The sequence below is a fragment of the Thioclava sediminum genome (assembly GCF_002020355.1).
Taxonomy (GTDB): domain Bacteria; phylum Pseudomonadota; class Alphaproteobacteria; order Rhodobacterales; family Rhodobacteraceae; genus Thioclava; species Thioclava sediminum.
On sequence record NZ_MPZV01000004.1, the window covers coordinates 1 to 110,801 of the forward strand.

The window sequence follows — 110,801 nt, forward strand, 5'->3', positions numbered from 1 at the left end:
GATATGCTCCGGTCCGCATCGATCATCGACCAAACCGCCCGCATATCTCTTCAGATATCTATCAATGTCAAAGAGCGCGGAGACAAAATCAACCGGCCTCGCCTCAATCCCTTGGGGCGCGCCTGCCAACCGTATCTCCAAAATTTCCTTCGCCTTCAGTCTCTTGCGATCCCTTCCGGCGCCCCGTTGCGGTGTGTGCCGCTTCGGTGAGGCGGTATTTACGGATCACTCCGCGGAGTCGCAAGTGCCTTTTTCGAAAAACTGTCACTTTTCTCGAAAGAACTCACCAAACCACTGAAATCGCTACGCTTTAGATCGCACCGCAAAGGCACCCAATTCACACCAAACCAGCGCAGGGAAGAATCTTGCGCAAATCACCCACCCCCGCGAAACCTCCTGAGGACCATGCCCCAAGGGCAGCACACCAAACCAACCGAGTCACCAGCGAAATGAACGGAATCGCACCGCCATCAATGCGATGAAGACGCCGAGCCAGAGCTAGGCTCAGGGTCTATTGGTCGGCATGCATCCCCAGTGGCGGCCTCTTCCTGAGAACAGAACACCTGACCCACGGCGCATGACATTCATGCCGCGTGGGCCCTTTGAATCAATCGGCCAACCTGATCGGCCCGCGCTCGGGATAGAGGTCGCCGGGACCGGGGTTTGCCGCGGGGCTGCTGCCCCCGAGATGCGTCATGATCCCCCACACCGCATTGAGCGACGTCTGCACCGCACCTTCGACCCAGGCGGGGGTCCAGCTTACACCGTCCCCGGCGAGGAAAACGCCCTTCTGGCTTGCGGCCATGTCTTGCTGCATGAAATGGCCATAGATGCGGTGGTTGTAACGATAGTGCCCCGGCAGGGCGCCCTTGAAGGCCCCGAGGAAGTTTTCGTCCGCCTCCCAGCTCACGCAGATCGGCTGGCCGCGGATATGCGAGGCAATGTCGACGCCGGGGTAGATTTTGCCCAGCGCCTGCAGCGACAGTTCGACCCGGCGCTCCGCACTAAGCGGCAGCACCTTGAGCGCGTCGCTCATCCAAGCGTAGCTGAGACAGATCACACCGGGCCGGTCGGGTCCGTTGTCGAAGAAATAGGTGCCGCGCGTCAGCCGGTCGGTCAGCGTCATCGACATCAGCGGCTCGCCGGTTTCCGGATCGATGTCGTTCCAGAACGGCCGGTCGGTCATGACGAAGGTTTTCGCAGCCTGCATGTAGCGGGTCCGGTCGAGCGCCATCCACATCTTCTGATCGAACAGATCCTCTTCGGTCTCGATCGCCGTCGTCAGCAGGTGCGTCTGGCAGGTCGCCAGCACCGCCGCATAGTCGTTCTCGTTGCCCCATTGGTCGCGAAGCCGGATCATCTCGCCTGCGCGGCTCAGGGCGGTCGCCCGGCTGCGCGTCGCACCGCCATGCAGGCTCGCCAGCGTCGTGCCTTCGGGCCAATGCGCGCAGGCAGGCGCTGCGTTCCACAGGCGATGCAGGACAGTTTCCACCCCGCCCACGATGTAGCGCTGATCGTCGTCGAGCCCGAGCAGGTTCACCCGCAGGATCTCCAGCATCGAGTTCGGGAAATCCGAGTCCCAGCCGCCAGTGCCGAAGCCGACCTGACCGAAAATCTCCCGGTGCGAGAAATCGAGCTTCTGGAACGCGTCGGAATGGGCCACGAAATCGTAGAAGGTGCGCTCGTCCCAATCTTGGACGAGCGGATCCCAGATCGCCTTGATGGCCCCAATGTCCTTGGCGCGCACCGCGGCTTGCAGGTCGGGAAAAGCCGCCTGGCTGCGCAGCGCTTCGTCATAGGCCTCTGCGATCTGATGGTATTGCTCGGGCAGGTCCTCGAGGCTGCGGGCGAAATGTCGTTGGCCTTCGAGCTCGATGACGGTCGACCCGGCGGCGGGCGTCAGCGGGTTGGGAAAGGGTCGGCTCTCGCATCCGACAAGATCGACATAGTGGTAGAACCCGCGCGAGGAGACGGGGAAGCGCATACCGCCAAGCTCCGCCACGACCCCATCCGTTCCTTCGAAGCTCTGCGAGCGCAACCGCCCGCCGAACTGAGAGGACTCGTAAACCACCGGTCGCAGTCCCAGCTTCATCAATTCGTAGGCCGCGATTACCCCGGCCGCTCCGGCACCGATGATGGCGACCGGCGCGCCAAGTACATTCTTCGGAACCGTGCCGAGACCCGCGGGATGACTGATCCAGTCCTCGTAGGAAAAGGGGAAATCCGGTCCAAAGGCTGTCAATTGCTGCATAGCTGTCTCCTGCTCCGCCAGTCGTCACCGCAACCCGATGGATGCGGTAAAGAAGACCTCTACGAGAATGTCAGGGTCTGCAAGCGGGCATTCCGCGGGCGCTCGGGCCGGCGGGTTGACCAGATCGATCCGGCCTTTCAAGCCCGAGTCACCGCAGCGAAATCCGCGACGGCTCTCACCCGGGAGGCGCCATCGGGCCGGCGGCTTCCGTCGCCGCGATGTATCCCGGCTGCGCTCGCAGCGCCGCCCAATAGGCCGCGACCTTCGGATGATCCGCGAGCAGGTCGAACCGCGCCAACAAGGCAATGACATAGGACATCTGGATATCGGCCAGCATCGCCTTGTCGCCGAACAGCAGAGGCCCCGTACCGATCGCCCGTGCGATGAAATTGAGATGGGCATCAAGCGCCGCCTGCGCCTGAGCGGGGACCGGCTTGTCGCGAAAGGCTGGCAAAATCGCTTGCAGCACGACCTCGGCGAAGGAGCTCTCGACGTAATCGAGGAGCTCCTCGTGCTGCCAGAATTCCGGAGTGCCCCGCGGCGGTGTGTGGGTCTCGTCGCCGTATTTCGCGACGAGGTAGCGAAGGATCGTCGCGGACTCCGCGAGTATCCGATTGCCGTCCTCGATCACCGGAGACTTGCCCAAGGGGTGAACCCGGGACAGGGCCTCCGGCGCGCGAAAATTCTCGGTGCGCTGATAATCGACCCGGTGGCAAGGCTCGCCAAGATCGGCGAGCAGCCACAGCACCCGGGTCGCGCGGGAATAGTGCAGAGCGTGAAGCGTGATCATGGCAGGAACACCGCCTTGGCGTTGACGAATTCCTTCATGCCGAAGCCGCCATGCTCTCGCCCGTAACCGGAATCCTTCACCCCGCCGAAGGGCATGTTCGGATCGGCGGTCCCGAAGGAGTTGATCCGGACCATCCCGGTGTCGAAGTGATCGCGGGCGAGTTTGAGGGCGCGGTCTTCATCCTTGCTGAAGATCCCGCCGCCAAGGCCATAGCGGCTATCATTGGCGATGCGCATCGCATCCTCGTCATCCTTGGCGCGGATCACCGCAGCGACGGGACCGAAGATTTCGTCATCATAGGCGGGCATGCCGGGGACCACGTCGACCAGCACCGTCGCGGGGTAATAGGCGCCGGTGCCGCCCGGGGCCTCGCCACCGCAAAGAGCCTTTGCACCCTTGGCGAGGCTCTGCTCCACCTGCTCCTTCACGGTTTCGAACTGATCCTCGCTGGACAGCGGACCAAGCTGGGTGTCGTCTTTCGTGGGATCGCCCATCTTCACCGCCTTCATCTGCTCGACGAAGGCCTCGACGAAGGTGTCATAGACCTTGTCCGCCACGACAAAGCGCTTCGCCGACACGCAAGTCTCGCCGTTGTTATACAGCCGCCCCATCAGCGAAAATTTCACCGCCGTTTCGATATCGGCATCTTCCAGCACGAGATAAGCGTCGTTCGATCCCAGCTCCAACACGGTCTTCTTCAGCGCCTTCGACGCCACGCTACCCACATGCCGACCCGCGCCGTCGCTGCCGGTCAGGGTCACACCGCGCACCAGCGGATGCTCGATCAGATTGTCGCTGGTCTCGTGGTCGATCAGGATGACCTGGAACAGATCCTCCGGCAGCCCGGCCTCGATGCATAGCTCGCGCAGGCGCAGCCCGGAGCCGGTGCAGATGCTCGCATGTTTGAGCACGCAGGCGTTGCCCGCCATCAGGTTCGCCGCCAATACGCGCACCGGCTGATAGAGCGGGAAGTTCCACGGCTGGATCGAGTAGATCACGCCGATCGGCTGAAAGGTGACGACACCACGCGATCCGTTAGCGCCGTGGGTGCGTTCCTCGTCGGCGAGCGCGTCGGGCCCGGTCTTCGCGGTATATTCAAAGATCGCGGCGCAGATCTCGACCTCGGCCTTGCCGTCCTTCAGAAGCTTGCCGGTCTCGCGCGTCATCAGCGCGGCCAGCTCCTCCGCATTCTCGCGGAGCTTCGCGGCGATCTTGGTCAGGTAGGGCGCGCGTTCGGAATGGGACAGCTTGCGCCACTCCAGAAAAGCGGACTGCGCGGCCTCGAGTTTCTCGACGGCCTCCTGCTCGGACATCAGCGGATAGGTCTGGATCGTCTCGCCCGTCGCAGGGTTGGTGGTGGTGATCGTGGACATGAGAACTCCTTCGATTTCACCAGGGAAACTTGCACCGCAGTCAGGGGTTCCAGCGCCCGCGACAGTAACGCGGCGTCTTTCGGCCCGCGAAACGGTCACCGCTGACCACGAAAACTTGTCTCAAGCCCGGCCTTGTCGCTCTCACCCGGGGCCAAGCATTTGAAGACCCCGGAAAAGACGCAGCGGAACGTAGCCGCGCGCCTTTTCGCTGCACGCTTTGCGGTCGCCTCGGACGCAGGGCGCTCTATCTGGCAAAGCAAGCGCGCCCTCGGAAACCCCTGGGCGTGAACCAACCTTTTCCCGACGACATTCAAATCTGGAGATCGACATGGCGACCACTGGCAAGCAACTGTTCACGACGCTGGAGGCAGACGGTACGCTCACCGTCGCGATCGAGGACGTGGACTTCCCCGATCCGACCGGCAATCAGGTCCTCGTGAAGATGGAGGCGGCCCCGATCAATCCGTCGGACCTCGCCATCCTCGTCGGCGCGGCGGATATGGAGAACGCGGAATATTCCCCCGGCAAATTCGTGGCCAAGATGCCCGAGCCGTTCAACGCGGGTTCGAAAGCACGGCACGGCCTCAAGCTGCCCGCCGGGAACGAAGGTGCAGGCACCGTTGTCGCGACCGGTGACAGCGACGCGGCCAAGGCGCTGATGGGACAACGCGTGTCCTGCGTGCCGGGCAACGCCTACAGCCAATATTGCATCGCCGATGCGCAGATGTGCCTGCCGCTGGGCGATCACTCCTCCGAGGAGGGCGCGAGCGCCTTCGTCAATCCGATGACCGCGCTGGGGTTCGCCGAGAACGCCAAGATGGATAAGCAGGACGCGATCCTGCACACGGTCGGGGCGTCGAACCTCGGCCAGATGCTGACCCGCATCTGTCAGGAGGACGGGCTCGGACTGGTCAATATCGTGCGCAAGGACGATCAGGTCGATCTGCTCGAGAAGATCGGATCGACCCATGTCGTGAACTCGTCGCAGGATGACTTCATGCAGAAACTCAGCGCCGCGATCGACGACACCGGCGCGTTCTACGGCTTCGACCCGATCGGCGGCGGCCACGCGGTCGACAACGCCTTCAAGGCGATGGAGCAGGTCGCGGTGAGCCGGATGACGGAATACTCGCGCTACGGCTCGAACCAGCCCAAGCGGATGTTCATCTACGGTCGGCTCGACACCGGTCCGACGACGCTTTCCCCGAGCTATGGCTTCGGCTGGACGCTGTCGGGCTGGCTGCTGTTCCCGTTCCTGCAAGCGGCGGGGCAAGAAACCGTCGGCCGCATGCGCAAGCGCGTGCGCGACAATCTCACCACCACCTTCGCCAGCCATTACAAGACGCACGTCAATCTCGACGAGATGCTGACAAAGGAAGCCGTGACCGATTACCGGAAGATGAAGACCGGAGAGAAATACCTCGTGACCCCCTGGTCCTGATGATGCATCGCCGAAGTGGCCCGGATCGGTTCCGGGCCGCTTCGCCGGCAGTCGCGAGAACGGACCTTGGTCAGCTCACGCTCCGCCCGTGTCGGCGCGGCGGAAAAAGTAGCCTGAGGCAGAACGCAGTCTCTGCGAGGATCGTCACCCCGTATGCCGGAGCGAAAGCCGCCGAGAGGTCGGGGGCGAGAAACCGTATTCCGCTGCCAATCAGATAGACCAGACCGGCCAGCGCGAGCCCCACCCCGAAGGCTTTCGCGAAGAGGCCCGAGCGCCAGACCAGAACGCCCATCATCAGGCTGTTCACACCGAAGAAGACCAGCCCGAGATCGTAGCCATGGCCATGCAGCTCGAGAAAGATCAGCGCCAGCGACTGAGCGTCGGCCACATCATGGGCGTTTGACAGAAGCAGCCAGGCCGTCTGCAAGGCCATCAGATTTGCCGCGATGAGGACGGCCTGAACCAGCCGAAATACCATCGCAGATAGAGCAAGACCCGGAGCGACGCTGCGAAAAATCAGATAGAGCAAGACGGCAAGCCCCGCATCGCTCAGCGCCATGACCAGATCGGCGATGATCGCCAGCCGGAACTGGCCCGGCGCCGCCAGTATCGCTGCGGCCGTGCCTGCGGCATCTGAAAGGTCGATCAGCGGAGCGCGCAGCCCAAGCTCCGCGCCGAGCCCCATGACGATGATGATGAGATATAGCAGCCCGGCGAGGCGCGACTTTCGGATCAGGTCGTCCGTCAGGGAAAGCTGGGCCACGAGGAAGCTCCTCCGTTGATTGACGCTCACGCCGCTCTCGATTGCGCCACGTGCGACGGGCGGAAGCTATTGGCAACCTGCGGACGGTTCGCGCGCTGCCCGGCCCAGACCGAGATCAGAACGATAGCTGCGCCGCTCATCTGGAGCAACGACAGGCCCTGCCCCAGCCAGAGCCAGCCAAGGGTGACCGCCGTGACCGGGCTCATCATCCCCAGCATCGAAACCGCGCCGGGCTCGAGACGGGCAATGCCCCGGAACCAGATCGCATAGGTCGCGCCCGCCCCGATCAGGCCAAGCCAGATCAGACCTGACAGGTTCAGCGCGGTCAGCGGCGGCAGCGACGGCTCGACGATCAAAGCCAGCGGCAGCAGGATCAGCCCACCTGCTGTCAGTTGCCAGCCGGTGAAACTCAGCGCCGAGACAGGCAGCTGCCATTTGCGGCTCAGCACGGTGCCCGCCGCCATCGACGCGGCCCCGCCAATACCCGCGATCACACCCACGGGATCGAGCGCGGCCTCTGGCCCCAGCAGAAGAAGCGCGACGCCCAGCACACCCGTCGCCGCAGCGGCAACCGCCCCGGCGCGCACCGGCGTGCCAAGCCAGCCGCGCGCCATGAGGATAACCATCATCGCCTGCAGCGAGCCGAGCGTCGCCGCGACCCCGCCGGGCAGACGATATGCCGCCACGAAGAGAAGGCTCCAGAACAGGGCGAAGTTCAGGCTGCCGAGGAGGAACGTGCGGCCAAGCCATGCACGCGGCGGCAGCGATCGCGTGAGTGCGAGCATCAACCCCCCCGCAGGCAAGGCGCGCAGCGCCGCAAGCGTAATGGGGTAGCCAGCGGGCAGCGCCTCGGTGGTGACGAGATAGGTGCTCCCCCAGATAGCCGGGGCGAGCGCCGTAAGAAGAATATCGGTGGTGCGTGACATTGGGTGACTCGTATTCAGGGAGAAGCGCGCGAGAGAGAGAGAGAGAGAGAGAAGACGGGGCCTCGGGGCGGTATCGGTGCGCCGCGTTAGGGCCCTTCTGAATGCCTCACCTCATGGAAACCCTCCTCAGGCGTGGGTTCGACGAAATGGCGGGTGAACTGACGAAACTGGGCTTCGGAGATCTCGAACGGGTGATCCCCGCGATGATTGCGCGCCTGCATCCGCGCCAGGCACATAGCATCGGACACGTCGAGCACATAAAGCTGATGCGCCGCATCGGTCTGGTCGAGGATACCGCGCAACCAGTCCCGCTGCGTGACGGTATTCGCCGGGAAATCGAGGACCACCGAAAGCCCCGCATTCAGCAGTTTCACCACATGCGACGCGACGACCCGCCGGAGCCTCGAAGAATAGTCGACGTAATCGGACGGTGACCGCAACGCATCGGCGAAAAGCACATGGAGCCACTCGTCCTCGGCGATGAGTACCGTTCCGGGCGCACGCGCCAAGCGTGCCGCCAGACTGGATTTGCCAGAGGCGATCTTGCCGCACAGCATGTAGAGGGTCGGAGATGGATAGGTCATTTTGGCACCTTCGGTCGGGTCGTTCACAGAAAGTGGCGCGGCGAGAGACAGGGACGCTCGGGCCAGGGCTCGAGCCCGATATCGCGCATCAGATAGGGCGAGAGATCGCGCGGCACGCGTCGCGGATGGAAGCGCCGATGCCGGAGACCACGGAACAACAAACGGATCTTCATCAGGGGCACTCCTCAGGCGACGAGTTTCAGCGAGCTGCGCAGCTGTGCCGCGAGGTCTTCACGCGTCCCGTTCACGAGCCGCGCACCGGTTTCCCGGACGATCAGCGCGGGAATGGAGCGGACCTGAAGCGCGCGGGCGCGTTGCCGATCGGCTTCGACGGCTTCGGTGGTGGCCGGATCGTCGAACGCCTCTGCGAAGGCCGCCGCCTCGAACCCGAGGCTTCGCGCGACGTCGCGCACGATGACCGGATCGGCGATGTTGCGGGCCTCGGTGAGATGCGCGCGCTGCAGCCGGTCGAACATCTCCCAATGGGCGCCCTGCCCGCCCAGCGCCTCCGCGGCCTTGCATCCGAGCGCGGCGGTCATCCCGTGCGGATAGTCGAAATCAGCGGCCCGCATGGCCGCGATATCGACAAGCTCCGGTCGGTCGCTGACCTCTCTACAGACCGCCCAATGCCCGAGGATGGTCTCACGGGCGGCTTCGGGGGAGCCCCAGCGCGCAGCCATTTCGGCGCGGTCTGCCTGCAGGACGAATGTGCGATGCCGGATGTCGAGATCGAACTCGGCGGCGAGGCTGCGCATCCGCGACGAGATGTTGAAACACCAGCAGCAGACCACGTCGTGAAAGAAATCGATGGTGAGCTTGGGCATCACGCGGCCTCCTCGTTCAGAGCGGCCCCTGCCAGCCGCGCCGCGATGCGCGCGACATGGGCGCCCTGAAACCGTGCACCCGCGAGATCGGTTTCGGTCGGTGTCCGTGATCCGTCCGCCCCGGCGATCGTGCCGGCGCCGTAGGGCGCACCGCCGACGATACCGTCGGCCCGCGTCTGATCAGCAAAAGTGTAGGGCATCCCGGCGATGAGCATCCCGAAATGCTGCAGCGGAATCTGCGTGGAAAGCAGCGTCGCCTCGTGCCCGCCATGCTGCGATCCGGTGGAGGTGAACACGGCGGCGACCTTGCCGACCAGCGCATTGCGCGCCCAGAGCCCGCCCGCCTGATCGAGGAAGGACTTCACCTGACCGGCCATCATCCCGAACAGCGTGGGCGTGCCGAAGATGATCGCATCATAGGCTTCGAGATCGGCGGGGGTCGCAACGGGTGTGTCGTCGGCGGCGAAGCCAGCCTTCTGCCGGATATCGTCAGGCAGGGTTTCGGGAACGCGGCGCAGATCGACATGCGTGCCAGGCACGCTGCGTGCGCCCTCCGCCTCGGCTTGGGCGAGCGCACGGACATGGCCGTAGCTGGAATAATAGAGAACGAGAACGCGGGTCATTGGATCCTCTCAGGGCATGGGTTTCATTGCCCGAGAAGATCGCGGATCAGCCGCGTCGGAATAAGCGGCCGAGGCGCAAATCACTCTTTACGCCGGTTGAAGAATGTCAGGGCGCCATCGCCGCCCGCAGGTGATCGAGAAACGCCGTCACTTTCGCATCCATGCCCAGCCGCGAGGCCGTCACGGCGAAAATCTCCGGTGCGGGCAGTTCCCACTCGGGCAGGACGCGCACCAGATCGCCGCGCGCCTCGGGATCGTTCGAGACGAAATCCGGCAAGGTGCCGATGCCTTGTCCCGCGATCAGCAGATCGCGCAGCACGAGACTGTTGCCCACGCGAATGGCGGGATCGAGATCTAGCGTGGTGGCCCCGGACGGCCCGTGCAGCGCCCATTTCGTCAGATGGTCGGCCAGCAGGAAGCCGATGACCCTATGCCCCGCGATATCCTCCGGTCGCTCGGGACTGCCGGCCTGCGCGAGATAGGCAGGCGAAGCGAAGATGCGCTGACGCATGGTGCCGATCTTGCGCGCGACCAGAGCCGAGTCCGGCATCGCCGGTCGGATGCGGATCGAGACATCGAACCCGCCCTCCACCATGTCGACCACTCGGTCATCGAGCGAGAGCGACAGCCGCAGATCGGGATGCGCCTCCAGAAACTCCGGCAGGATCGGGGAGATCACCGTCTGCCCGAAAGAGCTCGAGGCGTTCACTTTCAGATGCCCGCGCACAGCCCCGGCCCCGTCGCGGATACGCGTCTCGACCGAGGTCACCGCGTCGAGGATGCCGCTCGCCTCGTCGTAGTAGACACGCCCGGCATCGGTCAGAGACATCGAGCGCGTCGTGCGTGTCAGCAGCGAGCTCCCGAGGCTTTCTTCCAGCAGCTTGATCTCGCGGCTCAAAAGCGCGGGCGACACCCCGAGATCCTCCGCCGCGCGCGCGAAACTGCCGCGCTCGACAATGCGGCGGAAGGCTTGCATGACGGAAAGCTTGTCCATTTCGGAAAACCCTCGGGGCGGTCAGGTAGCGCTCCGAATAGCACGAATTTCGCGGCACGCGAACGCCCTCGCAGAGAGCGACGGCAATTGCCGAAGCCGCAGGGTGCATCGCGGGAGACGAAGGCGACCTTCACGACCGCGGCCCAAAACTGCGACCGGAGGGCCCGCTCACTCGGTGGGCCGCTCCTCCAGATCCAGCCGCATCGTGGCCATGCCCTGCCGCCGCGACAGCTCCTCATAGCCAGCCGAGAGATAGGCGTTGTGGGCTGGCGCGTTGTCGACTTCCACCTTCAAGGTCAGGGTCAGCGCCCCGAGGTCGCGCGCCGCCTGCTCCACATGGCTCGTCAGCTCCGCAGCGGCGCCTCCGCGTGCCTCTTCGACGAGATAGACATAGGTCAGGTGCCGCACTTCCGGCCCGACACCCTCACGCAGCGCGAAGAAACCCACATCTCGCCCCGCGGCATCCTGCAGGTAGAAGGAGACATCTTCGCGGTCTCCGAGCCACTTCTGATGCCATTCCATCTCGTCGAAAGGGACTTTCGCATTGGGATTGAGCAACGGGATTTCGGCGTCCGACAGCATTGCTGCCAAGGGTGCCAGATCGCGGTCGCGGTTGCGGCGCAGGGTAAGTGCCATATGTCCTTCCTTCGGCTGGGCCCGGCACGTGCGCCGAGGGTCCTCATGAAAGGTCGCGTGCCTGACACAAAAGTCCAGTCCGGGTCAACCGGAGGGGCCCCGCAACTGCGTCCATGTCCAAGGTGCGGGCAGGCCCGAGCGACCGACCATCAGACAGCGGCGCTCGAATATTCACCGTTTCGGAGCTTTGGAGAATAATCGAGCGAGCTTTGTGAGGGGTGTGGGGACGGCACAACAAAGCTCGCTCGATACCCCGCGGCTCAGGTCAGGCGTGTTTGCGGCCGGTGACCATGGCTCTCGCGAGGTGTTCGTGATGGGAGTGGCCCGCGAGGTGCACGCCTCCCAAATGTAGGACACTCAACTCGAGTGTCAGGTGGGCGGTGGCGAATCCCGCCACCAGCCCTCAGTATCCGAAGCGGACGAAAGGGCCTCAGACCCGACTGGCCTCTCCTTTGCTCATCAGTCCAGCTCGGAGCCGATGATCTCGCCCGACACCGGGTCGAGCTTCAACTCAAGCCGACGACCGTCGCGATCGCGGACCTTGGCTTCGTAGCTGTAGCGCTCCATCTCCATCTTGCTGATCTGGTAGCCCTCGGCACGCAGGTCGCTGGCGACCTCGTCCATCTTCTTCCACTGCTCGCGCGCCTGATTCATGTTGCGAACTTCCTCGCGGTAGTTCGACGGCATGCCATATTCGCCCTCGGACTCGCCATTGCGATACGAGTTGCGATATTCGTTCCGGTATTCGTAGGTCTCGCGGTTCTGGGACTTGGTCTGCGTGGCATTCTTCTGCGGCAGCATGACCTGACCGCCCGACTGCCCGCCGCCACCATTCCCATTGCCACCAGGACCCTGCGCCTGTGCGGCACCGAGGCTGAATGCGCCGACAGCGGCACCGAGGGCGGCGGTGAAGAGAAGAGTGCGTTTCATCTTTAACTCCTGTGATCGGATAGGGGCGAGTTGCCCGGATGAGACGACATTGGCAGAATCACTCTGACGCCGTACTGACGGGCTTTGTCAGCGTTCTGTCAGCTTGTTTGCGCTAGGAAAGCCGCATGAAAACGCTCACGACCCTCCTCCTTCTTTCGCTGGCCACGGCCACGCCCGCCCTCGCCGATCGCGCGGGCGGCGGAGGCGGCTCGGGCCGAGGCGGCTCGGATCACGACCGGGCGCGCAGCGCGGTCGAGCGTGAAGAGATCCTTCCGCTGTCGAAAATCCTCGGCGGCGTGCGCAACCGTTTCGGCGGCCGCGTCATCAAGCTGGATCTCGAATCGGATGACGGTCACTATATCTACGAGCTCAAGCTGATCACCCCGGAAGGCCGGATCATCGAGCTTGAGGTTGACGCGGCGACCGGTTTGCCGATTGGTAGTCCCGAAGACAGCGAGCGCGACGGGGACAAGTAATGCGCGTATTGGCGGTCGAGGACGACCAGAGGATCGCGGCGGATCTCAAGGCTGCGCTCGAGGCGGCGGGATTTCTCGTCGAGACCTGCGCGGACGGGCTTGATGCGTGGTTTCTGGGCGATACCGAAGATTACGACCTCGTCATTCTCGATCTGGGCCTGCCGAAGATGGACGGGCTGAGCATCCTCAAGAAATGGCGCGCCAATGATCGCGAGATGCCGGTGCTGGTGCTGACCGCGCGCGGCGCCTGGACCGAGCGGGTCGAGGGAATCGACGCGGGCGCGGATGACTACCTGCCCAAACCGTTCCGAATGGAGGAACTGGTCGCCCGGGCGCGTGCCCTGATCCGGCGCTCCGCCGGGCGGGCCTCGTCGAACCAGAGCGTGGGCGAGTTGACGCTCGACGCGAACCGGATGAGCGTATCTATCCGCGGTGTGCCCATCGCGGCGACGGCGCTGGAATTCCGGCTGCTCTCCTACCTGATGCTGCATCGCGACCGCGTCGTGCCGCCGACGGAACTGCTCGAACATCTCTATGGCGATGACGACTCGCGCGAGGCCAATGCGCTGGAGGCGCTCGTGGCGCGGCTGCGCCGTAAGCTGGGCCCCGGCGTGATCGGCACGCGGCGCGGCTTTGGCTATTTCCTCGAAGGCGGCGGCGCGTGATGCGGTTGTCGCTGCGCCTCCGGCTCGCGCTTGGCGGCGCGCTCGCGGTGGTGCTGGCGCTGGCGATTGCCTCCGCCGCGCTTACGGCGCTGTTTGCCGCCCATGTTCAGCGCCGGGCCGAGGCCGAACTGTCGGTGCAACTCGATCAGGTCGTGGCAGCGCTCGGACGCGATGCCGACGGGAGGCTGGCGCTGCAGACGCCGCCCGCCGATCCGCGGTTCGATCAACCTCTCAGCGGGCTTTATTGGCAGATCGACCTCGGCGACACGCTGCTGCGGTCGCGCTCGCTTTGGGATTACGCGCTGCCGCTACCGCCCGATGAGCTGCCCGACGGACATATCCACGTGCATCGTCTTCCCGACCAGACAGGCGACACCCTTCTGACGCTAGAGCGCAGCGTGACCCTGCCACCCTCGCTGGGCGGGAGCCAAGTGCGCGCGGCGGTCGCGCTGACGACGGTCGATCTGGATCAGGCGCGCAACGATTTTCTCAAGGAACTGCTGCCCTATAACGCTATCCTCGCAGCCGCTCTGATCGTTGCCGGATGGGTTCAACTTTTCTTTGGCCTGCGGCCCCTTTCGGAAGTGGGCCGCCGCGTGCTCGCCGTGCGCTCGGGCGAACAGCGCCGGCTCGGCAGCGATTTCCCGAAAGAGGTGCAGCCCCTCGCGAATGAGGTCGACGCGCTGATCGACGCCCGCGAGGCCGAGCTGGACCGCGCGCGCCACCGCGCCGCCGATCTCGCGCACGGGTTCAAAACGCCGCTGCAGGCGCTGATGGGCGAGGCCGACCGGCTGCGCCAGACCGGCCAGACCGAGCCTGCCGCCGCCATCGAGGAAATTGCCGAAGCGATGCGCCGCCATGTCGACCGCGAATTGACCCGGTCGCGCCTCGCGGGGCGCGTGGTGAAAGACAAAGCCACGGTGGCCCCTGTCGTGCAGCAGATTGTCTCGGTGATCCGGCGCACCCCCACGGGCAGCGCGGTGGAGTGGGATATCGCCGTGCCCGAGGATCTGCAGGTGACGCTCGACGCCAGTGATCTTGCCGAAGCGCTCGGGGCGTTGATCGAGAATGCCAGCCGCCATGCCACGTCGCAGGTCACGATCCGCGCAAGCCGACGGGCGGAAATGATCGCCATCGACGTGCAGGACGATGGCCCGGGCATCTCGGCGGACCGCATCGAGCATCTTCAGAAACGCGGCGCGCGCGCCGATGAAAGCGGTCATGGTTTGGGACTGTCGATCAGTGCCGAGATCGCGCAGGCCGTCGGCGGTACGCTGAGCATCGCGAATGCCGAGACCGGGCTGCGTGTGACGCTAATCCTTCCAGACGCCCGCGCTGGCGTTCCCGGGACGCGCCGCCCCTGAACACCTGAAACGCGCATCATCCTCACGCATCGTTTATGAGCGATGTCCTGCCTACATATTCAAGTTTTGGAACATGAATCGATCGCGGCGCATTTCTCCGGCAATCCCGAACGGACGGAAATTCGGAGGCAAATGACATGACCATGCGTTTTGAACAGATCCTTGCGGAAGGGATCGCCCAGTGCTCCTACCTGTTGGGCGACACCGGCAGCGGCACCGCCGCCGTCGTCGATCCCCGCCCGGATTGCGATATCTATATCGAGCGCGCCAAGGCGCTCGGCCTGACGATCACCCATGTGTTCGAGACCCATATCCACGCCGACTTCCTGTCGGGCGCGCGCGAATTGGTGGACCGGCTGGATGGCACGCCCAAGCTTTGCGTCAGCGTCGAAGGCGGCGCCGAATATGACTTCGCGCATGAGGGCATCCGCGATGGCGACAAATTCACCTTCGGCCAGCTCACGCTCGAGACGCGGCACACGCCGGGGCACACGCCCGAACACGTCTCCTTCCTGCTCTACGAGAAGGAGAATGACGACCCGTGGGGCGTGCTGAGCGGGGATTCCTTCTTCGTGGATTCGGTCGGCCGGCCCGACCTTCTGGGCGACGACAAGACCGAGGAGCTGACCGAGGCGCTCTTCCGCACCACGCAGGAATTCTACATGCAACTGCCCGAGGGCGTGCTCGTCTATCCCTGCCACGGCGCGGGCTCGGCCTGCGGGCCGAATATCGGCGACCGGATGTCCACCAGCATCGCCTATGAGAAAGCCCATAACAAATACGTCCAGATCACCGATCTGGAGGCCTTCAAGGAGGAGATGACGAAGGACGCCCCGCCGGTGCCGACGCATTACCCGCGCCTCAAGAAGGTGAACGCGGCGGGCCCCGAGGTGATGCACGGATTGCCGCGCTGCATCGGCAAGACGCCGGAGGAGTTCGAGGCGCTCATCGCGAAAGACGATGTGCAACTGGTCGATATCCGCGACATGCTCGCCTTCGGCGGCGGCTTTATCGAGGGCTCGATCAACATCGGGCTGCAGCCGATCCTGTCGGTCTGGGCGGGCTGGACGCTCGATCCCGACAAGCCCATCGCGCTTGTGAGCGAAAAAGCTGCCGACATCGACGAGGCCGTGCTGCGTCTCTGGCGCGTGGGTTTCACGAAATTCGCAGGCCACCTGAACGGCGGCATCGCCGCGTGGCGCACCTCCGGGCGACCGCTTGCACATATCCCGCAGGTCCCCGTGCAGGAGCTGAAGGGCAGCGATCTGACCCCGCTCGACGTGCGCAAGGACGAGGAATGGGACGGCGGCCATATCCCCGGCGCCATCCACCATTTCCTCGGCACGCTGGAAGACGAGATGGACCAACTCGACCGTTCGACCGATTATGCGGTCTATTGTCAGGGCGGCTACCGTGCCAGCGTGGCTGCAAGCCTGCTGCACCGTGCCGGGTTCAAGAACGTCTCCGCCGTGCCGGGCAGCTTCGGCGCATGGTCCGCGCAGGACTACCCGGTCGAAACGTAAACCGCTTTCAACTCAAGGAGCCAACACCATGAGCTACACCATCGATAAACGCCTCACCGATACCACGCTGGAAGAGGCCGACACCCGGACCCGCGAAGCCCTCAAGGAACAGGGCTTCGGCGTGCTCACCGAGATCGACGTGCAGGGCACGATGAAGAAGAAGCTGGACGCGGACATGCCCGGCTACCTGATCCTCGGCGCCTGCAATCCGAAGATGGCGCATCAGGCGATCCAGCTGGAGCCGAATGTCGGCGCGATGCTGCCCTGCAACGTCATTCTGCGGCAGGATGGTTCGGACATCCTCGTCTGCGCGATCGATCCGGAGGCCTCGATGACGGCGATCGACAATCCGCAGCTGAAATCGGTCGCGGGCGAAGTGCGCGACATGCTGGCAAAGGCGATCGACGCCCTTTGAGCTGGAATGACCCCGGCAGCGAGGCCTCCTCCGCTGCCGGGGTCATCGGCGCGCGCGTCCCGCGCAGCCCTTGCATTCGAGAGCCGTTTTGCGGGATATCACGGCCCGACGACTTCCCATGCGAAGTCCCGTTAAGCGAAGGCCAGAATGTCCCAGACCGATCGTCTCAAGACCGACTGTTCCCAATGCGCAGCCCTGTGCTGCCTGGTGCTGGCCTTCGACAAGGGCAAGGATTTCGCCTTCAGCAAGAACCCCGGCGAGCCCTGTCGGCACCTCTGTGGGCACGATTGCTCGATCCACGACAAGCTGACGCAGGAAGGCATGGCGGGCTGCGTCGCCTATGATTGCCTCGGCTCGGGCAATCGTGTCGTGCAAGAGGTCTTCGGCGGGCAAACCTGGCAGAGCGAGCCGCGCCTGATGCCGGTGATGATGGAAGCCTTCTCCGCCATGCGCGAGGTCCATAAGCGGATCGACCTGCTGCGCGCCGCCGAGACCCTGTCGCTGGACGCGAGCGACGAGCGCAAACGGCGCGACTTCCTCGACCAACTCGAACAGCACGAATGGACCCATCCCGAACTGACCGAATTCGAGTTCGGACTGGCGCTCGAGATCGACCTCTTCTTCCACAGCCTCAGCACGTAACGCGCCCCTGCGCCTCGATGCGGCGGGGCCACGCTGAAGCGCTCAACTCCCCGCCAGAGCCGACAAATTTTGACTGCCTGAAGAAGCTGTGATCTGATCCGGGTTGGGCGCTCTGCCCGATCTATCTCAAGAGGCCGAGCGTGCAGCCTGCCTTTCGCACCGAAGCATTGTCGAAGACCTATGGCGAGGGTCCTGCCGCGGTTCACGCGCTCCGAGACGTGACGCTCGAAATTCCGCGCAGCGAGGTCGTCGTGCTGCTGGGCCCCTCGGGTAGCGGCAAATCCACCTTCCTCAACATCATCGGCGGGCTCGACAGGCCAAGCTCGGGTCAGGCGTGGTTCGGCGATCAGAACCTGACCGAAATGTCCGACCGGGCGCTGACGCAATATCGGCGCAGCCATGTCGGCTTCGTCTTCCAGTTCTACAACCTGATGCCCAGCCTCACCGCGCGCGAGAATGTCGATCTGGTGACCGAGATTTCGCATGACCCGATGGATGCGGGCGAGGCGCTGCGGCTGGTGGGGCTGGAGGAACGGCTCGACCATTTCCCGGCGCAGATGTCGGGCGGCGAGCAGCAGCGCGTCGCCATCGCGCGCGCCATCGCGAAGCGTCCGGCGGTGCTGTTTTGCGACGAGCCGACCGGCGCGCTCGACAGCACGACGGGGCGGCGCGTGCTGCAGGTACTCAACGATGTGAATCGCGAACTGGGCACCACCGTGCTGATCGTCACCCATGCGGCGGCGACGGCGGCGATGGCGCATCGCGTGCTGCATTTCACCGATGGCCAATTGCGCGAGACGATCGTCAACGAGACCCGCGCCGATCCTGCCGAGATCGAATGGTGAGCCGATGGCCCTGACCGTCCTCCATCGCAAGCTCTTCCGCGACCTCTGGCGCATCCGGGCGCAGGCGCTTGCGATCTCGGCGGTCGTCGCTCTGGGCGTGATGGTGCAGGTGATGATGGCGGGGCTGACCGATACGCTCACTGTCACCCGCGACGCCTATTTCGAACGGCACCGGCTGGCGCAGGTCTTCGAGCCGCTCACCCGCGCGCCCAGCTCGATGATGGAACAGGTCAACGCCATTCCCGGCGTGCTGGCTGCGGAAGGCCGGATCAGCGGCTTCGGCCGGATCGATGCAGACGGCGGCGAGCCGGTGCAGGCGCGCATCCTGTCGCTGCCCGGCCCGGCGGGGCTGAACGGCATCCTGATGACGGCGGGACGCAAGCCCATCGCCGGGCGCAGCGACGAGGTCGTGCTGCTCGACACATTCGCAGCCGCCCGCGGGATCGCGCTTGGCGACACGCTCGGCGTCACCGTCGAAGGCCGCCACCAAAAACTGCAGGTCGTCGGTTTCGCCCGCGCACCGGAGTTTCTGTTCATGCCCGCACCGGGCGAATTCTTCCCGACCGATGGCCGCTTCGCCGTGATCTGGATGGAGCGCAAGGCCGCTGCCGCCGTGCTCGATCTCGACGGCGCGTTCAACGAGGTGCTGGCGCTCACCACGCGCGAGCGACCGCGCAAGGCGGTGCTGGCCGATCTCGACCGGCTGATGGCGCCCTATGGCGGCGGCGCGGGCTATGTGCAGGACCAGCAGACCTCGGCGCGCTTCATCGAGGAAGAACTCAAAGGCCTGCGCCAGTCGCGGGTGTTTCTGCCGCCGATCTTCCTCGCCGTTGCGGCCTTCCTGCTCAACGTCACGATCACCCGGATCGTGCAGGCCGAGCGGCGCGAGATCGGGTTGATGAAAGCCTTCGGCCATAGCGGCGCGGAGATCGCCGGGCACTACCTCGAAATGGCACTGATGATCGCCTTCGCCGGCGCGCTGCTCGGATCGGCACTGGGCGTGATGCTCGGGCGCTCGATCACCGGGCTCTACATGGAATTCTACAAATTCCCCTATCTCGTCTTCTCGATGCATCCCGGTCCCTTCGCCGGGGGGCTCGCCTTCTCGCTGATCGCCGCCGCGCTCGGTGCGGCGATTGCGCTGCGCACGGTGTTCCGCCTGACGCCCGCCGAGGCGATGCGTCCCCCGGCCCCGCCCGATTTCACCCATGGCCGCGTCGGCTTCCTCGCGACCGTCACGAAAGTCTTCGACCAGCCGGGGCGGATGATCCTGCGCCAGATCACGCGGCAACCGGTGCGCAGCCTCGGCACCGTCGCGGGCGTGGCCGCCGGCCTCGCGCTGAACATGGCCATGCTGATGATCTATTCGGGCTTCGATCACACAATGGATGTCACCTTCGGCTTTGCCGACCGCTCCGACGCGACGGTGAGCTTTATCCACCCCGTCTCGCGCGATGTGACGCATGAGATTGCGCACCTGCCCGGCGTGCTGGAGGCCGAGCCGACGCGCTATGTGCCGGTCCTCTTCCGCAACGGCGTCATCACCCATCGCGGCGAACTGACCGGCCTGTCCGAGGATGCGCAGCTCAACCGCGCGCTGCGGCCCGATCTGGAGCCGATCGCCTTGCCCGCGCAAGGAGTCGTGATCTCGCGGGGGCTCGCGGATGTGCTGAAACTTCAGCCGGGCGAAAACCTCACCGCCGAAGTCACCGAAGGCCGCAAGCGGACCCTCTCGCTGCCGGTCGCGGCGATCTCCGACACCCTGCTGGGCGCTCCGGCCTATATGCGCCTCGACTCGCTGACCCGGGCCGTGGGCGAGGCGGACCGGATCACCTCGGTCTCGATCCGCACCGAAGGCGCCCCGTCGCCGGAGCTTCTGCACGAGCTGCGCGAGCGGCCCAAAGTCGCAGGCGTCTCGATCAAATCCGACAGCCTGGCGGCGTTCCGGGAAATCGCCGACGAGGGCGCGGGCCAGATGCGTTTCGTCTTCGGGGCGATCGCCTTCGTGCTGAGCTTCGGCATCGTCTACAACGCCGCGCGCAACGCCTTTGCCGAACGCGCGCATGAATTGGCGAGCCTGCGCGTCCTTGGCTTCACCCGCGGAGAGGTGACGTTGATCCTGGCCGGGGAGATCACCCTGCTGGTCGCCTGCGCGCTCCCGGTCGGCATCTGGTTCGGCTGGACACTTGCCAAGTTGATCGCACGCGTTTTCTCCAATGAACTCTACAGGGTCAGCGTCAGCTTCGATCTGCCCAGCATCGCGACGGCGGTGCTGGTCGTGGTTTCGGCGACACTGGCCTCGATCCTGATGTTGCGCCGCGCGCTGGATCGGTTGAACATGATTTCGGCGCTCAAGGCGAGGGACTGACCCGTGACACCAAAACCCCGGACCAGATGGCTCATTCTCATCCTGATCGGCCTGATCGCGGCGGGCGCTATCGCTGCGCTGCTTTGGCCGCAGCCGCAGACCGTCGATATGGGCGAGGTCACGCGCGGCCCGATGAAGCTCGTGATCGAGGATGATGGCCGGACCCGCGTGAGCGAAAGCTACACCGTCTCGACCCCGGTCAGCGGCAGGCTGCAACGGCTCGATATCCATGTCGGCGATCATGTCGTCGCGAATGAGACGGTCGTCGCCCGGATGCGCCCCGCCCTGCCCGCCGTTCTGGATGCGCGCAGCCGGGCGCAGGCAGAGGCCGCGCTGGCCGAGGCTCAAGCCGCGCTGAGCGCCGCCGAGGGCGATTACCGCGCCGCCGTCGCGATGCGCGAACAGGCCGATAGCGATCTCGCGCGGTCGCAGCGGCTCGCGCTTTCGGGCACGATCAGCCAGTCCAAGCTGGACCGCGATCAGATCAATGCCGATTACGCCACCGCGCAGGAAGCCGCGGCGAAAGCTGCCATCGCGATGCGCGAGGCGGCGCTGGCCTCGGCGAAATCCGTGCTGCAGAACGATGCCGCCGCGAACAACAGCGACGGGGTCGAGCCGATCCCGCTTTATGCCCCCGCGACCGGAACGGTGCTGCAAATTCTGCAGGAGAACGAGACCGTGCTCTCTGCGGGCTCCCCGATCATGGAGATCGGCGACATCTCGGAGGGGCTCGAGGTGGTGGCCGATCTTCTCTCGCGCGATGCGGTGCGCGTGCGCCTCGGCGATCCGGTGGAGATCACCGATTGGGGCGGGCCGGATGTGCTGGAGGGCAAGGTGGTCCGCATCGATCCGTCGGGCACGACGAAGGTGTCCGCCTTGGGCGTCGAGGAGCAACGCGTCGGCGTGGTCATCGCCTTCACCGGCGATTCCGCGCAGCGGGCCGGTCTGGGCCACGGCTTTCAGGTGACCGCCCGGATCGTGGTATGGCAGAACCCCGACGCGCTGCGGGTGCCGTCGAGCGCCCTGTTCCGGCGCGGCACCGGCTGGGCCGTCTTCAAGGTCGAGGACGGGCGCGCGCGGGAAGTGAACGTGAAAATCGGGACCGACAATGGCACCTATGCCGAGCTTCAGGACGGCCTCAGCGAGGGCGACAAGGTCGTACTCTATCCGGTCGAGACGCTGGAAGACGGCGCACCGGTGGAGGCCCGATCCGGCGGTTAAGTTGCGCCTCACGCCCCGCCCCAACCACCTCGCGAGGAATCACGAAGCCGCACGAAAAGCGCACCAACCGATCAAAGATGCTTGGGGCATCGCCCAAAAAGCCATCACTTGAGAGTTTTTTGCGCCCAAATGCCAAGCGGGTCGCAATCCGGGCGGCATTTGCCCCCTCTCCACCTTTGGAAACGCACCAAGGTCATGCCCGAATGAGGGCGCAGGGCGCTTAGGGTTCCGTTGCCGACAAGGCAGGTCTGGTCCGAGAAGTGCCACCCACGCGGCAAATTCCGTGCGGGCACACGGCGGGCCAAAATCCCGGGAGATTACTGCGCAGGTTTGACCCGCGCCTCATCTCTTGTTCCGCCAGCGGGTCGGCCTCTACGCCATAGAAAGGCGGGACGCATGCCAACGGGGAAGACCATGACCAGAACGAAATTCCTGTCCGCCACGGCCCTCAGCTTGGGCGTTATCGCCGCCTCTCTCTCGCCCGCGATGGCCGAGCAGAAAACCGATTTCAAACTCGCATGGTCGATCTATGCCGGCTGGATGCCCTGGGGCTATCTGGACAGCTCGGGGATCATGGACAAATGGGCCGAGAAATACGGCATCACCGTCGATATCGTTCAGATCAACGACTACGTGGAATCGATCAACCAATACACCGCGGGCGGCTTCGATGGCGTCTCGGCGACGAACATGGACACGCTCTCGATCCCGTCGGGCGGCGGCGTCGACACGACCGCGCTGATCGTCGGCGACTATTCCGACGGCAATGACGCGATCATCTCGAAGAAAGCGACCTCGATCGAGGAGCTGAAGGACACCAAGGTGAACCTCGTCGAGCTGTCGGTCTCGCATTACCTGCTGGCGCGCGCGCTCGATAAAGCCGGGCTGGCCGAGAAGGATCTGGCCGGCGTGGTGAACACCTCCGACGCCGACATGATCGCCGCCTTCGCGACCCCCGAGGTCGAGACCGTCGTGACTTGGAACCCGCTGGTGTCGGAAATCCTCGATTCCAACCCCGATGCGAACAAGCTCTTCGACAGCTCGCAGATCCCGGGCGAGATCCTCGATCTGATGGTGGTGAATACCGAGACGCTCAAGGACAATCCCGATTTCGGCAAGGCCGTGGTCGGCGCCTGGTATGAGGTCATGTCGAAGATGGCCGCAGGCGACGAAGAGGCCCTGACCGCGATGGCCGAGGCTGCCGGCACCGATCTCGAAGGCTACAAGGCGCAGCTCGCCGCGACGGCGATGTTCTACGATCCGGCCAAGGCGGTCGAGCAGGCTTCGAGCGCAGAGATGCCCGAGACCATGACCACGGTCGCGAACTTCCTGTTCGACAAGGGCATCCTTGGTGTCGATGCACCCTCGGCCGATTTCGTGGGCGTCGAATATCCTGACGGCAAAGTCACGGGCGACGAAGCCAATGTGAAGCTGCGCTTCGACACGACCTACATGCAGATGGCGGCCGACGGCGCGCTTTGATCTGACTTGCCCGGCCTTCGGGCCGGGCCCTTTTCCGACAATTGCCGAAAGCGCCCATGCGTTTGCTCAACCGACATCCGACCCGGCCCACCGGCATCCTGCTGGCCGCGCTGCCCTTCGTGGCGGTGCTCATCGCCTATTGGATCGGCTCGGAAATCCGGCTCGCGGCGAACCCGCAAGACAAGCTTCTGCCCGCGCCCGAGACCATCATGAACACCGCCGGGCGGCTCTTCACCGAGCCGAACAAGCGTACCGGCGAAATCCTCCTCTGGGCCGATACCTTCGCGAGCCTGCGGCGTCTGGCCTTCGGTGTCGGCATCGGGGCACTGATCTCGCTGACGGTCGGGGTGGGGATCGGGTTGCTGCCTTACGTCCGGCGCGGATTGTCCAGCTTCGTCGCGGTGCTCTCGATGGTGCCGCCGCTGGCGCTGCTGCCGATCCTCTTCATCGTGTTCGGGTTGGGCGAGACCTCGAAAATCGTGCTGATCGTGATCGGCATCACGCCCTTCCTGATCCGCGACCTCTCGCAGCGGGTGCTCGACATTCCGCACGAAGAGATCGTGAAGGCGCAGACGCTCGGGGCCTCCACATGGGTCATCGCGCTGCGTGTGGTGCTGCCGCAAATCCTGCCGCGCCTGATCGCGGCCATCCGCCTGTCGCTTGGCGCCGCGTGGCTCTTCCTCATTGCCGCAGAAGCCGTCGCGGCCGAGGTCGGCCTTGGCTACCGCATCTTCCTCGTCCGGCGTTACCTCGCGATGGATATCATCCTGACCTACGTCATCTGGATCACGCTGCTCGCCTTCCTGATCGACTTTGCGCTCAAGACGCTCTCGCGCAAAGCCTTCCCGTGGCTGGGAGGTGGGCTATGAGCTTCGTCACCGTCCGCGATGTCTTTCAGGAATACGACGGTCGTCCGATCATCGAACGCGTCAATCTCGACGTGGCCGAGGGCGAGTTCGTCTCGATCGTCGGCGCATCCGGCTGCGGCAAATCCACCTTCCTGCGGCTTCTGCTGGCCGACGAGACGCCCACGCGCGGGCGCATCACCGTCGATGGCGGCACGCCCGCGCGCGAGCCGGGCCGCGAGCGCGGCGTGGTGTTCCAGAAATACTCGGTCTTCCCGCATATGACGGTGCGCGACAACATCGTCGCCGCCGAGAGTTTCCCGAAAGGCTGGGGCTGGTTTCGCGGCGCGAAGCTGCGCGAGGCCCGGGCGCGCGCCGATGAGGTTCTCGAACGGATCGGGCTGGCCCATGTGGCGAAGAACTACCCCTCGACCCTCTCGGGCGGGATGCAGCAACGCCTCGCCATCGGGCAGGCGCTGCACGCGCGGCCCCGCATCCTGTTGCTCGACGAGCCCTTCGGCGCGCTCGATCCGGGCACGCGACTTTCGATGCACGAATTTCTGACGCAGCTGCGCGCTGAGACCAGCATGACCGTCTTCATGGTGACCCATGATCTGGGCGAGGGCTTCAAACTGGGCGACCGCGTTCTCGTGTTCGACAAGACCCGCTGGGATCCGGATTATCCCGAACGCTACGGTGCGACGATCACCTATGATTTCGACGCCCGCGATCACGGCATTCCGTATCAGCACATCCTCGACAAGATCCCGTCTCTGGCCGCCGCAAGCGAACCCGCGCCCGCGCCGAACTGAGATCAAAGTTTCACCGCGCGCGCCGCTGGGCCCCGCGCGCGGGCCGCCGCCAAGGTCCAGACAGCCTGCCCCGATCCGGGGCTTCGATAGATTGGAGACAGAGATGTTCCATGACCTGCCAGGCGGGCGATCGCGCCCGCACCACCCGCAAGCGGCCATCGCGGCGCATGCCCTGCGCGAGCGCCGCCAGCACCACCCGGACCTGACCAAGCTCGCCGGCTGGAAGGCGATGCGCAAAGAGGCGGAACTCCCCGAGGGCCGCTGGGATGAGGAACGCCGCTGGGCGCTGCGCATGGGTCTGACCGGCGCGGACAGCATCGAGGACAAGTCGATCCCGACCTTCGCGCGCGGCGAGCTGCCCCATTACGCGGGCATCAACACCTTCCTGAAAGCGCCCTATGCCGAAGACGTGCTGGAGGTCTCGCATTACGACGCGACCGTGCTGGGCATCCCCTTCGACGGCGGCACCACCTATCGCGCGGGCACCCGCTTCGGGCCGCAGGGCGTGCGCAAGATCTCCGCGCTCTACACGCCCTACAACTACGAGATCGGCGTCGACCTGCGCGAGCAGATGACGCTCTGCGATGCGGGCGACGTGTTCACCATCCCGGCGAATATCGAGAAGAGCTTCGACCAGATCAGCCGCGCGGTCAGCCACGTCTTCTCCTCGGGCTCGCTCCCGATCATGATCGGCGGCGACCACTCGATCGGCTTTCCCTGCGTGCGCGGTATCGCGGAATGCACCTCGAAGAAGATCGGTATCGTCCATTTCGACCGCCATGCCGACATTCAGGAAAAAGACCTCGACGAGCGGATGCACACCACCCCGTGGTTCCACTCGACCAACCTGCCCAACGTGCCCGCAAAGAACCTCGTGCAGATCGGCATCGGCGGCTGGCAGGTTCCGCGCGAGGCGGTGAAGGTCGCGCGCGAGCGTGAGACCAACATCATCACCATGGGCGACATGGAGAAGATGGGCATCGACAAGACGATCGAGATGGCGCTGGAGATGGCGTGGGACGGCGTCGACATGGTCTACATGTCCTTCGATATCGACTCGATCGACTGCGGCTTCGTGCCCGGCACCGGCTGGCCCGAACCGGGCGGGTTCCTGCCGCGCGAGGCGCTGGCACTGGCCTCCGGCATTGCGGCCGAGGGCATCTGCGGTATGGAGCTGGTCGAGGTCGCGCCGCCCTATGACGTGTCCGACATCACCGCGCTGATGGGCACGCGGGTGATCGTGGACGTGCTGGGCTCGCTGGTCGCCAATGGCAAACTCGGCGCGCATCGCAAGCATATCGACAAGCCCGTTTCGCTGCCGCATGGCGAATTCGAGGGCAAGCGCTGGTCGAATTCCGAACCGCATAAGGTGGGCTGAGCCATGCCGCATGATCACGCCCCCCACGGGCACCATCACCACCACGATCACGGGCACAGCCACGGGCATTCGCACGACCACGCGCATCACGGGCATGGCCATAACCACGCCCATGGCGAGCATCTGCACAGCCACATGCATCACGAGGACGAGGCGGCGGACCTGCAGGTTCTGGCCACCCAGTTCATCGACGGCTTCATGCAGGCCTCCGACAAGACGAGCTATCTCAAGCTCGCGGGCGTTCCCTTCGAGCGTCCTTCGTCCACGGGGCCGAAGTCGCTGAAACTCGTGGATGTGGAGCTGAAGACCGAATGGCAGGTGGGCACCGCCTCGCCCTCCTTCGGCTCGCGCGAATTGTCCTACCTTCCGTTCCCGGGCGAGATGGTCCGCGAACGCACCAACATGTCGCTGATCTACGTGTCGATGGACGAGAAATCCGTCCTCGACATCCGCGACTTCCTGACTCAACGCAAGAAAGAGATCGACCAATGAAGACGACCTTCGCAACGCTTCTGGGCGCAACGCTCGCCAGCCCCGCCCTCGCGCATTCCGGCACGCAATTCCATACCCACGGAGTCGAGCCGATGCTGATCGTCGGCGTCGCCGCCCTCGCGGTCTATGGCATCGTCGAATTCGTCAGATCGCGCCGCTGATTTTTCGAAACGACCTTACAAGGCGCCTCGACGGGCGCCTTGTTCACTCCGACTCCCCGAGCCCCGCAAGCTTTCGCATATGCCACGCCAGCGCCTGGTTCGAGCTGAGCACCGGCATCCCGAGCTCCGCCTTCAACTCCGGCAAAATCCCCCGCGTCCGCAGGTTGGTGCAGGACAGGAAAATCCCGTCCAGCTTGGCCTGCCCCGCAAGGTTCCGCGCCGCCTCCGCGATCGAGGCCGGATCGATCCGCGCCACCCGCGCCTCAACCTCCTCGCCGAAAGACAGCGTCGCGGGGACGGTGATCCCCGCGGCGACAAAGGCCGCCCGCAAAGGCTCCGCGACCGAGGCGACATAGGGCGAGACGATGCCCACGCGCTCCAGCCCAAGATCGGAGATCGCAGCCAGCGCGGCGCTCAGCGGATCGGTCACCTGCTGCGTCGTGACGCCCGCCATGACATTCGCCCGTACCTCGCCCGGCCCGATCAGCGCTGCGCCCGAGGTGCAGCCATAGCCCACCACATCGAACTTCGCCGCAGGCGGCAGCAGCGCCGCCGCGCCGCTCAGCGCACGCTCCATCTCGGCGATGCTCGACGGGGTCAGGTCATCGCCGGAATGGACGCGCGTGACATGCATCCGCGCGTCGCCCGGCGGGATGTAGCTGCGGAATTCGTCCTCGATGGTCTCGTCCACGCGCAGCACGATCAGCCCCATCGTTGGCGTGGCGTCTTCGCGAAGGCGATAGGGGAAATCGGCCATCAGTTCAGCTCCGGCAGGGTTTCGGGGGCGCGCGGCGACAGCAGTTCCGCCCCGGTCGCACGCAGGACGATGTTTTCCTCGTGGACCAACAGGCGGCGCAGGCCATCCGCAGTCTCGACCCACGCGCCGGGTTCCAGCGTCAGCACCATGCCCTCGCGCAGTTCGGTGCCGTCGCGCGGGGTGAAGGAGGGCCATTCCGTCAGGGTGATCCCCAGCCCGTGCCCCAAGCGCCCGCCGCCCGCCGCGACACCGCGCGCCGCCAGCCCCTCGACCAGCAGACGATGCGCATCATGCGCCCGCATCCCGGGCCGCAGCTGCGCCATCACCGCCTCGGTCACCTCCCACAGCGCGGCATGGGTGCGCCGCACCGGATCGGACACCGGGCCGACCGAGAAATTGCGATCGAAGTCGCAGAAATACCCGTCGCGCACCGCGCCGGTATCCAGCATCAGCACGTCGCCCACCTGCAGCGGCTCGGGCCCGGCAGGCGAGATCACATCGTCATAGCCCGATGGCCCCGCCGCCCCGGCGACATAGCTGACCCAGTCGGCCCCCTCCTCCAGAAGCGCGGACTGGAAGGCGCGGAAAATCCCGTCGAGCGGACGCCCCTGCCCCGCGAATTCCGGCACCCGCGCGAAGGCACGGCCCGCAATGGCGCAGGCCATGCGGATCTTCTCGATCTCCGCCGCGCTCTTGATCTCGCGCACCCGCTGGATCGCGGCGGTGCCGTCGACGAAGCGCCGCGGCGCGATACGCTCCCCGAGCCGCGTGAAATCCGCGAGCGGCATCCGCAGATGCGTCTCCAAGCCCATCGGCACGCCGATCCGCGCGCTCTCGGGCAGCAGATCGCAGAGCGTCTCGGCAAGCAGGCTCACCCCGTCATCCGTCGGATCGGGCGCCTCCCAAGTGCGGACCTGCGTCATCCATGTGCGGCCCATCAGTTCCGCCCCGATGGAGGGGATCACCGCGACCGGCGCACCGCTGGCCGGAACGATCACGAACCACGGGCGCGCGGGGCTTTCCCAGAACCGGGTCAGGAAGCCCGTGACGTAGAAGATATCCGCAGCCGAGGTCAGGAACAGCGCATCCAGACCCTGTGCGCTCATTTCGGCCTGCAGGCGAGCGACGCGGGTGCGAAACTCCTCGGCCGGAAAGATGAGCGAGCGCTCAGCCATCTTCCGGGCCTTCGCTGAGGATCGCCAACACGCGCGCCTCGGGGTCAAGCGACAGCCCGGCAAGCAGAGCCGCCAGCCCGGCCCCGCCCGAAGGCGTCGTGGCCAGCCCGTGTGCTGCGAGGATATCGACGCCGGACTGCGCCTCGGCTTCGGTGATCGTGGCGAAGCGATCCGCATCGCGCGACAGACCCGCCAGCGCCACCATCGACGGCGTCTTGCAATCGAGCCGCCCCATCGCCGAGACCGGCCCTTCCGTGCTCACCAGATGGCCTGCGCGAATGCTCTCGATCAGCGCAGGCGCCGCATCGGGTTCGACCACGATGATCTCAGGCCCGTCACCCCAAGTGAGCCGCGCATGCGCCGCGACGGCGGCCGCCAGACCGCCGACCCCCGCCTGCAGCAGGATATGGGTGGGCGGCGCGTCGATCTGCGCGACGGCCTCGGCGGCAAGCTGGGTGTAGCCCTCCATCACCCGCAGCGGCAGATCGACATAGCCCTCCCACGAGCTGTCCGACAGAAGCGTCCAGCCATTCTCCGCGGCGGCTGTCTCGGCGGCCTCCATGCTCGCTTGATACTCCGCGCCAGCCCGCACGACCTCGGCCCCGCGTGCCTCCAACCGTGCGGCGAAGGCGGCGGGCACGGTCTCGGCCAGATAGATGATCGCGCGGGCCCCGAAAATCCGCGCGCCTGCCGCGACCGAGAGACCGTGGTTGCCTGCACTGGCCGCGACATAGGTCTCACCGGAGAGGGCCGTTTGCAGGTCACCACCCTCGGCGCGCGCCGCCGCCTCCCGGGCGATCGCATGGACCGCGCCCAGCGCCTTGAAGCTGCCGAGCCCCATCCGCTCACGCTCGTCCTTGATCCAGACCTCGCCGACCCCGGCGCGCTCCGCAATTTCGAGCGCCGCGCGCAGCGGGGTCTCGCGATGTGCCGGACATTGGGCAAGCAGGCTGGCCACGCCCGAGGCGTCCGCGATGGGCTGAACACCCTCCGGGTCGAGCCCGTCACCGCGCCAGGGATTGTCTATGATGATCGGCATATCGGCCCCTCGCTGCGATGGAAGCAGGCCCATAAGGCAACGAGACGTCCGCGCACGCAATGACCTTTTCAGACAGGCCATTGCGCGACATCGTGAGGCGCGTCAGTCGGCCTCTTTCACCGCCGAGAGGAATTGCTGCGTACGCTCTTTCTGCGGGTTGCCGAAGAGATCCTCGGGGGCGCCCTGCTCCTCGATCTTGCCGTCGAAGAAGAAGCAGACCCGGTCCGAGATGTCCTTCGCGAAGCCCATCTGGTGCGTCACCATCAGCATCGTCAGATTGTGCTTCTCCACGAGCGACCGGATCACATTGGTCACCTCGCCGATCACCTCCGGATCGAGCGCGGAGGTCACCTCGTCGAACAGCATCACCTTGGGACGCATCGCCAGCGCCCGCGCGATTGCGACGCGCTGCTGCTGACCGCCCGAAAGCCGCGAGGGATGCTGGTCGCGCTTGTCGGACATGCCCACGAGCTCCAGCAGTTCTTCGGCCCGTTCGCGCGCCTCGGCCTTCTTCATGCCCAGAACCTGCACCGGCCCTTCCATGCAATTCTCCAGCGCGGTCATATGCGGGAAGAGGTTGAAATGCTGGAAGCACATGCCGATCTGGCTGCGGGCCTTGCGCAGATATTTGCGGTCCGCAGGCACCAGCTTGCCGTTTTTCTCCATATGGGTCAGCGGCTTGCCGTCCACGTAGATCACGCCCTCGTTGATCGTCTCGAGCGTCATCAGCATCCGCAGCACGGTCGTTTTGCCCGAGCCGGACGGGCCGATGATCGTGACCATTTCCCCCTCGGCCACGTCGAGATCGAGCTGGTCGAGCACCACCAGATCGCCATAGCGCTTGGTGACTTTCAGGAACCGCACCATCGGCACATTGTCGCCCGTCAGTTCGAGCGGATAGTTCGAAAGGTCTTCCATCATTTCAATCCGAGTTTACGCCGCACGCGATCCTCGAAGACGCGGATCAGGGCAGCGGTGGGAAGCGAGATGGCGAGGAAGATGATCCCCACCAGCGTATAGGGTTCGAGATAGCGATAGCTCGACGAGCCGATCGCATTCGCGGTGTGCATCAGTTCTGCCACCCCGATCACCGAGAGCATCGGCGTATCCTTGAAGATCCCCACGAGGTAATTGCCCATCCCCGCCAGCGCGGGCGGAATGGCCTGCGGGATCACGATGCGCCAATAGGTATCGCGGGTCGACATGTTGAGCGCGGTGCAGGCCTCCCATTGGCCTTTCGGCACCGCGTCGAGACCGCCGCGATAGACCTCCGACAGATAGGCCGAATAGTGCAGACCGATCGCGATCATGCCCGCCGTCCACGGCCCCAGCTTCAGACCGAATTGCGGGCCGACGTAATAGACGAAGAAGATCTGCAGGATCAGAGGCGTCGAGCGGATGAACTCGATGAATTCGCGCACGACCTTGGTCAGGACCCAGTAGGGCGTGCGTTGGGCCAGCGCGAAGACCATGCCCAGCACCACCGCGATGGCATAGCCGAAGCCCGCTGCCATCAGCGTATTGAGCGTCGCATGCATCAGCTTGGGCAGAATTTCCCAAGTGAATTCCCAGTTCCAGTTGAACCCCATGGATCAGGCCCTCCCCAGCTTGCGCCGCATGACCAGCTCCAGCCAGCGCATGAACGGCGTCACGATGAAGCGCGCGAAGACGTAGTAGATGATCAGCGCGGTGCCGAAGGTCTGCGCCGACAGGAAGGTGGAGCCGTTGATCTGCTTCGCTTCGAACATCAGGTCCGACACGGAGATCAGCGCGACCAGCGCGGTGTTCTTCAGCAGTTCGATCAGCAGGTTGCCCCAAGGCGGCAGCATGTTGACGAAAGCCTGCGGCAGGATGATCCGCCACATCCGCCTCATCGGGCTCATCGACAGCGCATAGGCCGCCTCCCACTGCCCTTTCGGCACGGATTGGATGCCGCCGCGCACCAGCTCGGCGCCGTAGGCCCCGAGGTTCATCCCCACGGCGACGAAGCCTGCGGTGAATTTCGGCAGCGTCAGCCCGAACAGCGGCAGCACGAAGAAGATCCAGTACAGCTGGACCAGCAGTGAGGTGCCGCGGAAAATTTCGATATAGACGACGGCGATGCCCCGGATCAGCCCGTTGCGCGAAAGCTTCATAAGCCCGGCAATAAGCGCGATGACGATCGCCAGAGCGGAGGCCAGGAAGAACTGCCCCGCCGTCACGAGCGTGCCGTCCCAGAAGCGCGGCCCGTATTCTTTCAAAAATTCTATGTAACTCATTCCCGTCCCGCCCCGGCGGTGAATGTCAAAATGGACGGGCCATGCGCTGGCCCGTCCATGTCTTCAGCAGCTGCGCTTAGCGCATCTCGCAGACTTCTGCGGCGGTCTTGTCGCCCGGCAGGTTGCCTTTCGAGTAGCCGTACTCGCCGACCGCTTTCATCATCGCATCCGAACCGAGATACTTCTTCTGGGCTTCGTTGAACTTGTCGACGAAGTCCTGATCCGCCTTGCGGAAGCCGATGCCGACCCAGTTCTGGGTCCATTCGGGAAGCTGGCTCACATCCGACACTTCAACCGAACCGTCCGATTGCTTGGCGAGGTTCTGCGCAGTGAAGTAGGTCACGCCACCTGCATCCGCGCGGCCCGCTTTCACGGCGGCGAGGATTTCGGTCGGACCCGGCACGGTCATGACATTGCTGTCTTCGATGCCGCCCTTGGCTGCGGATTCCACCTGGTTGTAGCCCGCACCCGTCACGAAGGTCGCGCCAGCCTTGGCGACCTGCTCGTAGTTGTTCAGGTCCTTCGGGTTGCCCTTCGGCACGATGAACGCATCGCCCACCTTCGCCATCGGCTCCGAGAACGCGACGTTCTGGCAGCGCGAGTTGAGGATGTAGAGACCGCCGGTGACCATGTCGAAGCGGTTCGCGTTGAGGCCCGGGATCAGCCCGCCCCAATCGGTCACGACGGGGGTGATGTTGTCATAACCCATCTCGTGGAGCACACCCAGAACATAGGCGTTCACGAAGCCCAGCGGCTTGTTGTCTTCGCCCGGATAGGCCCACGGAACTTCGTTCGCAAAGCCGATGCGGATCGGCTCGCCCGAATTGATACGGTCCATCAGGGGTCCGGCCAGTGCGGCGGTCGCGCTCATCGCGAGGCCCATACCGGCAGCGGCGACAGATTTCCAAATCGATTTCATGCGTCTCTCCTGTTGGCTCTTGTTAACGGAAAGCCGACAGCCTTCCGCGCTTGATGTACACAACACCTATGAGATTCCGGGGAGTGTCAAGCAGATCACATTGATTATACAGGGTTGCCAGACAGATATCGTGTGCTCGAAGTGGGCTGCGCGCATATGTTGTGTACCAATGCCGGAGCTTTGAGGAGGGAAGCGGCGCGCATCTGCACCTGCGCCGGCCCTCGCTGCCGCCTCGCGCGGTTTACGCTACGCAATGAAACTCCGTATGTGCGGACAAAATCCGCCTTGGGCAGCTGATACGAAGCAGATTGACCTGCGCGCCGCCGCCGCCGATCATGGCCTTCGCGCGAAGAGACAACAAAACCCGATGAACGAGATACCCCTGATCCCTCGGCAAACCGAACCGGAACGACTGCGTGGCCGCGACCGCTTGGATCTCATCCATGCCGAAATCCGTAGCCGCATCTGCCTGCTCGACTACCCGCCCGGCATGCGCCTGTCGGAAACCGCGCTGGCGTCCGAATTCGGCATCTCGCGAACACCGCTGCGCCGGGTGCTGGCGCGGCTCGAGGATGACGGGTTGCTGCGCTCGATGCATGGGGTCGGCACCTTCGTCACCGATGTCGATTACACCGAACTTGCTCAGGTCTTCCGGCTGCGGCGCGAACTCACGGTGCTGCAGACCACGCTCGACCCGGTGCCGCCAAGCGCCGCGCTGATCGCGTCTTTCGTCAAGCTTCAGGAACGCGGCCGCGCCCTTGTCGATGCGCCCACGGCACGCGCTTTCGCGGAGCTGGACCGCGATACCTTCCTCTGCCTGCTGGACCTGACCTCGAATGCGCCGCTGAGGGAAATGTCGGAGGCGCTGTATTTCCGCACGGCCCGGATCTGGCTGCAGCAGGTCACCGCCTCGCAGATCGACCTGATGCAGGAGATCGAGATCTACAATGACGAGCTGCGCGACATCCTGCGCGCCTTGCGGCTCGGCGATCTCGATGCGCTCGGCCATATGCGGCGCGGCCATATCTCCATGAGCTTCGCGCGGATGCCCGTCCTGATCAAAGCGCCCTAGTGGACGACTGGAGGCCGCAGCCTCCGCGACCGGGTTTACCCCGCGCGCGGCTCTCGACCGCACACGGTTTGTTCAAGGAACTGCGGCGCGGCGGGTCCGTTCGATCACTGAGAGGGATGTGACTGACTCCGGGGGACGACGCCCGGAGATGCGACGAAGGACATGCATTCCATGACCGATCTCACCCGCCCTTCCTCCGACAGATCCGCGAAGACCACGCCCGATCCGGACAGCCCGCCGCTGCGCTTTCTCGAAGGGCGACGCGGCTATCTCCCGATTGGCGATTACGCGGTGATCGGGGATACGCGCACGGCGGCGCTGGTAGCCCGCGACGGCGCGATCGACTGGCTCTGCGGCCCCGATTTCGACGGCGATCCGGTCTTCGGGCGGCTGCTCGACCAGTTTCGCGGCGGGACGTTCTACGTTGGCCCGGTGTCGGATGCCGAGCGCCGGACCACCCCCGAACGCGCCTATGAAGACCACGGCCCGATCCTGACCACGACCCACCCGACCGAGGGCGGCCAACTCAAGGTCACCGACTTCATGAACCTGCCGGACTCGCTCGAAGAAGCGGCGAGTTTCGGGCGCTCCGTCGTGCGGCTGATCGAGGCGCAGGAAGGCGCGGCGGAGGTCGAAATCTGCATCGCCCCACGCTGCGATTACGCGCTGAACACCCCCGATTTCATCCGCCGCGGCCCAGGCAGCTGGCAATTCACGCAAGACGGCGACATCGTCCTGATCGACAGCTCCATCGAGTTGGAGATCGAAGGCTCGGGCCGGCTCAACGGGCGTGGCACCCTCGCCGCCGGAGAAGAAGGCTACGTCACCCTCACGATCACCCAAGGCGGCCACGGTCACGTCGGGGGAATGGACGCGGCCCACAAGGCGCTCGCCGCGACCCGCGAGGCATGGCGCAAGCGGCAGTCCAAGACGGATTTCGGCGACGGGCCGTTCTCCGGGGCGCTCAAACGCTCGCTGATGGTGCTGCAGCTGCTGATCCACGCCCCCACCGGCGCCGTGATCGCCGCGCCGACGATGGGCCTGCCGGAGGTGGTCGGCGGTATCCGCAATTACGACTATCGCTATTGCTGGCTGCGCGATGCTTACTTCGTGCTGCATGCCTTTCTCGATCAGGGTCTGACCGGAGAGGCCGACGCCTTCTTCCGCTGGCTGATGGCGGCCACGCGCGAAACGGCGCCAGAGCTGGGCACGCTCTACACGGTGCGGGGCGACAGTGACGTATCCCTGCAGAAACTGCAGACGGTCGAGGGCTATCGCCGCTCGGCCCCGGTGCAATTGGGCAACGGCGCTGCGACGCAGCTGCAACTCGACGCGTACGGCTCGATGATCATGGCCGCGCGCGCCTATGTTGAAGCGGGCGGCGAGCTGCATCCCGGCGAAGGTATCCGGCTTGCGAATTTCGCGGATGTAGTGGTCTCGCAATGGACCCGGCCCGATAACGGCATCTGGGAAATGCCCGACCCGCGCCGCCATCATACCTATTCCAAGGCGATGTGCTGGGGCGCGCTGAACGCGGTGATTGCGCTGGTCGAGCGGGGCGTGATCGATGCCGACACAAAGCTCTGGAAAGCCGAGCGCGCCGCGATCGAGGCGCTGATCCGGGAAGAAGCGTGGAATGAAGAGATCGGCGCGTTCACCGGGGCGATCGGCGAGGACTGGCTTGATGCGAGCGTCCTGCTGATGCCGCGCATCGGGGTGATCGCCGCGGACGATCCGAAGATGGCCGCGACCTACACGGCGATCCGCGAGCGGCTGGGTTCGGGCGTCCATCTGCGGCGCTACGACCTGCGGGAAGACGGGCTGCCTGGCGTCGAGGGGTATTTCAACGCCTGCGGCTTCTGGGCGGCGGATTACCTCGTGCGGGCGGGGCGGCTCGACGATGCCAAAACCCAGATCAAGGGGATGCTGAAAGCCACGACCGATCTTGGCCTGATGGCGGAAGAGCACGACCCGGAGACCGGCGCGCAGCTGGGCAACTTCCCGCAAGGGCTGTCCCATGCCGGGATGATCGCGGCGATCACCGCCTATCGTTCGGCCGTGAAGGGCTGATCGCTCACTCCCAAAAAGAAACGCGCGCCGCTCGGCGCGCGTTCTTCAAATCTCTTTCCGAGTGCTCAGCCCCGGTGCCGTGACGCGGCGAAGACTGCCCCCAGCATCAGCCCGGCGACCAGCGCCGCACCGCCGCCGGCGACGAGCCGCGAGCCGCCATGCTCGGAGATCGCGATCGCCGGAGAGCTGTCGCTCGCCTCGTCGGAGAACCGCCCCCGCGCCTCCCAATCGCCATCGACGCTGTCATAGAGGTTGTCCGCCCGGGTAGGATCGGCGGGCTCTTCCGTCTGTTGGCCGGAGATCGCCGTGCGCGCCAGATATAGGTCGCCCAGCTCCGGCGAGATCTTCTCCGACAGGATCGCCTTCACCGCCGAGAAACCCAGCCAATATTCCCGCTTGGGATGGAAGGCCGCGTGATGGATGCCATCCGCGATCAGCTCCGGCTGGAACACCGGCGCGACCGGGCGCGGCCGGTTGGGCAGCTTGTTGCGCGCCCAGTCGAATTGCGGCGTGTTCACCGCCGGCAGGTGGCAGACCGTGATCTTCACGTCGGACTTCTCGTGGATCAGCTCGGAGCGCAGGCTGTCGGTGAAACCCACGATCGCCGCCTTCGCCGCGCAATAGGCCGATTGCAGCGGCACCGCGCGATAGGCCAGCGCAGAGCCTGTCTGCACGATCGTACCCCACCCCTGCTGGCGGAACCGCTTCAGCGCGGAAAGCGTGCCGTTGACCGTGCCAAGATAGGTCACTTCGGTCACGCGGCAATATTCCTCGGGCGTCATCTCGGCCACGGGCGACAGCACCGTGACCATCGCGATATTGATCCAGATGTCGATCGGACCGAAGGCGCGCTCGGCGGCGACTGCTGCGGCCTCGACCGCATCGGCATCGGCCACGTCGAGCGGCTGCACGAGGGCCTCGCCGCCCTTCGAGCGAATTTCCTCCGCCGCCTTCTCGAGCCGCGCCTTGTTGCGCGCGATCAGGGTGATGCGGTTGCCTTTGGTGGCGAAGCGGCGCGCGACGGCGCGTCCCACGCCTGCGGATGCGCCGGTAATCACGATATTGGTCATGGGGCGGCTCCTTCGGTCTGAATGGGTTTCGTCAATTCGTCTCTGAAGGAAGAACCGCGCGCGGCTGCCGCTGGTTGCAGCGACGCGGCTTCAATTTGTGGTGCACGACCCGCATGTGAAAAAAGGCAGCCCCGATCCCCGGAGCCGCCTTTTTCATGTGTTCGCCCGATGTGGCCGTTAGGCCGCGAGCGTCTCCGTGGAGGAGAAGAACATCGCCTGGCTGACCGCCGACTGCACCTGGCTTTCGGTGTAGGGCTTGGTGATCAGGAACGCGGGTTCAGGCCGCTCGCCAGTCAACAGACGCTCCGGGAAGGCCGTGATGAAGACGACGGGCAATTCGTTGCCGAACTGCGCGAGAATGTCGTTCACCGCGTCGATGCCCGAGGAATTATCCGCCAACTGAATGTCGGCAAGGATCAGGTCGGGCTTGTTGGTCGAAGCAAGCTCCACGGCCTCGGTCCGAGTCCGGGCGATACCGGTGATCTGGTGACCCATATCCTCGACGATGGCACGAATATCCATCGCGATGATCGCCTCGTCCTCGATGATCATCACCTTGCCCGCGACGGAGGTTTCCATCTCGCGGATCGCGATGTCGATCAGTTCCTTCGCCTCGTCGGTGTCGACCTGCATGATCGTGCCGATCTCCTCGACGCGGAACCCTTCGATCGAGTGCAGCAGAAGCGCCTCACGCGTGTTCGGCGTGAGCGTCGACATGTGATCCTGCGCACGTGCCGACAGCCGGTTGTCCGGCTCGCCCAGCGGTGCGCCCGCGGAGGCCCAGACCAGATGGAAGGCGTGGAACAATGCGAGCTTCGGATCGTTATTCTCGAAAGGCGTCGTGTCTTCGAGTATGGCCTCGAGCGTAGCCGCGGCGTATCTGTCGCCGCTGTCCTGGCTGCCGGTAAGGGCTCGGGCGTAGCGCCGCAGATACGGCAGGTTGGCTCCGATGGTGCCGGCGATGTCTTCGGACATGAAAACCCCCTTTTGCGTTTTTTCGGGAACCAAACTCTCTGGCCCCGCGTTCGGTTCCGTGCAAAATGAGTGGGATCGAAACCGGATGTATAGTGATATGGCAGACGAAAAGCCTAAGTCCAGTATCAGGGACCAGATCAATCAAAACCTGAAGAAGGTTTATGAGGAGGCGCTTCAGGAAGAAGTGCCAGATCGGTTCAAAGACTTGCTGGCGCAACTCAAGGCGAAGGAGGGCGAAAAATGACTTCGTCCTCCAAAGCCAACTCGTCTACCGAAGCCCGCGATCCGCGTGAGGAACTGCCCGATCATCTCGGGGCCCTGCGCGCCTTCGCCCTGTCGCTGACCCGGAATTCGGCCTCTGCCGACGACCTCGTGCAGGACACGATCGTCAAGGCGTGGTCGAATATCGAGAAATTCGAGCGCGGCACGAACCTGCGTGCATGGCTGTTCACGATCCTGCGCAATACCTTCTACTCGGACCGCCGAAAGCGTAAGCGCGAGGTTGCAGACCCCGAGGGTATCCACGCGGCTTCGCTCTACGAGAAACCTGCGCATGACGGACGTCTCGCGATGAACGATTTCGTCGTGGCCTTCGATCAGCTCAGCCCCGAACACCGTGAGGTTCTGACCCTCGTCGGCGCCTCGGGCTTCTCCTACGAAGAAGCCGCCGGAATGATGGGCGTCGCAGTCGGGACGGTGAAAAGTCGTGCCAACCGAGCCCGCGCCCGGCTTGCGGAGATGCTCGGGCTGGAAGAAGGTGAAGACATTCTGTCCGGCTCGGATCGAAATTCGCTGGCCGTGATGGGCAAATCCGGAGTTGCCGCCGCATGAATTCGGAAGCCGCGAAAGCGGCAGACGACGAGCACTACAGTGACCACGCCCCGTTTCAAGCTCGGAAACGGGGCGTCATTCCCTTTTTTGACGGGCTTGGCGTGCGGCTGGCCTTCATGCTGGCCGTCGCGCTCTTTCCCCTGCTGATCATCGCCGTGCTGCAATCGACCTCGGTCGTTCGCGAAGCGCAGGCGCGCTCCGAGGCTGCCCTGATGGGCGAGACGATGCGCGCCGTCGCAGGCGAGACGCGGGTGATCCAGCACGCGCAGGATGCAGCCCGCGTCCTTGCCAGCACCGTCCAACCGCTCGTGGGTAGTGACGAGGCCTGCTCGAACTGGATGCGGCAGATCTCGGGCGCTTTCCCCGAGTTCTCGCTGGTCGCCTTCATTCCCGACAGCGGCAAGATGAGCTGCTCGAACTCGGGCAAGAGTTACGATTTCAAAGGTCAGGACATCTTCGAGAGGATGATGACCGCGGATCGGACCAGCTTCTACGTCAATCGCGATGCGCCGGTGTCGGGCACCTCGGTGCTGGGCGTGGCCCATCCCGTCTACAACGCGGCGGGCGATCATATCGGGATCATCGCGATCTCGATGAGCCACTCCTCGCTTTCGCTGGCGAAAGACGGGCCGAAGCTCGCCGATGACCGGCCGCTGGTGATCATGACCTTCGACCGCGAGGGCACGATCCTGACCTCCTCGGACGGGCTGGCGAACACGCAGTCGCACCTGCCCGTCGACCGCTCCCTGAAACTGCTGGCGGGCAATGGCGCGGTCACCTTCTCGGGGGATTCCAACCTCGGAATAGAGCGGGTCTATTCCGTCGTCGAACTCGTCCCCGACCAACTCTATGCACTCGGTAGCTGGCCCGCGCAGGCCGCCTCCGCGCTGAGCCCCTTCGCCGATATATCGCCGGTTCTGTTCCCCGCGCTGATGTGGATGGCGAGCCTTCTGGTCGCCTATTTCGCGATGCAGAAACTGGTCATCGGCCATGTCCGCAAACTGTCGGGCGCGATCACCAGCTTCGCCACCGGCAGCCGGATCGTGGGCAATCTCAACCTCTCGACGGCCCCCTCGGAAATCCGCGACCTCGCCGAAGCCTACGACCGGATGACCGAGACCATCCTGCACGACGAGGCCGAGCTGGAAGATATGGTGCATCACAAGGAAGTGCTGCTCCGTGAGGTCCACCATCGGGTGAAGAACAACCTCCAACTCATCGCCTCGATCATCAATATGCAGATGCGGCAGGCGCGCACGCCCGAAGCCAAGGGGCTGATGAAATCGCTGCAGGAGCGGGTCATCTCGCTCGCGACGATCCACCGCGGCCTCTACCAGACCTCCGGGCTCACCGATATCCGCGCGCAGGAGCTGCTGCCCGATATCGTGCGCCAGATCACCCGCCTTGCGACCGGGCCGGGGCGCCATGTCTCGGTCGATTGCCATATCGACGACATTCACCTGACGCCCGATCAGGCCGTGCCGCTTTCGCTTCTGCTTACCGAAGCGATGACCAACGCAATGAAATACGCCTCCGCCCGCGACGGCAAACCGAAACTCGATATCTCGCTTACCAAGCTCGAAGGGATGCAGGCGCGTCTCAGCGTGCGCAACACCGTCGATAAGGACGCCCCGCCACTGGAGGCTGTGGACGGCACCGGGCTGGGATCGCAACTGGTCAACGCCTTCGTGCAACAGCTCTCCGGCACGATCGAGATCGAAACCACAGACGACGAATACCTGCTCAACGCAGACTTCACATTGCGCCCCCTCGTCGAGAGCGAATTGCGTCACGAAGAGCGCTTGAAATCTCGGAAACACGAAACAGTTTCTGAAGAGAGCAATTGAGTGAGATACCTGCCGCGGCGACCTCTGGTCACCTTCGCGGCCGTTCAGAAAAAACGAGCCGCATGGAACGTCTTAAACAAGCCGGAGTTCACGCCGAGAGCCGCGTCAGACTGCTTTTGACAGCAGCCGAGGCTTATCCCGTGCTCGAGGATGCCTTCCTCGACTCGCGTCATTCTATCCACGGCTCCTTCCGCGTCTTCGACCTCAACACGAAGCTGAAATCGGATCGCGGGCGCGCCATCGGTGCGACTTGGTTCGACCTGATCATCCACCTGCTGAAACGTGGCGTGGCGATGCAGATCGACCTGACCGACTTCGACCCCTGCGCCAAGCCCGAGCTGCACCGCATGACGTGGTCGTCGATCCGCATGTTCTGCGCCGCGCGCGAACTGGCCGGGCCGAACGCCAATCTGCGGCTGCGCGCACTGATGCACCCGGCGCAATCGGGCATCCTGCCGCGCACGATCTTCTGGCCCTATGTCTATTACAAGCTCGGCAACCATGCCGACTGGCTCAACGATATGGACGAGGCCAAGCGGCTGACGGCGATGCGCGACATGCCGGGGCTGCGGGAGTATCTCAAGGCCGGATCGGACAAGAAAATTCACCGCAAGTTCCGCGGCGCGCCGCCGAAGCTGTTCCCGGCGACGCATCACCAAAAGCTCGCCGTGTTCGACGACAAGAAGCTCTATATCGGTGGGCTGGATCTCGACAATCGCCGCTTCGACACGCCCGTGCACGAGCGCGACGGCGAGATGACTTGGCACGATGTGCAGCTGATGATGACCGGTCCCGTCGTCGCCGAGGCGAAGGCCCATCTCGAGACGTTCCACGAAAGCTGCGCCGGCGACAAACTCGCAAAACCGCCGCGCCGACTGCTCCGCACGATTTCGCAGCGGCGCAAATTCGCGACCTTCCGGATCGGGCCGAAGCTCTATCGGACCGAGATCGAGAACGCGCATGAGATGCTGATCGCGCGCGCGCAGAAGCTGATCTATCTCGAAAGCCAGTTCTTCCGCTCGCACAACCTCGCAAATCATCTGGCCCGCGCCGCGCGCGAGAACCCCAATCTCAACCTGATCCTGATGCTGCCCGCCGTGCCCGAGACGCTGATGCTGGCCGACCGCCCGACCAGCGACGTGCGCTATGGCGAGTATCTTCAGGTCCGCGCGCTGGATACGATCCGGGAAGCCTTCGGCAGCCGCCTGTTCATCGGCTGCCCGGCGGAGCCGCGCCTCGCCGCTCCCGACGATGACGGGGCGATGCGCACCGGTGGCGCGCCGCTGATCTACGTCCATGCGAAAGTCTCGATCTTCGACGAGGACGCGGCGCTGATCACCTCGGCCAACCTCAACGGACGGTCGCTGCACTGGGACAGCGAGGCGGGCGTCTATCTGCGCCGCAATGACGGCATCCCGGCCATGCGCCGTCGCCTGATGCGCCATTGGCTGCCGCCCGCGCCGGAAGAGGCGTTCTTCGACCCGACGCGCGCGGTCTCGGCCTGGACCGAACTCGCACGCGAGAACGGCACCAAAGCCCCCGAGGACCGGGAAGGCTTCGTGCTCCCCTACGACATGGAAGCCGCACGCAAAATTGCGCGCAAACTGCCGTTCATTCCCGAAGAGATGGTCTGATCCGCACTGGCGGATCGCGGGCCGCGTCGCCTCATCTGGGGCGGGCCGCGCCGGCTCAGTTGGTTTCGAGCTTCTGCTCCGCCTCGGATTTCGGATCCGGCAGGCTGTCGGTCAGCACCAACGCCCAGAGCAGCAGCGGAATCGCCACGATCCCGCCCAGCGGCCCCCAGAGCCAGATCCCGAAGGTCAGCGACAGGAAGACCAGAAGCGGATTGAGACGCATCTGCCGCCCGATCGCCGCCGGGGTCACGAATTGCGCCTCGGTCGCGTTGAGTATGACGTAGATCAGCGGCGGCAGGATCACCCGGATCCCGTCGAACGTCGCCACGCCTGCAAATCCCAGCGCGATGATCAGCGCCGCAGGGCCGAGATAGAGAATATAGTTGATCAGGAAGGCCACCAGCCCCCAGAGCGGCGCATTCGGCAGCCCGATCAGCTGCATCGCGACGCCCACCGCCAGCCCGAGGCCGGCATTCACCACGGTGATCGTGAGGAAATAATGCGACACCCGCGTCTCCGCCTTGCGCAGCCGTGCAGCGGTGGCTCCGCGGCTCGCCGGTTCCGCGAGATGCTTTGCGATCCAGTTGTAAATCTCGGTCCGCGAGAGCTGGAAAAAGAACAGCGCCCCGATATAGATCAGCCCCTGCGCAATGATGGCCGGGGCGAGCATGACGAGATCCTTGGCGTCCGGCACGGCGCTCTTGTCGCCATTGCCACCGCCATCCTGCGCGGCATCCTTCGCCGGTGTGATCGCGTCGCTCACTTCCTTCGAGGCGTCCTGAATGCCTTGGAACATGTGGCGCATGTGAATGATGGTGGAGCGCATGTCGTCCATCACCTTCGGCGCCTGACGCATCAGCTCCGCGATCACTGGCTGGATCACAAGAACCAGCAACACGGCGATCATCAGAGAGATGACGAGCGAGGTAAGTGCCCCCCAGACAGGCGACAGACCTCTTTTCTCCCATGCATCGGAAATTGGTGAAAGCACGATCCCAACGACGAGCGCGAGCACGACGGGGGCGAGCAAGCTTTCCACCTGGCTAAGCGCAGCCACGACAGCGATTACAGCGATCGCGATCATGGCGATGCGCGACAGGGTCTCCAGGCGATGCATTTCGAGAATTACTTCCCTCTTGGGTTTCGCGAGCTAACGCCGCTGGAGCCCCCGCAGTTCCCGAGTTTTTGCGCCCTCACCCACAGGAACATCGCCCCCGGCGAAACGTTGATGGACGACGCCGAGACCCGCGTCTTCATCTTGAAAGGAGCGACGCCATGAATTGGGATCAGATTAAAGGCAGCTGGAAAGAAATGAAGGGCAAGGCCCGCGAGAACTGGGGCGAGTTGACCGACGACGAGCTTGAGGAGGCCGCAGGCCATCGCGAGCAGATGGTCGGCCTGATCCAGAAGAAATACGGCAAGACGAAAGAGGACGCCGAGCGCGAAGTCGACACCTGGTCGAGCTCGGTCTGATCTTCGGAATTAGACCCTATTCCCGCGTAAAACAGCATAAACCGGCGTCGCAGAGATTGCGGCGCCGGTTCTCTTTTGCGGGTCGGTCACGCGCAGCGAGCGCCATGAGCCGCCAAGCAAAAAGGCCGGGCGCGAAGCCCGGCCTTCTCTAATCAGGTCCACCGATCGGATCAGTGGGTGGTTTTCGGCGCCGATGAGGACGTCGGGTTGGTCGAGGACGCGCTCGACGTGGACGAGGAGGAGGAGGACGAATGGTTCGCCTTCACCTTCTCAGCCGCCTCGTGAGTCTTCGCCTCAGCCTTGGACGCGACCTCTTCGGCCTTGGACTTCGCGGCATCCTTGGCCTCTTGGGCCCCGGCGCGCACTTCCTCTTCGCCTTTCTGCAGCGACTGGCCGACATCGCGCAGCGCGCGGTTGGCTTCCTGAGCAAGCTGGCGCGAGAGGCGGTCGATCAGCTGCTCTCCTGCGGCCATCGCCTGATCGCCGAAGTCGCGTGCAGCACTGCGTGCCTCGTCACCTGCCGAGCTCATCACCGAGCGGGCGGTACGCTTCAGTTCGTCGGTGAACTGGTCGGCAACCTTGCCCGCGCGGCGCTTCTCGTCGCGGTAGAGGCGCTCGGCCTCGTCGAACAGACGGTTCGCCCGCGGGCCGAAGCTGCGGCGGCTGACATTGACGTCCGGCTTGGGCACCGCGTTGAAGATCGCGGCACCGATGGCGAAGCCGATAGCGGCGGCGATCAGCGGGTGATCCTTGACCATCTGCTTGCTCGTCGACCCGGCTTGGGTCGCACCGTCCTGCAGGCGAATCCGGGCGGAATAGGCTCTTTCACGGGCCCGCACCACGCGGTCGCGCGCATCTTCGTTGAGGTCGCTCAGACCCGAGGACAGCGAGCCGCGCAGATCGCTCGCGAATTTCTGCATCACCTCGGCGCGTTCCTTTACGAAGTCGCGCGCCTTGTCGGTCGAGCTGCGCTGTTCGGCCTCGAGATCTTCGAGACGCACCGACGCATCGTGGCGCAGCGTGTCGATCTCGTCGATCCAGCCATCGGCGCCCGCTTCGCTCGGCATCACGAGCGGATCGGCATCGGCGACAAGATCCTCTTGCTCAACGGTGTCCGAGTTGCGCTGGCGCAGCAGGAACCAAGCGATACCGGCACCCGCGAGGGCGAAGGCCACGGGGTTCTTGCGCACGGCCTGTTCGGCACTGCGCGCAGCCGGCGCCGCGTAATCGCGCACGACTTGCGACACTTGATCGGAGAGATAGTCCGGCGCGATGCGGCCGGTCAGATCGCCGAGCGTCGATGCGAGATCGGCACGGTCCTGGCGCAGACGGTTCTCGATTTCCTCAATGGTTTTCTTCTCGGTCATTTGAAGCTCTCCTTAAGCGCCTGCGCGTCAGCAGACAGGTTTTCCTTGAGACGGGTGGGTGGGCTCGACACTTTGCGCAGCTTCGACGCGGCAATGAGCGCCGCGATGATGCCGAGGATCAGAAGCACCACGCCGACGATCAACGTCGCGGGGCCCCTGTCGAGGCCGGCCCATTCCAGCCCGTAGATGGCGGATTGCGTCAGGGGGAAGATCGCACCGAGCGCGAAAACCAGGGCGACCGCACCGAGAATGACGGCATTGCGCGCAAGACCCGCCCGATGGGCAGCTTCGGCGCGCACCAATTCCGCCTCGGTCCGTGCGATCTCGCGCGTCTGCTCGATCACCCGGTTCAGCAAATCGGTCACCGTTCCCCGGCCCTCGTGGCCGTCAGGTTCTTCGGTCTCGTGGTAACTCATCGACCTCTCCCAAACATGTCACGGCCTCTTGCCGCGATTTCTGTGGTTCCAACGCGGGTTGGGGAATGCGGTTCCTTGAGGCTCTCCGCAGCCGCCCCCCTTGATTTCGTCACTTCGAGGCGCGCGGCCCGGCCACCAGCCAGATCAGGAAACCGATCAGCGGCAGGAAGAAGACGAGAAGCGCCCAGAGCACTTTCTTGCCGGTGCTGGAATTCGACCCGACGATCGAGACCAGCGCCCAGATATCAAGTGCGAGAAGTAAGATACCCCAAAAGCCGCCGAGGCCCGTCATATTCATTTCCATGTCCCCATCTCCCTTTTTCGTGAGGTTGTGAATCGCCGCCCAAACGCCGGAAAGCGCACGATGTTCCGCGGATTTACTGACTCAGGGTAATGGAACTTTCGGGAAAACGGCACGTTTGGATGTCATGAAAGCGCAGCACTCAGCGCTAATGTACGCAACATCCGAAGGAGAATACCCATGCTTGGTTGGGCTCTGACCTTTCTCGTTATCGCGCTGATTGCCGCGGCGCTCGGTTTTGGCGGCATCGCAGGCGCATCTGCCGGGATCGCACAGATCCTCTTCGTGGTCTTCCTGATCCTGTTCGTGGTGGCCATGGTCGCCCGGGCGGTAAAAGGCAAACCGCCGGTATAAGTGCGAAGACGCTAGGAATATTTCAGGCCGCTCCCGCCGGGGCGGCCTTTTTCATGCGTCGGGGGCGGTCTTGGCGCGCGCCTGCGCCAGCATCGCATCCAGATTGTCTGCGACGACCCGGGAAATCTGCGCAGCCTCCGCCCCGCCGATCTCCGACCATCCCATCTTGCGGCGCACGACCTCCGCGCCGAGCCGGAAATAGAGCACCTGTCCGATCATCGCGAAAACCCGCAGCGCGCTCTCCGGATCCTCCTCGGAGGTTCCGCTCGCCCGGGCCCACAGCGCCAGCAGCCGCCCATGCACAATCGAGATCAGGCGGTCATAAAGAATATCGAGCGTCTCGCCGCCTTCGGTCACTTCGCGCATCACGAAGCCGATCATCGAGGCCGCATCCGGTTGCGTAAGGATGCGCGAGATCATCGCCTCCATCAGCGCCTTGATCTCCGCTTCCGCCGCCTCGGGTGAAAGCGCCTCCGGCGGCCCAAGAGGCCGCATCACCTCTTCCATGCGGTGCACGAATTCCAGCGTACAGGCGCGGCGCAGCCCTTCCTTGCCTTGGAAATGGTAGGAAATCGCGGCGACATTCGCGCCCGCCGCCTCGGCCAGTTCCCGCGTCGAGGTGGCCGCGAACCCTTTCGTCCCGAACAGGCGCATCCCGGCTTCGATCAGGGCGCGCGCGGTTCGATCACGGGCGGGCGGCTGTGTCTGGGTCATCGGCGCATCACGTCTGGAGGGAAAATCTGTCGCCAACATGCGCGGCGAGGCGCAAAAAAAGCAAGCCGCACGGGCGACCCATGCGGCTTGGCTTCATGCATTTCGTAGGAAGCTTTGGCCCGATCAGAACGGGAAGCTCACCCGGCGGGTCAGCATCAGCGAGACCGAGCTTTGCTCGCGCGAGCCTTGCTGCACGATCGGGCTGTCCGCCGCATCGCCCTGCAGGCGATCGTAGTTCAGCTTGCCCTCGACCGCCCAGTCATTGCCGAGCTGGTAGGTCGCCGACAGTTCCAGACCGGTCGAGACGAGGCCGCCATCGGGCGAATAGGCCGCGAGACCGCTCGCCGTGGATTCCGACGGGCTGATGCCGAAATAGGTGCGGTTGTAGAGGCCCGAGCCATAAAAGACGCGCGGCCCGATGCTCAGCTTGAAATTGTCGGTCTTGATCGGTTTCCAGTCGGCGCCGATTTCAGCGACGACGGCGTTATGCCCGACCACGCCATAGCGCATATCGGCAAAAGCGCCCCATTGCGGCGCCTGATAGCCGAGGCCGAGCCCCAGTTCGAGCGACGTGGTGACGTCGTCGAGACCCGCGATCTCAGAATAATCGCTGGAATTACGACCGCCGACGAGACGGAAGGAGCCATGCACGTTCGGGCCCAGCTTTTCGTAATTCGGATCGTCCGAGCCGAACCGCATCCCCTGCAGCGTGAAGCTGTTGAGCTTCACCTTCGCGGTGGGGCTGGTGTCGTAATGATCCGCGCCGAAATAGGACGGGGCATAGCGTGCGCCCGCGCCGATGGTGAAGGTCACGCCACTTTCTGCCTGCGCGCTCGCGGCGGTGCAGACAGCAGCGACCGCGATTGCGGCGCTTGCGGAAAGTTGGCGGATGACTTTTGCCATGATGGCGCTCCCGAAAAAATGTACCGATTTGCGCAAACACTGCCAATTGGCGGCGAAAAACGCAATCGGCTGGCGCAGATTGGTTCAGATTAGCGGCGCTTATACCACGGCTGGGCGATTTCCTCGATCCCTGTGGGCTGATCCTGCTCCACTTCACGCCAGACCGTGCCGTCGACCGGGGCCACCGTCGCATCGCGTCCTTGGGTAAAACTCTGGTCGCGCACGATCATCCGATAGGCCGCGTTGAGCGCATCGGCACGCTCCGGCGAGGGCAGGATCAGCGGACCGATATCCTCGGCCAAAGCCGCCTCTTTCTCGGGCGGCAGCTTTCCCGCCTCCAGCCAATCCTCGATGAGCTCGGCATTGGCGCGGAACTCGTCCCCTGCCCCGTTGGTCTTCAGGTAATGGGCGTAATCGCCGCTGCCATCGGCGCGCACTCGGTCGGGCGTGCCAGCCAGCCCCTTCTGCGTCCAGTGATACCAGCCGCCGCGATAGGCCTCTTTGCCCAGCTTGCGCGCGAAGGCAAAGGTGGAATCGTCGTTCACGCCCAGCGTACCGTGGCAGCCGACGCAGAACACGGTCTCCTCGAAGCTCTGCGGGCGCAGATCGCCCGTCGCATCCTCGATGAAACCCTGCAGCCGCCAGCCGAACGTGTTGGGCACGCCGGTCTCGGAACTGCCGAAGAACTGCTTGGTGCGGTCAGGAAAGGCGCTGTCTTCCTTCAACTCGGCCAGCGCGGTCTCTTCCAGATCGGCATAGCTCTCCCAATCCGTCTTGACCATGTAGCGCAGCTCTTTCAGCCGCGCGGCCAGTTCGATGCCCTCGGGCGTTGGGTCGATATAGCGCACGGAATGGACGAATTCCGTGCCCTTGGGATACAGCCCGGCGGCAAGCTGAGCACCTTCGACACCCGCGCGCCCCGCCCAATGCATCGTGATCCCGTCGAGCGGCGCGAAGGCGAATTTCACCACCTCCGCCTGCCCCATCACCCCGTCGCGGTCCAGATCGACGCCCATCGCGGCCTCATCGGTGGGCTCGATCGCGACATCGGCACGGGTGATCAGCGCCTGCACGATCGCGAGGTTGGTCTTGTAGGTCGCAATGTCCTCGACCCCCTCGGCATTCTGACGGAACGCCTCCGGCAGACGGATCATCACATCATCGGTCGAGCCATTGGTCGGCCAGAACGTGCCCGGCAGCGGCTGATAGGCGAAGGCGCGCCAGCCGGTCAGGCTGCCATCGGTCCTGCGGTCGAACCCCTCGTCGTCGAAGGCGAATTGCACGTCGGGAATATAGCCGTCCCATTGCCCATTGCCGTTCACGTCCCAGGCCGCAGGCGGATCGGCGAGCCTCGTAGCCAAGGCGATCCCCCCCTCGGCGTCGTGGTAATTGTCCTGCCGCACATAGGCGCGGATCTCGGCACTGTCGGTCGCAGCCACCGCGGCGCGGCGATCCACGAAGAGGTTGCGCCACGGGTTCTCGAGCGCCGGGCCCGGAAACGCATATTCGGTCTGCAGATCGGCATCGCGCACGTAATTGGGGTGGCGCGGATAGGAGTGACAGGTCTGGCAGGGGTTATGCACCTCGCCCGCCGTGTCTTCCGTCTTGGTATAGCATTGCGGAGGAATATAGGCCGTCGGATTGTCCAGCACCGTGGTCTTCAGATCGACCGCCCCCGCCATCGTGGTCATGCTCAGCAGCGCCAGTATCGAAATCCGCAGCATCCGTCAGTCCTCAGTCTTGAAAGAAAAGGCGAGGCCCGGGTCTCCGCCGGGCCTCGCCAGAAATGTCTCGCGAGCGCCCGTTACTGGGTCTTCGCGGTGGCATCCATCTGCGGGAACGGACCGACGTAACCCACATAGGCACGCGCCTGCGCCGGGTCGGTCAGCTTGTCTTCGTCGCTCTCGCCATAGGGGTGCTGGATGACCGCCATCAGGTAGCCGTGGCCGTTGACGTTCGGGTACCAGTAGGTCGAGGTGGTTTCCGAACCGTAGGGCGTCGACACGATGCGGGTCAGCTCCTTGGTGTCGGTGTTCATCGCCCAGATCGCGTCGTTCTGGTGGCCCGAACCGGTGTCTTCACCGATGATCAGCGTGTTGTAGCCCGGGATGTAGGTGATGTTGTCCGGGTTCGCGATGCCGTTGATATCGCAGCTGTTCAGCTCTGCCGTGTCGCCGCACATGTCATGCGCCGGATCGCAGCTTGCGTCCTGTGCTTTGACCTTGTGCTCTTCGGTGAGCGGCTTGCCCGAGATCAGGCCCATCATCTTCGTCGCGGTGAACTTGTCGTCCAGCGAGAGCGAGTAGACCGTGCCGCACTTGTTCTTGGGCAGCTTGATCGCGTTCATCCCGCCCAGATCCTGCTTGGCACCGTCTTCCATGCCCTTCTCGACCGCCGACATCGACAGATACATCTGATGCTTGTCGGCGTCGTAGGTGATGCCTTCCATCTTGCGGAACTCGGTCGTGGCGCCCTTCATCGAGGCATAGCGACGGGTTTCCAGACGCGAGGCGATCGCATCCATGCCGTCCTTGACCTTCAGACACTCGGGATTGCCTTCGGCATTCGAAGCCGAGAAGCCGTCGGCGCAGGAACCGTCCTCGCCCATCTCGGCGGTCTCGAAGAGATCCGAGAACTGGGTGCCGGCTTCGATCGCCTTCTGGATCGTCGCGTCGTCGGCATGGCCCAGATCGACCCATTCCAGATCGGCCGCGCCGCCATTTTCTGCCGAGGTCTGGTTCCACTTGGCCGCGTAAAGCGTCCCGGCGCTCAGGTCGCCTGCATTGTCGGCTTCAAAGCGGAACAGGCCCACATTGGTGCCGTCATCCGAGATATAGGCGGTTTTCTGGTCGGGCATGACATAGGCCAACTCGACTGCCACGCGGCCCATCGCGAAATGCTTGTCAGCCTTGGCCGAGCCGTCTTCCGAGACGGTGATCTCGGTCGGGTAGCCATAGCGATAGGGCTTGTAGGCGTCGCGGAACTGCTCGAGGGTCATGCCCTCGGGGTTCACGCCCGCATAGCGCACCATCGGGAAATCGTAATCGTCGATCTCGTCGAGCGAGGTCGCCGCTTCGATCACGCGCGCATCGGCCGGGTATTCTTCCGAGCCCAGATGGGTCTCCCACGGCGTCACCGACCCCGCGCAGGGCACCCAGAGACCGTGATATTCGGAGAAGTCGATCGGCTTGGTGGAAACCAGCTTCAGGTTGCCGTCCGCATCCTGCGCGACTTCGCTGAGATACATCGCACCGGGGCGCGACTCGAAATGCGTCACCGAATAAAGCTTGTCGCCCTGACGGAGGAGCGAGGTGAAATCGGCGGAGTCCGAGATATGCTCGGAGCCGTCGGCCGACTTGACCGGGTTGCCGTCCTTGTCGGTCAGTAGGGCGAAGGTGTTGTCACCGATCTTGTCGCCCGAGCGCGCCATCACGTGATAGCCGATCTTGTAATCCTTGCCGTCGACGGTGACCGTGTCGGAGGCGATGGCCTGACGTTTGGCGGCGTCATCCTTGGCGAAAGGAACGGGCGAGAAAGAGATATCACCGGCATGTGCCGCAAGCGGCAGCACAGCGATAGCGGTGGCTTGGAGGAGGGTCGTACGAAGCGACATGGCTGATCCCTTGGCTAGTTGCGTTCACGACGCTCCTAACGGCGAAGTGATTCCCTTTTGTGACAATCTGGCGCTTTCGTGATCTTGGCCCCGACCACGGGCGGAGGGCGCGCGTGGCTCGGCCCGTACTGACCTGCGCCTTGGCCAAAAATAGACCCTATTCCAGCATTTTTTCGTGTTTCCGGCCCTGTCTGGCACAGGCACGGTTCGGCTCGCGCGACGCCAAGCGCCTGAGACGCAACAGCTTTCAGCAAAGCGCGGGCGCCGCGTTGCGATCACGCGGGGCTTGAGCAATGGTGAATGAAACGAGGAGTAGCGCGTGAGAGAAACGGCGAAATTCGCGGTCAGCCTGTTCGGGCGGCTGTTCCAATCGAATATCACCCTCGTGTCGGCGGGGGTCGCCTTCTATTCCATGCTCGCGATCTTCCCCGGCATCTCCGCGACCATCGCGCTGTGGAGCGCGTTTGCCGATCCGACGGTGATCCGCACCTATCTCAACGTGGCGGATGATTTCATCCCGCCCGAAGCCTATGCGCTGATCAACGACCAGATCCAGAACTGGCTGATCGGGCCGCGCGCAACGATCGGGCTCGGCGTGATGTTCTCTGCCGCCGTGACCCTGTTCTCGGCCCGCGCGGGCGTCGCGGCGCTGGTGCTCAGCCTCAACGTGATCCACGGCACCCGGCCCCGGGCGACGATCTGGAGCTTCATCATGGGCTACCTGATGACGATCGCGCTGGTCGGCGTGATGCTGGCCGCAATGGCGACGGTGGTCGTCGTCCCCGTCGCCATCAACTTCCTGCCCTTCCACGAATATTCCAAGATTCTGCTCTCGGGTCTGCCATGGGCGGCGATGCTTTTGCTGATGCTGACGGCGCTCGGCATTCTCTATCGCTACGGGCCCAATACCGAGGGCAAGCGCGATCCGATCCTGACGCTCGGCGCGGTGCTGGCGACGGCGCTCTGGGGGCTCAGCTCGATCGGGCTGACCTTCTACCTTTCGAATTTCGGCAATTACAACAAGATCTACGGCTCGATCGGGGCGGTGATCGCGCTTCTCGTCTGGCTCTATCTCAGCGCCTTTTCGGTGCTGATGGGGGCCGCGCTGAACGCAGAGCTCGCCGCCTTCCGCAAGCGTCGCGCGCAAGAGAAACTCCGCGACGCGATCGAGGGCGACGACGAGGCTAAGGCCAAGGAAGCATCCTCGTCATAAGTTTCACTTATTTCCGGGCGCGGAAATGAAGTGAAACTTATGGATCAGTAGTTCTTCTCGAAATAGAGGCCGACCCCGCTCTTGCCGTCGGAACCGACGGTGCCGCGCGCGGTGAGGCTCTTGGTCACATCCAGATTGAGGTTGATCTGCGAGGTCCCGTCACCGCCCACCGTGACATCGGTATAGATATTGTCCGACAGGTATTTCCCGACCTTGAGCTGGGTGTTGCCCTGCGCATCGGTCGAGACGTCGAAATCATCCAGCCCGAAATTCTTCCGCAGCTTGCCGATGATCCCTTCGCCGCCCTTGCCCGCGAGTGTCGCGACGGCCGAGGCCAACTGCGCCGCCTGCAAGGGCGAGAGATTGTCGATGGAGCGCCCGAAGATCAGCCGCGCGAGAACCTCATCCTGTGGCAGGTCAGGGGAGGACGCGAAGGTCACCAACGGCGCATTCGCCTGCCCCTGAATGTTGATCGAAATCGTGTAATCGTCCTGCGTCGTGGTCGCGGTGAAGTCGATATAGGGTACCAGCGCGCCTTGCAGCGCGATCCGGCCCTGATCGAGCGTGAAGCGCTGCCCCAGAATGTCGAGCCGACCGCGCACAAGCGAGAACTGCCCGATCGGGATCACGTTCGCCGTGGTGCCGGTGATCCTCAGCGAACCGCCAAGCTCCGCATCCAGACCCCGGCCGCGCACGAAGATGCCGCGTTCGGAGGCGATGGTGACATCGAGCGGGAACGACGGACCGGAGGCCTTCGCACCACCGCTCGCATCGCTCTGGCCATTGTTCAGCAGGCTCGCACGCTTCAGCGTCTCGCGCACCGCACCGCTCTCGCCGACATGCTGGATCCCGTCGGGGACCGAAGCCCCGCCGCCGACGCCCGAGGAGGGCACCCGCAATTCGGTATCGCTCAGCGTGATGCGCCCGGCGATTTTCGCACCGCCGGTCAGCGGCCCGTCCATCGTGATCGTGCCCGAGGCGCGCGTGTCATACAGCTCGGGATCCTTCAGCCGCGCGCGGTCGAAACGGATCGTCAGATTGCCGTTATAGGGCGCGGAGAGGTTGATCGGGCCGTTGACGGTGATTTGCCCGCCCGTGCCCAGCCGCCCGGTCACGCCAAGCTGCGCGCTGCCATTCGAAAGCTGCACGCGCGTGTCGACGTTTTCCAGAACCATGCCGAGATTGGGGGCGACAACCTTCGCGCCATTCGACGTCACCGTGCCCGACAGCGCCGCCAGCCCCGGCTTGCCGTTCATCCGCAGATCGAAGCTAAGCGGGCCCTGGACCGAGCGCGGCTCGATGAAGCTGTTGGCGAGCGCGGTCTGCGCCTGCCCGGTGATCGAGAGATCGGCATCGGCGAAATTCGTCGCCATGCGGCCAGACACTTTCGCGTCCAAGCCGCCCGGTCCGGTGCCGGAGAGGCTCAGATTATAGCCAGAGCCATCCTCGGTGACCGTGCCCGACACCGTCACCGGTCCCGGGAAGCCCGGCGCAAGCAGCGCGGCATTGGCGAGGCGCGCGTTCAGGTCGACCTTGCGCGAGGTCTCGTCCGCGGTCCCCTTGGCGGAAACGTCGAGCTGCGGGTTCTTCAGGTCGAGGTTCTGCACTTCGACCGCGCCGTTCGCATATTTGGCCTGCAGCGAGAGGTTCGTCGTGCCCGCCAGCAGCTTGTCCGCCTCGGGCTGACCGATTGCGAGGGATTTGCCGGTGCCGTCGAGCGTCAGCCCATAGGTCGCGCCATCCATCGTCGCCGTCGCATCGGCCACGAGCGTACCGCCATATTTCGCGCCCAGCGCCGACAAATCCTTGGTGTCGAGATGGGCGGTCACCTTACCCTTGTCGCCGTCGAGATTGCCCTGCGCCTGCAACTCTCCCGCTGCGGTTTTCACATCGAGCGAGTCCAGCGTCATGCTGGCATCGCTGCGCGAGCCCGAGACCGAAAACTCAGACCGCCCGGCCAGCGCGCGGTCCACCTCGGGGATACCGATCGCGAGGGAATTGCCGGTGCCTTTGAGCGTCACCCCATAGGTGCCGCCATTCAACGTCACGGACGCATCGGCGGCCAACTTGCCGCCATATTGATCGCCCAGCAGCGACAGGTCATTTGTGTCGAGCGTGGCGGTCAGTTTGCCGTTCTCGCTCGCCAGATCACCCTGCGCCTGAAGCGTGCCCGCGCTTGTTTGCACGTTAAGCGAATCCAGTGTCAGCCCGGTCTCGTCGCGCTTGGCCGAGATCGCGATTTCCGACCGGCCCGCCAGCGCACGATCCGCCTGCGGCTGGTCGATCGAGATGTCCTGACCGACGAGGTTGAGATTGGCGTCGAAGGCGCCGCTGAGAACGGTGTATTTCCCGGCGACCGTCATCCGCGCCGCGCCGCCGAGATCACGCCCCGCCAGACCCGACAGCATCGAGAGGTTCGAATGGTCGACCTGCGCCGCGCCCTCGATGGTCACACCCTCGCTGATATTGTCGATCGTGAGGTTGGAATTCAGGCTGTAGCCGGTGCCTTTCAGCGCCAGTTGCGACAGGCGCAGCGGCTTGTCCTGCTGCCACGAGAAGACGGTGCGCAGGGTAACGGCGCTGCCCGCGGCGGCGCTCAGCTTTGGATCGGACAGCTCCAACCCGTTGATACCCAAAAGCACCGTACCGCCCGCAGAGGGCGGCGAAGCCTGCCGGATGCGGCCCGAACCCGAGAGGTTCGCGGTCAGCATCTTGGTGCCATCTTCGCGGCGCAGCTGGTTCAGACGGCCCGTCAGCTTCCAGCCATCGCCCTCGGCCTTGTCATAAGAGAGATCGAGCGTACCCGATTGCACATAGGTTTTCGGCCCCGAGATCGGCAGCAGCACCTCTTGGCCATCGCCGAGGCCGAGATTGGCGGTGAGGTCGAATTTCACCGGCATGTTATTGGCGCCGGTCTGCGCCGAGCCGTTCAACTGCAGCGCGCGCGATTTCAGATCGAGCGTATTGAGCGTCGTCTGTCCCGAGGCCGTGCGCGTGCCATCCGCGACCAGCGCGACCTCGTTGCCGAAGAATTCGTGGTAGTCGGGCGGCAGCAGCGGACGGATATCGCCACCCAGCGCGACGGAGAAGGTCGTTACCTTGTCGCTGCCTTCGGGTGCGCCCTCGGGCAGTTTGCTGCCCACCGAGACCTGCCCCGCCAGACGCTGCTGACCTTCGGTGCTCAGCACGATATCGGCGGTGAAATCGTCGAGCGGGCCCTTGCCCGAAACGGCGAGCGTCATCGCCGGATTGCCCGGAAGGCCGACCTTCTGGACGATGATCCCGTTTTTGCCCTCGTCCACCAGCAGGTCGAGGCCCAGTTCACGCGTGGCGTTTTCGTAGGATGCGGTAAGGGAGAACTGGCCCTTCTTGTTGTCGATCCGGGTGATGTCGAGCTTGGCGTTGCCCTCGCCCCCTGCGAGCGACATCGAGCCAGAGACTTTGACCGTCGCCTCTTGCCCGAGGATTGGCTCGCCGAGGATCACCTTCTTCGCGTCGATCTTGCCGATCTGCACCGAGACGGGCAGGTCGGGAAGCTGGAACGGCTTGGCCTCGGGGCTGGGAGCGGTCGAGCTGCTCTCGGAGGTCGGCAGGCGCGGCAGGTCGATCTCGGCGGCGGAGAGCTCGTCGATCTCGATCTTGCCGGTCAGCAGCGCCGTGCGGTTCCACTGGAGTGCGCCATCCTTGATCGTGATCCACGCGCCGTCCTTGTCGGAGATCGTGAGCTGATCGAAGGTCGCCCGCGAACTGAGCGCCCCCGAGAACCCGTCGAGCCGCACGGTACGCCCGGCGCCCGAGAGGTTATCCTCGATCAACCCGGTCAGATAGGAGCGGTCGCGCTGCGTCTGCTCGTCGGTCGCGGCCCCTGCCCCATCTGCGGTCTGCGGCGCGCTGTCCTGCGCGGTGGCGACCAGCGGCGTCAGGCAGAAAGCGAGAAGGATAGCGAAACGTTTCATCAGAAGGCCTGCCCGATACCGATATAGAGTTGCGCCCCCGATCCGGTGCCGCCCGAGACCGGGAACCCGACGTCGAGGCGGATCGGGCCGATGCCCGTCTTGTAGCGCAGGCCGAGGCCCGCGCCCGCCTGCGAGCCCGAGTCGCCGCCGCCCGCGATATAGCCATAATCGTAGAAGGCGACCGCGCCGATCTTGTCGGTGATGCCGATGCGCGCCTCGCCCTGGAAACCCACGAATTCGGTGCCGCCGGTTTTCAGCGTGCCGCCATCGAGCACTTCGACGCCGAGCGACTGGTAGGGCTGGCCGCGCACGGTGCCGCCGCCGCCCGAGTAGAACAGATAGTCGCGCGGGGTTTCCTCGAGATCGGAGCCATAGACCCCGCCAAGCTGCACGCGCCCCGCGAGCACGAAGCGATCGTTCTGCCCGAAGCCCCGATAGGCGCGCAGATCGCCGGTGACCTGCGCCCCGGTGCCGGTATCGCCGCCGATCCCCACGAAGGGCGTCACGCCGGCCTGAATGTAATAGCCCTTTGTCGGATCGAGCTTGTTGTCGCGATCGTCCCAGGTGAGTTTCGTCGGCAGATAGACCTGACGGAAATAGGTTTGTCCCGAGTCGTCGGTCACCTTGGACCAGCCGTAATTGATCGAGACGTCGCCGGTCAGCTTGTCGTTGAAGATCCGCGTCAGACCGAAGCCGATATCGAAGGCGTTCTCGGTGTAATCCTCTTCGTTCTTCTGGCTGATCTCGGTGGTGATATAGGCGCTGGTTTCCGGGTTGAAGGTCGCCGGGCGGTCGATCCGCGCGCCGATCGAGTAATCCGTGCCGCCCGTCGCGCCGCCGATGCCGGAGATGCCCGCATCCACGCGGAAACGCTCGCCGCCGCCGAAGAGGTTGCGGTGCAGCCAGTAGCCATTGAGGCCGAGCCCGTCGCTGGTGCTGAGCTCCGCGCCGAGGCCGATCTTGCGTTTCTTCTGCTCGACCACGGCAAGGTTCACATCGAGGCTGTCATCGGGGTTGAGGGTCTTGGCCTCGGTGATCGCGACCGAGGAGAAAATCCCGGTGCGCTGCAGCCGCGCCTGAACCTGATCCAGCTTCTTCGGGTCGTAGACCTCGCCCGTCGGGAAGCCCGCGATCTCGCGCAGGCGTTTCGTGCGCAAGCGCTTGTTGCCGGAGGTTTCCAGCCGCCCGAAGGTCACCAGCGGCCCCGGTGCCAGACGCACGTCGGAGGCCAGCTGATTGGCGCGGTGATCCGCGACGATGTTCTGATAGGAGACTTCCGCCTTGGCGTGCCCCGCATCACGCCAACCGGTCGTCGCCGCGCTGGCCGCATCGACGATCACGCCCGATTTCGCGACCGCCCCGACCTTATAGCCCTCGGGCAGATCGGTTTTCGGCGCGACCGGCGCGATATCGGCGCGCGAGAAGGTAAATTCGGGGCCCGGCGTCACGGTCACGGTGACGTTGTTCACCGTGGAAGGTGCATCGAGCGGCGGAATCGAGGCGGCCTCGCGCCCGTCGAGCTTGATCGACACGGTGCCCGAATACCGTCCCTCAGCGAACAGTGCCGAAACGATCCGGTTATAGTCGGCGCGCGCCTCGGAGAGCACGTCCTGCGCGTCCTTGCTGTCGTCTTCTGCAGATTGCACCAGAAGCGATGCGCCCTTGATCGTATTGCGCAGATCGTCTGACGCGCCGGGAGTGTTGAACTTCAACGAATATGCGAGTGCCGGGGTCGCGAGGATCGCAAGCGCCGCCACGCTCAAATGAAAAACTCGGATGGTCTTCAGTCCCATTACTCATGCCCCCGCCCAATCGAGAGCAGAGTTACAGGTAAGCGGTACGAAAGCTAGGGCAAGCGCGGAATTCCGCGTAGCAATTTAAGGCAATCGGCAGAAATCCCCACTACTCAGCAGATCAGCGCGGGCAGGATGCGGGAGATATGCTCGTGCATGTAAAACCGGAGCCAGCGCGAGAACCGATCGGGATAGCGCCGCACCTCGGCCCCGAGGTCGTAAAGTCCGATCCAGCGGGTCTCCGAGACCAGCTCGGGATCGGGATTCACGGTGAGGCCGCGCTGCGCATAGGCGATGTAGATGTCGGTTACTTCGTGCTCGACCAGCCCGTCGCCGATATCCATCCGGTATTCGATGCGGTCGGCATGGGCAGGATAGAGCCCCTCGATGCCCAGCTCCTCGCGCAGTCGCCGCAGCGCACAGGTCTCGGGGCGCTCCCCCCAATCGGGATGACTGCAGCAGGTATTCGACCAGAGACCGGGGGATTGCAGGCAGTTTTCCGAGCGCTTCTGCAGAAGGAGCTTTTCGCCATCCATGACGAAAATGGAAACCGCCCGGTGGCGGATCCCTTCGCGATGCGCATCCATCACGTCGACAGGGGCGAGCGTGCCCTCGATCCATGCCTGTATCTGGCCCATGATACCTCTTTTGAATCCGGTGATCCTGTCCGGGTCGCGGACGGGATCACCGTTACAAAATGGGTCCGTGACAGGCCAGAGTCACGGTGTCAGCTTGTCCCTGAGGCACGATGCCGCGCCTCAGGTCAGCTTGACGAATCAGACCGTCGTGGGCGCCTCGGTCTGCTGACGACGCGCCAGTTCGTTGCGGTACAGCGCGACGAAATCGACGATCTCGAGGTTGAAGGGCGGGAAGCCACCGTCGCGGGTCACGTCCGAGACGATGCGACGCACGAAGGGGAACAGCTGACGCGGGCATTCGATCAGCAGGAAGGGATGCAGCTGATCTTCCGGCACGCCTTCGACGTGGAAGATGCCGCCGTAATCGAGCTCGAGCAGATAGAGCGTCGCGCCGTCCGACTTGTTGTTCGCGGTGATCTTGAACTTGGTGATCACCTCGTATTGATGCTCGGCGTTGCGCTTCTTGGCATCGAGCGACACCTGCACCTGCATCTCGGGCTGGATGTCGCTGGTCTGCACGCCTTTCGTGGCGACATTGTTCTCGAAGGACATGTCGCGCGTGAATTGCGCGAGGATGTTCATACGCAGCCCTTGTTGCTCTTGCTGCGGATCCGCGGCGCCGTTGGTCTCGCCATTTGCTTCGTCAGTCATCGACCTCTCCCAAAATTATTTGTGCGAGGTTTAGCACCGGCAGAAAGAAGCCTCAATTCTCAATGACGCGTCCAGCCGGACGGCCCGTCGGAGGGCTTGCCGTTGGGATCGTCGCGATGGGTCATCTCCTCGACCTCTTCGGCATCGAGGATCTCCGGATCGCGCGGACGGTTCGGAGGTTCGCGGCGCGGATCGTATTGGGTCGTCGTCCGGTATGCGCCGCCCATCTCGAATCGCTGCACCTTCACCCGGCTCGCTGCGGCTTTCATCACCCAGTCACGAATTCCGGGGATCAGCAGCAGGATCCCGACCGTATCGGTAAAGAAGCCCGGCGTCAGCAGCAGCACCCCGGCCACGAGGATCATCGCACCATGCGCCAGTGGGCGCGACGGGTCGCTCAATTCATTGAGAGAGCTGCGCAGATCGTTGAGCGCACGCGCCCCTTCCCTGCGGACCAGCGACGTGCCCACGATCGCGGTCAGCAACACGATCCCCAGCGTCGGCCACAGGCCGATGAGCCCGCCCACTTGAATGAACAGACCGATCTCGATCAGCGGCACGGCCAGAAAGGCCAGAAAGATCCACATGGCATCCTCTTTTATCGCGTCTCCGGGCAAGCTGCGCCGGTGGACTTGAACTAGTTGACGCCTTACATAAGTAGCCATTGACCTAGAAACAAACATGAAGCCAAACACAGGGGTCTCGATGTCCGGTGCCGTCATTCAGCTTATCGTCCTCGCGGCGATTGCGATCTTCCTGATTTTCAAGCTGAAAAGCGTGCTCGGGACCCGTGAGGGCTATGAAAAGCCGATCGCGCCCGAAACGCCGGACACGCCGGCGCCGAAGCGCGATTTCGACGTGATCGAAGGCGGTCCCGATCACGATATCATCGACAATGTGCCCGAGGGCTCGACCGCCGCCGTCGCGCTTGCCGCGATGAAACGCGTCGAGCCGAGCTTCTCGGTCTCGGAATTCCTGCAAGGCGCGCGCGGCGCTTACGAGATGATCCTGATGGCTTTCGAGACCGGCGATCTGGAAAAGGTCCGCCCCTTCCTGTCCGCCGAGGTCTACGAGGCCTTCGAGGGCGCCGTGGAAGCGCGCAAGGAGAAGGGTCTCGATGTTCAGGCGGAATTCCTCGGCCTGCGCGAACTGGTGCTGAGCAATGCCGATTTCGACCACTCCACGAAGGAAGCCGAAGTGACCGTGCGCTTCGGGGCCGAGATCATTTCGGTCGCGCGCGACGCCGCCGGAGAGGTGGTCGAGGGCGACCCCAAATCGCCGCGCAAGCAGCGTGACATCTGGACCTTCGCCCGCACGATGGGTGCGAATGACCCGAACTGGCAGCTCGTCGCCACGGGCGGCTGAAGCCGGTGGCGCTGTCCTTCGCCGATATTCCCGGATGGACCCGGGACGATCACGCCGCCGCTTGGGCGGCGTTTTGCGTTACGGCCGATCTCTATGGGATGGACACCGCCGGGCTGGGCGATGCCAGAGCCGCCTTCGAGACCTATTTCACCCCCTATGAAATCGCCCCCGAGGCGGCTGCGCATTTCACCGGATATTACGAACCCGAACTGCCCGGCGCGCGCGAGAAATCCGACCGCTTCGCCTGGCCGCTTTATGCGAAACCGGGTGAAATAGGGTCTAATTCGCCGTGGTATACCCGCGCCGAGATTGCGGCTGGCAATCTGCTGGCGGGGCATGAACTGGTCTGGCTGGAGCGCCCGATCGAGGCCTATCTCGCGCAGGTGCAAGGCTCGCTACGGGTGCGGTTTGCGGATCGCGGCAGCCTGCGGCTGGGTTTCGACGGAAAGAACGGGCATCCCTACCGCTCGATCGGCAAGGAGCTGATCGCGCGCGGCGCAGCCCCGGCCGAGGGGATGACGCCCGAGTTCATCCGACGCTGGGCCGCCGAGAACCCCGATCAGCTGCAAGGGTTGCTCGATCACAACCCCTCTTTCGTGTTCTTCCGGGTGCTGGATATCCCGGGCGACACCGGCCCCCTGGGCGCGATGGGGCGTCCGGTGAGCGCGGGACGCAGCCTCGCCGTGGACCCCGAGGTCGTGCCGTTGGGCAGCCCGGTCTGGATCGACTGTCCGGGCTTTGGACAGCGGTTAATGGTGGCGCAGGATGTGGGCTCTGCGATCAAGGGCGCGGGGCGCGGCGATATTTTCATTGGCACCGGCATGGACGCCGGACGTATCGCGGGCGCGATCAACGCCAAGGGCCGGATGATCGGCTTGCGGAGGCGCGCATGAGCCGCAAACGCAAACTCAGCCCCGAGGAACGCGCGCTGTGGGATCGCGTGGCGTCGACCACGGAGAATTACCGCCCGAAAAAGGCCGATCCCGCCGAATTAGAGTCTTTTCTGGCGCCCAAACCCAAGCCGAAAACGAGAGCCGAGGGGCTGCGCAGTTTCGAGATGGGCCAGCACGCCAAGCCCTCGCCCAGCCGTCACGATCTGACCCCGGAGCCGGGCGAGCATCTCGCACGTCAGCCCGTCACGATGGACCGCAAGGCGCATAAGGCGATGACGCGCGGCAAGCTGAAGCCCGAAGGCGTGCTCGATCTGCACGGGCTGACATTGGCCGAAGCTCATCCCGAACTAATCCGCTTCATCCTGAATTCACAAAGCCACGGCAAACGGCTGGTGCTTGTGATCACAGGCAAGGGCAAGCGCGGCGACGATGACGGTCCGATCCCGCGCCGCGTCGGCGTGCTGCGTCATCAGGTGCCGCAATGGCTGCGGATGATGCCGCTCGCGCCCGCCGTCATGCAGATCAACGAGGCGCATCTGAAACATGGCGGCGCGGGCGCCTATTACGTCTACTTGCGCCGGATCCGCTAACCGCCCGAGATCGGCGCGAGGATGATCTGCGTCGTATTCTCGACCGTCAGCACCACAGCATCGCCCAGCCCCGTGCGCCCGAACTGTTCTACCTCGAGCACCTCGGCCACTTTCTGCGCGCTGTCGAGCAGCCGGATCAGCGCAGGCGAGGTGACGACGTTGAAATGCCCGTCGCCTGTGTTGAAGGCCGAGACGTTGATCAGCGTCACCTTGTAATGCGCGATGCTGGAGACGTCTTCCAGATTGCCCAGCCGGTCGCGCTTGCCCGACAGCCGCGCCGAGAGTTGCAGCGCGCGATCCTTCGCGGAGGTGAAGATGATGAACGGCTGCGGCAGCGCGCCGATCGCGTCGGCCTGCGTCTTGAACACATCCACCGCGATGTCCGGCGAGATCAGGACCACCCCGGAAATCGTCGAAAATCGACCCTGTTTCTGCGCAATCGCCTCCTGACGCAGCACCTCCATCACCAGTTCCGCGCCCAGCGAATGCCCCACGATCAGGATGCGTTTCGCCCCGGCCGCGTTTAGATCGTCGATCAATTTCTCCAGCCCGTCGCGCGCGAACAGCACCGAATCCCGGTCATAGGCATAGCCCAGCACATTCGCCCGCGACGGCCAGGAATAATGCACGAGCACGCCAGGCAGATCGAAATCCGCGCCCATCTGCGCCATCCGGTACAGCCCCTCGGCGAAGGAGTTGTTGAAGCCGTGGACGAACAGCACCGCCTGCCCGTCATGTTTGCGCAGCGCCGTGCGCAGCTCCGACTGGAACGCAGGGCGCTTCATGTCGATTTCGGATTGCGAGACGAGGAATTGCTTGTCCGGGTCGACCGGCGAGGTGTCGGTCATCGGATAGGCGATCTCGGCCACCTCGCGGTCCGGGGGCGTCGCGACGTCGAAACGTGCGAGCCGCAGCTGCTGGCTGCGCGCGGTGCCGAAGGGTTGCCCGGTCTGCGGATCGGGCGCCCGGGTCGAGCCCACGAAAATAGACCGCGCATCGGCGACCGGGTGTTCAAGATAGGCAAGCCGCCCACGCGGTGCGCAGGCGGCCAAGCTCAGCATCAAGATCATGATCAGAAACCGCACCATCGCCCGTGCCTTGCATCCCTCCCGCAGGAGGATACCAGAGCGCGCGCGAGGTGCCAGTGCCCTAGAGGACGTAGCGGCTCAAATCGGTGTCGCGGGTCAGATCGCCCAGCTCGTTCTCGACGAATTCCGCATCGACGGTGACGCTTTGTCCGCCACGGTCGGGCGCGGTGAAGGACAGCTCCTCGAACACGCGTTCCATGACGGTATAGAGCCTTCTCGCACCGATATTCTCGACCGATTGGTTCACCTCCGCCGCGATCCTGGCGAGCGCCGCGATGCCGTCCTCGGTGAAGGCGACCTCGACCTCTTCGGTCTTCATCAGCGCCTGATATTGCCGGGTCAGCGCGTTGTCGGTCTCCGACAGGATGCGGGTGAAGTCCTGCTCGGTCAGCGCCTGCAGCTCCACGCGGATCGGCAGACGGCCCTGCAGTTCGGGCAGCAGGTCCGAGGGTTTCGCGATGTGGAACGCGCCCGAGGCGATGAAGAGGATATGATCGGTCTTCACCGGGCCGAGCTTGGTCGAAACGGTCGTTCCCTCGATCAGCGGCAGCAGGTCGCGCTGCACGCCCTCACGGCTGACATCGGCCCCGCGCGCGTCCGAGCGCGCCGTGACCTTGTCGATCTCGTCGATGAAGACCATGCCGGAATGCTGCACGGCCTCGAGGGCTGCGGTCTTCACCGTCTCGTCGTCGAGAAGCTTGTCGGCCTCTTCCGAGATCAGCGTCTCGTAGCTCTCCGAGACCGTCATCTTGCGCCGCGTGGTGCGGTTGCCGCCGAAGGCTTTGAACAGGTCCTGAAGACCCTGCATCTGCTGCTCCATGCCCGGCTGGCCGCCCATCATCCCGAGCGGCATGCCGCCGGACTGATCGGCCACGTCCAGCTCGATGATCTTGTCGTCGAGCTCTCCATCACGCAGCTTCTTGCGGAACATCTCGCGGGTGCTTTCGCGCGCATCGGTGCCGGCGAGCGCGGCGATCACGCGATCCTCGGCGGCCTGATGCGCCTTCGCCTTCACCTCTTCGCGCATGTAGTCGCGGGTCTGAACCATCGCGACATCGGCCAGATCGCGGATGATCTGCTCCACGTCACGCCCGACATAGCCCACTTCGGTGAACTTCGTCGCCTCGACCTTCAGGAAGGGCGCGCGGGCCAGCTTCGCCAGACGGCGCGAGATCTCGGTCTTGCCGACGCCGGTCGGGCCGATCATCAGGATGTTCTTCGGATAAACCTCTTCGCGCAGATCGTCGGGCAGTTGCTGGCGGCGCCAACGGTTGCGCAGCGCAACGGCGACGGCGCGCTTGGCGTCCTTCTGGCCGATGATGAAACGGTCGAGTTCCGAGACGATTTCGCGGGGGGTCAGATCGGTCATGGATTACTCCGTGGCATAGGGCGGCAGGCGATGCTTGCCGGGAAAATTGGGAAGCGCGCGCATCAGGCGCGTGCGCAGCTCGGTCCAGAAGGAGCCGAGCGCGGTGAGAAAGAGGCCGATCAGGATCAGCGTGATCCACCAGCTACGCGGATCGGCAGCGTCACCGAAAGCGTAGAAGCTGAGAAAGATCATGTAGCCGATCCCGGCCGTGAAGAAGGAGCGCCGGTCGATGATCAGCGCCAGCGCGGCGAAGACGGCCAAGGTTGCGAGCAGCAGCACATAGCCCGTCCCCGGCCCCATCTTGTAGAAGGTCAGCGCGAGCGTGTTGACCAGCGCGGGGGCTGCCAGAACGTGCAGCCAGAAGCCCGAGGCCGATTGGCGACCCAGACGATGCGGGTCGCGCATGTCGAACCAGATGCCGCCTGCGAGCGCCAGAAGCCCGAAGACCAGCATCGCGAGCGACAGCGCCGAGCCGTTCGACAGATCGAACAGATCGACCGTCTGAGAAATCGGCGCTTCGGGGTCGAAGCCTTTCGCGAAAGACAGAAGCAGGCCCAGCCCGCAAAGCCCCACGAGGAACATCGAGAACGGCACCCGGTAGCGCAGGAACCATGCGATCAGCGCGACGGCGGTCGCGACCAGCGCGAGATCGAAGTTGGGCGCCTCGGCGATGAAGCGCATCCCGAGGATCGGAATGCCGAGGAAGCTCGCCAGCACCGCCCCGCCCAGCGTGAGCGTCAGCAGGATCGAAGGCAGCACCATGCGGCGCTTGCGGGTGAAATATTCCCCCAGCAGCGCAATCAGCGGGATCAGCATCGCGTAACCCAGCTTGCCGCCCGCGAAGAGGAGGAAGCCGAACGACCCCGTGATCAGGATGCCAAGACCCACCGTCACGAAGATTTCGGCGAAGCCTTTAAACAGTTCGAACGGTTCGTCCTCGGCCGGAAGGGCCGCGCGACCGGCGAGGCGGTTGCTCGCCAGCGCCATCACGGACGCGGCCTGCGCCTCGTTGATATGGCCAGCCGCGACCGCCGCGCGCAGATCGTCGCGCGTCAGCTCAGCCACCGATGCTCTCCACCGTCAGGTTGCCATTGGTGTAGACGCAGATGTCCGAAGCGATCGCCATCGCCTTTCGCGCGACCGCCTCGGCGTCGAGATCGGTTTCCATCAGCCCACGGGCCGCAGCGAGGGCGAAGTTGCCGCCCGAGCCGATCGCGGCGATGCCATGTTCCGGCTCCAACACGTCACCCGCGCCGGTCAGGACATAGAGATCCTTGCCATCGGTCACGATCAGCATCGCTTCGAGATTGCGCAGGTATTTGTCCATGCGCCAATCCTTCGCCAGCTCCACGCAGCCGCGCATCAGCTGACCGGGCGAGGCTTCGAGCTTCTTCTCGAGCCGCTCCAGCAGGGTGAACGCATCCGCGGTCGAGCCTGCGAAGCCCGCCACAATGTCGTGACCGCCGGGGCTCAAGCGGCGCACCTTGCGCGCCGAGCCCTTGATGACGGTCTGGCCAAGGCTGACCTGCCCGTCGCCCGCGACCACCACTTTACCACCCTTGCGGATGCCGATGATCGTTGTGCCGTGCCAGCCCGGGAATTTCTCTTCGGCCATGTTAGTCCTCCGTTTGCGCCAAAGATATGTAACCCGCAGGCCGGGGCTGCAACCCCGCTTGCCGGTGCGTGAGCCTGCGGCTAGCGTCACCGCATGAGCGCGCAGCACCTTTCGATCTATCTCGATGACTGGATTCTGGAGCAGGTCCGGGCCGGTGAACACAATTTCTTCAAGCGGCTGATCGGAGCGGTGGAGACGGCGGATTGGACCGTCAGCCTGCATCGGACAGGCCCCGAGGCGCGCGCAGCGGCCCCTGCCCGCGAAGGCTATGCGCTTTACCGGATGGAGCCGCCGACCCATGCGCGGGCGCTGACCTGCCGACGGACCTATGTGGGGGCGTTCTGGCATGTCGAGACGGAGGCGGAGCGGTGGGATTGGCCGGTCGCTCAGGCGGCCTTCGATGCCGATGAAGTGGACGGGGAGGCCGCCGCGCAATTCTTCTTTTCCACGCGAAATAGGCTCTATCCCGGCGTAAAACCGTCCGATGAGGAGGATCTGGCCTTCATTCCGCTGCAAGGGCGACTGCTGGATCACCGCTCGTTCCAGTCGGTGAGCCCGGTGCAGATGATCGAGGAAGTGCTGGCCCGACATTCCGGCCCGGTCGTGGCCACGCTGCACCCCAACGAGGACTACACAGCACGCGAAATCGAGGCGTTGGAGGCGATCGCGGCCCGCTACTCGCGCTTTCGCTTCCAGTCAGGTGGCTCGCCCGAGCTGCTGCGCCGCTGTCGCTTCGTCGCCACGCAAAATAGTGCGCTCGCCCTCGAAGGGTTCTTCCTGCGCAAACCGGCGATCCTGTTCGGCCTGTCGGATTTCCACCACATCGCGGGATCGGTGCCGCGCGAAGGGATCGAGGCCGCTTTCGCCAAATTGCGCGAGACGCCGCCGGTCGCTCGCTACCTCTATTGGTTCCTGCAGCTGCAATCGCTGAACGCCGGCCGCCCCGAATTCGAAGACCGCCTGCGTGCCCGGCTGCGCCATTTCGGCTGGCCGATATGAAAAAAGGCGCCCGAGGGCGCCCTTTTCCGTCAAACCTGATCCGCGGATCAGATCGATTCGTTGATCCAGCTTTGCAGCGCCGCTTTCGGGGCTGCGCCGATTTTGTTCGAGACGACCTCGCCATCCTTGAACAGGAACAGGGCGGGGATGCCACGAACGCCCAGCGTCGCCGGGCTGTCGGGGTTCTCGTCGACGTTCACTTTCACGACCTTGATCTTGCCCGACATTTCCTGGGCAATCTCTTCGAGCGACGGGCCGATCATGCGGCAGGGGCCGCACCATTCAGCCCAGAAATCCACCACGACGGGAACGTCGGACTTGCGCACTTCTTCGTCGAAAGTGGCGTCGGTAACAGCAACGGTAGCCATGTCAGCCTCCTGAATATTGGGTCGGCAAGGAAGGTAAGTTCCGCCCCCGTCGGCGTCAAGATACAGTGGGCGTGCGCAAGCTCCCGTCTAGCTGTGCATCTGCGAGCGGCATGATCGTTCCGTCCTGCGTCCACAGGATCGCGCAGGTGATGCAGCGTCCGGGGTGAATTTGCCGCAATGCCGCGCGATAGGCGGCCATCTGTCGCACGATCCCTTCGGGCACCTGATCGGGCGACGCTGGGACGATGCGGTTGGATTTGTAGTCGAGCACGTGAACACCCTCGGCATCGATCCGCAGACGGTCGATGAAGCCGTGAATTCGCTGGCCGCCGAATTCCTCCAGCGCGGCGGTGATCTCTACCTCGGCCAGACAGTCCGGCCCCAGCCAAGCCGCCATGCCCGGCGCTTCGAGAACGCGGATCGCTTCGGCCAAAACAGGCTCTATTTCACCCGGAAGCAGCGCATCTTCGCCCTCGGACAGCAAGAGTTCGGCAAGGTCTTCCCACTGGTCGCGCGGCCGTTCCGGCAGATGTTCGAGAAGCCGGTGCAGGTTGCGCCCGTGACGCAGCGCCTCGTCTTCGTCGATCACCTCGCCATCGCCGAACAGAGCCTTCGCCCCGCCCAGATCGGAGGGCGAAAGCGGACGCAGCGGAGGCTCGACGGCAGCGGCGGGGGTGAGGCTCCATGCGGGCAGTTCCGTCCGCGTGACTTCCAGCGCAGCCGCTGGCGCAAGTGCGTTCACCGGCCAAGCCCCGGTTGCGTGGCGGGGATATTCGCCAAGCTCCTGTAACGGCTTCGAAAGCCCCGTGACGTCCTCGGTCCCGGCAGCTTCGAGGCCTGATTTCATCCGGCTATACCAGGTCTCGTCGCCCTCGCCGACCTCGCCCGCTGCGGCCACGATCAGCCATTTCTCCGCCCGCGTCATCGCAACGTAGAGAAGCCGCTGCGCCTCTTCCGCCCGGGCGGTCGTCTCCTTCCCTGCGGCGGAAAGCTGGGCCTCCGGCGCGTCCGGCGCTGGCTGGCGCAGCCCAGCGACGCCATTGTCCAAACGCAGGATTTTAGGCGGGTTAGGCTCTTTTTTCTTCGCCGTATCGGGCAATATCACGATCGGCGCTTCCAACCCTTTCGAGCCGTGAACCGTCATCACCCGGATCGCGCGCCCTGCCCCGTCCAGCTGCCGCTTCACCTGCACATCATCCGCATCGAGCCAGCCGAGGAACCCGGTCAGGCTCGGCACTTCATTGCGCTCGAACGCCAGCGCCTGCGAAATCAGTTCGTCGATCCCGTCCTCCGCCTCGGGGCCAAGCCGCGCCAGAAGCCGCTCGCGCCCGCCATGCCGGGTCAGCAGGCGTTCGATCAGCTCGAAGGGCCGCAGGAAATCGGAATTGTCGCGCAGATCCTTCAGCATCTCCTGCGTGTCGGGCCGCATCTCACCGCGCCGGAGCGCCTCCCAGAGATAGCCCTTCCGGGGCTGCGCCAGCTGATAGAGCTCCTGCTCGGACCAGTTCAAAAGCGGCGAGCGCAACGCCTCCGCCAGCGACAGATCGTCCTCGGGCGTCGCGAGGAAGCTCAGCAGCGAGCGGATGTCGCGCACCGCAAGCTCCGCCCCGAGCTTCAGGCGATCCGCCCCCGCGACGGCAAGGCCGATCGACTTGCAGGCGCGAATGATCTCGGAAAACAGCTCCGAGCGCCGCCGCACGAGGATCAGGAAATCGCCCTCATGCACCGGGCGCGCGCCGCCGGGCGCCTCGTGATCGGGGATTTGCACCCCCTGCGCGATCATCGTGGAAATCTCGGCGGCGATCATGCGCGACAGCTGAGAAATCGCCGATTCCGCGCTCGTCAGATCGACCGGGCTTTCCCAATCGTCCTCGTCATCCACCTTCACCGACTCGATCGCGGGCCACAGATCGACGCGGCCCGGAAGCGCCTCGTGGAAGGCGATATGCGAGGGCGCGCCGCCCAGGCCCTGCTCGGCCCCGCGCGCAAAAGCGAGGTCCACGGAACGCAGCACGGCGGCGGACGATCGGAAGGAATGCTCCAGCTCCAGCGGAGAGAGCGCGCGACCGATATCCGCGAATTTTCGGGCGAAATGGGCGCGCATTTCCTCGAATTGCTGAAGATCGGCCCCTTGGAAGGAATAGATCGACTGCTTGCGGTCGCCGACCACAAACAGCGTGCGCTCGCCCTTATGCGCGCCTTCGCCGGAGGTGAATTCCTCGGCGATCCGCTCGATCACCCGCCATTGCCGGGGGCTCGTGTCCTGCGCCTCGTCGACGAGGATGTGGTCGATCCCGCCATCGAGACGGAACAGCACCCATTGCGCCACCGACGGCTCATCGAGCAGCGCCGCCGCGCGGTCGATCAGATCGTCGAAATCGAGCCAGCCGCGCGCGGCTTTATAGGCGTCGAGCCGCGGCAGGAAGACCTGCGCAAAGCGGTGCAACGCATGGGCGCGCTTGGCCGCGACGAAGGCGAGACGGCGGGGGCGGTTCTCGGAGACGCGCTCGGACAGATCGGACAGCGCCGCCATCGTGCCGTCGCCCAGCGATTTGGCGAGCGCCTTGGTGGCGACCTTGTCGAGCTTGGGCTGATAGGGCGGGCCGTCTTTCGGTTTCTTGACGCAAAGCACGTCTTCCAGAGCCTGCACCGAGGCGAGATCGCGGTCACGCGCCGCCGCCAACCCTGCGCCGACGCGCTGGTCGTTCTTGGAACTCGCGAGGAACGCAGGCGCGACCTCGCGGATCATCTTCAGATCGCCGTCGTCGAAGACCTCAGACAGCAGCGTCTCTTCGGTCATGTCCCGTGGCAGATCGTAGGCTTCCAGCAGATCGGGCAAGCCCAGGTCGCCTGAAAAACCGACCCTATTCCGGCTTATATCGGCTGCGAGGGCCGTCAGGTCCTCACCGGAATAGACGCCGAGCAACGCATCGAGCCGGTCGCAATCCGAGCCGGTCGCGATCTCCTCGAGGATATCCTCGCGCATCAATTCCCCAGCGCGGTCGTCCATCTCGGAAAAGCCCGGCGAGACTTTCGCCTCGAGCGGGAAGCGGCGCAGCAACCCCGCACAGAAGGCGTGGATCGTCTGGATCTTCAGCCCGCCCGGCGTCTCGATCGCCTTGGCGAACAGCCGCCGCGCTTTCGCCAGATCCTCGGCAGAGAGCGCCTCATCGGCACCCAGCGCCCTTAGCTTCTCGCGCAGCTTTGCCTCGTCCATCATCGCCCAGCCGCCCAGCAGCCCGAGCAGACGGTTCTGCATCTCCGCCGCGGCGGCCTTGGTGTAGGTCAGGCACAGGATGCGTTGAGGCTCTGTTCCCGCCAAAAGCATGCGCGCGACGCGGTCGGTCAGCACCTTGGTCTTGCCCGACCCCGCATTCGCGGCGAGCCAGACCGAGCTGTCCGGTTGCGAGGCCTGATGCTGTCTTAGGCTGGCCGGATGGGTCATGACACGTCCTCCCCCTCGGCCTCATCGGTGACATCCCATTCCCCGAAGCGCGAGACCTGATCGTAATCCGTCCGGGCGCGCGCTTTTTGCGGGGCGCGCCGCGCGGTGAAGCCCTGCGTCGGCTCGAAATAGCGCGCGATCAGTTTGCGGAATTTCTCCCAACTCTCCTCGGGCGTCTCGCTGCGATCACCGGATTTACCCTTGATCTGCGTGGTGGCGCCGTCGCCGCCGAGCCGCACATAGGACATGCCCGCGACCTCGCGTGGCCCGATCGCCTCGAAGGCCCCGCGCCCGACCATCGCGGCCTCCAGAAGCATCTGCTTGTTGAAGGCCATCACCTCCCGCTCGGAAGGCGGCGTGCCAGTTTTGTAATCGTAGATCCACGCGCGCCCGTCTTCGAGAATGTCGATCCGGTCGGGTTTCGCGGTCAGCGCAAAAAGCGGGTTTTGCAGTGAAACAGAGCCTTTTTTCTCCACCACCATGGGCGCACCCTGCGCGCGACGCTCGGCCTCGGCCCGGCAGAAAGTCTCGGCGATCCCCCGGACCCTTGCGAGCCAGATGCGCTGCGCACTGGGCCAAGGAATTTCCCGGAGCATCACCTCCTCGGCGATCTCCATCAGACGTGCCTGCGCCGCCTCGATGGTCGCGGTCTCGTCATAGGTCTTCACGAAGGTTTCGACGATTTGGTGCAGCACCTGACCGCGCAGCAAAGCGTCGGGTTCGGGGCGCAGCGGATCGAGGGCGCGCAGCTTCAGGATGCGCTTCGCGTAGATGTCGTAGGGGTCGCGGATCAGCGTCTCGATCGCGGTGACCGGCAATTCGCGCGGGCGCACATCGACCGGCGGGCGCGGCGACGGGCGTTTGGCGGGCTCAAGCGTGATCCGCGGCGTCTCGAGCGCGTCCGCCAGATCGAGCCAGCGTTTGCCGCGCCCGCGCATTTCTTCCAGCGCCTCGGTGCCGCCTTGATCGGGCAGGCCGTCCACTAGATTCAAGAGACGATTGAGCCAGCGCGACGGGATCGTCTGCGCCTCCGCGTCGCGTGCGCAACGCGACAGGATCACTTGCGGCCCGGCAACCGCCTGCTGGAAGTCATGCGCCGAGAGGCCGACCTGCCGTTCGGGCAGTAACAGACCCGATTCCAGCCGCATTTGACGGCTGAACCACGGATCGGGCGCGGGCGCTTCGGGCCAGCTTCCCTCGTTCAACCCGCCACAGATCACCAGCTCGGCCCCCTGCGCGCGCGCTTCCAGCGTCCCCCAGATCGCGATCAATGGATGCGCCGCGAGTGTCTGCCGCACGAGCCCGCTCTGAAGGTGTCGATTGACCAGATCGGCGTAATCGAGCGCGCCAAGATGCCCGCCGAAGCCGGACTGGCTGCGCAGATCCTCCATCAAGCGGCGCGCCTCGCGCCCCGCCGCCTCGCGCCAGAGCTCGCTGGTCTCGGTCGCGGCACTGGGTCCGGCGGCGATCCGTTCGGCGAGCCGGAAATGCTGTTCCACGTAATCTGTCAGCGCGGCCGCGGGGGGTGCCGCGAAATCCTCGAGAATATCGCAGAGCCACTGCGCCCAGGGTTCCCGTGAATCAGGGTCTTTTTCAGCCCATTTCGTGAGACTCTCGCGATCCGGGAACGCGGGCCCATAGCGGCGCAGGCGCAGCTCCAGCTCGCGCGTATTGCGCAGATGCGGCCCGCGCTCCTCCTCGCCGGTCGCGGTCAGCGGATGTTTCAGCAGCGCGATCAGGTCGGCGATCGCGACCGGACGCGCCCGCATCGCCGCGATCTGCCGCAGGAACCGGCCCGGCGCGGTCTGCTGCAGTGGCTGCCCCGCACTGTCGTCCGGCACGATCCCCCACCGGTCGAGCGCCGCCGACACGCGGCGCGCCAGAAGACGATCGGGCGTGATCAGAGCCGAACTGACGCCCCGCTCGACCGCGTCGCGCAGCGCGAGCGCGATTGACAGCGCCTCATGGCGCGGATCGCGCGCTTCGATCAGCGACAGCCCCTGACAGGCAGGAACGAGCGGCCCCAGCCCAGCGCCTTCACGCCGCCATTGATCGGTGACCGGCGCCGGCCGCAGCGCCAGCGAAAGGAGGCGGTTGCGGCCCGGGTCCGGCGCGGTGATTTGGTCCCAATCTACGACGTCCTCCGCCGAAAGCCCGAGCTTGTCGAGCAAGCTGCGATAGCGGAACTGCGGGTGGTCTTCGAGCGGAAACGGGCCGGAATAGAGACAATCCCACGCCGCTTGGGTCATGTCGCGATCGAACCCGGGAAGAACGATCGACCCGTTTTCCAACCGCGCGACCGCCTGCATGAAGAGCGAGGTCGCCCCATGCGAACCGGTCGAGCCTGCGACGATCACCGGATCAGCGGGCGGGGTCTCGCGCCAACGCTCGATCACAGCCTCCACGACCATCCGCTGGCGGCTCTCGCGGTCCAGCTCGGCGTCGTTGTCGAAATAGCGGGCGATAATGCGGATGAAGCGTAGGCTCTCCTGCCAGTGCCGGGCGTGGGTTTCGGTCAGTTCCAGCTGGTCGAGATCGTCGATATGGACGCCCTCGCTCTGCATCTCGGCAAGAAGAGAATACAGGCTCTCGGCCAGCGCGAATTGGCTCGCACCCGCCTCGAATTCGGGCATGGCGCGGGTGAGTTGCTCGACGAACTGGGCCAGTTCGAGCTTGCGGCGCAGCGGGGGCACGGGCAGCGGCAGACCCGCGAGCGGGTCGGCCCCGAGATCGCTCACCAGCAGGAGCCGCGGCAGATAGAGCGCGCCGCTTTCGAGAAAGACTTCCCGCACGCGGCGGCGCATCCGCCCGGAGTTCAGATAGAGCGTGACCCGGGCCAGCGCCTCGGGCGGCTGATCGGCAAAGCGCGCGCGCAGGCCAGCAACCAAGGCGCGGGGAAAATCGACGCCGGGCGGGAGGGCGTAGACGGAGGCGATGTCCTCACTCATCGAGCATCGCCTCGGCCAAAGGAATGGATTCGGGACGCCCGACATCGCACCACCCCCCGTCATGCACGAGACCGAAGACGCGCCCCGCCGCGATCATCTCATCCCACAGGATGTTCAGCGAGAAGCTCCGCTCGGAAATAGACCCTATTCCAGCGGGATTCAGCATTTGCGCACCGGTATAGACATAGCCCGGCCCGCGCGTCAGGCGGCCGGTCTCGTCCATCGTGAAATCGCCCGCGCCCGCATGTCCGCGTGCATTTTCGGGCCGCACCAGCATCAGAAGCGCCGACATCTCATTGGGCCGCCACGCCTCGCGCAGCCGGGCCACGGGGTTCTCGCCGCGCCAGACGGCATCGGTGTTGAGCGTCATCACGGGCCCCTCACCCAGCAGCGGCAGCGCCTTACGCAGCCCGCCGCCGGTTTCCAGAATTTCGTCGCGCTCGTCCGAGATCGCGACGTCCTGCCCGGCCAGATGCGCGACCACCTGATCGGCGAGGTAATGCACATTGGCCACCAGCCGCCGCGCCCCGCCCGCCCGGGCAAGATCAAGCGCGTGATCGATCAGGGGACGCCCGGCGACCTCGATCATTGGTTTGGGCCGGGTTTGCGTCAGCGCGCCCATGCGCGTGCCGAAACCGGCGGCGAAGAGCATCAAGGCGTCGGGCTGGTCGGGCATTTTCGTCTCAAATCAGAAATCAAATTCGGGTCGGGCGCAGGATAGGCAGCGTGGAACAGCTCCGCCAGATCGGCAAGCGCGGGATCGGCGAGGTTACGCGAGATATAGGCGTAAACGCGGGGCATATACTCAAGATATTGCGGTTTTCCGTCTCGAATGGTCAGCCGTGCGAAGATACCGAGGATCCGCAGCGCGCGTTGCAGGCCGAGCAGCCGGTAGGCGAGCTGGAACGCGCCCGGATCGGTCGTGGTCAGCGCGCAGTAATGGGCGATCTCGGCTGTCTCGACCCGCGGGCTCACATCTCGGCGCGCGTCCTGCAGCGCGGAGACCAGATCATATGCGGGATGGGCGCGCAGCGCGTCCTGATAGTCGAGAAGCCCCAGGCGGCGCAGGCTCGGGCGATCCAGCAGAATGATGTTCTCCGCGTGGAAATCGCGCAGGCATAGAACCGGCTTCCACGCCGGAAGAGTGTCGAATTTATCGGCAATCGCCTGTTTGAGCGCATCCGCGGCAGCCCGGTCCGTGCAGGGGTAGAACTCGAGCACCAAATCCAGCAGGTCGGCGAGCGCGGGGCCATCCAGCAGCGGCAGATCCTCGGGTGGCGGGTGGCGGGGCATATCGGCGAGGAATTCGGTGATCAGAGCGTAGAGCGCAGGCTCGTCCTCGGGCGTCGCGTCGAGGTGGCGAGCCGCGAGCGCATCGCCGAAATCTTCGAGCAGCAACAGGCCCGCCGCATCGTCGCGCGCGAGCACATTCGGCGTGGAAAAACCGGCCTCGGCGAGCCAATAGCCAATGCGGGTGAAGCGGGCGATCTCGGCCCCGTCGGGCGCTTTCATCAAGACGGCGCGATCTGCGCCGCGGGTCAGGCGTTCGTAGCTGCGGGCGGAGGCATCTCCGGCGAGCGGGCGGCGGCTGGCGTCGTGCCACCCGGCAGCGGTGAGGAAGCTTTGAACCTCGGCTTCGTCAGCCATTCCACGCCTCCAGAACCTGCCGCGAAAGAGGCGTATTCGTCTCGAAACAGACCCTTCGCGCCGCGCCGTCTTCGGTTTGCTCAAACCGCAACCGAAGCGCCCCTTTCGGCGCGGCCGAGCCGAGCCGGTCGGGCCATTCGATCAGGCAAATCGCTGAGTCGAAGGCTGCATCCAGCCCGAGCTCGAGAACCTCGTTAGGATCGGTGAGCCGATAGAGGTCGGCATGCCAGATTTCGCAATCGGCCTCGTAGGTCTGGACCAGCGTGAAGGTCGGCGAGGGCACATGTTCTGCCACGCCGAGCCGCGTCTGGATCAGGGCGCGCGCAAAATGGGTCTTCCCGGCGCCGATCTGACCGTCGAGCAGGAGCACATCGCCCGGCCCGGCGAATTCGGCAAAGAGCGCGCCAAGCCGCTCCGTCGCCTCGGGATCGGGGAGATCGAGGCAGGGCATTTCGCTGGAAACGGGGGCGTGCGTCGGCGCGGGCATGGCTCGGTTCTAGCGCGCCGATCGCCCCTTTGCCAAGCGGCTAGCCTTGCTGCGCGACGGCGGTGCCCGTCTGACGTGGCGGCGGCTTGCTGGAAGCTGCGTCGACACGGAAACGCAGGAGAAACGCCCCGCCCGAAAGCGTCTCGAGCTGGCAGGTCACATGCCGCCCGTCGAGCAGGGTGATCTCTTCGGTCAGGTTCTCGCGCGCGCCGATTTCCCGGGCGAGATTTTGCAGCCACGACCAGAAGGCGCTGGGTTCGGCGCGCGCCTGCCATTGCTTCACCGCGTCGAGCAGGGTCACCCGGCCCAGCGTCGCCTCCGGCTCGACACCCCAGAGCGCGCCATAGGCGGCATTCGCCATCGCCAATTCGCCCGAGGGGCGGAACACCGCGATCGCGTCGCCGACCCGGTCGAACACCTCCTGAGACATCTCGATTTCACCACGAAACTGACGGGTTAGAGACGTTTCGGACGAAATATCCTCGAACAGGAACGCCACCGCACCGTCGGGATGCGGGCGTCCGGTGACGCGATAGGTCTGCCCGCCCGGCAGGTTCCAGGTTTCGGCGTGAAAGCCGGAGGCGGCGGCCTGCTCCAGCTCTGTCATTTCCTGCCGCCAGCTTCGGTAATCCTTCGGCTCGGGCATCATCTTGGTTTCGCGCAGCCTGTCGAGAAAGGCGTAGAGCGTCGGGCGCGTGGCGAGGAATTCCGGCCCGAGCTGCAGAAGGTCGCTCAGCGCGGGATTGAACAGCCGCAGCTGCCGGTCCCGGTCGAAAATCGCAAGCCCGATCGGCAGGTCGGCGAAGGTCTTGGTCAGGGTCTGGACGAAATCGCGCAACGCTTTCTCGGCCCGCACGGCAGCGTCGGCGGGGAGGGCGAAATGCAGCGTGCCGCGTTCGAGAACGACGGAGTGACAGTCGAACCATGTCGCGGCCTCGGTGTCGCTCCGCGCGGCGGGGCCAATCTCCAGACGATGCGGCCCGCCCCCGTCGAATGCGTCGGGCGGCAGCGTGAACAGGCTCGGCAGCGGCCATCCAAACCCCTCTTCGCCCACATCGAAAGCCCCTGCGCGCACGAGATAGGCTCTGTTTGCCCAGCTCAGTTCACCCCCCTTCTCGGTTCGCCAGATCAGAACCGGCGACCGGTCGAGCGTCGTGCGCATCATCTCCAATTCGTCTTCCATCGCGCGGAAAGAGAGACTGTCGATGCGCTGGCCCTGCCCCTCCCCTTCGGGATCGACGAGGGTGATCCGCGCCAGACCGTTGAAGTTCTCGACGGTGAGGCGAAGCCGGGGCTTGTCGGTGGCACTCGCAACCTCGGTCATCTCAAGCCGCCCGAGATCGGCGAGCTGGCCGATGCGGGACTGAAATTCGGGAAAGCGCGGCGCGGCGAACGCGGTGAACCGTGTCCAATCGCTCGCCCCGATGGGCATCGATTCCAGCAAGCGCCGCGCGGGGGGCGTTGCATCCACAAGCGCCTCGTCGTCGAACAGGAAGGCCACCTCTTCGAGGTCTTCCTGCGCGGCGGGGGTCAGCCTGCGCCCGGGCGCGCGGCCCACGGCGAGCCATGTCAGCAGCAACGCGACCAAGGCCGCGCCCACCGAAGTAAGCGCAATCATCGCCGCCTCGAGCCATGCAGTCCCCATGTCTTTCGGCCTCTCAAACCTGTCCCCAGGCCGAGGGTGCGAAAGATTCGTTAACTCAGCGTTAACTTCGCTCGGGGAGCGGCAAGAGAGGTGAAGGCGATCAGACCGCGATCGGCTGGTTCAGCCCAAGACCCGCATCGTCCCGCGCAAGAAGGCGAGACGCAGGCCAGACGACCTCCACAACCGCACCGGAGCGCGCGGGCACCGCGGCACCGGGCGCGAAGGGCGCGTCCCCGTTCGAGAAGGTGAGCCGTCCGCCCGTGCGCTCGATCAGGGTCTTCGCGATGAAGACGCCTAGCCCCATCCCCTCATAGCCCTTGCGCTCCGCCGCATTCGCACGCGGTTGCAGGAAGGGATCGCCGATCCGGTTGAGCACGCTCGTCGGATAGCCTTTGCCGTCATCGCTGATCCGCACGGTGATCTCTTCATCGTCCCATTCCGCTTCGACCCAAACCGTGGAGTGCGCGAAATCGACGGCGTTCTGGATGAAATTGCGAAGCGCGTGGATCAGTTCGGGATAGCGGTAGATCGTCGGCTGACGCTCCAGCCCCTCGACGATCGGATGGGCATCGAAGTGAATTTCGATCCCACGCTCCATATGCGGGTCCGCCGCTTCGCGCAGAACGGCGACGATGGGCGCGGTCCGCATATGCAGGTCGTCTTTCCCGACCCGGCCCATCGAATGGAGAATGTCGCGGCACCGATTGGCCTGCTCGCGGATCAAGAGCGCATCGTCGCGCAGGTCGGGGCTGTCTTCGAGCTCGTCGGCCAGCTCCGAACTCACCAGCTTGATCGTTGCGAGCGGCGTGCCCAGCTCATGCGCCGCCGCCGCGACGACCCCGCCCAGATCGGTCAGCTTCTGCTCGCGCGTCAGGGCCAGCTGGGTCGCGCGCAACGCATCGCCCATGGAGCGCACTTCGCTCGCGACCTTATGCGCATAGGCGCCGAGGAAGGCGACGCCGATGATGATCGACAGCCAGTAGCCGAATTCGAACACGTCAGGCACGGCGATCACCTCGCCGGTCTTGCTGACCAGCGGCAGATAGACCACGGCGACTATGGAAATCATCACCATCGTCGAAAGCCCCAGCAAGATCGTCGCAGACCGCTCCAGTGCGGTGGCCGCTATCGTGACCGGCACAAGAATGAGCAGCGCGAAGGGATTGTTCATCCCGCCCGTAATCGACAGCAAGAGCGCGAGCTGCGCCATGTCGAACATCAGCGTCGCCGCCGCCTCGGGCTGGGTCAGACGCTTGGTGTCGGGAAACAGGAAAATCGCCACGAGATTGGCCGCGATTGCCGCCGCGACCGTGGCAAGGCACAGCGCCAGATCCAGCGCAATATCATAGACGAAATAGGCGACGAATATTGCGCCAAGCTGACCCACAATCGCGGTCCAGCGCAGGAAGATCAGCGTCCGGAGGCGCACCCAGTCGTGGTGAATCTCGGCCGGGCCGGGTTGGGCCTCGAGGCGTTGAGCCATGTCGTCTCCCGCGTCCAAAGCGCACATCGCCGGAATTGGCGGCATGAAAGCATTGATAATCGGCGCCCGCCGCGCGATCAATGCAGCCGTGAGAGGAGTGACAATATGAACCGTATTGCGAAAATTTCCGCTGCCGCCGCGACCGCGATCGTGGTCATCGGCCTGGGCGTCACCTGGTTCGCCGCGACCCGCAGCAATGACGACGATATTTTCGCGCAGTGCCGGCAAAGCGTCGTCGCAGGCGGCGCGGGCGAAATCGGCGGTCCATTCACTCTGACCGATGAGAACGGCAAGGAAGTGACGAATACGGATGTGATCACCGAGCCGAGCATTCTCTATTTCGGCTATACCTATTGCCCCGATGTCTGCCCACTCGACAGTGCGCGCAATGCCGAAGCCGTAAGCCTTCTCGAAAAGCGCGGCTATTCGGTGACGCCGGTCTTCATTTCGGTCGATTCCGCACGCGATACGCCTGAGCTGCTGAAGGAATTCACCGATCTCATGCATCCGAAAATGATCGGGCTGACCGGCACGCCGGAGCAGATCAAGAAGGTCTCGCAGGAATACCGCACCTATTTCAAAGTGCAGGATCCGGGCGACCCCTACACGCTGATCGATCACTCGACCCAAAGCTATCTGGTCTTCCCGGACACCGGCTTCGCGGAATACTACAACCGCGACACCACGCCCGAGCAGATGGCCGACAGCGTCTCCTGTTTCGTCAATGCGTGGAAAAAGGCCAATCCCGACGGCGCAGCCGGAAATTGACCGAACAAGCGCAACAGCTTAAAACAAATCCAAGCGTCAAACTCGGCGAGAGGGAGTTACGATAATGGCTGAAGACATCAGCGCCGATATCGGGTCGGACAAATCGCTTCTGATCGTCGATGATGATCTGCCGTTTCTCACGCGGCTGGCCCGCGCGATGGAGAAACGCGGCTTCGAGACCCAGACCGCCGAAACCGTCGCCGCAGGCCGCGCCATCGTGCAATCGAACCCGCCCGCCTATGCGGTGATTGATCTGCGGCTCGAGGATGGCAACGGGCTCGACGTGGTCGAGGCGCTGCGCGAAAAGCGTGCCGATGCGCGGATCGTGGTGCTGACCGGATATGGGGCCATCGCGACCGCCGTGGCCGCCGTGAAAATGGGCGCGACCGATTATATCGCGAAACCCGCCGATGCCACCGACGTCACAAATGCGCTATTGGCGAAAGGCGAGGTCGCCCCGCCGCCGCCGGAAAATCCGATGAGCGCGGATCGCGTGCGCTGGGAACATATTCAACGGGTGTACGAACTTTGCGACCGGAATGTTTCGGAAACCGCGCGCCGCCTGAATATGCACCGCCGGACCCTTCAGCGGATTTTGGCTAAGAGAAGCCCTCGCTGACGTTTTGGTTAGGTTGTTAAATATTTAAGGTTTCTATTTAATGCTCCGGATATCCAATTCGGAGCTTTAAAATGAATCTAGATGATATGTCCCTCGACGAGCTGAAAGCTCTTCGTAAGCAAGTCGACAAGGCGATCTCCGGCTACGAGGATCGCAAGAAGAAAGAAGCGATCGATCAGCTTGAGCGCGCGGCCCGCGATATGGGTTATTCGCTGGCGGAACTGACCGGATCGGGTTCGGCCAAGCCGCGCCGCACCGTGCCGCCGAAATATGCCAATCCGGACGATGCCAGCGAAACCTGGACCGGTCGTGGCCGTAAGCCGCGTTGGGTGCAAGCCGCGCTTGATAATGGTAAATCGCTCGACGATCTGAAGATCTGAGAAACAAATAAGTATTTTTGAATACGAGTGCCTGCCGGAATTGCAGACACTCGTATTACAGCTCTGACAAAAGCGCTTCGTGGCGTGCGGTATAATCCGTGCGCACCTCCGACGGCGGTCGCAGATGGATTTTAAAGGTTTCGGCATATTCGGGCGCGAGCTTTCCGAAAACCTTGTCGGCCTCAACCTTGGAAAACCCGGCAATCTGTTCGGCTTCCAACCGCGCCGAGACGATATCCGCCTTTTTGATCGCACGTTTGATTCGCACCGGAAGCGCTGCGGGTAGACCAAAGCGTATGTGAACCGCCGCAATCAGCCGATCATCGAGCGTGCCATAGCCTTCGCCAATCGCCGCCTTCACCGGGCTGATCATATCGCCCAGCACATACTCCGGCGCGTCATGCAAAAGCGCCGCCAATTTCCATTTCGCAGCGATTTTCGGATTCTGATGGCAGAAAATCTGCTCCACCAGCAGCGAATGCTCCGCCACGGAATAGGGCCAGTCGCCGAAAGTCTGACCGTTCCAGCGCGCCACGAAAGCCAGACCATGCGCGATATCCTCGATCTCGATATCGACGGGCGTCGGGTCCAGCAGGTCGAGCCTGCGCCCCGAAAGCATCCTTTGCCAAGCGCGTTTCATGTGATCACCGTATAGTCGTCGGGAAAGCGTGCGAGATAGCGCGCCATTTTGTTTCTGTTGATGAGGTGCCGGACGAGCATTTTCGTCATCAGTTTGCTGCCCGGTCCGGGACCGTCGGGAATATCGAAGCGCCGTTCCGGGAAATGCGCGGCGCAGAAATGGCGCAAACCCCGCCCGAACCGGGGCGGCAGCGTTTCCGGCCGCGCTTTCCAAGGTTTCGAAGGACCGATGAAATGCACGATATGCGCGCTGACCATCGCCTCATGCAGCCGCGAGGCCGGGGTATATTGCCAGTTCCACATCGGGCTCAGCTCGGCCCAGTTGCGGTACAGAACGCAATTGAGAAGCGTCTGATCGTTGCGGCGCAGGCGGGCGCCGTTCTTTTCCCCGAAGCTCAGCGCCGCGTCGAGAATGCCTTGAGCGTTCCAGTTCGCCACATCGATCAGCAGCACGCCGGAATTGAAATAGGCGGCATTCTCAAGATCGAAATCCTTGAAATCCTCCGGCATCCGCGAGGGCGTCCGCCATTGCGGATTATCCCGCACTGCCGCGACCGGCTTCTCCCCGAGGTCGACCGTCAGCAGCCGCGAGAGATCGCCGCTTTCCACGTGAATATCGGCATCCAAGTAGAGAATGTGGTCATAATCATCCGCGAAAATCTTGGGCAGCATGAGGCGCATATACATGGCCGAACTGCGTCCCCGATCGGTCGAGAACCCCAAAAATATCAGGTCGGGATCGAAACTGCACAGCCGCAGATTCAACCCGTCGAGCGACGCCGGAAGCGTCACCGGCTCGGCGCTGACGATGCAGATATCGAAATCCCGATCCGGGTGGAGCTGCGCGATCTGTCCCGCCGCATGCGCGGCATAAGGCAGGTAAGCGTCATCGCAGCAAAACGCGATCGCAGAGCGGTGCTGCGCAGGTTTCGAACAGGCCAGATTGATCTCCATTCGCCCCTCTCATGCAGCGCGTATCTGTGACTAGCCAAAGCCATTGCAGCTGTAAACGCCACAGATTGAGGAACATTTTCGCGCGGAGTGTGTTCTTGGGTTGACACGGAGAGAAAAAGGGGACGCCAAAATGCAGACCTCGAAAACTACGTTCTTTGCCGCCGGGATCGCGATTATCTCGATTCCCGCTACCATTGCCCTCGCCGCCGTACGCAGCGACGAGGCTGTGACGCCCGCCCCGCAAGCTGAATCGGCGCGGCAGGTCATGCTGGATGGCTACGAGGGCGACGGTCGCCCGATGGAAGATATTCCGTCCGAAATTCCTTATGGCGATCTGTCGGCCTTCGACAACGTCACGGCGATCGGCGAGGCGCAAAGCCCCGATCAGCCCTATTGCGACAACCGCGCGAAGCTCGTGGACTCGCTCAATCACGACTTCGCGGAGAAGCCCGCGATGACGAAACAACTTGGCGATCACCGTAAGGTCGAGCTTTACGCTTCGAGCATCATGGGCACCTGGACTGCGGTCTATACCCGTGCCGACAACGTCTCCTGCATCGTGTCCTCGGGCACCGATTGGAAGCGTGGCAACAACCCGGTGGCGCTCCTGCATCGCGAAGGGATTCTTCCCGCAACCTGATCGTGATCGGCCTTCATTGCCGCTTTACGGTCCCAGTGCTACATAGCTTCCAAATTCAGATTGGGAGCCACGCATGGCCGATTACGTCATCAAGGATATCGCTCTGGCCGACTACGGCCGGAAAGAGCTCGACATCGCCGAAACCGAAATGCCGGGCCTGATGGCTTGCCGCGCGGAATTCGGGGAAAGCAAACCGCTTAAAGGCGCACGCATCGCGGGGTCGCTGCACATGACCGTGCAGACCGCGGTGCTGATCGAAACGCTCAAGGCGCTTGGCGCCGATGTGCGTTGGGCCTCGTGCAACATCTTCTCGACGCAGGATCACGCGGCCGCGGCGATCGCCGCTGGCGGCACGCCCGTTTTCGCGATCAAGGGCGAGACGCTCGCGGAATACTGGTCCTATACCGACCAGATCTTCCAGTTCGAGGAAGGCACCTGCAACATGATCCTCGACGACGGCGGGGATGCGACGCTCTATATCCTGCTCGGCGCGCGCGTCGAAATCGGTGAGACTGACCTGATCGAAGTGCCCACCTCGGAAGAGGAAGAGGCGTTGTTCGCCCAGATCAAGAAGCGCCTCGCGGCCAGCCCCGGTTGGTTCACCAAGCAGCGCGACGCGATCAAGGGCGTCTCGGAAGAAACCACGACCGGCGTGCACCGCCTGTATGATTTGCACAAGAAGGGCTTGCTGCCCTTCCCCGCGATCAACGTGAACGACTCCGTCACCAAGTCGAAATTCGACAACAAATACGGCTGTAAAGAGAGCCTCGTGGACGGCATCCGCCGTGCCACCGACACGATGATGGCCGGCAAGGTGGCCGTCGTCTGCGGCTATGGCGATGTGGGCAAAGGCTCCGCCGCTTCGCTTCGCGGCGCGGGCGCCCGCGTGAAAGTCACCGAGGTCGATCCGATCTGCGCGCTGCAGGCCGCGATGGACGGGTTCGAGGTTGTCGTTCTGGAAGACGTCGTCGACAGCGCCGACATCTTCATCACCACCACCGGCAACAAGGACGTCATCCGGATCGAGCATATGCGCGAGATGAAGGATATGGCGATCGTCGGGAACATCGGCCATTTCGACAATGAAATTCAGGTCGCGAACCTGAAGAACCACAAATGGACCAACATCAAGGATCAGGTGGACATGATCGAGATGCCCTCGGGCTCGCGCATCATCCTGCTGTCGGAAGGCCGCCTGCTGAACCTCGGCAACGCCACCGGCCACCCGAGCTTCGTGATGTCGGCCTCCTTCACCAATCAGGTGCTGGCGCAGATCGAGCTGTGGACCAAGGGCGAAGACTATGCGCCGGGCGTCTACATCCTGCCCAAGCATCTCGACGAGAAGGTCGCCCGTCTGCATCTGGAGCGGATCGGCGTGAAGCTGACCCAGCTCAAGCCCGATCAGGCGGAGTATATCGGCGTCACGGTGGAAGGGCCCTTCAAGCCCGAGCATTACCGCTACTGACCCGATCGCATCGCGATTTCAAAGGCCGCGCCTTCGGGTGCGGCCTTTTTACGTGCAACGCAGGCCATGATCGGTTTTCCTCGGGACAGGAGGAGAGCGATGACACCCGAGGACCTTGCCGCGCGGTTCAAACCGCAATTGGAGGCGGAGCTGGCCGAGCTGCGCAGCGCGTCGCAGGATACCGCGCAGACCCGCAAACCCGTCGAGCTGGACCAGCAAAGCGTCGGGCGGCTGTCGCGCATGGATGCGCTGCAGAACCAGGCGATGGCCAATGCGGTCGACAGCCGCCGTCAGCACCGGATCACCGCGATCGAGGCCGCGCTCCAGCGTATCGCGGAAGACGAATTCGGCTATTGCGAGAGCTGCGGCGAGCCGATCCCGGAGAAGCGTCTCGAACTCGACCCGACCTTCACGCAATGCGTCTCCTGTCGCGGCGGAGGCTGAGCGACTCGCTTCCCGGGATTTACGCTTTGTAATTTCACTATCTCGGCTTACCCTGCGCCTGCCTTCATTTCTGGGCAGAGCAACCTGATAGGTGGGACACATGGGTAAAAGAGACGAGCTGATTGAGAAATACGCCGAGGATCTGAAATCCAAATGCGGCATGACCCCGGACATGGATCTTCTGACCAAGGTAACGATCGGCTGCGGGCCCTCGATCTACAATGCGGATTCTTCGACCGTGGCGGCGACGGACAAGGCAGAGCTTGAGACCGTGAAGGACAACTTCCTCGTCAAAAAGCTTGGCCTCTCGGACAGCCCCGCGCTGATGGATGCGATCGACAGCGTGATCGAGACCTATGGCCGGTCCGAGCGCAACAAGTATCGCGCCGTGATTTATTACATGCTCACCAAGCATTTCGGCAAAGAAAGCGTCTACGCCTGATCGCGAGCACATCGCGCAGCTTATGACGACCCACGGCCCGGCCTGTCCGGGCCGTTCGCTTTAGCGGATCAGCGCCTTGATCCCGGCGACATGCGAGGCCAGCGCGCCCAGCGCGTCGGCGGCCAGCGTCTCGACCGTCTCGTCCAGCGCCTCGCGCGGCACGATCCGGTCGATCAGCCCCCAGCTCAGCGCCTCTTCGGCCTCGATCTTCTGCCCCGCCATCAGGATCATCTTCGCCCGCGCAGGTCCCACCAGCGCGACCATGCGCGCCGGGTCCGAGGGCTGTGGCAGGAAACCGAGCTTCATGACTGGATAGAAGAACTTCGCGCCTGGCACGGCGATCCGCAGATCGCAGGCCAACGCCATTCCCATCGCGCCTCCGGCCAGCGTGCCATTGAGCGCCGCGATGGTCAGGCAGGGCAGCGATGCGATTGCGCCCGAAAGCCGCTCCCAGACCGGATCGGTCGCCAGTGTACCGGATTTCGCCTCGTCCAGATCGGCGCCGGCGGAGAAGACCTTGCCATTCCCGCTCAGAACGAAAGCCCGCGCCTCTTCACGCCCTGCACGTTCGGCCAGATCGGCGATCTCTCCCAGCATCGCGCCGGTCAGCGAATTGGCTTTTTCAGGCCGGTCTATGGTCACGCGCCACAGCCCGTTCTCGATCTCGTGGCGGATCATTCCCAGCCTCCTCACAACTCCCGTGAAACCCGTCTAGCAGCCCCAGGAAGGCTTGACCATCGGCCTGACCCAAAGGAGGATGGCGCGACTTGGTTCTCAGTGGAAAGGTACCCCTCTCATGGCATGGCTCAAAACCGTCGGTTCCGGCGCCGTTGTGGTTTCGCTGCTGTCCACCACGGCCTCTTTTGCGGATGTGACCGCGGAGCAGGTCTGGCAGGCGTGGCAATCCGAATACCAGACCTACGGCTATGAGGTGATGGTCGGGAGCCAGAACCGAGAGGGCGACACGCTCACCGTCTCCGACGTGAAGATGGTCCGCAATGTCGACAATATGAGCCTCACGCTCGACGTGCCGGAACTGAAGCTGCGCGATCTTGGCGACGGCACGGTGGAAACCGTCTTCCCCGAGACCATGACGGGCGACATGACCGGCAAGCCGGGCACCGACACGTCTGACATCGCCATGAAGATGACGATGACCCAGACGGACAGCAAGGTCATCGTCTCCGGGTCGCCGGGCGACCTGACCTACGATATCGACGCGCCGAAGATGACGATGGATCTCGACCAGACCGTCACCGCCGAAGGGCAGGACGTGCCGGTCAAAATGTACTTCTCGCTGGAGAACACCAAGGGCAATTACCACGTCGTCGATGGCGACATGCATTCGGTCGATTCCAAGATGTCCATCGGAACGCTGGACCTGACTGCATCGGGTGCCGATCCCGAGGGCAGCGGCACGTTCAACATGAACGGCCAGATGAACGATCTCGCCTATGAAGGAACGTTCGCGATGCCCAAGGGCATCGATTCCGAGAAGCTCGACGAGGCGCTCAACGCCGGTGCGAATCTCGATCTGGGCATGACCTATGCCAGCTCGAACTGGACGGTGAGTGCCGACGGTCCCGACGGCAAGGTCGATCAGAAGTCTACCGATCAGGGCGGCAAGCTCGATATCGCGATGTCGAAGGACGGCCTGTCCTTCGGTGGCCAGAGCAATTCCAGCCATATCGAGATGACGACGCCCGAACTGCCCTTCCCGATCACCACGGATATCCAGTCGGCGGACATAAATTTCGCGATGCCGGTCGCGAAAGCCGACGAGGCGCAGGATTACAAGGCGATGATCGGCCTCAACGGCGTCACGGTCTCCGACAATATCTGGGCCATGTTCGACCCGAACGGCGATCTGCCGCATGACCCGGCAACGCTGCAGGTCGATCTCTCGGGCAAGATGAAGCTTTCCGAAGACCTGTTCAGCCCGGCCGCCGCCGCGATGGACGCGCCGCCGATGCAGGTCGACACCGTCGACATCAACAACATCAAGCTGTCGATGGTCGGCGCCGATCTGAACGGCAAGGGCGCGCTCGAGCTGAAGAATGGCGGGCCGATGCCGATGCCCACGGGCAAGATCGACCTGACGCTGACCGGGGCGAATGCGCTGATGGACAAGCTGGTCGCAATGGGGCTCGTGCCGCAGGATCAGATCATGTTCGGGCGGATGATGCTCGGCCTCTACGCCAAGCCCACGGGCGACGATGCCTACGAGTCGCAGGTCGAGTTCCAAGATGGCGGGGAAATCCTCGTCAACGGCCAACGCGTCCAGTAAAGACTGAAACCCACGGCGAGAAGCCGTCCGGGTCTCCGGGCGGCTTTCGTTATTCTCACGAGGTGTAAATTGACCAAGCCCTCCCTCTCCGATCTGACCCAGTCGCTGCTCGAGGCTGCGAAGCGCGCAGGCGCGCCTGCCGCCGATGCCATTGCGGTCGATGGGCGCTCGGTTGCGATCGATGTCCGCGAAGGCCGTCTCGAACAGGCCGAGCGGTCGGAGGGCGTCGAGATCGGGCTGCGTGTCCTTCTCGGCGGCAAACAGGCCTGCGTGTCCGCCTCCGATATTTCTACCCGCACCTTCGAGGAAATGGCGCAGCGCGCGATCGCGATGGCCCGCGAAGCGCCGGAGGATCCGTTCATCGGGCTCGCCGATCCGTCGCAGCTGACCGACCGCCGAGATGCGGAGGGCATGGAACTGGCCGATCCGAGCGCCGAGCCCTCCGCCGAGGCGCTGCAGAATGACGCGCTCGAGGCCGAGGCCGCGGCGCTTGGCGTCGACGGCGTCGCCCAGGTGCAATCCGCCTCCGCCGCCTATTCCTATCGGCGTGTCCATGTCGCGGCCTCCAACGGTTTCGCGGGCGGTTACGATCGCAGCTCGCGCGTCGTCTCGGCCGTCGCGATTTCCGGTGAGGGGCTGGGGATGGAGCGCGATTGGGCCGCCGAGAGCCGCATCTTCCAGTCCGATCTGCCGAGCGCGCAAGAAATCGGGCGTCTGGCCGGCGAACGCGCCGCCGCCCGCGCCAATCCGCGCCGCCCGAAAACCGGTGCCTATCCGGTGCTGATCGACGAGCGCGTCTCGGGTAGCCTGATCGGGCATCTTCTGTCGGCGGTGAACGGGCAGGCGATCTGTCGCGGCGCCTCGTGGCTGCGCGACGCATTGGACGAACAAGTTCTGCCCGAAGGCCTCTCGCTGATCGAGGAGCCGCATCGCAAGCGCGTCTCCGGCTCGCGCCCCTTCGACGCCGAGGGCCTGGCCACCGCGCGCCGCGCCATCGTCGAGAATGGTGTGCTCAAAAGCTGGACGCTGGACCTCGCCTGCGCGCGCAAGCTGGGGCTGCAATCGACCGCGAATGCCAGCCGCGGCACCTCTTCGCCGCCCTCGCCCGGCATCGGCAACGTCACCCTGACGCAGGGCGACAAGACGCGCGAGGAACTGATGGCCGAGATGGGCACCGGCCTTCTCGTAACCTCTTTCATAGGGGCGACGATCAACCCCAATACGGGCGACTATTCGCGCGGGGCCTCGGGTTATTGGGTGGAAAACGGCGAGCCGGTCTATCCGGTCAATGAATGCACAATCGCGGGCAACCTGCGCGATATGCTCCGCAGCATCCGGCCCGCGAATGACGCGCGGATGCATCTGAGCCATATCGTGCCCTCGCTTCTCCTCGAAGGAATGACGCTTGCCGGAGACTGATCTTCCCCTTCTCATCGAGACCGCGAAAGAGGCCGGTGCGCTCGCCCTGACTTACTGGAAGAAGGCGCCCGAAGCCTGGGACAAAGGCGACGGGGCCGGTCCGGTCTCGGAGGCTGATCTGGCAGTGAACGCACTGCTGGAAGAGCGCCTGCGCGGCGCCCGGCCCGATTACGGCTGGCTGTCGGAGGAAAGCACCGACGATCCGGCGCGTCTCGAGGCGCGCTCGACCTTCATCGTCGATCCGATCGACGGCACGCGCGCCTTCCTCGCCCATGACGGCGGTTTCGCCCATGCCCTGGCCGTGGTGCGCGATGGCGCGGTCGTTGCGGGCGTGGTGCATCTGCCGGTTCACGATCTCACCTATTCCGCGACAATCGACGGTCCGGCCTGCCTGAACGGGGAGCAGCTCCGGCCCGGAACCCAAGAAGCGCTCACGGGCGCGACGGTCCTGACATCGAAACTCTCCGACAATCCGAGCTTCTGGCGGCACGCCCAGCCGGATTACCACCGCCATTTCCGCTCGTCGCTGGCGTGGCGGCTGTGTCTCGTGGCGGAAGGGCGGTTCGATGCGACGATCTCGCTGCGTCCGGCATGGGAATGGGACATCGCGGCGGCGAGCCTGATCGCGCAACGCGCGGGGCTTCTGGCAACGGATCGCAACGGCCGCGCGCTGCGGTTCAACCGTTCCCCGCCGCAATCGAGCGGGCTGGTCGTCGCCAACCCGACCCTGCATGAGAAATTCATCGAAAATCTGGCGTTTTGGCCGGATTAGGGTCTACCAGCGCAGCACGCGCTTCCCGAGCAGAGCCCCCACGAGCATCACGACGACGATCCCGATACCGTACCAAGTGACGTAGAACAGCGGGCTGTCCTCGGTGCAGTGCAGGGCGTAGATCGCGGTGCCCATGCCCCCGGCGGCAAGCCCCGCCAGCGCCCCGGCCTGAGCCGGACGCGTCACAGCCCCTTTGCGCAGGCTGATAAGGAGCGCGCCCAGCGCCGGGAGGGACAGCATCGGCACGGAGATCAGGCAGGGCAGGATCGTCTCGCCCTCGAAATCCGCCATGCGCTGACCGTCAGGCGTGGTCAGGAAGGCATAGGCCAAAAGCGCTGCCCCGATCGCGGGGAAAATCCAGAGCCACCCGGTCGAAACCTTCGCCGTGGGCCGCCCGAGGCGCACCGCCATCGGCGTCACAAGCACGGCCAAGACCAGTGGCAGGTAGAATTTCGGGGCGATTTCCGGCGTCAAAAGTGTCTGTTGCAGCGGAAATCGTAGGCCATAGACCGAAATCACGAACAGTGCCGACAGCAGAAGCGCCGGCACAAGCCAGCGGCCAAGCACCTGCTTCGGGCGCGGATCGGGCAACGTGTCTTGTTGCAATACGGATATCAGGTCTTCGGTTTTCATATCTCGATCAGCCTCTCGCGAAGCGCGGCCAGTTTTTTCAACGAACGATGCAGCATCACGCGCACCGCTCCCTCACTCATATCTAACGCATCGCCGGTTTCCGCGATGCTTTTCCCTTCGAGCCCGATAGCGCGCACCAGCTGCGCGGCGCGAGGCTCGAGATGGGTCAAAAACGTCTCTATATCGGCCTTTTCCGTGGGATCGGCCTCTGGAGCGGCAGGCAGCATCTCGGCGAAATCCTCCACCGGAAGATGGATACGTCGCCCGCGCTTGCGAAAGGCGTCGACCACCTTGTGCCGGGCGATCGCGTAGCACCATGGCGCCGCCGGCTCATCCTCGCGCCACGTGTGACGCTTCAGATGGATGGCGAGCAACACCTCCTGCACGACATCCTCGCAATCGGCCTCGGACAGCCCGGTACCGCGTGCCCGCACGACAGACCGCAACACCGGGGTCACGGCCTGCAGGAACAGACCGTAGGCGCGCTTGTCGCCCGCATTCGCAGCCCGCAGGAGCTGCGACCAATCTGCCCGCCGATCATGCATCATCGCCATCCCTTCGTTCGCGATCATGCCTTCGTTACAGCCCGATAGAAAAACTTTTTTCGTTCACGCTGGCGTGATCTGCGTAACGCCAGCGTGACCTCTCGCGAAAGGTGATCAGGACCGCAACGGTCCCAACCAATCAGGGAGACTACCATGAAGACCGAAACCACCCTTGGCTTTGCAACTGCTCTGACCTGCGCGATGGGGCTGGCCAGCGCCGCCCATGCCGAAGATCAGGCGATGGAGAAATGCTACGGCGTCGCGATGGCCGGGCAGAACGATTGCGCCGCCGGGCCCGGCACCACCTGCGCCGGCACCGCGACGATGGACTATCAGGGCAACGCCTGGAAACTCGTCCCGGCGGGCACCTGCACCGAGATCGAGACGCCGCACGGCATGGGCTCGCTCGAACCCAAGGAGATGTGATCCCAAGCGGGGCGTGCGGACGGCGCGCGCCCCGTTTTCTTACCGATGGAGGCTGCCATGACACTGCCACGCAAAGCGGGCCTCGGCTTCAAGCCAGAGCATTTTCCCGCCATAACAGAGACTAAACCGGATCTCGGTTTCTTCGAAATCCACGCGGAAAACTATATGGGCGCAGGCGGGATGCCGCATGCGATGCTAGAACGGTTGCGCGCGGATTATGCACTTTCGGTGCATGGCGTGGGCCTCTCGATCGGCGGCCCGGATCCGCTGGATCGCGACCACCTCGCGCGGCTCAAGCTCCTGTGCGACCGATACGACCCCGAGAGCTTCTCGGAACACCTCGCCTGGGCAAGCCATGGCGGTGTCTGGATGCACGATCTGCTGCCCCTGCCCTACACGGCGGAAACACTGTCGCTGATCTGCGATCACGTCGATGAGGTGCAGGAGCATCTCGGCCGCCGGATGCTGTTGGAGAATCCGGCGACCTATGTGCTCTTCGACGATTCCGACATTCCCGAGACTGAGTTTCTGACCGAGATCAGCCAGCGGACCGGCTGCGGATTGCTGCTCGATGTGAACAATGTCTTCGTGTCCTGCGTGAACCACCGGCAGGATCCGCGCGCCTATCTGGAGGCGTTCCCGCTGAACCGTGTCGGCGAGATTCATCTGGCTGGCCATGAAGAGGAAGAGTTGCCCTCCGGGCCCCTCCTGATCGACAGCCACGGGCGCGAAGTCGCGGAGCCAGTTTGGGCGCTTTATGCTGAAATAGTCTCCAAAACCGGGCCGCTTCCGAGCCTTATCGAGTGGGACAACGACGTGCCGGACTTCGCCACTTTGATGGCCGAGGCCAAGCGCGCGTCGATGATCCTGTCGGGTGACCACCATGCGCTCACATCGTGATTTCGCCCGCGGGTTCCGCGAGAGTCTCGCCGGTGGGCCCGCGCCGCAAAACGCCACCGCCCAAGATCCGGCCGAAATCGAGCGCCGCTTCGACGTTTACCGCAACAACGTGGCCCACGGGCTGACACAGGCCCTCGCGCGGCATTTCCCGGCGATCGAACGGCTTCTTGGCGCGGATTGCTTCCGGGGGCTCGCCCGGGCCTATATCGCCGAGCACCCGCCGCGCACGCCCGTCCTGACCGAATGGGGCGGCGCATTTCCGGCCTATCTCGCGGATGAACCTTCGCTGCAATCGCTGAGCTATCTGCCCGACGTCGCCCGCATCGAATGGGCGCGCAGCCGGGCTTATCACGCAGCCGATTCAGAGCCTATTGCGCCGGAACGCCTGCAAGAGACAGCCACACGCGCGGGCACTGACCTGTGCCTAGATCTGCATCCGTCGGTGCAGGTGCTTCAGCTCCTGACGCCCGCCGGTTCGATCTGGGCCTCGCAACAACCGGGCGGCCCCGCTCCACCGCGGGCGAAAGAGTGGAGACCGGAGACGCTGCTGATTGCGCGGCGCGGGATTTCTCATGTGATCACGTCCGTCGTTCGCAGCTCGACCGGCCGCTTCGTCTCGGCCCTCCGTGCAGGCGATACCGTCGCCCGCGCACGAGACCGGGCGGGAGCGGATTTTGACCTCAATGCAGCGCTTCTGCTGCTGGTGGAAAATGCGCTGATCGTCGGCGCGGGCATCGAAACAGGAGACGAGTCATGACCGATACGATCGAGATGAAAACGCCAAAACAGGGTCTGTTCCGGCTGTATCATCGGTTTTCCGATGTAGCCCAGCGCTTCCCGGAGGAGATTGTTCTGATCGGCGCGCGGCTCTTTCCGGCGATGGTGTTCTGGATGTCCGGGCGGACCAAGGTGGAGGGGTTCATGATCAAGGATTCCACCTTCACCCTCTTTCAATACGAATACGACCTGCCCGTCATTCCGCATGAATGGGCGGCGGTGCTCGCGACCTTCGCGGAGCATTTCTTCCCATTGCTGCTGATCTTCGGCCTTTGCAGCCGCCTCGCGGCGCTCGCGCTTCTGGCGATGACGCTGGTGATCCAGATCTTTGTCTATCCCGGCGCGTGGGTGACGCATGGGATTTGGGCAATCGCGCTTCTGACGGTTCTAATGAAGGGCCCCGGGCGGCTTTCTCTCGATAAGCTCATCGGATTGGAACGCTGAGCCTTGCTCTCCCCGCCTGCACGATTATGTGTGAGCGCAAAGGAGAGCCGATGCGCGAAAGCGACGATATCGAAGCCGCAATGGGCCGCGCCGAGAGCGAGGGCCACGGCCACCAGCCCGACCCGGCGAATACGCGGCTTTTGCGCGATGCGCTCGCGCAATTCGCGACCGGCGTGACCGTGGTGACCGCCTGCGCGCATGAAGACGCGGCAGAGCCTGTCGGGATGACGGTGAACAGCTTCGCCTCGGTCTCGCTCGATCCGGCGCTGATCCTGTGGTCGGCGGCGCGGTCCTCGTTCCGACATGCGCACTTCACCGCGACACCCAATTTTGCCGTGCATGTGCTGCGCTACGATCAGGAGGCGCTGGCCAAGCGGTTCACCAAGCGCGGCGAAGGGTTCGATGGTCTGTCCTACCGGCTGAACGCGTCGGGCGTCCCGCTGATCGACGACACGCTCGCCCGGTTCGAATGCGTGACCGAGGCGCGCCATGACGGCGGAGATCACACGATCATCATCGGTCGCGTCACCCGCTTCGTGAAAGGCGCCGGGACTGACCCCCTGCTCTTTGCCGGTGGCCAGTTCGGGCGTTTCCTTCCCGATCAGCGCAGCTGATCAAAGTTTCAACCTATCAGCGCAGCTGAGCGATCTGCCGCGCGAGCTGCGTCACCGCCGCGCTGTTCGCTTTTGCGATGGCCTGCGGCTCCTGAGAGCCGATCGGCACCGTGAAGTCGAACCGCCGCACCGTGTCTCCGCTGCGCTCATAGCCATTCGCCGAGACGAAATAGACACCTGCGACATGCAGCAGCCCGTCGGCGCCCGGCAGCATCTGCTCGATCCGGACCTCGATCTTGCGCGAGGGCGGATCGGCGAGCGGCCACGGCTCGGAAATCACGGTGGCCCCAGAGAGGGACGAAATCTGCCGCGCCAGTGCCAGCGTCACCGACCGCGCCGGATCATCCGCCCAGAGGTTGTCCGGGTTCGACCGCAGCGCCCCGTCCGCAGTCTGGAACGCGATCTCCTGCCCGCCCGCATAATCCGGCAGCGACACCTCCCGCAGCTCGGCCCGGCCCAGCCGGTTCGGCAGCGCCTTCTCGGCGGTGGGCGGGTCAATTGGATAGCGCGCGATCTTCTCGGGATCGGAACACGCCGCGAGGCCCAGGAGGCATAGCGGGATCAGGCTTAGAGCTTTCATCGTCATCTCCTGTCAGCGGCCCAGAATGAAGGACTGCGGATTGCGTTCGATCATACGCGCGAGCGAGCCGATATTCGAGATCGCCCGACGCAACTCGCGCAAGGTGCTAAGGGTTTCGTTCGAGAAGTTGGAGCCACGGCCATAGGTCGCGACCAGTGCCCCCGCCTGATCGACAAGCGATTGCAGCTTCTGTGTCAGTTCCGGCAGCTGGTCCGAGGCTTTCGACACCGAATCCGCCGCGTTCTGCGCCGCATCGAGCGTCTGGTTCAGCTTGTCGGCCGCATTCGCTTCCTTCAGCTGGGTCAGGATCGCGGCGGTTTGCTCGAGCGTGTCGTTGAGCGATTGCGGTAGGTCCTGCGTGCCGGGCTTGTTCAGAAGCTGGTCGATACTGGCGAGGATCGTGTCGAGTTTATCGCCCACATCCTTGAGCGGCATATCTGCGATCGCCGTCGCGGCGCGATCTGCGGAAGAGAGCGTCTCGTCGAGACCCGAGATTTCCTCGAGCACGGAGGACGCAGCTTCCGTCACACGGTCGAGTGCAGCCACGGTCTTATCCGCGGCATCCTTCTTGTTCAGCTCGGTCGTGAAGGTCTTGAGCTGCTCCAGCAGGCCGGACAACTCGCCCGGAACTTTCCGGGTTTCTTCACTCTCGGCCACGGCCGAAATCGAATCCAATGTGCGGATCGCGGAGCTCATCACCTCCTCGATCGGCAGCCCTTCGATCCGCTTGAAGACGCCCTGCGCCGATTTCGAGAGATCGTTCTCGGCCGCAGGCGCGGTCGGGAGCGTCGGATAGGGTTTGGCGTCGAGATTCATCTCGGCGTCTGGCAGATCGGGCACATCGGTCAGTTCAATGACCGTCGTTCCGCCGAGAAGCCCGATATTCGCGATCCGCGCTCGCAGGCCGCTTTGAATCTCGCCCTGCAGGAACTGGGTCACGGCCTCTTCCCCGGCGTCGCGGGACAGACCGAGCCGGTCCGGCGACAGGGCGATCGTCAGCTGTTGCTGCGCATAGCTCTGGCCGGTGCTGTCCTTGCGGATCTTGATCGCAAGCCCGGTAACTTCACCCGCCTCGACGCCCCGGAACTGCACTTTCGAGCCGACTTCGAGCCCCTGCACGGGATCATCGAACAGCAGCGTGTATTTCGGCGGATCGACCACATCCGACTGGAAAACCGAGTTTTCCGCGGTGTCCTTGCCGTCGTAGAGGCGGAAGGCGTGTTCGTTCTCGACGATCCCGCCACCGCTGGTGAACGTGTCGAACTCCACCCCGCCCTGCACAAGCGTCGCGAGCGAGCGCACGTCGAGGCTGAGACCGGAGGTGTCGAATTTCACGGAGAAGCCCGAAGTGTCCCAGAACCGGGTCTGGGTCGTCAGCAATTTGTTATGCGGCGCTTCGATGAAGGCGTCCACGATCACGCCGGACCCATCATCGTCGAGCCGCAGGTTCTGCAGATGGCCCACAGTCAGCCCGTGATAGAGAACCGGCGCCCCATCGACGATCCCGCCCGCATCCTTCGCGCGCAACTCGATGATGGTGCCCTTGGTCGGATCGGGGGAAATCGGAGGCTTGTCGAGACCCTGGAACATGCTCTGCTGGCCGTTGGGCTTATTGTTCCAGAAGCCCTCGATATAGGTGCCCGACAGCACCGTCCCGAGGTTCTGGATGCCCCGCGCCGACACTTCGGGGCGCACCAGCCAGAATTTCGCCTCGGTATCGACGAAAGGCGCCACCTCGTTATCGATGCGCACGCCGAGCTGCACCTGCTCCAGATCGGGGGTGAACGAGACGCTCTCCACCTTGCCGACATCGACATCGCGGAACTTGAGCGGCGTGCCGATCTCGACCCCGGTCGCATCCTTGAAGTTGATATGGATGAGCATCCCGCGATCCGAGACCGTCTTCCATGCGACGCCGAGCGTGATCAGCAAGGCGATCAACGGCACGATCCAGACGACGGATAGCCGCGTCCAAATCGGGCGCGGAGCGTTGGAGGTTTCCAGCTCGGCCGGGCCGGTCTCGGGGGTGTCGTTCATGAACTCACTCTGTCAGGGCCGCGCCAGATGAGGCGCGGGTCGAAGCTTTGGGCGGATAGCATGGTGAATGCAACCGAGAGGGCGAAAGACGCGGCGGCAGGGCCGGGATGAATCGAGGCCACGAAACCAAGCTGCACCAGTGCGGAGAGGATCGCCACGACGAAGACGTCGATCATCGACCAGCGCCCGATGAATTCCACGACCTCGTAGAGGTGCAGATGCGGAGGGCCGCCTTTGCGGCGCTCGTTTCCGACCGCGAGGGCGAGATAGGCAATGGCGATGAATTTCCCGATCGGGATCATCACCGAGGCGCCGAAGATGATCAGCGCCACGCCGTAATTGTGATGCCGCCACAACTCCATCGCGCCGCCGACGATGGTGTTTTTCTGCTCATGACCAAGCGTCGCCGTGACCAGCATCGGGTAAAGATTGGCGGGAATGTAAAAGATCAGCCCCGCGATCCACCACGCCCAGACGCGCTGCAACCCGCTCTTGTCGACCTTGTGCAGCGTCGCGCCGCACCGTTCGCAATGCGCATGATCCGGGGTCCAGACCCGACCGCAGCGGGTGCAGCCGATCAATCCGGCATCGGTGGCGGTCAGCACGTTCATTTTCGTTCGATTGCGTCCCATATCGTCCATTTGCTGACAAAGGAGTTCTTGAGCGCGATCACGATGATGAGAACGCAGAAAGCCCAGAAGGCGGGGCCGAGCGACACCTTGGCGAGACCCCCAAGTTTCACCAGCGCCACCGCCGTGCCGATGATGAAGATCTCCGCCATCGCCCAGGGCTGGCTTTCCTCGGCGAGGCGGAACATCGTCGCGGCATGTTTCCAGGCGGGTTTGCCATTGGCGAGCGGCCAGAGCGTGTAGATCAGCGCGGCAAACCGGAAGATCGGCAGCGCCACGATCATCGACAGCACGAAGAAGGCCAGAGGCGCAATCCAGCCGTCGGAAAACGCCATTGCCACGCCGAAGATGGAGCTCTCATGGCTCAGCCCACGCGTCGAAATCTCGAGGAAGGGGAAGAAGATCGCCCCGATCATCAGGATCATCCCGGTGAAGGAGAAGGCGATGACATGCAGAAACGATCTCTCGCGCGGCGAGATCAGCACCGTTCCACAGCGAACACAGGTCGCCCGCTTGCCATCGGGCAGATGCGTCGCGCGATAGAGCGCGTCGCATTGCGGACAGGCAATCAGATCGGCCGGGTCAACTGTCATTGTGTTCGGGTGCCCATTCATCTGCCAAATCTAGCGATTGCCCGCGCCACGACAAGGGAAGAGGCCAATGGCTCGCATTTTATCCGTCAATCGCCTGTTAACACGCACCTACTATACCGGACGCGGGTGAAAAGAGGTGGTGGAATGAGCAACCGCGACAACGCGGCGCCAATCATCATCAAGCGTAAGAAGGTTGTCGCGGGCGACGGGCACCACGGTGGGGCGTGGAAAGTCGCCTATGCCGATTTCGTCACTGCGATGATGGCCTTCTTCATGCTGATGTGGTTGCTGAACGCGACGACCGAGAAACAACGCAAGGGCATCGCGGATTACTTCAATCCGACGATCCCGATCAACCGCATCTCCGGTGGCGGCGAAGGCGCTTTCGGCGGGGATTCCGTCTTCTCCGAAGACCAGATCGCACAGAGCGGCACCGGTGCCGTCTCGCAACGCCCGACCGAAGAGCGTCAGGCCCGCGGCGAAAACTCCGCCGACGACACGCAGGACAGCGACACGGCCAGTTTTAAAGAGATGGCGCGCGCAATCGAGCAAGCTCTGATGGGCGTCGGCGGCGAGTCGATGATCAGCGAGCAGCTCGCACGCCACATCGTGACCCGCGTGACCGACGAGGGTCTCATCATCGAAATCTCCGACCTGCCCGAAGCGCCGCTTTTCGTCGACGACACGGCCAAGCCGCAACCGGTTCTCTCCGATCTGGCGAAAATCCTGACGCGGGTCTTCTCGATCGTCTCGAACAATGTCGCGATCAACGGCTACACGAGATCCTACCCGAAAATGCTGGCCCGTGACCCCGTCTGGGAGCTTTCCGCCGCACGCGCGCAAGCGATGCGGACATTGCTGGACGAGTCGGGCTTCCCCCCCGATCGGATGCAGCGCGTCAGCGGCTTCGCCGATCGCAAACCGAAGGTCGAGCGGGCGATGGACCTGCGCAACAACCGTCTCGAAGTGATCGTGCTGCGCAATGGCCGGTGAGGCGCGTTTTAGCGAAGCGGTAACCACGGATCGAAAAAAGCAGACCTGTTAGGCCGATCTTAAACACCCGGGCGCAAAGGTAGGAAGAACTTCGGACGCAGCAGCAGAAAGGCGCATCCATGTCCATTTCTTCCTCGCTCAATGCGGGCGTGGCCGGCTTGGCCGCGAATGCCACACGTCTTGCCACGATCTCGGACAATATCGCGAATTCGAGTACATACGGCTACAAGCGCGCCGTCACCGAATTCGAAAGCATGGTGATCAATCAGGCCGCGAAGACTGGCTCCTATTCGGCTGGCGGTGTCCGTGCCTCCACGAGTCGCCTCATCGAAGAGAGAGGCTCGCTGGTCTCCACCTCGAACGCGCTCGACATCGCGGTTTCCGGACGCGGTATGCTGCCCGTCATGACGGCCGTGGCGCTCGATAACTCGACGGGGGACGAACCTTTGAAGATGACCACGACCGGCGCGTTTCGCACCGATGTCGACGGGACACTGATGACGGAATCCGGGCTTGTTCTGCTCGGTTGGCCCGCCAGTGCCGATGGCACCATCCCGACCTTCGCGCGCGACACCATGTCCGGAATGGAACCGGTGGTGATCAACGCCAACCAGACCGCCGGCGACCCCACGACGACGCTTAATCTCGGGGTCAACCTGCCCGCGACGGACACCGAAGCCGGGTCAGCCGGTGACACGCTGCCGCTTTCTGTCGAGTATTTCGGAAATCTCGGAACATCCGAAACTCTGGATATTACATTCTATCCGACCGTTCCGGCCAGCGGTGCCTCTAACGAATGGGCCATGGTTATTCGCGATAGCGCCACGGTGGATGACCCGGGCACCCCCGCGACCGATGAAAGCGTCATCGGCCGCTATGTCCTTACCTTCGACGACAGCCGTAGCAGCGGCGGCACGCTCGCCTCTGTCAACGTCATCGCGGGTGGCGCCTATGATGCCTCGACCGGCACGCTCGATCTCTCCGTCGCCGGCGGTCCGCTGAGCGTCACCATCGGCAAGATCGGCGATACCAACGGTTTGACGCAGCTCTCCGACAGTTTCTCGCCGACATCAATCACGAAGGACGGCTCGCCCGTCGGCAATCTCACGGCTGTCGAAATCGATGAGGATGGCTACATCAAAGCCACCTACGACACCGGCTTCATCCGCACGGTCTATCAAATCCCCCTTGTGGATGTTCCCAATCAGAACGGTCTGATCGCGCTCGACAATCAAATCTTCGAAGTCTCCTCGAACTCCGGCTCTTTCTTCTTGTGGAATGCCGGTGACGGTCCGACCGGGTCGATCGAAGGCTACGCTCGCGAAGGTTCGACGGTCGATGTTGCAGAGGAACTGACCAACCTAATCCAGACGCAGCGCGCCTACTCGTCCAACGCCAAGGTAATCCAGACGGTCGACGAGATGCTGCAGGAAACCACCAATATCAAACGCTGATCCTGATCGGATCGGCGACGGGAGGTCGCAATGGGAATCTCGCAAACGCTATCCAATGCCTTGTCGGGCCTCACTGCGGCCTCTCGCATGGCCGAGGTCGTCGCATCCAATACCGCCAACGCGCTCACCGACGGCTACGCCCGGCGCGAGATTTCACTCGGCGCGCAGGTCGTCGGCCAGCAAGGTGCCGGTGTTCGCGTGCTGAGCGTCGACCGCATCGTCAACGAAACCCTCCGCAGCGATCTCCGCCTCTCCGATGCTGCGGCCCAAAACGCATCGCTGCGCGGCGACTTTCTTTCAACCTTCGAAGCTCGCATCGGCACGCCGGAGGATGCGAACTCCTTATCCTCCAAATTCGTAGAGTTCGAAGCCTCGCTCGTCGAAGCTGGTAGCCGCCCAGAAAGCGAAGCCCGCCTTTCCACAGTGCTGAGCGCCGCCCGCGACGTCACCGGGCACTTGAATACGCTCTCCGCAGAATTGCAGGACAGCCGGATGGACGCAGACCGGAAAATCGCGACGCAGGTCGACGCCCTAAACAGCGCACTCGCGCAGGTCGATGAACTCAACGCATCGATCCTGGCCGGAAAGGCCGCAGGCCATGACACCAATGCGCTCAAGGACCAACGTCAAACGCTGGTCGACCGGATTTCCAGCATCGTCCCAACCCGCCAAGTCCCGCGCGAAAACGATCAAATTGCACTCTTCACCACAGGCGGTGCCGTCCTTCTCGAAGGCAACCGAGTGGAAATCGGGTTCACGGCGCGCGGAATCATTACGCCGGACATGACCCACGACGGAGGGGTTCTCTCAGGCCTGACGCTCAACGGAAACGCTGTCTCAAGTGACGATAACGGGTTCTTCGGCGGCGGCACACTTGGCGCCCTTTTCGCCGTTCGTGATACGCTCGCTCCAAACCTGCAGGTTCAGGTCGACGCGCTCTCCCGCAACCTGATCGAGAGGGTCAGCGACCCGGCGGTCGACCCAACACTCAGCGGCGGCGCAGCCGGTCTCTTTACAGATGGCGGGGGCCCGCTCGACCCGCTCAACGAAACAGGCCTCGCCGGTCGGATCGTCATCAACCCGCTCGCGGACCCTGCACAAGGAGGCTCGCTCTCGCTGCTGCGTGACGGGTTCGGCGCATCTACCCCTGGCCCCGTGAGCAACGCAGAAAATCTTTTCTCACTCGCCTCAGCGTTAACGATCGCGTCCGCACCCGCGTCCGGAGATTTCGGCCCGTCGCTTCATTCAAGCGCAGAGCTTTTCGCAAGCTTCTTGTCCCAAGTTACGAGCGATCGTCAAAGCAACGAGGCGACTCAAACCTATGCAACGGCCCGTTACGACACATTGAAAGAGCAGGCCCTCGCCGAGGGTGTCGATACTGATCATGAAATGCAGAAACTTCTGCAAATTGAAGAACTTTACAGCGCCAATGCACGCGTCATCCAAACCGTCGATGCACTGATCAAACAGCTTCTGGAGATCTAAGATGAACTATCTCTCTGTTGGGGACATGGCGCTGAATTTCCAGATGCGACGCCACAATGCAGCGCTGGATACGAAATTGGCGACCCTTACCCAAGAAGTGACGTCTGGTATCAAGTCCGATCTCGGCGCCGCCGTATCCGGAGACTTCGGCGCGCTCTCCGCGATCGATCGGAGCCTGAGATTGTTCGACGCATTCGACCTCGCCACTACCGAGGCGAGCCAATATGCAGACGCGATGCAACGCAGCCTCGAGCGGATCGGCAACCTCGACGACGGCATCAGCACGGCCCTCATGTCCGCCGCCACCACCTCCAGCAAGATCATGATCGACGCGACCGTCGCGTCGGCAGCCGAAAAGTTCGACGCGCTGATCGCAACGCTCAACACGAATTCTGTCGGACGCTACATATTTGCGGGCGATCAAGGAGATACGACCCCGCTATCCGATGCCGAAACGATTATCACGTCTCTGTCTGCGGAGATTTCAGGGGCGACGAATGCGACGGATGTACTCGCGACCCTCGATACGTGGTTCGCCGACCCAAGCGGTTTCAGCGCAACCTCCTATCAAGGTGGCGAAGCCAGGGGCAAATTCCACATCACAGAGGGCGAAACCGCGGCGATCGATGTCACCGCAAATGACCTGCGCGTCAAAGACGCGATCAAGGGCTACGCCATAGGCACGCTTTTGGACCGAGGTTTGTTTGACGGTGACCTGGCCCAGCGAAGTGCGCTTGCGAAGGAAGCGGGCGAGAGAATTCACTCGGGATCTCTCGCAACCGTCGAACTCGCCGCGGAAGTCGGTTCGTTCGAAGGCAAAGTCGCCTCAGCAGCCACGCGAAACGATACTGAACGCGCCAGCCTTGAAATTGCACGGACGAAACTCATCGGCGCCGACCCGTACGCCTCGGCAACCGCGCTCGAAGCGGTACGCTCCCAGATCGAGACGCTCTATCTTCTGACAAGCCGGCTCGCCAACCTCTCGATGACGGATTACATGTGATGTGGCGCTGGTTGCTAGTTGCCCTCGTTTTCCTTCCGCAGATCGCTCTTTGCGCCCCGATCCGCATTAAGGATCTGGTCGAATTCGACGGAGTGCGCGGGAACGATCTCGTCGGCTATGGTCTGGTGGTTGGATTGAACGGCACGGGCGACGGATTACGTAACGCTCCCTTTACCGAAGAGATCATGTCGAACATGCTCGAACGGCTCGGCGTTAACGTTACCGGGGAACAGTTTCGACCGAAGAACGTCGCCGCCGTGATGATCACGGCGAGCCTGCCACCCTTCGCGCGCGCCGGAAGCCAAATCGACATCACCGTCTCCGCAATTGGTGACGCCAAGAGCCTTCTTGGCGGCACCCTCGTGATGACCCCTTTGAAAGCGGCAGATGGCGAAATCTATGCGGTCGCGCAGGGAGCGATCATTGCCGGCGGCGCTGTGGCACAAGGTAACGCCGCTTCGGTGACTCAAGGCGTTCCGACCTCGGGAAATATTCCGTCGGGCGCGCGCGTCGAGCGCGAAATCGCCTTCGAGATTAACGACCTCAATACGGTGCGCCTCGCGCTGCGCACGCCCGACTTCACCACTGCAAGCCGAATTGAAACCGCCATTAACCGCGAATACGGCCGGCGCGTCGCAGAAATGCTCGACGGCGGCACTGTCGCTTTGGACATTCGCGAGACCCGCGCGCGCTCGGTCGCGCATGCGATCGGCCGGGTAGAGAATCTCAGTGTCGAACCAGAACAGCGCGCCCGGGTCGTGGTCGACCAGCGTTCGGGTACGATCGTCATGGGGGAAGACGTGCGGATTTCGCGCGTTGCCGTCAGTCAGGGAAATCTGACCCTCAAAGTGGAGGAAAGCCCCCTTGTGGTGCAGCCCAACCCGTTTTCGCAAGGAGATACGGTTGTCGTCCCCAGATCGCAGGCGACTCTCACAGAAGAGCCAGGCATTCGCATGGCCGAAGTCCCACAGGGCAGCTCGCTATCGGAATTGGTCGCGGGGCTCAACGCGCTCGGCGTTAGCCCGCGCGACATGATCGACATCCTCAAGAGCATCAATGCCGCGGGCGCGTTGCATGCAGAGTTTGTCGTGAATTGACCTGAAGCCTCGAGAACGACTGCCCTGAAACAAGCGAAGCGGAACCTTGCGGTTCCGCCTCTGCGCCTGAACTTTCAGGAAGTGGTGCCGGTGATAGGACTCGAACCTACGACCCCATCATTACGAATGACGTGCTCTACCAGCTGAGCTACACCGGCACTGTGGCGGGCGATTACCATGCTCTTTCGGGGATGTGTAGCCCCAAAATGATCAAGCTGTCGCAGTTCCGCTTTGCGTCTCCTTCGATGCACTTGCAGCCTCGCCTTCCTCCTTCGGCGGATCGACGATTTCCGCGTCCTGAATGGGGGCGTCTTCGGCTTCATCTTCTTTCTTGGGCGAGGGTTCGGCACTCGGCTTGCCCACGATCAAGGGCAGCATCTCCGCCCCATGCGGCAGCGGCGACTGCGCCTGTTGCGGCTCGCGCCAGCTGAGCGTGTCGAAGCCACCGCAATTGTCACAGATCGGCGTCCATTCGGACTGAATGTTCTGACATTTGTCGCAGCACCATTGCGGACCGCGCGGTGCAGTCAGGGCCCGGGCCAACCACCCGCGCACGACGACATCCTCCGCCCCTTCACCGCGCTCGACCGCCGCCATGATCGTCAGCGATCGGGCCGTCGGATGTGTCTCGACGAGATCGCCCAGCGCCCGGCGCGCCGCAGGGAAATCTTCGGCCGCGATGTTCAGTTCCGCTTTCAGAAGGCGGGTTTCCTCATGATCGGGACGGCTCGAAAGCAGCTTCGAGAATCGCTTCAGCCGTGCTTCCGGCGTCTCATCCGGGGTAATCTCCGCGAAAGCGGTCGCAAGATCCGGATGCGGCCGCACTTCCCAAGCCTTCCGCAAGATACGCTCCGCCGCGCCTTTCTTGCCCTTGTCGATATAGGCGCGCGCCGCCATCACGACGGCAGGCACCAGATCGGGCGACGCTTTGGCGGCCGAAATAGCAGCTTCGCGCGCCTCGACGCTCGCACCTTCCTGCCAGACGCCCTTTGCCTCTTGCAGCGCGAGGACAGCATCGCGGCGCTTATGCACGTCACGCGGCAATTCGCCCTGGCGCATCTTCGCCTGCAAAATCTCCCGCGCGCCTTTCCAGTCGCCCGTCTCAGTCTGCAGCCCCAGAAGCGTATCCTGAACTTCACGGTGACGCGGTTTGATCGCGTAGGCTTTCTGCGCGAGCTTCAGCGCCGTTTCGGTATCGCCCTCTTCAAGCTTCTGGCGCAGCAGCCCGCGAATCCCCACGAACCGCGTGCGGTCATCGGCGAGGAGCCGTTTGTAAACTTCGGTCGCTTTCTTCGAGTCGCCCGAGGCTTCCGCCGCCTGCGCAGTGAGAAGGTTGGTCAGCTCCGGCCGTTGTAGATAGCGCTCGGCCTTCGCCGCTTTCGACATGGCGAGCTTGCCCTCGCCGGATGCGGCCGCGAGCAGCCCTTCGGACAAAGCCTGATAGCCTTTGCGCTCGCGATGCCGGTCGAAATAGCGGGTGATCGCGGTTTCGTCGCCCGCAAGGAAGCGCAGGAAGGCGACCACCAGACCGACGACCCGGATCACAATCCAGATCGCGATGAAAAGGATGATCGCCGCGATCACCGCCTGCAGCGGGCCCAAGGTGAATTCCATGCCGAGCGTCGTGATCCGCAGACCGCCCGTCATCTCGGCGAGATGCGCGAGGCCCAGGGTCGCCGCGGCGACGATAATCAGAAACAGCGCGATTTTGATGAATGACCAGATCATGTCCGTCTCCTTATTGCGTCGCGCCAAGCTGGTTGGCCGCGTCGAGCGCAGCCACCCGTGCTTTCGCCTGGTTCACCCAGTCGGACATCGCCTCCTGCGCGGGGTCGGGCAGTTTCGCGATCTCGTCGAGCGCCTCGGACAAGGCCCCCCGGTCGACATCGGCCTGCGCCCGCGACAGCACCGCATCCGCGCTATTGCCCTCTTTCGGCGCGACCGAGCGTGCCCCGGTCTGAGCCAGAAGGAACGCGCCGACGCGATCGCTGATCGAGCCGCCCGTCTCGGTGCGGCGCGCCGCCTGAAGCGCTGCCCGCGCGGAATCGGGGAAGCTCGATTGCAGCGACTGAAGGCTCGGAATGTCGCCATTGAGCGCCGCCGGGATTTCGACACCTGCGTCGCGCAGATCGGCAAGCGGCGCGTCAAGCGACGTGCCCGCATCCAGCGCCGCTTTCACGCGCGCCGCCGCAGCCTGCGTCATCGCCGCCTTGGCGGCCGCTTCGCTTTGCGATTTCAGGTTCTGCGCCTGCGCTTCGGCTTCCTTGATCCGGGCTTCGGCGGCTTTCGCGGCTGCTTCGATCTCGGCTTGCGCCGCACTGCCGCCAGTGTCGGTCTGCAGCGACGCGATCTGAGATTTCAGATCCTCCAGCGCGGATTTGTTCGCCCGGATATCCGCATTGACCTGATCGAGCGCGCCTTGAACGCCCGACAGATCCGGCGCGGGCGGCTGCGACGATTTCAGGGTCGCAATCTCTTCGGAGAGTTGGCCGATTTGCTTCGATTGGTCATCGAGCTTGGCTTGAATGGCCGCCTCGTCCACCGGGGCCGGCGCGGTCGGCAGCCATCCGGAAAGTTGCGGCGGCAGGTTGGGGATCGCCCAGATCGCGACGCCCGCCCCGATTACAGCCGCAATCACACCGCCCAAGAAAGCAGATCCGAACCCGCCGCGCTTTTCGATCACCGGCTGGGGCGAGGTGTTCGCCTTTGCCGTATCGCTTTTCGGCGGGGTCTTATCGGTGGTTGTGGCGCTGCTAGTCGTCGCGGCGCTCGCAGGCTTCTCGGCCTGCGCTTTATCTTCCGATGCGCCGCTTGCGGTCGACTTCTTCGGCTCGGCCTCCGGTTTTGCACTGGTCGTGGCCGGGGTCGAGGTCGTCTCAGCCTTCGCAGTCGCAGAATCGGACTTCAGCGCCGCATCGGATTTCGCAGGCGTCTCCGCCTTGATTGCCGGCGTGGAGGTCGGCTTGGCGGTCCCGGTCGTGCTCTTGGACGTATCCGCTTTGGTCGCAGGCGTAGACGTGGGGGACGACTTCGCGGGCGTGCTCGATTTCGATGCCGTAGCAGGCTTGCTGGACGCGGCCGCGCTCGACTTGTCCGTCGCCTCGGGAGTCGTGGCGGCCTTGCTATCCTTCGGGGTTTGCGAAGAGGTTGCGTCGGATTTGGTCTCGGACTCGGTCGTCGATTTCGCGTCTTCCGGCTTGCTCGTATCGGAAGATTTCCCGGTTGTCCGTTTCGCCATCGTCTAAGCCCTCCACTGCCGCACCAAATTGCGCGTTCACATCAACTTAGAAGTCAGTCCGCGACTGCTCAACCCGCCTTTTGCCTTTGCAGCAAGACGGCTAGCGCATCGAGCATCCCTTGCGCATCGGGATGCGGGGCAACTTCCAGATGGCACAAGCTAGCGCTTTTGAGGCGAGACGCCACTGCCTCGCTCATGGCTGCGACAAAGAGCGGCGGCTTAGGCGCATCGGGCATAGAATTTAGGAAGCGATCCGCCGCGTTTGGCGAGAAAATCGGCACCAAAACGGGGCGCGATGCGCGCAGTACCGCCTGCGCTTCCTCGCTCAACGGACGTGAGACCTGGCGGTAAATGATCGCGGATTCAGTCTCTATTCCGGCGGAATTCAGCCGGTTTTCGAGATCGAATGCGACCTGCTCTCCCCGAAGAAAGAGCAGTTTTCCGCCGAGCTCCCGCTGCGCGATCATTTCGCTCAACGCCTCCGCATCGCCCGGTCCAGAGATCGCATCGAACCCGGCCTCCCGCGCCGCCTGCGCCGTGCGCTGTCCCACGCAATAGGCGCGGCGGCCCTGTCCCTGAGCCAGTCGCTGGAAAGCAGCCACGGCATTTTGCGAGGTGAAGATCGCAGTCTGAAACTCGGGGATCTGTACGTCCAGCGCCTCAATCTCCGTGAGTGGAGACATAACGACGGGCCAATCCTGCCCAAACCTGTTGCGGAATGCCTCGACGAATCCCTCTGACGCGACGGCGGGTCGCGTGACGAGGAGAATCGGTCTCTCAGGCTGGCTGTCCATCCACCGCCCCGGGATTGTGCGAACGCTTCCCCGGTGTTACCTGCGTTGGATAACCCACGCAACAGGCGCCCCGATGACCGATACGCTGACCTTTCTCGGGCTGGAATCGAGCTGCGACGATACGGCAGCGGCGATCGTGCGCCTGACGGATGGCCAGCCGGAGATCCTCTCGAGCGTCGTCGCCGGGCAGACCGATCTGCATGCGGCCTTTGGCGGCGTGGTCCCCGAAATCGCCGCGCGCGCCCATGCCGAGAAGCTCGATCTCTGCGTCGAAGAGGCGCTGGAAGAGGCCGGGCTTGGGCTCGACGCGCTTGACGGCATCGCGGTGACGGCGGGTCCGGGGCTGATCGGCGGGGTGATGTCGGGCGTGATGTGCGCCAAGGGCCTCGCCGCCGGGGCGGGTCTGCCGCTGGTTGGCGTGAACCACTTGGCGGGCCATGCGCTGACCCCGCGCCTGACCGATGGGCTGGCCTTTCCCTATCTGATGCTGCTGGTCTCCGGTGGGCATTGTCAGTTCCTGATCGCGAAAGGGCCGGAGGATTTCTCGCGGCTCGGTGGCACGATCGACGACGCGCCGGGCGAGGCCTTCGACAAGGCGGCGAAGCTGATGGCCCTGCCCCAACCCGGCGGACCCTCCGTCGAGGCCGAGGCGCGCAAGGGCGATCCCAAGGCTTTTGCCTTTCCGCGGCCTCTTTTGGATCGGCCGGGTTGCGATATGTCCTTCTCCGGGTTGAAGACCGCGCTGCTGCGCGCCCGCGATCAGGTGGTGGCAGAGCATGGCGGGCTGCCGCGCCAGATCCGCGCCGATCTTTGCGCGGGTTTCCAGCAGGCGATTGCGGATGTTCTTGTCGAGAAATCGCGGCGCGCCTTGGCGGAATACCTGAAACTCGCGCCCGCCAACCCCGGCTTCGCGGTCGCAGGCGGTGTCGCGGCAAATCAGGCCATTCGGGCTGGATTAGAGACTGTTTCACGTGAAATGGGCGCGGATTTCGTGGCCCCGCCCTTGAAGCTTTGCACCGATAACGCGGCGATGATCGCATGGGCCGGGATCGAGAGATTCCGCAGTGGCGCGCAAGACGGGATGGACCTGACCGCCCGCCCCCGCTGGCCGCTGGATCGCAGCGCCGCCCCGCTTCTTGGATCGGGAAAGAAGGGGGCCAAGGCATGAGTATTTCGGTTCTGGGCGCGGGCGCTTTCGGCACGGCGATGGCGGTGACGCTGTCGCAAAACGGGCCGGTGACCCTTTGGGCGCGCGATGCCGAGCAAGTGCAGGCCATGCGCGAGAGCCGTGAAAACTCGCGCCGCCTTCCGGGTGTAAAACTGCCCGAAAACGTCACTGTTTCGGCGGAAATCGCAGATGCACTGCAGGCCGAGACGCTACTTCTCGCGATGCCGATGCAGAAGATGGCCGGGTTTCTCGACACCCATTCCGACACGCTTACGGGTAAGACCCTCGTCTCCTGCTCCAAGGGGATCGATCTTTCTACCGGCCAAGGGCCGACGGCCCTGATCCGCGCGAAAGTCCCGGGGGTGCGGGCTGCCGTGCTGACCGGGCCGAGCTTTGCCGGAGATATTGCGCGCGGCCTGCCGACTGCGCTTACGCTGGCCTGCGCCGATCATTCCGAGGAGCTGCAGGCCGAGCTGTCGACGCCGACGCTGCGGCTGTATCGCACGACCGACACGACCGGGGCGGAACTCGGCGGCGCGCTGAAGAACGTCTATGCGATCGCCGCGGGCACCGTGATCGGCGCAGGGCTCGGGGATTCCGCACGCGCCGCGCTTATGACCCGCGGTTTCGCCGAGATGCTGCGGATCGCGACGGAACTGGGCGCCCGGCCCGAGACGCTGTCGGGCCTGTCCGGCTTCGGCGATCTGGTGCTGACCTGCACCTCGACGCAATCGCGCAATTTCCGGTTCGGCTGCGC

110 protein-coding genes, 1 tRNA gene and 1 riboswitch (1 of these 112 running past the window's edge) are annotated in these 110,801 nt (G+C 64.0%); of the genes, 52 read left to right on the forward strand and 59 right to left on the reverse strand.

All coding sequences use genetic code 11. From position 1 onward, the window contains the following. Nucleotides 1-607: 607 nt before the first annotated feature. The 3 genes from BMI91_RS15290 to BMI91_RS15300 all read right to left on the reverse strand — a co-directional run bounded on the left by BMI91_RS15290 (nt 608) and on the right by BMI91_RS15300 (nt 4,414). A complete protein-coding gene (locus BMI91_RS15290) occupies nt 608-2,251 on the reverse strand; it encodes a flavin monoamine oxidase family protein (RefSeq protein WP_078605787.1) in 1,644 nt (547 codons plus the stop codon). Between the two features lie 175 nt (nt 2,252-2,426). Further along, a complete protein-coding gene (locus BMI91_RS15295; protein ID WP_078570525.1) occupies nt 2,427-3,041 on the reverse strand; it encodes a glutathione S-transferase family protein in 615 nt (204 codons plus the stop codon). Further along, a complete protein-coding gene (locus tag BMI91_RS15300; RefSeq protein WP_078605788.1) occupies nt 3,038-4,414 on the reverse strand; it encodes an NAD-dependent succinate-semialdehyde dehydrogenase in 1,377 nt (458 codons plus the stop codon). The genes BMI91_RS15295 and BMI91_RS15300 overlap by 4 nt, the downstream gene beginning before the upstream one ends. 328 nt (nt 4,415-4,742) lie before the next feature. Between BMI91_RS15300 and BMI91_RS15305 the strand changes: the two genes are divergently transcribed. Further along, on the forward strand, nt 4,743-5,855 hold the full coding sequence (locus BMI91_RS15305) for a zinc-binding dehydrogenase (RefSeq protein WP_078605789.1): 1,113 nt from the start codon (nt 4,743-4,745) through the stop codon (nt 5,853-5,855). 70 nt (nt 5,856-5,925) lie between these two features. Here BMI91_RS15305 and BMI91_RS15310 read toward each other — a convergent pair whose 3' ends face one another. The 9 genes from BMI91_RS15310 to BMI91_RS15345 form a co-directional block, all read right to left on the reverse strand. Then, nucleotides 5,926-6,618: a DUF4386 domain-containing protein gene (locus BMI91_RS15310; RefSeq protein ID WP_093477201.1), complete on the reverse strand. Its 693-nt coding sequence runs from the start codon at nt 6,616-6,618 to the stop codon at nt 5,926-5,928. A 26-nt stretch (nt 6,619-6,644) separates the two neighbouring features. After that, nucleotides 6,645-7,544, reverse strand: coding sequence for an EamA family transporter (locus BMI91_RS15315; RefSeq protein ID WP_078605790.1), 900 nt, complete (start codon nt 7,542-7,544; stop codon nt 6,645-6,647). 86 nt (nt 7,545-7,630) lie between these two features. After that, nucleotides 7,631-8,128, reverse strand: a complete 498-nt coding sequence (locus tag BMI91_RS15320; protein ID WP_078606069.1) for a P-loop nucleotide/nucleoside kinase family protein — start codon at nt 8,126-8,128, stop codon at nt 7,631-7,633. A gap of 23 nt (nt 8,129-8,151) precedes the next feature. Continuing rightward, nucleotides 8,152-8,301, reverse strand: coding sequence for a hypothetical protein (locus tag BMI91_RS20080; protein ID WP_158522180.1), 150 nt, complete (start codon nt 8,299-8,301; stop codon nt 8,152-8,154). A gap of 12 nt (nt 8,302-8,313) precedes the next feature. After that, nucleotides 8,314-8,952, reverse strand: a complete 639-nt coding sequence (locus BMI91_RS15325) for a DsbA family oxidoreductase (RefSeq protein WP_078605791.1) — start codon at nt 8,950-8,952, stop codon at nt 8,314-8,316. Continuing rightward, nucleotides 8,952-9,575, reverse strand: coding sequence for an NAD(P)H:quinone oxidoreductase (wrbA, locus tag BMI91_RS15330; RefSeq protein ID WP_078605792.1), 624 nt, complete (start codon nt 9,573-9,575; stop codon nt 8,952-8,954). Before wrbA ends, BMI91_RS15325 begins: the two co-directional genes overlap by 1 nt. Before the next feature lie 106 nt (nt 9,576-9,681). Then, nucleotides 9,682-10,569, reverse strand: a complete 888-nt coding sequence (locus BMI91_RS15335) for a LysR family transcriptional regulator (protein ID WP_078605793.1) — start codon at nt 10,567-10,569, stop codon at nt 9,682-9,684. Nucleotides 10,570-10,737: 168 nt separating this feature from the next. Beyond that, the gene (locus tag BMI91_RS15340; protein WP_078605794.1) at nt 10,738-11,205 is read right to left on the reverse strand and encodes a GNAT family N-acetyltransferase; all 468 of its coding nucleotides are present in this window, start codon (nt 11,203-11,205) and stop codon (nt 10,738-10,740) included. Nucleotides 11,206-11,664: 459 nt separating this feature from the next. Then, on the reverse strand, nt 11,665-12,135 hold the full coding sequence (locus tag BMI91_RS15345) for a PepSY domain-containing protein (RefSeq protein ID WP_078522774.1): 471 nt from the start codon (nt 12,133-12,135) through the stop codon (nt 11,665-11,667). 125 nt (nt 12,136-12,260) lie between these two features. On the opposite strand from BMI91_RS15345, the gene BMI91_RS15350 reads away from it, so the two are divergent. The 15 genes from BMI91_RS15350 to BMI91_RS19885 all read left to right on the forward strand — a co-directional run bounded on the left by BMI91_RS15350 (nt 12,261) and on the right by BMI91_RS19885 (nt 26,824). Continuing rightward, nucleotides 12,261-12,611, forward strand: a complete 351-nt coding sequence (locus BMI91_RS15350; RefSeq protein WP_078605795.1) for a PepSY domain-containing protein — start codon at nt 12,261-12,263, stop codon at nt 12,609-12,611. Beyond that, nucleotides 12,611-13,276: a response regulator transcription factor gene (locus tag BMI91_RS15355; RefSeq protein ID WP_078541405.1), complete on the forward strand. Its 666-nt coding sequence runs from the start codon at nt 12,611-12,613 to the stop codon at nt 13,274-13,276. The genes BMI91_RS15350 and BMI91_RS15355 overlap by 1 nt, the downstream gene beginning before the upstream one ends. Further along, nucleotides 13,276-14,640: a sensor histidine kinase gene (locus BMI91_RS15360; RefSeq protein WP_078605796.1), complete on the forward strand. Its 1,365-nt coding sequence runs from the start codon at nt 13,276-13,278 to the stop codon at nt 14,638-14,640. Before BMI91_RS15355 ends, BMI91_RS15360 begins: the two co-directional genes overlap by 1 nt. Nucleotides 14,641-14,777: 137 nt before the next feature. Beyond that, nucleotides 14,778-16,163, forward strand: coding sequence for an MBL fold metallo-hydrolase (locus tag BMI91_RS15365; protein ID WP_078605797.1), 1,386 nt, complete (start codon nt 14,778-14,780; stop codon nt 16,161-16,163). 28 nt (nt 16,164-16,191) lie between these two features. Beyond that, entirely contained in the window at nt 16,192-16,578 is a 387-nt protein-coding gene (locus BMI91_RS15370) for a DUF302 domain-containing protein (RefSeq protein WP_078522769.1), read from the forward strand. 147 nt (nt 16,579-16,725) lie between these two features. Next, entirely contained in the window at nt 16,726-17,220 is a 495-nt protein-coding gene (locus BMI91_RS15375) for a hypothetical protein (protein WP_078605798.1), read from the forward strand. A 140-nt stretch (nt 17,221-17,360) separates the two neighbouring features. After that, entirely contained in the window at nt 17,361-18,065 is a 705-nt protein-coding gene (locus tag BMI91_RS15380) for an ABC transporter ATP-binding protein (protein ID WP_078541410.1), read from the forward strand. A gap of 4 nt (nt 18,066-18,069) precedes the next feature. Further along, entirely contained in the window at nt 18,070-20,433 is a 2,364-nt protein-coding gene (locus BMI91_RS15385; RefSeq protein WP_158522181.1) for an ABC transporter permease, read from the forward strand. A gap of 3 nt (nt 20,434-20,436) precedes the next feature. Next, complete coding sequence (locus BMI91_RS15390; protein ID WP_078605800.1) at nt 20,437-21,654, forward strand: efflux RND transporter periplasmic adaptor subunit; 1,218 nt, start codon at nt 20,437-20,439, stop codon at nt 21,652-21,654. Nucleotides 21,655-21,863: 209 nt separating this feature from the next. After that, nucleotides 21,864-21,972: riboswitch (guanidine-I (ykkC/yxkD leader) on the forward strand. A gap of 96 nt (nt 21,973-22,068) precedes the next feature. Then, on the forward strand, nt 22,069-23,136 hold the full coding sequence (locus tag BMI91_RS15395; protein WP_078605801.1) for a putative urea ABC transporter substrate-binding protein: 1,068 nt from the start codon (nt 22,069-22,071) through the stop codon (nt 23,134-23,136). 56 nt (nt 23,137-23,192) lie between these two features. Continuing rightward, the gene (locus BMI91_RS15400; RefSeq protein WP_078522763.1) at nt 23,193-24,005 is read left to right on the forward strand and encodes an ABC transporter permease; all 813 of its coding nucleotides are present in this window, start codon (nt 23,193-23,195) and stop codon (nt 24,003-24,005) included. Continuing rightward, nucleotides 24,002-24,793, forward strand: a complete 792-nt coding sequence (locus tag BMI91_RS15405; protein WP_078605802.1) for an ABC transporter ATP-binding protein — start codon at nt 24,002-24,004, stop codon at nt 24,791-24,793. The genes BMI91_RS15400 and BMI91_RS15405 overlap by 4 nt, the downstream gene beginning before the upstream one ends. A 103-nt stretch (nt 24,794-24,896) precedes the next feature. Beyond that, nucleotides 24,897-26,171, forward strand: a complete 1,275-nt coding sequence (locus tag BMI91_RS15410) for an agmatinase family protein (RefSeq protein ID WP_146673635.1) — start codon at nt 24,897-24,899, stop codon at nt 26,169-26,171. A 3-nt stretch (nt 26,172-26,174) separates the two neighbouring features. Next, nucleotides 26,175-26,663, forward strand: coding sequence for a hypothetical protein (locus tag BMI91_RS15415; protein ID WP_078551097.1), 489 nt, complete (start codon nt 26,175-26,177; stop codon nt 26,661-26,663). Then, nucleotides 26,660-26,824: a peptidase M23 gene (locus BMI91_RS19885; RefSeq protein WP_146684121.1), complete on the forward strand. Its 165-nt coding sequence runs from the start codon at nt 26,660-26,662 to the stop codon at nt 26,822-26,824. The genes BMI91_RS15415 and BMI91_RS19885 overlap by 4 nt, the downstream gene beginning before the upstream one ends. A 43-nt stretch (nt 26,825-26,867) precedes the next feature. On the opposite strand, the gene BMI91_RS15420 is transcribed toward BMI91_RS19885, so the two are convergent. From BMI91_RS15420 to ehuB, 7 genes are all read right to left on the reverse strand, one after another. After that, nucleotides 26,868-27,581: a maleate cis-trans isomerase family protein gene (locus BMI91_RS15420; protein ID WP_078605803.1), complete on the reverse strand. Its 714-nt coding sequence runs from the start codon at nt 27,579-27,581 to the stop codon at nt 26,868-26,870. After that, nucleotides 27,581-28,756: a M24 family metallopeptidase gene (locus BMI91_RS15425; protein ID WP_078605804.1), complete on the reverse strand. Its 1,176-nt coding sequence runs from the start codon at nt 28,754-28,756 to the stop codon at nt 27,581-27,583. The genes BMI91_RS15420 and BMI91_RS15425 overlap by 1 nt, the downstream gene beginning before the upstream one ends. Beyond that, nucleotides 28,749-29,795 (reverse strand): pyridoxal-phosphate dependent enzyme, encoded by a 1,047-nt coding sequence (locus BMI91_RS15430; protein WP_078605805.1) that lies wholly within the window; start codon nt 29,793-29,795, stop codon nt 28,749-28,751. Before BMI91_RS15430 ends, BMI91_RS15425 begins: the two co-directional genes overlap by 8 nt. Nucleotides 29,796-29,897: 102 nt before the next feature. Further along, nucleotides 29,898-30,713: an ectoine/hydroxyectoine ABC transporter ATP-binding protein EhuA gene (gene ehuA / locus BMI91_RS15435; protein WP_078522757.1), complete on the reverse strand. Its 816-nt coding sequence runs from the start codon at nt 30,711-30,713 to the stop codon at nt 29,898-29,900. Then, entirely contained in the window at nt 30,713-31,384 is a 672-nt protein-coding gene (gene ehuD, locus BMI91_RS15440; RefSeq protein ID WP_078541419.1) for an ectoine/hydroxyectoine ABC transporter permease subunit EhuD, read from the reverse strand. Before ehuD ends, ehuA begins: the two co-directional genes overlap by 1 nt. A gap of 3 nt (nt 31,385-31,387) precedes the next feature. After that, on the reverse strand, nt 31,388-32,053 hold the full coding sequence (ehuC, locus tag BMI91_RS15445) for an ectoine/hydroxyectoine ABC transporter permease subunit EhuC (RefSeq protein ID WP_078605806.1): 666 nt from the start codon (nt 32,051-32,053) through the stop codon (nt 31,388-31,390). Nucleotides 32,054-32,129: 76 nt separating this feature from the next. Continuing rightward, entirely contained in the window at nt 32,130-32,972 is an 843-nt protein-coding gene (gene ehuB / locus BMI91_RS15450) for an ectoine/hydroxyectoine ABC transporter substrate-binding protein EhuB (RefSeq protein ID WP_078551091.1), read from the reverse strand. Between the two features lie 367 nt (nt 32,973-33,339). On the opposite strand from ehuB, the gene BMI91_RS15455 reads away from it, so the two are divergent. Both BMI91_RS15455 and BMI91_RS15460 read left to right on the forward strand, forming a co-directional pair. Continuing rightward, nucleotides 33,340-34,044: a GntR family transcriptional regulator gene (locus BMI91_RS15455; protein ID WP_078606070.1), complete on the forward strand. Its 705-nt coding sequence runs from the start codon at nt 33,340-33,342 to the stop codon at nt 34,042-34,044. A gap of 171 nt (nt 34,045-34,215) precedes the next feature. Continuing rightward, entirely contained in the window at nt 34,216-36,114 is a 1,899-nt protein-coding gene (locus BMI91_RS15460) for a glycoside hydrolase family 15 protein (protein WP_146684123.1), read from the forward strand. Between the two features lie 65 nt (nt 36,115-36,179). On the opposite strand, the gene BMI91_RS15465 is transcribed toward BMI91_RS15460, so the two are convergent. Beyond that, nucleotides 36,180-37,184, reverse strand: coding sequence for an SDR family oxidoreductase (locus BMI91_RS15465; protein WP_078605808.1), 1,005 nt, complete (start codon nt 37,182-37,184; stop codon nt 36,180-36,182). 177 nt (nt 37,185-37,361) lie between these two features. Further along, a complete protein-coding gene (locus tag BMI91_RS15470) occupies nt 37,362-38,159 on the reverse strand; it encodes a response regulator (protein ID WP_078605809.1) in 798 nt (265 codons plus the stop codon). Between the two features lie 97 nt (nt 38,160-38,256). Between BMI91_RS15470 and BMI91_RS15475 the strand changes: the two genes are divergently transcribed. The 4 genes from BMI91_RS15475 to BMI91_RS15490 all read left to right on the forward strand — a co-directional run bounded on the left by BMI91_RS15475 (nt 38,257) and on the right by BMI91_RS15490 (nt 42,471). Beyond that, nucleotides 38,257-38,403 (forward strand): NepR family anti-sigma factor, encoded by a 147-nt coding sequence (locus BMI91_RS15475; protein WP_078522790.1) that lies wholly within the window; start codon nt 38,257-38,259, stop codon nt 38,401-38,403. Then, nucleotides 38,400-38,990 (forward strand): RNA polymerase sigma factor, encoded by a 591-nt coding sequence (locus BMI91_RS15480; RefSeq protein WP_078522749.1) that lies wholly within the window; start codon nt 38,400-38,402, stop codon nt 38,988-38,990. Before BMI91_RS15475 ends, BMI91_RS15480 begins: the two co-directional genes overlap by 4 nt. After that, the gene (locus BMI91_RS15485) at nt 38,987-40,837 is read left to right on the forward strand and encodes a sensor histidine kinase (protein WP_078605810.1); all 1,851 of its coding nucleotides are present in this window, start codon (nt 38,987-38,989) and stop codon (nt 40,835-40,837) included. Before BMI91_RS15480 ends, BMI91_RS15485 begins: the two co-directional genes overlap by 4 nt. Before the next feature lie 62 nt (nt 40,838-40,899). Then, a complete protein-coding gene (locus BMI91_RS15490) occupies nt 40,900-42,471 on the forward strand; it encodes a phospholipase D-like domain-containing protein (protein WP_078605811.1) in 1,572 nt (523 codons plus the stop codon). A gap of 55 nt (nt 42,472-42,526) precedes the next feature. Here the strand turns inward: BMI91_RS15490 and BMI91_RS15495 are convergent, their stop codons facing one another. After that, on the reverse strand, nt 42,527-43,588 hold the full coding sequence (locus BMI91_RS15495) for an AI-2E family transporter (RefSeq protein WP_078605812.1): 1,062 nt from the start codon (nt 43,586-43,588) through the stop codon (nt 42,527-42,529). A 158-nt stretch (nt 43,589-43,746) separates the two neighbouring features. On the opposite strand from BMI91_RS15495, the gene BMI91_RS15500 reads away from it, so the two are divergent. Further along, a complete protein-coding gene (locus BMI91_RS15500; RefSeq protein ID WP_078522745.1) occupies nt 43,747-43,944 on the forward strand; it encodes a CsbD family protein in 198 nt (65 codons plus the stop codon). 170 nt (nt 43,945-44,114) lie between these two features. On the opposite strand, the gene BMI91_RS15505 is transcribed toward BMI91_RS15500, so the two are convergent. The 3 genes from BMI91_RS15505 to BMI91_RS15515 all read right to left on the reverse strand — a co-directional run bounded on the left by BMI91_RS15505 (nt 44,115) and on the right by BMI91_RS15515 (nt 46,031). Continuing rightward, complete coding sequence (locus tag BMI91_RS15505) at nt 44,115-45,311, reverse strand: hypothetical protein (RefSeq protein WP_078605813.1); 1,197 nt, start codon at nt 45,309-45,311, stop codon at nt 44,115-44,117. Then, complete coding sequence (locus tag BMI91_RS15510) at nt 45,308-45,727, reverse strand: phage holin family protein (RefSeq protein WP_078541429.1); 420 nt, start codon at nt 45,725-45,727, stop codon at nt 45,308-45,310. Before BMI91_RS15510 ends, BMI91_RS15505 begins: the two co-directional genes overlap by 4 nt. A 109-nt stretch (nt 45,728-45,836) precedes the next feature. Further along, nucleotides 45,837-46,031 (reverse strand): PLD nuclease N-terminal domain-containing protein, encoded by a 195-nt coding sequence (locus BMI91_RS15515; protein ID WP_093477206.1) that lies wholly within the window; start codon nt 46,029-46,031, stop codon nt 45,837-45,839. 177 nt (nt 46,032-46,208) lie between these two features. Here BMI91_RS15515 and BMI91_RS15520 point away from each other — a divergent pair, with 177 nt between their 5' ends. Beyond that, complete coding sequence (locus tag BMI91_RS15520) at nt 46,209-46,382, forward strand: DUF1328 domain-containing protein (protein ID WP_075776656.1); 174 nt, start codon at nt 46,209-46,211, stop codon at nt 46,380-46,382. Between the two features lie 51 nt (nt 46,383-46,433). On the opposite strand, the gene BMI91_RS15525 is transcribed toward BMI91_RS15520, so the two are convergent. From BMI91_RS15525 to BMI91_RS15540, 4 genes are all read right to left on the reverse strand, one after another. Beyond that, on the reverse strand, nt 46,434-47,096 hold the full coding sequence (locus BMI91_RS15525) for a CerR family C-terminal domain-containing protein (protein ID WP_158522182.1): 663 nt from the start codon (nt 47,094-47,096) through the stop codon (nt 46,434-46,436). A gap of 123 nt (nt 47,097-47,219) precedes the next feature. Continuing rightward, entirely contained in the window at nt 47,220-47,999 is a 780-nt protein-coding gene (locus BMI91_RS15530) for a MipA/OmpV family protein (RefSeq protein WP_078522741.1), read from the reverse strand. An 89-nt stretch (nt 48,000-48,088) separates the two neighbouring features. Further along, nucleotides 48,089-49,723, reverse strand: a complete 1,635-nt coding sequence (locus BMI91_RS15535) for a hypothetical protein (RefSeq protein WP_078605815.1) — start codon at nt 49,721-49,723, stop codon at nt 48,089-48,091. An 80-nt stretch (nt 49,724-49,803) separates the two neighbouring features. Continuing rightward, nucleotides 49,804-51,612: a PhoX family protein gene (locus BMI91_RS15540; protein WP_078605816.1), complete on the reverse strand. Its 1,809-nt coding sequence runs from the start codon at nt 51,610-51,612 to the stop codon at nt 49,804-49,806. A gap of 319 nt (nt 51,613-51,931) precedes the next feature. On the opposite strand from BMI91_RS15540, the gene BMI91_RS15545 reads away from it, so the two are divergent. Next, nucleotides 51,932-52,825, forward strand: a complete 894-nt coding sequence (locus BMI91_RS15545) for a YihY/virulence factor BrkB family protein (RefSeq protein ID WP_078570556.1) — start codon at nt 51,932-51,934, stop codon at nt 52,823-52,825. Between the two features lie 44 nt (nt 52,826-52,869). On the opposite strand, the gene BMI91_RS15550 is transcribed toward BMI91_RS15545, so the two are convergent. From BMI91_RS15550 to BMI91_RS15570, 5 genes are all read right to left on the reverse strand, one after another. Continuing rightward, nucleotides 52,870-56,781, reverse strand: coding sequence for a translocation/assembly module TamB domain-containing protein (locus BMI91_RS15550; RefSeq protein WP_078605817.1), 3,912 nt, complete (start codon nt 56,779-56,781; stop codon nt 52,870-52,872). After that, complete coding sequence (locus BMI91_RS15555) at nt 56,781-58,574, reverse strand: autotransporter assembly complex protein TamA (protein WP_078605818.1); 1,794 nt, start codon at nt 58,572-58,574, stop codon at nt 56,781-56,783. The genes BMI91_RS15550 and BMI91_RS15555 overlap by 1 nt, the downstream gene beginning before the upstream one ends. 113 nt (nt 58,575-58,687) lie before the next feature. Further along, nucleotides 58,688-59,215: an isopentenyl-diphosphate Delta-isomerase gene (locus BMI91_RS15560; RefSeq protein WP_093477209.1), complete on the reverse strand. Its 528-nt coding sequence runs from the start codon at nt 59,213-59,215 to the stop codon at nt 58,688-58,690. 135 nt (nt 59,216-59,350) lie between these two features. Continuing rightward, nucleotides 59,351-59,863, reverse strand: a complete 513-nt coding sequence (gene secB / locus BMI91_RS15565) for a protein-export chaperone SecB (RefSeq protein ID WP_078522734.1) — start codon at nt 59,861-59,863, stop codon at nt 59,351-59,353. 59 nt (nt 59,864-59,922) lie between these two features. Further along, nucleotides 59,923-60,450, reverse strand: a complete 528-nt coding sequence (locus BMI91_RS15570) for an FxsA family protein (RefSeq protein WP_078605819.1) — start codon at nt 60,448-60,450, stop codon at nt 59,923-59,925. A gap of 118 nt (nt 60,451-60,568) precedes the next feature. Between BMI91_RS15570 and BMI91_RS15575 the strand changes: the two genes are divergently transcribed. The 3 genes from BMI91_RS15575 to BMI91_RS15585 are packed head-to-tail and all read left to right on the forward strand — an operon-like array spanning nt 60,569 to nt 62,711. Next, nucleotides 60,569-61,228, forward strand: a complete 660-nt coding sequence (locus BMI91_RS15575) for a Tim44/TimA family putative adaptor protein (protein ID WP_078570827.1) — start codon at nt 60,569-60,571, stop codon at nt 61,226-61,228. Between the two features lie 5 nt (nt 61,229-61,233). Then, nucleotides 61,234-62,121, forward strand: coding sequence for a murein transglycosylase A (gene mltA / locus BMI91_RS15580; protein ID WP_244176659.1), 888 nt, complete (start codon nt 61,234-61,236; stop codon nt 62,119-62,121). Further along, complete coding sequence (locus BMI91_RS15585) at nt 62,118-62,711, forward strand: Smr/MutS family protein (protein WP_078605820.1); 594 nt, start codon at nt 62,118-62,120, stop codon at nt 62,709-62,711. The genes mltA and BMI91_RS15585 overlap by 4 nt, the downstream gene beginning before the upstream one ends. On the opposite strand, the gene BMI91_RS15590 is transcribed toward BMI91_RS15585, so the two are convergent. The 4 genes from BMI91_RS15590 to hslV form a co-directional block, all read right to left on the reverse strand. Further along, complete coding sequence (locus tag BMI91_RS15590) at nt 62,708-63,781, reverse strand: alpha/beta hydrolase (RefSeq protein ID WP_158522183.1); 1,074 nt, start codon at nt 63,779-63,781, stop codon at nt 62,708-62,710. The two genes, BMI91_RS15585 and BMI91_RS15590, sit on opposite strands and share 4 nt — an antisense overlap. 79 nt (nt 63,782-63,860) lie before the next feature. Next, nucleotides 63,861-65,168 carry an ATP-dependent protease ATPase subunit HslU gene (gene hslU / locus BMI91_RS15595; protein WP_078602462.1) on the reverse strand — a complete coding sequence of 436 codons (1,308 nt, stop codon included), beginning with the start codon at nt 65,166-65,168 and terminating at the stop codon, nt 63,861-63,863. Nucleotides 65,169-65,171: 3 nt separating this feature from the next. Further along, complete coding sequence (locus tag BMI91_RS15600) at nt 65,172-66,233, reverse strand: hypothetical protein (RefSeq protein WP_078541443.1); 1,062 nt, start codon at nt 66,231-66,233, stop codon at nt 65,172-65,174. Next, nucleotides 66,226-66,783 (reverse strand): ATP-dependent protease subunit HslV, encoded by a 558-nt coding sequence (gene hslV / locus BMI91_RS15605; RefSeq protein WP_078522728.1) that lies wholly within the window; start codon nt 66,781-66,783, stop codon nt 66,226-66,228. Before hslV ends, BMI91_RS15600 begins: the two co-directional genes overlap by 8 nt. 93 nt (nt 66,784-66,876) lie before the next feature. Between hslV and BMI91_RS15610 the strand changes: the two genes are divergently transcribed. Further along, entirely contained in the window at nt 66,877-67,782 is a 906-nt protein-coding gene (locus tag BMI91_RS15610; protein ID WP_078605822.1) for a UDP-N-acetyl glucosamine 2-epimerase, read from the forward strand. 47 nt (nt 67,783-67,829) lie between these two features. On the opposite strand, the gene trxA is transcribed toward BMI91_RS15610, so the two are convergent. From trxA to regB, 8 genes are all read right to left on the reverse strand, one after another. Beyond that, nucleotides 67,830-68,150 carry a thioredoxin gene (gene trxA, locus BMI91_RS15615; protein ID WP_078522726.1) on the reverse strand — a complete coding sequence of 107 codons (321 nt, stop codon included), beginning with the start codon at nt 68,148-68,150 and terminating at the stop codon, nt 67,830-67,832. Between the two features lie 55 nt (nt 68,151-68,205). Continuing rightward, complete coding sequence (gene addA / locus BMI91_RS15620) at nt 68,206-71,595, reverse strand: double-strand break repair helicase AddA (RefSeq protein WP_078605823.1); 3,390 nt, start codon at nt 71,593-71,595, stop codon at nt 68,206-68,208. Continuing rightward, nucleotides 71,592-74,543: a double-strand break repair protein AddB gene (addB, locus tag BMI91_RS15625; protein WP_078605824.1), complete on the reverse strand. Its 2,952-nt coding sequence runs from the start codon at nt 74,541-74,543 to the stop codon at nt 71,592-71,594. The genes addA and addB overlap by 4 nt, the downstream gene beginning before the upstream one ends. Further along, nucleotides 74,536-75,219 (reverse strand): nucleotidyltransferase family protein, encoded by a 684-nt coding sequence (locus BMI91_RS15630; RefSeq protein WP_078605825.1) that lies wholly within the window; start codon nt 75,217-75,219, stop codon nt 74,536-74,538. The genes addB and BMI91_RS15630 overlap by 8 nt, the downstream gene beginning before the upstream one ends. After that, nucleotides 75,195-76,190 carry an aminoglycoside phosphotransferase family protein gene (locus BMI91_RS15635; protein WP_078605826.1) on the reverse strand — a complete coding sequence of 332 codons (996 nt, stop codon included), beginning with the start codon at nt 76,188-76,190 and terminating at the stop codon, nt 75,195-75,197. Before BMI91_RS15635 ends, BMI91_RS15630 begins: the two co-directional genes overlap by 25 nt. Next, entirely contained in the window at nt 76,183-76,677 is a 495-nt protein-coding gene (gene tsaE, locus BMI91_RS15640; protein WP_078605827.1) for a tRNA (adenosine(37)-N6)-threonylcarbamoyltransferase complex ATPase subunit type 1 TsaE, read from the reverse strand. The genes BMI91_RS15635 and tsaE overlap by 8 nt, the downstream gene beginning before the upstream one ends. A gap of 40 nt (nt 76,678-76,717) precedes the next feature. After that, nucleotides 76,718-78,322 (reverse strand): PAS-domain containing protein, encoded by a 1,605-nt coding sequence (locus BMI91_RS15645; protein WP_078605828.1) that lies wholly within the window; start codon nt 78,320-78,322, stop codon nt 76,718-76,720. Between the two features lie 100 nt (nt 78,323-78,422). Then, nucleotides 78,423-79,805 (reverse strand): sensor histidine kinase RegB, encoded by a 1,383-nt coding sequence (regB, locus tag BMI91_RS15650; protein WP_078605829.1) that lies wholly within the window; start codon nt 79,803-79,805, stop codon nt 78,423-78,425. Between the two features lie 105 nt (nt 79,806-79,910). On the opposite strand from regB, the gene BMI91_RS15655 reads away from it, so the two are divergent. The 3 genes from BMI91_RS15655 (at nt 79,911) to BMI91_RS15665 (ending at nt 81,572) form a co-directional block, all read left to right on the forward strand. Further along, nucleotides 79,911-80,573, forward strand: coding sequence for an SCO family protein (locus BMI91_RS15655; protein ID WP_078605830.1), 663 nt, complete (start codon nt 79,911-79,913; stop codon nt 80,571-80,573). A gap of 64 nt (nt 80,574-80,637) precedes the next feature. Continuing rightward, on the forward strand, nt 80,638-81,192 hold the full coding sequence (locus tag BMI91_RS15660; protein WP_078522717.1) for an ActR/PrrA/RegA family redox response regulator transcription factor: 555 nt from the start codon (nt 80,638-80,640) through the stop codon (nt 81,190-81,192). Between the two features lie 71 nt (nt 81,193-81,263). Further along, nucleotides 81,264-81,572: an H-NS histone family protein gene (locus tag BMI91_RS15665; RefSeq protein ID WP_078541453.1), complete on the forward strand. Its 309-nt coding sequence runs from the start codon at nt 81,264-81,266 to the stop codon at nt 81,570-81,572. Between the two features lie 55 nt (nt 81,573-81,627). Here BMI91_RS15665 and BMI91_RS15670 read toward each other — a convergent pair whose 3' ends face one another. Further along, nucleotides 81,628-82,212, reverse strand: coding sequence for an HD domain-containing protein (locus tag BMI91_RS15670; RefSeq protein ID WP_078541454.1), 585 nt, complete (start codon nt 82,210-82,212; stop codon nt 81,628-81,630). Next, nucleotides 82,209-83,165, reverse strand: coding sequence for a glycosyltransferase family 8 protein (locus BMI91_RS15675; RefSeq protein ID WP_078605831.1), 957 nt, complete (start codon nt 83,163-83,165; stop codon nt 82,209-82,211). Before BMI91_RS15675 ends, BMI91_RS15670 begins: the two co-directional genes overlap by 4 nt. 130 nt (nt 83,166-83,295) lie before the next feature. On the opposite strand from BMI91_RS15675, the gene BMI91_RS15680 reads away from it, so the two are divergent. The 4 genes from BMI91_RS15680 to BMI91_RS15695 all read left to right on the forward strand — a co-directional run bounded on the left by BMI91_RS15680 (nt 83,296) and on the right by BMI91_RS15695 (nt 86,156). Then, the gene (locus BMI91_RS15680; RefSeq protein ID WP_078541456.1) at nt 83,296-83,805 is read left to right on the forward strand and encodes a hypothetical protein; all 510 of its coding nucleotides are present in this window, start codon (nt 83,296-83,298) and stop codon (nt 83,803-83,805) included. Between the two features lie 73 nt (nt 83,806-83,878). Continuing rightward, nucleotides 83,879-85,270: an adenosylhomocysteinase gene (gene ahcY / locus BMI91_RS15685; protein ID WP_078605832.1), complete on the forward strand. Its 1,392-nt coding sequence runs from the start codon at nt 83,879-83,881 to the stop codon at nt 85,268-85,270. A 99-nt stretch (nt 85,271-85,369) separates the two neighbouring features. Next, nucleotides 85,370-85,714 carry a TraR/DksA family transcriptional regulator gene (locus BMI91_RS15690; RefSeq protein WP_078605833.1) on the forward strand — a complete coding sequence of 115 codons (345 nt, stop codon included), beginning with the start codon at nt 85,370-85,372 and terminating at the stop codon, nt 85,712-85,714. A 100-nt stretch (nt 85,715-85,814) separates the two neighbouring features. Continuing rightward, nucleotides 85,815-86,156 carry a DUF2853 family protein gene (locus tag BMI91_RS15695; protein ID WP_078522711.1) on the forward strand — a complete coding sequence of 114 codons (342 nt, stop codon included), beginning with the start codon at nt 85,815-85,817 and terminating at the stop codon, nt 86,154-86,156. 60 nt (nt 86,157-86,216) lie between these two features. Here the strand turns inward: BMI91_RS15695 and BMI91_RS15700 are convergent, their stop codons facing one another. Continuing rightward, on the reverse strand, nt 86,217-86,834 hold the full coding sequence (locus BMI91_RS15700; protein ID WP_078602448.1) for an enoyl-CoA hydratase/isomerase family protein: 618 nt from the start codon (nt 86,832-86,834) through the stop codon (nt 86,217-86,219). Between the two features lie 118 nt (nt 86,835-86,952). Here BMI91_RS15700 and BMI91_RS15705 point away from each other — a divergent pair, with 118 nt between their 5' ends. From BMI91_RS15705 to BMI91_RS15715, 3 genes are all read left to right on the forward strand, one after another. Then, entirely contained in the window at nt 86,953-88,443 is a 1,491-nt protein-coding gene (locus tag BMI91_RS15705) for a DUF2125 domain-containing protein (protein ID WP_158522184.1), read from the forward strand. A gap of 69 nt (nt 88,444-88,512) precedes the next feature. After that, nucleotides 88,513-89,862, forward strand: a complete 1,350-nt coding sequence (locus BMI91_RS15710; protein WP_078605835.1) for a TldD/PmbA family protein — start codon at nt 88,513-88,515, stop codon at nt 89,860-89,862. Then, nucleotides 89,849-90,634: a 3'(2'),5'-bisphosphate nucleotidase CysQ gene (locus tag BMI91_RS15715; RefSeq protein ID WP_078605836.1), complete on the forward strand. Its 786-nt coding sequence runs from the start codon at nt 89,849-89,851 to the stop codon at nt 90,632-90,634. Before BMI91_RS15710 ends, BMI91_RS15715 begins: the two co-directional genes overlap by 14 nt. 3 nt (nt 90,635-90,637) lie before the next feature. On the opposite strand, the gene BMI91_RS15720 is transcribed toward BMI91_RS15715, so the two are convergent. Beyond that, nucleotides 90,638-91,267 (reverse strand): NrsF family protein, encoded by a 630-nt coding sequence (locus BMI91_RS15720; protein WP_078605837.1) that lies wholly within the window; start codon nt 91,265-91,267, stop codon nt 90,638-90,640. Continuing rightward, entirely contained in the window at nt 91,264-91,839 is a 576-nt protein-coding gene (locus BMI91_RS15725; RefSeq protein ID WP_244176660.1) for a sigma-70 family RNA polymerase sigma factor, read from the reverse strand. Before BMI91_RS15725 ends, BMI91_RS15720 begins: the two co-directional genes overlap by 4 nt. A 126-nt stretch (nt 91,840-91,965) precedes the next feature. Between BMI91_RS15725 and BMI91_RS15730 the strand changes: the two genes are divergently transcribed. From BMI91_RS15730 to BMI91_RS15750, 5 genes are all read left to right on the forward strand, one after another. Next, a complete protein-coding gene (locus BMI91_RS15730) occupies nt 91,966-92,238 on the forward strand; it encodes a BufA1 family periplasmic bufferin-type metallophore (RefSeq protein WP_078522705.1) in 273 nt (90 codons plus the stop codon). Between the two features lie 57 nt (nt 92,239-92,295). Further along, entirely contained in the window at nt 92,296-93,138 is an 843-nt protein-coding gene (gene bufB / locus BMI91_RS15735; protein ID WP_093477211.1) for an MNIO family bufferin maturase, read from the forward strand. Beyond that, nucleotides 93,122-93,895: an HvfC/BufC N-terminal domain-containing protein gene (locus BMI91_RS15740; RefSeq protein ID WP_078605839.1), complete on the forward strand. Its 774-nt coding sequence runs from the start codon at nt 93,122-93,124 to the stop codon at nt 93,893-93,895. The genes bufB and BMI91_RS15740 overlap by 17 nt, the downstream gene beginning before the upstream one ends. Continuing rightward, on the forward strand, nt 93,892-94,359 hold the full coding sequence (locus BMI91_RS15745; protein ID WP_078605840.1) for a DoxX family protein: 468 nt from the start codon (nt 93,892-93,894) through the stop codon (nt 94,357-94,359). Before BMI91_RS15740 ends, BMI91_RS15745 begins: the two co-directional genes overlap by 4 nt. 80 nt (nt 94,360-94,439) lie before the next feature. Beyond that, nucleotides 94,440-94,973, forward strand: a complete 534-nt coding sequence (locus BMI91_RS15750; protein WP_244176673.1) for a flavin reductase family protein — start codon at nt 94,440-94,442, stop codon at nt 94,971-94,973. A 16-nt stretch (nt 94,974-94,989) separates the two neighbouring features. On the opposite strand, the gene BMI91_RS15755 is transcribed toward BMI91_RS15750, so the two are convergent. Genes BMI91_RS15755 through BMI91_RS15770 form a run of 4 tightly spaced genes read right to left on the reverse strand, consistent with a single transcriptional unit; the run spans nt 94,990 to nt 98,812 of the window. After that, nucleotides 94,990-95,553 carry a PqiC family protein gene (locus tag BMI91_RS15755; protein ID WP_158522185.1) on the reverse strand — a complete coding sequence of 188 codons (564 nt, stop codon included), beginning with the start codon at nt 95,551-95,553 and terminating at the stop codon, nt 94,990-94,992. Nucleotides 95,554-95,565: 12 nt separating this feature from the next. Beyond that, entirely contained in the window at nt 95,566-97,590 is a 2,025-nt protein-coding gene (locus BMI91_RS15760; RefSeq protein WP_078605843.1) for an MlaD family protein, read from the reverse strand. Continuing rightward, a complete protein-coding gene (locus tag BMI91_RS15765) occupies nt 97,587-98,201 on the reverse strand; it encodes a paraquat-inducible protein A (RefSeq protein ID WP_244176661.1) in 615 nt (204 codons plus the stop codon). The genes BMI91_RS15760 and BMI91_RS15765 overlap by 4 nt, the downstream gene beginning before the upstream one ends. Beyond that, nucleotides 98,198-98,812, reverse strand: coding sequence for a paraquat-inducible protein A (locus BMI91_RS15770; RefSeq protein ID WP_244176662.1), 615 nt, complete (start codon nt 98,810-98,812; stop codon nt 98,198-98,200). The genes BMI91_RS15765 and BMI91_RS15770 overlap by 4 nt, the downstream gene beginning before the upstream one ends. Before the next feature lie 144 nt (nt 98,813-98,956). Here BMI91_RS15770 and BMI91_RS15775 point away from each other — a divergent pair, with 144 nt between their 5' ends. The 5 genes from BMI91_RS15775 to BMI91_RS15795 all read left to right on the forward strand — a co-directional run bounded on the left by BMI91_RS15775 (nt 98,957) and on the right by BMI91_RS15795 (nt 104,844). Beyond that, on the forward strand, nt 98,957-99,805 hold the full coding sequence (locus BMI91_RS15775) for a flagellar motor protein MotB (protein WP_078605844.1): 849 nt from the start codon (nt 98,957-98,959) through the stop codon (nt 99,803-99,805). Between the two features lie 119 nt (nt 99,806-99,924). Further along, nucleotides 99,925-101,259 (forward strand): flagellar hook protein FlgE, encoded by a 1,335-nt coding sequence (locus tag BMI91_RS15780; RefSeq protein WP_078605845.1) that lies wholly within the window; start codon nt 99,925-99,927, stop codon nt 101,257-101,259. Between the two features lie 30 nt (nt 101,260-101,289). Continuing rightward, entirely contained in the window at nt 101,290-102,744 is a 1,455-nt protein-coding gene (gene flgK / locus BMI91_RS15785; protein ID WP_078605846.1) for a flagellar hook-associated protein FlgK, read from the forward strand. Nucleotide 102,745: 1 nt separating this feature from the next. Further along, nucleotides 102,746-103,747: a flagellin gene (locus BMI91_RS15790; RefSeq protein WP_078605847.1), complete on the forward strand. Its 1,002-nt coding sequence runs from the start codon at nt 102,746-102,748 to the stop codon at nt 103,745-103,747. Continuing rightward, nucleotides 103,747-104,844, forward strand: coding sequence for a flagellar basal body P-ring protein FlgI (locus BMI91_RS15795; protein WP_078605848.1), 1,098 nt, complete (start codon nt 103,747-103,749; stop codon nt 104,842-104,844). The genes BMI91_RS15790 and BMI91_RS15795 overlap by 1 nt, the downstream gene beginning before the upstream one ends. An 82-nt stretch (nt 104,845-104,926) precedes the next feature. On the opposite strand, the gene BMI91_RS15800 is transcribed toward BMI91_RS15795, so the two are convergent. From BMI91_RS15800 to BMI91_RS15810, 3 genes are all read right to left on the reverse strand, one after another. Continuing rightward, nucleotides 104,927-105,002, reverse strand: a tRNA-Thr gene (locus BMI91_RS15800). 52 nt (nt 105,003-105,054) lie between these two features. Beyond that, nucleotides 105,055-106,572, reverse strand: coding sequence for a heme biosynthesis protein HemY (locus BMI91_RS15805; RefSeq protein WP_078605849.1), 1,518 nt, complete (start codon nt 106,570-106,572; stop codon nt 105,055-105,057). Between the two features lie 10 nt (nt 106,573-106,582). Then, the gene (locus BMI91_RS15810; RefSeq protein WP_158522186.1) at nt 106,583-107,527 is read right to left on the reverse strand and encodes a COG4223 family protein; all 945 of its coding nucleotides are present in this window, start codon (nt 107,525-107,527) and stop codon (nt 106,583-106,585) included. Between the two features lie 13 nt (nt 107,528-107,540). Between BMI91_RS15810 and BMI91_RS15815 the strand changes: the two genes are divergently transcribed. Next, nucleotides 107,541-108,089, forward strand: coding sequence for a hypothetical protein (locus BMI91_RS15815; protein ID WP_146684127.1), 549 nt, complete (start codon nt 107,541-107,543; stop codon nt 108,087-108,089). Nucleotides 108,090-108,150: 61 nt separating this feature from the next. On the opposite strand, the gene BMI91_RS15820 is transcribed toward BMI91_RS15815, so the two are convergent. Next, entirely contained in the window at nt 108,151-108,765 is a 615-nt protein-coding gene (locus BMI91_RS15820) for a uroporphyrinogen-III synthase (protein ID WP_158522187.1), read from the reverse strand. A 184-nt stretch (nt 108,766-108,949) separates the two neighbouring features. Between BMI91_RS15820 and tsaD the strand changes: the two genes are divergently transcribed. Beyond that, nucleotides 108,950-110,044 (forward strand): tRNA (adenosine(37)-N6)-threonylcarbamoyltransferase complex transferase subunit TsaD, encoded by a 1,095-nt coding sequence (gene tsaD / locus BMI91_RS15825; RefSeq protein WP_078605853.1) that lies wholly within the window; start codon nt 108,950-108,952, stop codon nt 110,042-110,044. After that, nucleotides 110,041-110,801, forward strand: the 5' portion of a protein-coding gene (locus tag BMI91_RS15830; RefSeq protein ID WP_078602430.1) for an NAD(P)H-dependent glycerol-3-phosphate dehydrogenase. Its footprint extends 196 nt past the window's final position; only the first 761 of its 957 coding nucleotides appear in the window; the start codon lies at nt 110,041-110,043; its stop codon lies off the right edge, out of view. The genes tsaD and BMI91_RS15830 overlap by 4 nt, the downstream gene beginning before the upstream one ends.

What these genes read in the sequence shown, in the direction of transcription:
- BMI91_RS15315 (WP_078605790.1), bottom strand. Translation starts at nt 7,544, where the DNA reads ATGTCACGCACCACCGATATTCTTCTTACGGCGCTCGCCCCGGCTATC.
- BMI91_RS15570 (WP_078605819.1), bottom strand. Translation starts at nt 60,450, where the DNA reads ATGTGGATCTTTCTGGCCTTTCTGGCCGTGCCGCTGATCGAGATCGGT.
- BMI91_RS15705 (WP_158522184.1), top strand. Translation starts at nt 86,953, where the DNA reads ATGGCATGGCTCAAAACCGTCGGTTCCGGCGCCGTTGTGGTTTCGCTG.
- BMI91_RS15805 (WP_078605849.1), bottom strand. Translation starts at nt 106,572, where the DNA reads ATGATCTGGTCATTCATCAAAATCGCGCTGTTTCTGATTATCGTCGCC.
- BMI91_RS15790 (WP_078605847.1), top strand. Translation starts at nt 102,746, where the DNA reads ATGAACTATCTCTCTGTTGGGGACATGGCGCTGAATTTCCAGATGCGA.
- BMI91_RS15690 (WP_078605833.1), top strand. Translation starts at nt 85,370, where the DNA reads ATGACACCCGAGGACCTTGCCGCGCGGTTCAAACCGCAATTGGAGGCG.
- BMI91_RS15415 (WP_078551097.1), top strand. Translation starts at nt 26,175, where the DNA reads ATGCCGCATGATCACGCCCCCCACGGGCACCATCACCACCACGATCAC.
- BMI91_RS15490 (WP_078605811.1), top strand. Translation starts at nt 40,900, where the DNA reads ATGGAACGTCTTAAACAAGCCGGAGTTCACGCCGAGAGCCGCGTCAGA.
- BMI91_RS15770 (WP_244176662.1), bottom strand. Translation starts at nt 98,812, where the DNA reads ATGACAGTTGACCCGGCCGATCTGATTGCCTGTCCGCAATGCGACGCG.
- BMI91_RS20080 (WP_158522180.1), bottom strand. Translation starts at nt 8,301, where the DNA reads ATGAAGATCCGTTTGTTGTTCCGTGGTCTCCGGCATCGGCGCTTCCAT.
- BMI91_RS15780 (WP_078605845.1), top strand. Translation starts at nt 99,925, where the DNA reads ATGTCCATTTCTTCCTCGCTCAATGCGGGCGTGGCCGGCTTGGCCGCG.
- BMI91_RS15480 (WP_078522749.1), top strand. Translation starts at nt 38,400, where the DNA reads ATGACTTCGTCCTCCAAAGCCAACTCGTCTACCGAAGCCCGCGATCCG.
- BMI91_RS15290 (WP_078605787.1), bottom strand. Translation starts at nt 2,251, where the DNA reads ATGCAGCAATTGACAGCCTTTGGACCGGATTTCCCCTTTTCCTACGAG.
- BMI91_RS15660 (WP_078522717.1), top strand. Translation starts at nt 80,638, where the DNA reads ATGGCTGAAGACATCAGCGCCGATATCGGGTCGGACAAATCGCTTCTG.
- ahcY (WP_078605832.1), top strand. Translation starts at nt 83,879, where the DNA reads ATGGCCGATTACGTCATCAAGGATATCGCTCTGGCCGACTACGGCCGG.
- BMI91_RS15320 (WP_078606069.1), bottom strand. Translation starts at nt 8,128, where the DNA reads ATGACCTATCCATCTCCGACCCTCTACATGCTGTGCGGCAAGATCGCC.
- BMI91_RS15720 (WP_078605837.1), bottom strand. Translation starts at nt 91,267, where the DNA reads ATGAAAACCGAAGACCTGATATCCGTATTGCAACAAGACACGTTGCCC.
- BMI91_RS15365 (WP_078605797.1), top strand. Translation starts at nt 14,778, where the DNA reads ATGACCATGCGTTTTGAACAGATCCTTGCGGAAGGGATCGCCCAGTGC.
- BMI91_RS15765 (WP_244176661.1), bottom strand. Translation starts at nt 98,201, where the DNA reads ATGAACGTGCTGACCGCCACCGATGCCGGATTGATCGGCTGCACCCGC.
- BMI91_RS19885 (WP_146684121.1), top strand. Translation starts at nt 26,660, where the DNA reads ATGAAGACGACCTTCGCAACGCTTCTGGGCGCAACGCTCGCCAGCCCC.
- BMI91_RS15645 (WP_078605828.1), bottom strand. Translation starts at nt 78,322, where the DNA reads ATGGGGACTGCATGGCTCGAGGCGGCGATGATTGCGCTTACTTCGGTG.
- BMI91_RS15495 (WP_078605812.1), bottom strand. Translation starts at nt 43,588, where the DNA reads ATGCATCGCCTGGAGACCCTGTCGCGCATCGCCATGATCGCGATCGCT.
- hslU (WP_078602462.1), bottom strand. Translation starts at nt 65,168, where the DNA reads ATGACCGATCTGACCCCCCGCGAAATCGTCTCGGAACTCGACCGTTTC.
- BMI91_RS15740 (WP_078605839.1), top strand. Translation starts at nt 93,122, where the DNA reads ATGCGCTCACATCGTGATTTCGCCCGCGGGTTCCGCGAGAGTCTCGCC.
- bufB (WP_093477211.1), top strand. Translation starts at nt 92,296, where the DNA reads ATGACACTGCCACGCAAAGCGGGCCTCGGCTTCAAGCCAGAGCATTTT.
- BMI91_RS15300 (WP_078605788.1), bottom strand. Translation starts at nt 4,414, where the DNA reads ATGTCCACGATCACCACCACCAACCCTGCGACGGGCGAGACGATCCAG.
- tsaD (WP_078605853.1), top strand. Translation starts at nt 108,950, where the DNA reads ATGACCGATACGCTGACCTTTCTCGGGCTGGAATCGAGCTGCGACGAT.
- BMI91_RS15455 (WP_078606070.1), top strand. Translation starts at nt 33,340, where the DNA reads ATGAACGAGATACCCCTGATCCCTCGGCAAACCGAACCGGAACGACTG.
- BMI91_RS15370 (WP_078522769.1), top strand. Translation starts at nt 16,192, where the DNA reads ATGAGCTACACCATCGATAAACGCCTCACCGATACCACGCTGGAAGAG.
- BMI91_RS15410 (WP_146673635.1), top strand. Translation starts at nt 24,897, where the DNA reads ATGTTCCATGACCTGCCAGGCGGGCGATCGCGCCCGCACCACCCGCAA.
- hslV (WP_078522728.1), bottom strand. Translation starts at nt 66,783, where the DNA reads ATGGCCGAAGAGAAATTCCCGGGCTGGCACGGCACAACGATCATCGGC.
- BMI91_RS15755 (WP_158522185.1), bottom strand. Translation starts at nt 95,553, where the DNA reads ATGAAAGCTCTAAGCCTGATCCCGCTATGCCTCCTGGGCCTCGCGGCG.
- flgK (WP_078605846.1), top strand. Translation starts at nt 101,290, where the DNA reads ATGGGAATCTCGCAAACGCTATCCAATGCCTTGTCGGGCCTCACTGCG.
- BMI91_RS15325 (WP_078605791.1), bottom strand. Translation starts at nt 8,952, where the DNA reads ATGCCCAAGCTCACCATCGATTTCTTTCACGACGTGGTCTGCTGCTGG.
- BMI91_RS15500 (WP_078522745.1), top strand. Translation starts at nt 43,747, where the DNA reads ATGAATTGGGATCAGATTAAAGGCAGCTGGAAAGAAATGAAGGGCAAG.
- BMI91_RS15295 (WP_078570525.1), bottom strand. Translation starts at nt 3,041, where the DNA reads ATGATCACGCTTCACGCTCTGCACTATTCCCGCGCGACCCGGGTGCTG.
- BMI91_RS15670 (WP_078541454.1), bottom strand. Translation starts at nt 82,212, where the DNA reads ATGAAACGCGCTTGGCAAAGGATGCTTTCGGGGCGCAGGCTCGACCTG.
- BMI91_RS15760 (WP_078605843.1), bottom strand. Translation starts at nt 97,590, where the DNA reads ATGAACGACACCCCCGAGACCGGCCCGGCCGAGCTGGAAACCTCCAAC.
- BMI91_RS15700 (WP_078602448.1), bottom strand. Translation starts at nt 86,834, where the DNA reads ATGATCCGCCACGAGATCGAGAACGGGCTGTGGCGCGTGACCATAGAC.
- BMI91_RS15550 (WP_078605817.1), bottom strand. Translation starts at nt 56,781, where the DNA reads ATGAAACGTTTCGCTATCCTTCTCGCTTTCTGCCTGACGCCGCTGGTC.
- BMI91_RS15350 (WP_078605795.1), top strand. Translation starts at nt 12,261, where the DNA reads ATGAAAACGCTCACGACCCTCCTCCTTCTTTCGCTGGCCACGGCCACG.
- BMI91_RS15680 (WP_078541456.1), top strand. Translation starts at nt 83,296, where the DNA reads ATGCAGACCTCGAAAACTACGTTCTTTGCCGCCGGGATCGCGATTATC.
- BMI91_RS15430 (WP_078605805.1), bottom strand. Translation starts at nt 29,795, where the DNA reads ATGCCGATCATCATAGACAATCCCTGGCGCGGTGACGGGCTCGACCCG.
- addB (WP_078605824.1), bottom strand. Translation starts at nt 74,543, where the DNA reads ATGAGTGAGGACATCGCCTCCGTCTACGCCCTCCCGCCCGGCGTCGAT.
- BMI91_RS15485 (WP_078605810.1), top strand. Translation starts at nt 38,987, where the DNA reads ATGAATTCGGAAGCCGCGAAAGCGGCAGACGACGAGCACTACAGTGAC.
- tsaE (WP_078605827.1), bottom strand. Translation starts at nt 76,677, where the DNA reads ATGCCCGCGCCGACGCACGCCCCCGTTTCCAGCGAAATGCCCTGCCTC.
- BMI91_RS15355 (WP_078541405.1), top strand. Translation starts at nt 12,611, where the DNA reads ATGCGCGTATTGGCGGTCGAGGACGACCAGAGGATCGCGGCGGATCTC.
- BMI91_RS15395 (WP_078605801.1), top strand. Translation starts at nt 22,069, where the DNA reads ATGACCAGAACGAAATTCCTGTCCGCCACGGCCCTCAGCTTGGGCGTT.
- BMI91_RS15555 (WP_078605818.1), bottom strand. Translation starts at nt 58,574, where the DNA reads ATGGGACTGAAGACCATCCGAGTTTTTCATTTGAGCGTGGCGGCGCTT.
- BMI91_RS15385 (WP_158522181.1), top strand. Translation starts at nt 18,070, where the DNA reads ATGGCCCTGACCGTCCTCCATCGCAAGCTCTTCCGCGACCTCTGGCGC.
- BMI91_RS15345 (WP_078522774.1), bottom strand. Translation starts at nt 12,135, where the DNA reads ATGAAACGCACTCTTCTCTTCACCGCCGCCCTCGGTGCCGCTGTCGGC.
- BMI91_RS15590 (WP_158522183.1), bottom strand. Translation starts at nt 63,781, where the DNA reads ATGATCTTGATGCTGAGCTTGGCCGCCTGCGCACCGCGTGGGCGGCTT.
- addA (WP_078605823.1), bottom strand. Translation starts at nt 71,595, where the DNA reads ATGACCCATCCGGCCAGCCTAAGACAGCATCAGGCCTCGCAACCGGAC.
- BMI91_RS15470 (WP_078605809.1), bottom strand. Translation starts at nt 38,159, where the DNA reads ATGTCCGAAGACATCGCCGGCACCATCGGAGCCAACCTGCCGTATCTG.
- ehuA (WP_078522757.1), bottom strand. Translation starts at nt 30,713, where the DNA reads ATGGAAGACCTTTCGAACTATCCGCTCGAACTGACGGGCGACAATGTG.
- BMI91_RS15340 (WP_078605794.1), bottom strand. Translation starts at nt 11,205, where the DNA reads ATGGCACTTACCCTGCGCCGCAACCGCGACCGCGATCTGGCACCCTTG.
- BMI91_RS15515 (WP_093477206.1), bottom strand. Translation starts at nt 46,031, where the DNA reads ATGGAAATGAATATGACGGGCCTCGGCGGCTTTTGGGGTATCTTACTT.
- BMI91_RS15610 (WP_078605822.1), top strand. Translation starts at nt 66,877, where the DNA reads ATGAGCGCGCAGCACCTTTCGATCTATCTCGATGACTGGATTCTGGAG.
- BMI91_RS15335 (WP_078605793.1), bottom strand. Translation starts at nt 10,569, where the DNA reads ATGGACAAGCTTTCCGTCATGCAAGCCTTCCGCCGCATTGTCGAGCGC.
- BMI91_RS15675 (WP_078605831.1), bottom strand. Translation starts at nt 83,165, where the DNA reads ATGGAGATCAATCTGGCCTGTTCGAAACCTGCGCAGCACCGCTCTGCG.
- secB (WP_078522734.1), bottom strand. Translation starts at nt 59,863, where the DNA reads ATGACTGACGAAGCAAATGGCGAGACCAACGGCGCCGCGGATCCGCAG.
- ehuC (WP_078605806.1), bottom strand. Translation starts at nt 32,053, where the DNA reads ATGAGTTACATAGAATTTTTGAAAGAATACGGGCCGCGCTTCTGGGAC.
- BMI91_RS15400 (WP_078522763.1), top strand. Translation starts at nt 23,193, where the DNA reads ATGCGTTTGCTCAACCGACATCCGACCCGGCCCACCGGCATCCTGCTG.
- BMI91_RS15540 (WP_078605816.1), bottom strand. Translation starts at nt 51,612, where the DNA reads ATGTCGCTTCGTACGACCCTCCTCCAAGCCACCGCTATCGCTGTGCTG.
- BMI91_RS15665 (WP_078541453.1), top strand. Translation starts at nt 81,264, where the DNA reads ATGAATCTAGATGATATGTCCCTCGACGAGCTGAAAGCTCTTCGTAAG.
- wrbA (WP_078605792.1), bottom strand. Translation starts at nt 9,575, where the DNA reads ATGACCCGCGTTCTCGTTCTCTATTATTCCAGCTACGGCCATGTCCGT.
- ehuD (WP_078541419.1), bottom strand. Translation starts at nt 31,384, where the DNA reads ATGGGGTTCAACTGGAACTGGGAATTCACTTGGGAAATTCTGCCCAAG.
- BMI91_RS15375 (WP_078605798.1), top strand. Translation starts at nt 16,726, where the DNA reads ATGTCCCAGACCGATCGTCTCAAGACCGACTGTTCCCAATGCGCAGCC.
- BMI91_RS15525 (WP_158522182.1), bottom strand. Translation starts at nt 47,096, where the DNA reads ATGACCCAGACACAGCCGCCCGCCCGTGATCGAACCGCGCGCGCCCTG.
- regB (WP_078605829.1), bottom strand. Translation starts at nt 79,805, where the DNA reads ATGGCTCAACGCCTCGAGGCCCAACCCGGCCCGGCCGAGATTCACCAC.
- BMI91_RS15775 (WP_078605844.1), top strand. Translation starts at nt 98,957, where the DNA reads ATGAGCAACCGCGACAACGCGGCGCCAATCATCATCAAGCGTAAGAAG.
- BMI91_RS15305 (WP_078605789.1), top strand. Translation starts at nt 4,743, where the DNA reads ATGGCGACCACTGGCAAGCAACTGTTCACGACGCTGGAGGCAGACGGT.
- BMI91_RS15520 (WP_075776656.1), top strand. Translation starts at nt 46,209, where the DNA reads ATGCTTGGTTGGGCTCTGACCTTTCTCGTTATCGCGCTGATTGCCGCG.
- BMI91_RS15655 (WP_078605830.1), top strand. Translation starts at nt 79,911, where the DNA reads ATGAACCGTATTGCGAAAATTTCCGCTGCCGCCGCGACCGCGATCGTG.
- BMI91_RS15535 (WP_078605815.1), bottom strand. Translation starts at nt 49,723, where the DNA reads ATGCTGCGGATTTCGATACTGGCGCTGCTGAGCATGACCACGATGGCG.
- BMI91_RS15695 (WP_078522711.1), top strand. Translation starts at nt 85,815, where the DNA reads ATGGGTAAAAGAGACGAGCTGATTGAGAAATACGCCGAGGATCTGAAA.
- BMI91_RS15420 (WP_078605803.1), bottom strand. Translation starts at nt 27,581, where the DNA reads ATGGCCGATTTCCCCTATCGCCTTCGCGAAGACGCCACGCCAACGATG.
- BMI91_RS15465 (WP_078605808.1), bottom strand. Translation starts at nt 37,184, where the DNA reads ATGACCAATATCGTGATTACCGGCGCATCCGCAGGCGTGGGACGCGCC.
- BMI91_RS15795 (WP_078605848.1), top strand. Translation starts at nt 103,747, where the DNA reads ATGTGGCGCTGGTTGCTAGTTGCCCTCGTTTTCCTTCCGCAGATCGCT.
- BMI91_RS15820 (WP_158522187.1), bottom strand. Translation starts at nt 108,765, where the DNA reads ATGTCTCCACTCACGGAGATTGAGGCGCTGGACGTACAGATCCCCGAG.
- BMI91_RS15460 (WP_146684123.1), top strand. Translation starts at nt 34,216, where the DNA reads ATGACCGATCTCACCCGCCCTTCCTCCGACAGATCCGCGAAGACCACG.
- BMI91_RS15405 (WP_078605802.1), top strand. Translation starts at nt 24,002, where the DNA reads ATGAGCTTCGTCACCGTCCGCGATGTCTTTCAGGAATACGACGGTCGT.
- BMI91_RS15630 (WP_078605825.1), bottom strand. Translation starts at nt 75,219, where the DNA reads ATGCCCGACCAGCCCGACGCCTTGATGCTCTTCGCCGCCGGTTTCGGC.
- BMI91_RS15745 (WP_078605840.1), top strand. Translation starts at nt 93,892, where the DNA reads ATGACCGATACGATCGAGATGAAAACGCCAAAACAGGGTCTGTTCCGG.
- trxA (WP_078522726.1), bottom strand. Translation starts at nt 68,150, where the DNA reads ATGGCTACCGTTGCTGTTACCGACGCCACTTTCGACGAAGAAGTGCGC.
- BMI91_RS15730 (WP_078522705.1), top strand. Translation starts at nt 91,966, where the DNA reads ATGAAGACCGAAACCACCCTTGGCTTTGCAACTGCTCTGACCTGCGCG.
- BMI91_RS15725 (WP_244176660.1), bottom strand. Translation starts at nt 91,839, where the DNA reads ATGATCGCGAACGAAGGGATGGCGATGATGCATGATCGGCGGGCAGAT.
- BMI91_RS15425 (WP_078605804.1), bottom strand. Translation starts at nt 28,756, where the DNA reads ATGGCTGAGCGCTCGCTCATCTTTCCGGCCGAGGAGTTTCGCACCCGC.
- BMI91_RS15505 (WP_078605813.1), bottom strand. Translation starts at nt 45,311, where the DNA reads ATGACCGAGAAGAAAACCATTGAGGAAATCGAGAACCGTCTGCGCCAG.
- BMI91_RS15750 (WP_244176673.1), top strand. Translation starts at nt 94,440, where the DNA reads ATGGGCCGCGCCGAGAGCGAGGGCCACGGCCACCAGCCCGACCCGGCG.
- BMI91_RS15475 (WP_078522790.1), top strand. Translation starts at nt 38,257, where the DNA reads ATGGCAGACGAAAAGCCTAAGTCCAGTATCAGGGACCAGATCAATCAA.
- BMI91_RS15635 (WP_078605826.1), bottom strand. Translation starts at nt 76,190, where the DNA reads ATGGCTGACGAAGCCGAGGTTCAAAGCTTCCTCACCGCTGCCGGGTGG.
- BMI91_RS15510 (WP_078541429.1), bottom strand. Translation starts at nt 45,727, where the DNA reads ATGAGTTACCACGAGACCGAAGAACCTGACGGCCACGAGGGCCGGGGA.
- BMI91_RS15530 (WP_078522741.1), bottom strand. Translation starts at nt 47,999, where the DNA reads ATGGCAAAAGTCATCCGCCAACTTTCCGCAAGCGCCGCAATCGCGGTC.
- ehuB (WP_078551091.1), bottom strand. Translation starts at nt 32,972, where the DNA reads ATGAAATCGATTTGGAAATCTGTCGCCGCTGCCGGTATGGGCCTCGCG.
- BMI91_RS15575 (WP_078570827.1), top strand. Translation starts at nt 60,569, where the DNA reads ATGTCCGGTGCCGTCATTCAGCTTATCGTCCTCGCGGCGATTGCGATC.
- BMI91_RS15360 (WP_078605796.1), top strand. Translation starts at nt 13,276, where the DNA reads ATGCGGTTGTCGCTGCGCCTCCGGCTCGCGCTTGGCGGCGCGCTCGCG.
- BMI91_RS15585 (WP_078605820.1), top strand. Translation starts at nt 62,118, where the DNA reads ATGAGCCGCAAACGCAAACTCAGCCCCGAGGAACGCGCGCTGTGGGAT.